Annotated in this window: 75 protein-coding genes and 1 tRNA gene (2 of these 76 running past the window's edge); 46 read left to right on the top strand and 30 right to left on the bottom strand. The window is 47.5% G+C overall.

Annotation, left to right across the window (positions count from 1 at the left end; translation table 11 throughout):
• From B5Z18_RS01515 to B5Z18_RS01475, 9 genes are all read left to right on the top strand, one after another.
• A protein-coding gene (locus B5Z18_RS01515; RefSeq protein WP_079467649.1) for a right-handed parallel beta-helix repeat-containing protein crosses the window boundary here: on the top strand, nucleotides 1–1,517 show its 3' end. It extends 7,405 nt beyond the left edge of the window; 1,517 of the gene's 8,922 nt are visible here — the last part of the coding sequence; its start codon lies off the left edge, out of view; its stop codon occupies nucleotides 1,515–1,517.
• 10 nt (nucleotides 1,518–1,527) lie between these two features.
• Nucleotides 1,528–1,884, top strand: a complete 357-nt coding sequence (locus B5Z18_RS01510) for a T9SS type A sorting domain-containing protein (protein WP_079467648.1) — start codon at nucleotides 1,528–1,530, stop codon at nucleotides 1,882–1,884.
• Nucleotides 1,885–1,911: 27 nt separating this feature from the next.
• Complete coding sequence (locus B5Z18_RS01505) at nucleotides 1,912–6,021, top strand: PKD domain-containing protein (RefSeq protein WP_079467647.1); 4,110 nt, start codon at nucleotides 1,912–1,914, stop codon at nucleotides 6,019–6,021.
• A 31-nt stretch (nucleotides 6,022–6,052) separates the two neighbouring features.
• Nucleotides 6,053–7,057: a PorP/SprF family type IX secretion system membrane protein gene (locus tag B5Z18_RS01500; protein WP_079467646.1), complete on the top strand. Its 1,005-nt coding sequence runs from the start codon at nucleotides 6,053–6,055 to the stop codon at nucleotides 7,055–7,057.
• A gap of 26 nt (nucleotides 7,058–7,083) precedes the next feature.
• A complete protein-coding gene (locus tag B5Z18_RS01495; protein WP_079467645.1) occupies nucleotides 7,084–9,081 on the top strand; it encodes an OmpA family protein in 1,998 nt (665 codons plus the stop codon).
• Nucleotides 9,082–9,114: 33 nt separating this feature from the next.
• Nucleotides 9,115–10,146, top strand: coding sequence for a PorP/SprF family type IX secretion system membrane protein (locus tag B5Z18_RS01490; protein ID WP_079467644.1), 1,032 nt, complete (start codon nucleotides 9,115–9,117; stop codon nucleotides 10,144–10,146).
• Between the two features lie 60 nt (nucleotides 10,147–10,206).
• Nucleotides 10,207–10,797 carry a collagen-like triple helix repeat-containing protein gene (locus B5Z18_RS01485; RefSeq protein WP_079467643.1) on the top strand — a complete coding sequence of 197 codons (591 nt, stop codon included), beginning with the start codon at nucleotides 10,207–10,209 and terminating at the stop codon, nucleotides 10,795–10,797.
• Nucleotides 10,798–10,893: 96 nt separating this feature from the next.
• On the top strand, nucleotides 10,894–11,478 hold the full coding sequence (locus tag B5Z18_RS01480) for an RNA polymerase sigma factor (RefSeq protein ID WP_079467642.1): 585 nt from the start codon (nucleotides 10,894–10,896) through the stop codon (nucleotides 11,476–11,478).
• Between the two features lie 90 nt (nucleotides 11,479–11,568).
• Nucleotides 11,569–12,750 carry a glycosyltransferase gene (locus tag B5Z18_RS01475; protein WP_079467641.1) on the top strand — a complete coding sequence of 394 codons (1,182 nt, stop codon included), beginning with the start codon at nucleotides 11,569–11,571 and terminating at the stop codon, nucleotides 12,748–12,750.
• A gap of 9 nt (nucleotides 12,751–12,759) precedes the next feature.
• Here B5Z18_RS01475 and B5Z18_RS01470 read toward each other — a convergent pair whose 3' ends face one another.
• The 16 genes from B5Z18_RS01470 to B5Z18_RS32910 all read right to left on the bottom strand — a co-directional run bounded on the left by B5Z18_RS01470 (nucleotide 12,760) and on the right by B5Z18_RS32910 (nucleotide 33,105).
• Nucleotides 12,760–14,097 carry an ATP-binding protein gene (locus B5Z18_RS01470; RefSeq protein ID WP_079467640.1) on the bottom strand — a complete coding sequence of 446 codons (1,338 nt, stop codon included), beginning with the start codon at nucleotides 14,095–14,097 and terminating at the stop codon, nucleotides 12,760–12,762.
• Nucleotides 14,082–17,807, bottom strand: coding sequence for a contractile injection system tape measure protein (locus B5Z18_RS01465; RefSeq protein WP_079467639.1), 3,726 nt, complete (start codon nucleotides 17,805–17,807; stop codon nucleotides 14,082–14,084). Before B5Z18_RS01465 ends, B5Z18_RS01470 begins: the two co-directional genes overlap by 16 nt.
• Nucleotides 17,807–20,662 (bottom strand): hypothetical protein, encoded by a 2,856-nt coding sequence (locus B5Z18_RS01460; protein ID WP_079467638.1) that lies wholly within the window; start codon nucleotides 20,660–20,662, stop codon nucleotides 17,807–17,809. The genes B5Z18_RS01465 and B5Z18_RS01460 overlap by 1 nt, the downstream gene beginning before the upstream one ends.
• A 9-nt stretch (nucleotides 20,663–20,671) precedes the next feature.
• On the bottom strand, nucleotides 20,672–21,451 hold the full coding sequence (locus B5Z18_RS01455; protein WP_079467637.1) for a hypothetical protein: 780 nt from the start codon (nucleotides 21,449–21,451) through the stop codon (nucleotides 20,672–20,674).
• A 45-nt stretch (nucleotides 21,452–21,496) separates the two neighbouring features.
• Complete coding sequence (locus tag B5Z18_RS01450) at nucleotides 21,497–25,294, bottom strand: hypothetical protein (protein ID WP_079467636.1); 3,798 nt, start codon at nucleotides 25,292–25,294, stop codon at nucleotides 21,497–21,499.
• Nucleotides 25,291–25,713, bottom strand: a complete 423-nt coding sequence (locus B5Z18_RS01445; protein WP_079467635.1) for a GPW/gp25 family protein — start codon at nucleotides 25,711–25,713, stop codon at nucleotides 25,291–25,293. The genes B5Z18_RS01450 and B5Z18_RS01445 overlap by 4 nt, the downstream gene beginning before the upstream one ends.
• 2 nt (nucleotides 25,714–25,715) lie before the next feature.
• Nucleotides 25,716–26,018 (bottom strand): PAAR domain-containing protein, encoded by a 303-nt coding sequence (locus B5Z18_RS01440; RefSeq protein ID WP_079467634.1) that lies wholly within the window; start codon nucleotides 26,016–26,018, stop codon nucleotides 25,716–25,718.
• 16 nt (nucleotides 26,019–26,034) lie between these two features.
• Entirely contained in the window at nucleotides 26,035–27,843 is a 1,809-nt protein-coding gene (gene vgrG, locus B5Z18_RS01435; RefSeq protein ID WP_079467633.1) for a type VI secretion system tip protein VgrG, read from the bottom strand.
• Between the two features lie 6 nt (nucleotides 27,844–27,849).
• Complete coding sequence (locus B5Z18_RS01430) at nucleotides 27,850–28,521, bottom strand: CIS tube protein (RefSeq protein ID WP_079467632.1); 672 nt, start codon at nucleotides 28,519–28,521, stop codon at nucleotides 27,850–27,852.
• A complete protein-coding gene (locus tag B5Z18_RS32420; RefSeq protein WP_159454144.1) occupies nucleotides 28,518–28,685 on the bottom strand; it encodes a DUF5908 family protein in 168 nt (55 codons plus the stop codon). Before B5Z18_RS32420 ends, B5Z18_RS01430 begins: the two co-directional genes overlap by 4 nt.
• Before the next feature lie 2 nt (nucleotides 28,686–28,687).
• Complete coding sequence (locus B5Z18_RS01425; RefSeq protein ID WP_079467631.1) at nucleotides 28,688–29,161, bottom strand: phage tail protein; 474 nt, start codon at nucleotides 29,159–29,161, stop codon at nucleotides 28,688–28,690.
• Between the two features lie 84 nt (nucleotides 29,162–29,245).
• Nucleotides 29,246–29,701, bottom strand: a complete 456-nt coding sequence (locus B5Z18_RS01420; RefSeq protein ID WP_079467630.1) for a phage tail protein — start codon at nucleotides 29,699–29,701, stop codon at nucleotides 29,246–29,248.
• Nucleotides 29,702–29,744: 43 nt separating this feature from the next.
• Complete coding sequence (locus tag B5Z18_RS01415; protein ID WP_079467629.1) at nucleotides 29,745–31,247, bottom strand: phage tail sheath family protein; 1,503 nt, start codon at nucleotides 31,245–31,247, stop codon at nucleotides 29,745–29,747.
• 17 nt (nucleotides 31,248–31,264) lie between these two features.
• A complete protein-coding gene (locus B5Z18_RS01410) occupies nucleotides 31,265–32,092 on the bottom strand; it encodes a hypothetical protein (RefSeq protein WP_079467628.1) in 828 nt (275 codons plus the stop codon).
• Between the two features lie 31 nt (nucleotides 32,093–32,123).
• The gene (locus B5Z18_RS01405) at nucleotides 32,124–32,696 is read right to left on the bottom strand and encodes a Pvc16 family protein (protein ID WP_079467627.1); all 573 of its coding nucleotides are present in this window, start codon (nucleotides 32,694–32,696) and stop codon (nucleotides 32,124–32,126) included.
• A 286-nt stretch (nucleotides 32,697–32,982) separates the two neighbouring features.
• Nucleotides 32,983–33,105 (bottom strand): hypothetical protein, encoded by a 123-nt coding sequence (locus B5Z18_RS32910; RefSeq protein ID WP_262488086.1) that lies wholly within the window; start codon nucleotides 33,103–33,105, stop codon nucleotides 32,983–32,985.
• 166 nt (nucleotides 33,106–33,271) lie between these two features.
• On the opposite strand from B5Z18_RS32910, the gene B5Z18_RS01400 reads away from it, so the two are divergent.
• A complete protein-coding gene (locus B5Z18_RS01400; RefSeq protein ID WP_235015923.1) occupies nucleotides 33,272–35,020 on the top strand; it encodes a glycosyl hydrolase family 18 protein in 1,749 nt (582 codons plus the stop codon).
• A gap of 230 nt (nucleotides 35,021–35,250) precedes the next feature.
• Here B5Z18_RS01400 and B5Z18_RS01395 read toward each other — a convergent pair whose 3' ends face one another.
• The 3 genes from B5Z18_RS01395 to B5Z18_RS01385 all read right to left on the bottom strand — a co-directional run bounded on the left by B5Z18_RS01395 (nucleotide 35,251) and on the right by B5Z18_RS01385 (nucleotide 40,928).
• Nucleotides 35,251–36,891, bottom strand: a complete 1,641-nt coding sequence (locus tag B5Z18_RS01395; RefSeq protein ID WP_079467625.1) for a SusD/RagB family nutrient-binding outer membrane lipoprotein — start codon at nucleotides 36,889–36,891, stop codon at nucleotides 35,251–35,253.
• A gap of 11 nt (nucleotides 36,892–36,902) precedes the next feature.
• Entirely contained in the window at nucleotides 36,903–39,998 is a 3,096-nt protein-coding gene (locus B5Z18_RS01390; RefSeq protein ID WP_079467624.1) for a SusC/RagA family TonB-linked outer membrane protein, read from the bottom strand.
• A gap of 522 nt (nucleotides 39,999–40,520) precedes the next feature.
• On the bottom strand, nucleotides 40,521–40,928 hold the full coding sequence (locus B5Z18_RS01385) for a winged helix-turn-helix transcriptional regulator (RefSeq protein WP_079467623.1): 408 nt from the start codon (nucleotides 40,926–40,928) through the stop codon (nucleotides 40,521–40,523).
• Nucleotides 40,929–41,033: 105 nt separating this feature from the next.
• Here B5Z18_RS01385 and B5Z18_RS01380 point away from each other — a divergent pair, with 105 nt between their 5' ends.
• The 8 genes from B5Z18_RS01380 (at nucleotide 41,034) to B5Z18_RS01345 (ending at nucleotide 52,914) form a co-directional block, all read left to right on the top strand.
• On the top strand, nucleotides 41,034–41,414 hold the full coding sequence (locus B5Z18_RS01380; RefSeq protein ID WP_079467622.1) for a nuclear transport factor 2 family protein: 381 nt from the start codon (nucleotides 41,034–41,036) through the stop codon (nucleotides 41,412–41,414).
• Nucleotides 41,415–41,419: 5 nt separating this feature from the next.
• Nucleotides 41,420–41,749 carry a TfoX/Sxy family protein gene (locus B5Z18_RS01375; RefSeq protein ID WP_079467621.1) on the top strand — a complete coding sequence of 110 codons (330 nt, stop codon included), beginning with the start codon at nucleotides 41,420–41,422 and terminating at the stop codon, nucleotides 41,747–41,749.
• Between the two features lie 138 nt (nucleotides 41,750–41,887).
• The gene (locus tag B5Z18_RS01370; protein WP_079467620.1) at nucleotides 41,888–42,490 is read left to right on the top strand and encodes an RNA polymerase sigma factor; all 603 of its coding nucleotides are present in this window, start codon (nucleotides 41,888–41,890) and stop codon (nucleotides 42,488–42,490) included.
• An 88-nt stretch (nucleotides 42,491–42,578) separates the two neighbouring features.
• A complete protein-coding gene (locus B5Z18_RS01365; RefSeq protein ID WP_079467619.1) occupies nucleotides 42,579–43,769 on the top strand; it encodes a FecR family protein in 1,191 nt (396 codons plus the stop codon).
• A gap of 297 nt (nucleotides 43,770–44,066) precedes the next feature.
• Nucleotides 44,067–47,450, top strand: coding sequence for a TonB-dependent receptor (locus tag B5Z18_RS01360; RefSeq protein ID WP_159454142.1), 3,384 nt, complete (start codon nucleotides 44,067–44,069; stop codon nucleotides 47,448–47,450).
• Nucleotides 47,451–47,479: 29 nt separating this feature from the next.
• Nucleotides 47,480–48,973: a RagB/SusD family nutrient uptake outer membrane protein gene (locus B5Z18_RS01355; RefSeq protein WP_143313462.1), complete on the top strand. Its 1,494-nt coding sequence runs from the start codon at nucleotides 47,480–47,482 to the stop codon at nucleotides 48,971–48,973.
• A complete protein-coding gene (locus B5Z18_RS01350; protein WP_079467617.1) occupies nucleotides 48,963–50,450 on the top strand; it encodes an FG-GAP repeat domain-containing protein in 1,488 nt (495 codons plus the stop codon). The genes B5Z18_RS01355 and B5Z18_RS01350 overlap by 11 nt, the downstream gene beginning before the upstream one ends.
• A 31-nt stretch (nucleotides 50,451–50,481) precedes the next feature.
• A complete protein-coding gene (locus B5Z18_RS01345) occupies nucleotides 50,482–52,914 on the top strand; it encodes a GEVED domain-containing protein (protein WP_079467616.1) in 2,433 nt (810 codons plus the stop codon).
• A 53-nt stretch (nucleotides 52,915–52,967) separates the two neighbouring features.
• Here the strand turns inward: B5Z18_RS01345 and B5Z18_RS01340 are convergent, their stop codons facing one another.
• The 3 genes from B5Z18_RS01340 to B5Z18_RS01330 all read right to left on the bottom strand — a co-directional run bounded on the left by B5Z18_RS01340 (nucleotide 52,968) and on the right by B5Z18_RS01330 (nucleotide 58,331).
• Entirely contained in the window at nucleotides 52,968–53,342 is a 375-nt protein-coding gene (locus tag B5Z18_RS01340; protein WP_159454141.1) for a VanZ family protein, read from the bottom strand.
• A 43-nt stretch (nucleotides 53,343–53,385) separates the two neighbouring features.
• Nucleotides 53,386–55,716, bottom strand: coding sequence for a mechanosensitive ion channel family protein (locus tag B5Z18_RS01335; RefSeq protein ID WP_159454140.1), 2,331 nt, complete (start codon nucleotides 55,714–55,716; stop codon nucleotides 53,386–53,388).
• 191 nt (nucleotides 55,717–55,907) lie between these two features.
• Entirely contained in the window at nucleotides 55,908–58,331 is a 2,424-nt protein-coding gene (locus B5Z18_RS01330) for an alpha/beta fold hydrolase (protein ID WP_079467613.1), read from the bottom strand.
• Nucleotides 58,332–58,455: 124 nt separating this feature from the next.
• On the opposite strand from B5Z18_RS01330, the gene B5Z18_RS01325 reads away from it, so the two are divergent.
• From B5Z18_RS01325 to B5Z18_RS01310, 4 genes are all read left to right on the top strand, one after another.
• On the top strand, nucleotides 58,456–60,987 hold the full coding sequence (locus tag B5Z18_RS01325) for a tRNA wybutosine-synthesizing protein 4 beta-propeller domain-containing protein (RefSeq protein ID WP_079467612.1): 2,532 nt from the start codon (nucleotides 58,456–58,458) through the stop codon (nucleotides 60,985–60,987).
• Nucleotides 60,988–61,248: 261 nt separating this feature from the next.
• Complete coding sequence (locus B5Z18_RS01320; protein ID WP_079467611.1) at nucleotides 61,249–64,497, top strand: SusC/RagA family TonB-linked outer membrane protein; 3,249 nt, start codon at nucleotides 61,249–61,251, stop codon at nucleotides 64,495–64,497.
• A gap of 9 nt (nucleotides 64,498–64,506) precedes the next feature.
• Nucleotides 64,507–66,288 (top strand): SusD/RagB family nutrient-binding outer membrane lipoprotein, encoded by a 1,782-nt coding sequence (locus tag B5Z18_RS01315; RefSeq protein WP_159454139.1) that lies wholly within the window; start codon nucleotides 64,507–64,509, stop codon nucleotides 66,286–66,288.
• Nucleotides 66,289–66,300: 12 nt separating this feature from the next.
• A complete protein-coding gene (locus B5Z18_RS01310; RefSeq protein ID WP_079467609.1) occupies nucleotides 66,301–67,407 on the top strand; it encodes a glycoside hydrolase family 99-like domain-containing protein in 1,107 nt (368 codons plus the stop codon).
• 59 nt (nucleotides 67,408–67,466) lie between these two features.
• On the opposite strand, the gene B5Z18_RS01305 is transcribed toward B5Z18_RS01310, so the two are convergent.
• Nucleotides 67,467–69,284 (bottom strand): WG repeat-containing protein, encoded by a 1,818-nt coding sequence (locus B5Z18_RS01305; RefSeq protein ID WP_079467608.1) that lies wholly within the window; start codon nucleotides 69,282–69,284, stop codon nucleotides 67,467–67,469.
• 106 nt (nucleotides 69,285–69,390) lie between these two features.
• Complete coding sequence (locus B5Z18_RS01300; protein WP_079467607.1) at nucleotides 69,391–72,075, bottom strand: PQQ-dependent sugar dehydrogenase; 2,685 nt, start codon at nucleotides 72,073–72,075, stop codon at nucleotides 69,391–69,393.
• Nucleotides 72,076–72,297: 222 nt separating this feature from the next.
• Between B5Z18_RS01300 and B5Z18_RS01295 the strand changes: the two genes are divergently transcribed.
• The 10 genes from B5Z18_RS01295 to B5Z18_RS01255 all read left to right on the top strand — a co-directional run bounded on the left by B5Z18_RS01295 (nucleotide 72,298) and on the right by B5Z18_RS01255 (nucleotide 87,514).
• Nucleotides 72,298–72,585 carry a hypothetical protein gene (locus B5Z18_RS01295; RefSeq protein WP_079467606.1) on the top strand — a complete coding sequence of 96 codons (288 nt, stop codon included), beginning with the start codon at nucleotides 72,298–72,300 and terminating at the stop codon, nucleotides 72,583–72,585.
• Between the two features lie 165 nt (nucleotides 72,586–72,750).
• Nucleotides 72,751–75,285 (top strand): hypothetical protein, encoded by a 2,535-nt coding sequence (locus B5Z18_RS01290; protein ID WP_079467605.1) that lies wholly within the window; start codon nucleotides 72,751–72,753, stop codon nucleotides 75,283–75,285.
• Nucleotides 75,286–75,363: 78 nt separating this feature from the next.
• Complete coding sequence (locus B5Z18_RS01285) at nucleotides 75,364–77,418, top strand: SGNH/GDSL hydrolase family protein (protein WP_143313461.1); 2,055 nt, start codon at nucleotides 75,364–75,366, stop codon at nucleotides 77,416–77,418.
• A gap of 2 nt (nucleotides 77,419–77,420) precedes the next feature.
• Entirely contained in the window at nucleotides 77,421–77,810 is a 390-nt protein-coding gene (locus B5Z18_RS01280) for an SxtJ family membrane protein (RefSeq protein WP_079467603.1), read from the top strand.
• A gap of 20 nt (nucleotides 77,811–77,830) precedes the next feature.
• Nucleotides 77,831–77,980 carry a DUF5989 family protein gene (locus B5Z18_RS32665; RefSeq protein ID WP_168771530.1) on the top strand — a complete coding sequence of 50 codons (150 nt, stop codon included), beginning with the start codon at nucleotides 77,831–77,833 and terminating at the stop codon, nucleotides 77,978–77,980.
• A gap of 5 nt (nucleotides 77,981–77,985) precedes the next feature.
• On the top strand, nucleotides 77,986–79,839 hold the full coding sequence (locus B5Z18_RS01275; protein WP_079467602.1) for a carbamoyltransferase family protein: 1,854 nt from the start codon (nucleotides 77,986–77,988) through the stop codon (nucleotides 79,837–79,839).
• 136 nt (nucleotides 79,840–79,975) lie between these two features.
• A complete protein-coding gene (locus B5Z18_RS01270) occupies nucleotides 79,976–82,966 on the top strand; it encodes a SusC/RagA family TonB-linked outer membrane protein (RefSeq protein ID WP_159454138.1) in 2,991 nt (996 codons plus the stop codon).
• A gap of 29 nt (nucleotides 82,967–82,995) precedes the next feature.
• Nucleotides 82,996–84,522: a RagB/SusD family nutrient uptake outer membrane protein gene (locus B5Z18_RS01265; RefSeq protein WP_079467600.1), complete on the top strand. Its 1,527-nt coding sequence runs from the start codon at nucleotides 82,996–82,998 to the stop codon at nucleotides 84,520–84,522.
• 115 nt (nucleotides 84,523–84,637) lie between these two features.
• Nucleotides 84,638–86,893 carry a GH92 family glycosyl hydrolase gene (locus B5Z18_RS01260; protein ID WP_079467599.1) on the top strand — a complete coding sequence of 752 codons (2,256 nt, stop codon included), beginning with the start codon at nucleotides 84,638–84,640 and terminating at the stop codon, nucleotides 86,891–86,893.
• Between the two features lie 123 nt (nucleotides 86,894–87,016).
• On the top strand, nucleotides 87,017–87,514 hold the full coding sequence (locus tag B5Z18_RS01255) for a 2'-5' RNA ligase family protein (protein ID WP_235015858.1): 498 nt from the start codon (nucleotides 87,017–87,019) through the stop codon (nucleotides 87,512–87,514).
• A 58-nt stretch (nucleotides 87,515–87,572) separates the two neighbouring features.
• Here B5Z18_RS01255 and B5Z18_RS01250 read toward each other — a convergent pair whose 3' ends face one another.
• The 4 genes from B5Z18_RS01250 to B5Z18_RS01235 are packed head-to-tail and all read right to left on the bottom strand — an operon-like array spanning nucleotide 87,573 to nucleotide 94,014.
• Nucleotides 87,573–88,544 carry a DUF5007 domain-containing protein gene (locus B5Z18_RS01250; RefSeq protein WP_079469936.1) on the bottom strand — a complete coding sequence of 324 codons (972 nt, stop codon included), beginning with the start codon at nucleotides 88,542–88,544 and terminating at the stop codon, nucleotides 87,573–87,575.
• 23 nt (nucleotides 88,545–88,567) lie between these two features.
• Complete coding sequence (locus B5Z18_RS01245; protein ID WP_079467597.1) at nucleotides 88,568–89,257, bottom strand: hypothetical protein; 690 nt, start codon at nucleotides 89,255–89,257, stop codon at nucleotides 88,568–88,570.
• A gap of 18 nt (nucleotides 89,258–89,275) precedes the next feature.
• Entirely contained in the window at nucleotides 89,276–90,736 is a 1,461-nt protein-coding gene (locus B5Z18_RS01240) for a RagB/SusD family nutrient uptake outer membrane protein (RefSeq protein WP_079467596.1), read from the bottom strand.
• A gap of 17 nt (nucleotides 90,737–90,753) precedes the next feature.
• Nucleotides 90,754–94,014 (bottom strand): SusC/RagA family TonB-linked outer membrane protein, encoded by a 3,261-nt coding sequence (locus B5Z18_RS01235; RefSeq protein ID WP_079467595.1) that lies wholly within the window; start codon nucleotides 94,012–94,014, stop codon nucleotides 90,754–90,756.
• 487 nt (nucleotides 94,015–94,501) lie between these two features.
• On the opposite strand from B5Z18_RS01235, the gene B5Z18_RS01230 reads away from it, so the two are divergent.
• Nucleotides 94,502–95,005: a hypothetical protein gene (locus B5Z18_RS01230; protein ID WP_079467594.1), complete on the top strand. Its 504-nt coding sequence runs from the start codon at nucleotides 94,502–94,504 to the stop codon at nucleotides 95,003–95,005.
• A gap of 134 nt (nucleotides 95,006–95,139) precedes the next feature.
• Here B5Z18_RS01230 and B5Z18_RS01225 read toward each other — a convergent pair whose 3' ends face one another.
• Nucleotides 95,140–95,886, bottom strand: coding sequence for an XRE family transcriptional regulator (locus tag B5Z18_RS01225; protein ID WP_079467593.1), 747 nt, complete (start codon nucleotides 95,884–95,886; stop codon nucleotides 95,140–95,142).
• 58 nt (nucleotides 95,887–95,944) lie between these two features.
• On the bottom strand, nucleotides 95,945–97,090 hold the full coding sequence (locus tag B5Z18_RS01220; RefSeq protein WP_079467592.1) for a TlpA disulfide reductase family protein: 1,146 nt from the start codon (nucleotides 97,088–97,090) through the stop codon (nucleotides 95,945–95,947).
• Between the two features lie 95 nt (nucleotides 97,091–97,185).
• Here B5Z18_RS01220 and B5Z18_RS01215 point away from each other — a divergent pair, with 95 nt between their 5' ends.
• The 13 genes from B5Z18_RS01215 to B5Z18_RS01150 all read left to right on the top strand — a co-directional run.
• Nucleotides 97,186–97,488, top strand: coding sequence for a hypothetical protein (locus B5Z18_RS01215; RefSeq protein ID WP_079467591.1), 303 nt, complete (start codon nucleotides 97,186–97,188; stop codon nucleotides 97,486–97,488).
• Nucleotides 97,489–97,568: 80 nt separating this feature from the next.
• A complete protein-coding gene (locus B5Z18_RS01210) occupies nucleotides 97,569–98,333 on the top strand; it encodes a LuxR C-terminal-related transcriptional regulator (protein WP_200817184.1) in 765 nt (254 codons plus the stop codon).
• A 211-nt stretch (nucleotides 98,334–98,544) separates the two neighbouring features.
• Nucleotides 98,545–99,159, top strand: coding sequence for an RNA polymerase sigma-70 factor (locus B5Z18_RS01205; protein ID WP_079467590.1), 615 nt, complete (start codon nucleotides 98,545–98,547; stop codon nucleotides 99,157–99,159).
• 87 nt (nucleotides 99,160–99,246) lie between these two features.
• The gene (locus B5Z18_RS01200) at nucleotides 99,247–100,260 is read left to right on the top strand and encodes a FecR family protein (protein ID WP_079467589.1); all 1,014 of its coding nucleotides are present in this window, start codon (nucleotides 99,247–99,249) and stop codon (nucleotides 100,258–100,260) included.
• A 51-nt stretch (nucleotides 100,261–100,311) separates the two neighbouring features.
• Entirely contained in the window at nucleotides 100,312–103,794 is a 3,483-nt protein-coding gene (locus tag B5Z18_RS01195) for a TonB-dependent receptor (RefSeq protein ID WP_079467588.1), read from the top strand.
• A gap of 19 nt (nucleotides 103,795–103,813) precedes the next feature.
• Nucleotides 103,814–105,421, top strand: a complete 1,608-nt coding sequence (locus B5Z18_RS01190) for a RagB/SusD family nutrient uptake outer membrane protein (RefSeq protein WP_079467587.1) — start codon at nucleotides 103,814–103,816, stop codon at nucleotides 105,419–105,421.
• 27 nt (nucleotides 105,422–105,448) lie between these two features.
• Nucleotides 105,449–106,573, top strand: a complete 1,125-nt coding sequence (locus B5Z18_RS01185; protein ID WP_079467586.1) for a SusE domain-containing protein — start codon at nucleotides 105,449–105,451, stop codon at nucleotides 106,571–106,573.
• A gap of 8 nt (nucleotides 106,574–106,581) precedes the next feature.
• Nucleotides 106,582–107,727, top strand: a complete 1,146-nt coding sequence (locus B5Z18_RS01180) for a glycoside hydrolase family 76 protein (RefSeq protein WP_159454137.1) — start codon at nucleotides 106,582–106,584, stop codon at nucleotides 107,725–107,727.
• A gap of 14 nt (nucleotides 107,728–107,741) precedes the next feature.
• On the top strand, nucleotides 107,742–108,809 hold the full coding sequence (locus B5Z18_RS01175) for a glycoside hydrolase family 76 protein (RefSeq protein WP_200817183.1): 1,068 nt from the start codon (nucleotides 107,742–107,744) through the stop codon (nucleotides 108,807–108,809).
• Nucleotides 108,810–109,009: 200 nt separating this feature from the next.
• Nucleotides 109,010–109,414, top strand: a complete 405-nt coding sequence (locus B5Z18_RS01170) for a carbohydrate-binding protein (RefSeq protein ID WP_079467584.1) — start codon at nucleotides 109,010–109,012, stop codon at nucleotides 109,412–109,414.
• Between the two features lie 75 nt (nucleotides 109,415–109,489).
• Nucleotides 109,490–109,573 (top strand) — tRNA-Leu (locus B5Z18_RS01165).
• A gap of 1,052 nt (nucleotides 109,574–110,625) precedes the next feature.
• On the top strand, nucleotides 110,626–114,183 hold the full coding sequence (locus B5Z18_RS01155) for a PKD domain-containing protein (protein ID WP_143313460.1): 3,558 nt from the start codon (nucleotides 110,626–110,628) through the stop codon (nucleotides 114,181–114,183).
• Between the two features lie 245 nt (nucleotides 114,184–114,428).
• A protein-coding gene (locus B5Z18_RS01150; protein ID WP_079467581.1) for a hypothetical protein crosses the window boundary here: on the top strand, nucleotides 114,429–115,343 show its start. It continues 1,623 nt past the right edge of the window; only the first 915 of its 2,538 coding nucleotides appear in the window; its start codon is at nucleotides 114,429–114,431; the stop codon falls past the right edge of the window.

Here is a 115,343-nt window from a genome sequence, read left to right as displayed (position 1 = left end):
TGAAACGCTGGCCGGCCGCTCCGGCACAGTGTACCGTAACCAGCGACTCTGCCTTTACGGCCGTAACCTACGGCCTCGGTAGTGTAGAAAGCTATGGTTACAACGCCGGTACCCTGGTAAAAAATCTGAACATCCTGCCTTCATTCAACAACGTAATGAATAACAGTGGTCAGAACAACACCTACACCTGCGCCAAAACACCATTCCGTTTCTCCATGCTCATACCGGTGAAACCAACAGCGATCACCTGGAAATTCAGCCAGGTATCCAGCCTTGCGCCTAAAACCGATATCGTGCAAAACAACCCGGTACCAGTGGATTCTTTGATCAGCAACGACCGGAAATACTATCGCTTTACCGTACCGGCTGATTACATCTTCAGCAAACCAGGTTTGTATGAAGTGCCTATCCTGATTTCACATCCGGATATAGAAAGCTGCAGCAACAGTTTTGAAAGCATCCTGCAGATAAAGGTAATTCCTGCGCCGGTGGTTGATTTCAGTGTTGACTATACCGGATGCCTGAACGACGGCGCCCTGTTCAAAGGCACTGCCACTACCAGCAACGGTGTGGGTATCAGCACCTGGAAATGGAGTTTTGCCGATTCTACCGTGTCGTCTGCAAAAGATACCCTGAAGTACTTCAGATACCCGGGTGTGAAAGAAGTGAAACTGAGCATTGTGGCAGCAGAAGGTTGCGTAGGCGATACTACCAAAGAAGTAGAAGTGTATGCGCCGGCGGTGGCTCAACTCGTGAAAGACTCTATGACCGTATGTAACGGCACGGATGTTACCTTGTCTGCAAAGAATCCTGAACCCGGCGTATTGTACAACTGGTACGATGCCCCAACAGGCGGTAACCTGCTGCATACCGGCAACGACTACACGATTAATAATATTGCAGCCGACGGTAACTATTACCTGGAAACACTCACACACGGATGTCCCGGACTGGCACGCGCCAAAGCCATTATACATGTATTGCCGGTTCTGGAAACACCGGTGGTAACGGTCGACAGCGTAGGCGTAAACATGATCCGCTTTAAATGGAAGGCAGTTGCCAATGCCACCGGCTACGAAGTATCCCTGGATGGCGGTACCAGCTGGACATTGCCAACATCCGGCAGGGAAGGACTGGTGCATATCGTCAACGGATTACAACCGGTACAGACCGTGAAACTGATTGTGCGTGCGAAAGGTTGCGAAGACAAAGCATCGCTGCCGGCAGAAGGTAAAACCTTACCTGATGGCATCTATATCCCGAATACGTTCACACCTAACAACGATGGCAGAAACGACGTACTGCTGGTGTATGGTTACATCATCAAACAGCTGCACATCACCATTTTTGACCAGTGGGGTGAAAAAGTATTCGAATCCAATAACCAGTCTGTAGGCTGGGATGGCAACTACAAAGGAAAGGCACTGCCTTCCGGCGTATACATCTATGTATGTCATCTTACCCTTACAGATGGAAGTAAAACAGAGAAGAAAGGAGTTATTAACCTGATCCGCTAAAAACAGTTATATGAAAAAAGTAAGCATAGAGAAGTTGTTACTGTTAGTCATTGGGTGTTGGATGTTGCATTGGCCTTGTGCCAATGCAACTATCCGGCCCATGCGCCAGGATATCGACAGCCTTTTAATGTTGCAGCGATCTGTGAAGGTGTATCCGAACCCGGTTATTTCTTCCCTCACTATACAATCGCATAAATCCATTCAACAGCTGGTACTCTACGCGATGGATGGCAAAACCATCAAGCGTGTAGCCGTTACCGGTAAAAACAACCAGCTGGATGTACAGGATATCCAGAGAGGAGCTTATATGCTGAATACCATTTTTGCAGATGGTACAACGACGTCGAAGATGATCATCAAACAATAATCATTTCAATATGAAAAATTGAAGAAGATGTCAACCAAACTAATATATATAAAGCGACTTTGCCTTGCCGTATCCCTGACCCTGTTTCAGTTCGTAGCCAATGTTGCATACGCCCAGAATCTTTCCAATAAAGGGAAAGATTTCTGGGTGGGCTACGGACACCACCAGTTCATGGAAATGGGGCAAAGCAATAGCCAGGAAATGATCCTGTACCTGAGTGCAGAGCAACCTGCCACAGTTACAGTGAGCATTACCGGCACCACCTGGACGCGCACGTATAGCATCCCGGCTAATACCGTTATTGCTTCTGACCTGATCCCCAAATCGGGCGCTATAGATGCACGACTGTATTCCCTGCCGCCATCTTTTGGCGGTACCGGCGGTGAAGGTGTTTTTACGGGCAAGTCTATTCACATACAAAGTAACGTGCCCATTGTTGCCTATGCGCATATTTATGGTAGCGCTTCTTCGGGTGCTACGATGCTGATGCCGGAAGAAACGTGGGGCTATTCCTACATCTCTGTAAACAGTATGCAGAACTACGCAGATGACTGTTTCTCCTGGATGTTCGTAATAGCAAATCAGAATAATACCGTAGTGGAAATCACGCCTTCAGTATTAACCCGCAACGGCCGGCCTGCCGGCGTACCGTTTACGGTTACACTAAACCGGGGGGATATTTACCAGCTGGTAGGCGCCTCGCTTGGTGGTGGTGCAGGCCGGCAGCTGACCGGTACTACCATTAAATCGATCGGTAACCCAATGGGACAGTGTTATCCCGTGGCTGTATATTCCGGCAGCAGCCGTACGGCCATTACCTGCAATAACACCGGCAGCAGCGGCGATAATAATATCCAGCAGATTTTCCCGTTCCAGGCATGGGGTAAACGTTATCTCACCGCGCCCACGTCTGAAGATGATATGCCGTCTACTCTCCAGTATAATATCTATAAAGTAGTGGTGAAAGATCCTGCTACCATTGTAAAAAGAAATGGTGTTATCCTCACCGGTCTGATCGCCAATTCCTACTACGAGTTTGTTAGCAATACCGCCGATTATATAGAATCCGATAAACCGGTACTGGTGGCGCAGTTTATGTCATCGTCCGGTGCCTGTGGCAACAATGGCGGATTAGGTGATCCGGAAATGGTGTACCTGAGTCCTATTGAACAGGCCATCAAACGGATTGGTTTTTACCGGAACGACCGTGAGTTTATAGAAACCAACTATCTCACCATGATCATTCCCACAGCCGGCGTTACCTCGCTCAGGATTGACGGCAGCCCGTTGTTCGACTTCTCGTACCCGCACCCTAACCTCAACGGTTATACGGTGGTGATCAAAAGATGGCCGGCTGCACCTGCACAATGTATTGTGAGCAGCGACTCGGCTTTCACCGCGGTTACCTATGGCCTGGGCAGCGTGGAAAGTTATGGTTATAACGCAGGCACACTGATCAATAACCTCAATGCCGTAGGCTCTATTCACAACAGTTATGATACCTCTAAAACGTCGAATGATTTCACCTGTACCAATACGCCCGTGCAATTATCCATTTTAATGGCGTATAAGCCTACAAAAATGGTATGGCGGCTCAGCACACTTGGCACCGCCATTACACCAAATGCAGATGTAACAGTCAACGCGCCGGTAAGCACCGGTACGGTACTGATCAACGGGATCACTTATTATAAATACTCTTTACCCGGTACTTACCAGTTCAGCGCCATAGGAGAGTACGATGTGCCGGTGATGTCCACACATCCGAGCATTGAAAACTGTAACAACACAGAGAAGGTGGGATTCACGGTACCCGTGAAAGGAAAGCCGCGTGCGGTAATGACCTACACCTATACCGGGTGCACACTGGATACTGTTTATTTTAAGGGAGATACAAGCCTGAAGAATCCGCTGATCGATCGCTGGCAGTGGGAGTTCCCGGGAGCGGTAAAAGACAGTGGCATACAGGTAGGAAAAGTATTTCCTGTAGGTAATGCTGCCGTAAAGCTAACGGTAATTTCAAGAGATGGTTGTGTGGGAGATACTTCCTTCCAGGTGGCTGCAGTGGCTAAGCCGGTAGCGTCATTTACTACAGACGCCGCGGCATTGTGCGAAGGAGGGGTATTGAAGATTACTGATAACGCTACCTATGGAGGTACAGCGCCTTTAAAGTCGTGGTACTGGAACTTTGGTAATGATTCTGTACTGAATGCCACTACCGGCGCCGTACAAACGATTACTTACAAAGACCATAACACCTACACCATAAAACACGTGGTGAAAGTAAGCAACCTCTGTGTGAGCGACACCGTTTCAAAAACGGTTACGGTATATGCCAAACCCAATCCGCTCTTCGCTTATCCCGGCGATTGCCTCCCGGTAGGCGGCCTGGTACAGTTTACCAGCGGCGCAGTAGTGCCTGATGCGCAAACCATCAGTACACATGCCTGGAACTTCGGGGATGCCTACGCAACAACTGCGAATCCGAATACCTCCGTGGCGAAAGATCCCACGCACGCCTATACGAAGTTTGGCACTTACTCCATTAAGTATAGTGTAACTACCGATAAAGGCTGTACGAAAGATACTACGGTAACGGCTACTTTTAAACTGAAACCACAACTGGCCTATGCTGCCCTGACCGGCGTTTGCGTAAACACGCCCGGTACCATAGCAGTAGGCAAAGCCACTATACAAAATGGCGTGGCCGGTAAAGGCTACTATCGTGGCCCGGCTACGGACTCCACGGGTAACTTCACACCTGCCACCGCAGGCGCCGGTACGCATACCATCTGGTATGTGTTTACCACCGACAGTGGCTGTACCGATTCTATTTCCACTACGCTGGTAGTATATCCTAAACCTGCAGCTGCATTCACTGCTACGGCAGGTTTGTGCCTGGGGCAGAGTGCCGTTTTCACGGACCAGTCTACCATCTCCGCCGGAAACATTACCAACTGGAAATGGGACCTGGCCAATGGTACATTGAGAAACAACACCAATAACAATCCGTTTACCATCACTTACCTGAAAGACAGCGTTTACCTCGTGAAGCTGGTGGCAGTGAGTGATCATAATTGCATCAGCGATACCGCCAAAGCCATAGTGGCCGTGCATGAGCTGCCTAAAGCAGATTTCACATTACCTGCCAAAGTATGTATGCCGGATGGAACCGCTGCGTTTACCAATCTCACTACAGCAAAAGATAAGTCGGGCCTTTCATATCAGTGGAGTTTCGGCGATGGTGGTACAGGCTCCGCAGCAAAAGATCCTGTCTGGCAGTACAAAGCCTTTGGACCGTTTAATGTGAAACTGGTGGCTACTACTGCTTATGGTTGTAAAGATTCGTCGGCTAAAACATTAAGTGCCTTCTTTGGTCAGCCGGTGGCGTCCTTTAAAGTAACGCCGGATACCCTTTGCCAGGGCGCCGATAATGTATTTACCGATCAGAGTACAGATCCTACCGGAACCATTAATAAATGGGAGTGGAGCTTTGGTGATGGCACCACTTCTACTGAACAGCACCCGGTAAAAAAATATACCGCACCTGGTGAATACAGTGTGCAGTTGCAGGTAGCAAATCAGTCGGGTTGCGGATCTTCTGCCTATAGCAGTAAGGTGATCGTATACCTCCAGCCGGTGATAGATGCCGGACCATCCTTTGTTGTGCCACAGGGTACTGTTGTGAGCTTCAGGCCTGTGGCCAACGATTCGGTGAACCTCACTTTTGCCTGGGACCCTGCAGCCGACTTCCCCGATCCTACGGTGTTGTCGCCGGTAATTCCCGCTATGCATGATGCCACTTACACACTTACTGCCATCGGCAAGTACGGTTGTATGGCACGTGACGCCATGACGGTGAAAGTGCTGAAGCCCGTTGCGCCACCAAATGCTTTCTCTCCAAACGGAGATGGTGTGAATGATACCTGGATCATCAGCAACCTGTCTGATTATGCAGAAAGCACCGTGGAAGTATTTAACCGCTATGGACAAAGGATATACCGCTCCACCGGTTATAGTGTACCGTGGGACGGACGGTTTAAAGGCAACCAGCTGCCACTGGCCACTTACTATTATGTAATTAAGCTCAGGGCAGGTATGGCGCCTATCACGGGCTATGTAACTATTATCAGGTAAAGTAAATCATTCACATAAAATTGTATTGTAAATGAGAACGATCATTGCAACCTTATTCATCTTTGCAGCCACTGTATGCTCCGGTACCCGGTTAATGGCGCAAACCGATCCCCATTTTTCCCAGTACTACGTATATCCGTCGTGGTTAAACCCTGCGCTTACCGGCGTATTTGACGGCGACTACCGCGTGGCGGCAATTTACCGTACCCAGTGGGGAAATATCAGCCCGTTTAAAACATATGGCGTAAGCGGGGAAATACCCACTGCAAAGAATATTAATATAGGCGCCAGCGTATTAAACCAAACTGCCGGCGATGGCGGTTACAATTATACCACCGCCTACGTAAGCGCGGCCTACACCGGTGTGAAACTGGATGCTTCCCATTATCACCAGTTAAACTTTGGCTTACAGCTCGGCTTTATCCAGCGGAGGTTTGACCCATCCAAACTCACCTATGGTGAGCAGTGGAATCCTGTTACGGGATACAACCCCGGCAACCCGGTATCGGATGTACTTACCCGCAACTCGGCAGCCTCCTTTGATGCCGGTGCAGGCGCTTTGTATTATGACGCTACCCCCGGGAAGAACTTTAACATCTATGGCGGCGTATCCGTTATGCATCTCACAAAACCACAGGACCAGTTCAGCGCCAAAGGAGATGCCCGTTTCCCGATGCGCTTTAATGTACATGGTGGCGTGAAGTTAACACTGTCTGAAATACTCAGCATTACGCCCAACTTCCTGTTCATGCAGCAGGGACCTGCACAGGAAAAAATGATTGGCGCCTATGGCCAGTTGAATGCCGCCGCGGGAACGGATTTCCTGCTGGGCGTGAACTACCGGTATAAAGATGCCGTGACTACACACGCGGGATTCATCTATAAAAACATGATGCTTGGCGCCAGCTATGATATCAATACCTCCGATCTCAGCAAAATGGCGCATGGCTCCAACAGCTTTGAAATATCCCTTACGTTCATTGGTCGCAGATCGGTAAGAACACCGGATGTAGAATTTGTTTGTCCACGATTGTAATCAACTTTTAAAAGCAACAGGATCTCATGAAAAAAATATTATTTACTTCCGCATTGCTGTTATCCGGTATGATGTCGTTCGCACAGTTTACCTATAACTACCTCAAGGCGGCAGATCAGTACTACAGTAAAGAAGACTACAATTCAGCGGCTACCTATTATGAAAAGTACCTGGGCTCCCGCACCAAAACGGTGAAGCCGGATACTTACAAACCGTATGCCGCCGTGTCTGTGGTAAAAAATAAAACAGTAAAGGTGAGCAGTGAGCAACAGGCGGTGTATAAGCTGGCTGAGAGTTACCGCAATCTTCATAACTACGGTAAGGCGGCGCCATATTATGAATCCGTGATGGAACTGGATAAAACCAGTTTCCCGCTGGCGTCTTATTACTATGCGGTATCCCTGCGCGCACTGGCTAAATATGAAGAAGCCACGCAGGCATTTAAAAATTTTCTCGACGGCTATACCGCTAATGACAAATTCACGGAAGCGGCTAAACGCGAATTGCAGAACCTGGAATTTATTATGGCGCAGCTGAATAAAAAAGATCTGTCGGAGTACAGCGTAAAGAAGGCGCCTCCTGCGTTAAATACCACCGGCGCCAGTTATGCGCCTTTGTGGAGCAATGGTAGTACCCTCATCTTTACCTCTACTAGGCCGGATAGTTCTTTTCAAAAAAATCATACCTATATCAACCGCTTATATACCGCCAGCTATGAAGCCGGGGAGGTATCCGGTATCCGTCTGTTAAAGCTGGATCAACCGGAAGGACTACACCAGGGCGCTGCGTGTTTGTCGCCCAACGGGGAGTTGTTATTCCTTACCCGCTGGCATATTGATCATGGTAAGAAAGTGTCGGCCATATATGTGTCGCGTAAAAACGGCGATAACTGGAGCGACCCGGTAGTGATGGATGCACTGGTGAATTCGGCAGGTAATAATACCCAGCAACCGTATTTACTGGAAGATGGCAAAACATTGTTGTACGCCAGCGACAGGGCCGATGGCTACGGTGGTTTCGACTTATGGTATGCCACCATTGATGAATCGGGTAAACCCTTGCAAACAGCTAACCTGGGAGAAGTAATCAACACCGCCGGCAATGAACAGGCGCCATTTTATCATGCCGCTACCAAAACGCTGATCTTCTCTGCGGACAACCGCGTGGGCATGGGCGGGTACGACTTCTTCTCCAGCAAAGGAAATATAGGTACGTGGAAAGCGCCGGTGAACATGGGTTACCCGGTGAACTCTGTGAAAGATGATATTTATTTTACCAGCAGAAGCAATAATAAAAACCTGCTGGATGAAGTACTGCTGGGTACCGACCGCGCCGCAGAATGCTGCCTGGAGCTGTTCTTTGTACATAAAAACCGTCCGCCGAAGCAATTAAGCGGTATCGTGGTATCCTGCGATAATAATACGCCGCTGGCAGGTGCAGCCATTAACGTAATAGATACCATCAGCAATAAAGTGGTATACACGCACACTACTGCCGCCGATGGTAGCTATGCTTTTACCGTGGAAGATTTTTTACCGTTAAAAGCCGTAGCTAACGCAGATGGATATACGACAAATACGCAGCAGATAACCGTTCCGTTGAACGAAGACACCGCCGGTGTGACGGTGCCGGTATTATGCCTGGCGAAACTCGTTACGCCGGAAGCCCCGGTAGTGCTGGAAAACGTGTATTACGATTTCAACAAGGCAACGTTACAGGAAGGTTCATTCCCTTCATTGGATAAACTCGCGGAACTGCTCACCGCCAATCCGGATATGCATATAGAGCTGAGTGCGCACACGGATAGCAAAGGTAAGCCCGCCTTTAACCAGCGCTTGTCGGAAGCCCGTGCAAAAACCTGCGTGGAATATCTCGTAAGCAAAGGTATTGACCGCTCCAGGCTTACTTATATAGGCTATGGCGATACGCAGCCGGTAGCGCCCAATACCCTGGAAGATGGTAGTGATAATCCGGAAGGAAGGCAGAAGAACAGGAGAACGGCATTTACCATCATTAAAAAGTAACAGCCCGGCTGTTTAACCCAAAATCACTGATCCATGAAAAACATTGTGCTCACAGGTTTGCTTGTTTTGCTCGTGCATGTTACCCATGCACAGCAACAGCCACATTACACGCAGTATATCATGAATCCTTTCATCATCAACCCGGCATTGGCGGGTATTGAAAACTACTGGGACCTGCGCTTCAGTCACCGGCATCAGTGGGTAGGTATGAAAGGTGCACCGGTAACCACGTATATGACCCTGCAGGGGCCTTTGCGTAAATCGGATTACAGTACCGCGTCGCCCACGGGCTTTGATCCGGAAGGGAGTAATCCCCGCGGAAAAGCCTACTGGCAGGACTATACCACGCCGCCTCCGCATCCGGGTGTGGGACTCACTGTGCTGAACGACAAAACCGGTCCGCTCAACCGCTTTTCCATTAGCGGCGCCTATGCGCATCACATCAATCTTTCTCCCAGAACCAGCGTCAGCGCAGGTATTGGTATCGGTATGCAACAGGTGAGTCTGGATGCAAGCAGGGTAGAATTCTTTGATCCTTCCGATCCTGTACTGGGTACCAGCACAGGTATACTGAACAAATGGAAGCCGGAAGTAAACGCAGGACTGTGGCTGTATTCGGCAGATTATTTTGCCGGCTTATCCGTCCAGAATATTATCCCGCAGCAAATCGGGTTTGATAATGGCAAAGTAGTAGGCGACTCTGTTTACAGCGGCAAACTGGTACCACATTTATTCTTTACTACCGGCTACCGGTTATGGATAAACGACGATCTGAATGTGATGCCGTCGGTGATGCTGAAAATGATTACCGCCATGCCGTTCAGTGTAGATGTCAACGCCAGGTTCATGTATCGCGACCGCCTCTGGCTGGGCGCTTCCTACCGTATAAACGATGGGGTGGCGGCTATGTTTGGGGTAAACATCAGCTCACAGTTTAACATTGGCTACTCTTACGACTATACGTCGTCTTCCCTGAATACAGTGAGCAGGGGCACTCATGAAATCATGATCGGTTTCCTGCTGGGTAACAAGTATGGAGATACCTGTCCCCGTAACGTATGGTAGCGGCTATCAATTTTTTCATCTTTTCATTTAATCAATAAAAACAAACAAACAATTGTCATTATGAAACAGGTTACACGCTTTATGCCCTATGCATTGATCACTGCGGTTGTATTATTTTTTGCTGCCTGCTCCAAAGATGGAGATCCGGGTCCTGCTGGTCCTGCGGGCCCTGTTGGTCCAAGCGGTATCCCCGGACCTACCGGTCCTAAAGGCGATTCAGGTCTGCCCGGTACTGCGAATGTTATTTATTCCACCTGGAAGGATGTGGCGTTTGCGCCTGCAGATACCATCTTTAATCAGAATGGTACTATTAACACCATCATATATGGCGCCAGCCTGGATGCTCCGAAGTTAACAGCTCCTTTACTGGCCAATGCGTCTATCAACGTATATATCAATCTCGGTACTGCTGCCAATTCTTTCGTACAAGCGTTGCCGTATGTAGATGAATATGGTTACCTGGTAAGGTTTGTAGCCTCTGTCGGCGCCATCGACCTGCTTGCGAATGCACCTATCAGTACCACTACTACGGATAAACGTTATCAATACAGGTATGTAATTATTCCCGGTGGCGTGTCTGCAAGATCTGCGGCAGGTATCGACTGGAACGACTACAGCCAGGTAAAAAAATATTTAAATCTCAAGGACTAGGTTGGCTAATACAACCACCAGTATATAAAAGGGCTGCCCTGTTCAGGGTGGCCCCCATCTGAAAACATTCATTGACCAAAATTTATGAAACCGTGTATGAACCCATATAGTGACCTTACGGATCAGGAGTTGATCCGCCTGTATATTGCAGGAAACAACCCAGCCTTTACCGCATTGGTATACCGCCATAAGAACAGGATCTTTACTACTATTGTTTTACTTGTGAGAGACAGAAGCCTGGCAGAAGATATTTTCCAGGAAGTATTTATAAAGATAGTGAACGCATTGCAATCGGGACACTATGTTGATAACAGCCGGTTCCTGGCGTGGGCGGTAAGGATTGCCCATAACGCCTGTATCAGTCATTTCAGGAAAGCTAATCAACGGCAAAGCACTATAGTCACCTACAACGATGACCTGGGCGATTATATGGAGGTTACGGAACACAGCCAGGAGTACCGCATGATCCGGGCGGAGGTGACTGAAGAAATAAACAGGATGCTCGACCGTTTGCCCGGACTGCAGCGTGAAGCCCTCATCCTGCGGTATTACGCCGATCTGAGTTATAAGGAAATGGCGCAAACCATTGGCATCAGCATTAATACAGCACTGGGAAGGGTACGGTACGCATTGATGAATTTAAGAAAACAGGCCGGTGTTGAAAACCTTGTATCTGTATAATCCTGCGGGTTAAACTAATTCTTTTAACATGTTGAAAGCCGGCGCTTTTTCGTTAATTTCATTATACGGATTAACGAAAACAGTATCCCCATGTATACCCGAAATAGCCCCCAGGAACGTACCTTTCGCAGCAATGCGGATCACATAGCAGGCAGGAATGGTATCTCTCAACATGCGCCGGTCCAGCGAAAGTTTATCTATCAAGGTACAGAAGAGGAACCTACCATCAGTGATATCATTGCATTGAATCCTGCACTGTTTGAACCAAACTATGGTTTAATACAGATATTAATGCGGGAGCCCAAAATATATCCGCTGGAGAAAGGTAAAGAGGCGCAAGCTATTGAACACTACATCAGTGAATTTAAGGGTAAGGAAGATGGGGGCCTGCCAAAGATCATTCATTTCATCTGGATAGGAGGCTCCATGCCCGGAAGCGGGAAAACGAATGTACTTGCGTGGAAGGAAAGAAATCCTGCCGCGCAGATCTGGTTGTGGTCTGATAGCCGCTGGCGCGACCGGACTAATCATATACAAAATGGTTTTGGAGATATGTCTGTCTGGGCTGGCGAGCATGGAATCATTATTAAAGATATTTCTGCCGACAACAGCATCTTTACAGAACATTATCAGAAGGAGGCCGGCTATATTAAAAGAGCACCTGGTGATCCAAATGATACATGGACCAATTTTGGCACTGCATCCGACCTGGCGCGTTACAGTATTCTCAGTAAGTATGGCGGCATTTATTCAGACAGCGATCTTGGTTTCCGAAAGAATACGGAGGAAGGTGGTGCATCCGGCGGTTCGGCTGAAGTGGAACATCCTGATTTGTTTGAAGAAGTAAAAAAGAAGATCTATAAAACCGGCATGCTCACTCATAACAGGTCGGAAGCTAAAAAAGCCACCAACGACCTGATCGCTTCATTACCAGGTGCGGAGAATATAAGTCTTATCAGCGCCAATGCAGAGAAGAAATTGAACGAGTTATATGCAGATGGCGAAAGGATTAAAGAGTATCCTGACGCTTCAGGTGATAACCCTTTGTATAGCCCCCGGGGATTAGAAACAATGGGTTCTACAGGTCCGGAGGGAATGCGGGAAACATTAAGAACCAACAGCAGGATAAGAGGAATCCCCCGCAATATTGGAAATAAAAAGTACTTCAGTGAAGCAATGGAAAATAAAATATCGGCAGACGATCTGTCTATTAAAGTCCCTTCACTGGCGGTCAGTGATTTTGAAGGAAGCGATATGTCCTGGCTGAAGTAGCAGTAAGGCTTACACAATCTTTCCATCTTTCCCAAACTCCTTGCGGATGCCCGCCAGCACATCCTTTTGCCGGATGGTTTTATCTCCCCGTTTCAGTGCCATCAGACAACTGTAACGCACTACGTTGATAATGGTGCCACCGGTCATTTCATATTTACGCGCAGTGTCTTCCAGGTTCACCTTATCTTCCAGCGCTATATGTGCGGGAAACGATTGTTCCCATATGCGTAACCGTTGCTCCGGGCCAGGCATAGAGAAATAGATCATCGATTGAAAACGGCGGGCGAAAGCTTCATCAATATTGGCTTTCAGGTTAGTAGCTAATATCACCACGCCGGGAAAATCTTCTACGCGCTGTAGCAGGTATGCCACTTCCTGGTTAGCATACCGGTCGTTGGAAGAAGAGGTTTGCGTGCGTTTTCCAAACAACGCATCTGCTTCATCAAAAAACAAAATCCACTGCTGGTTGATAGCCCTGTCAAATACCTGCGCAAGGTTCTTTTCTGTTTCACCAATAAATTTTGATACCACCATTGATAAGTCGATCCGGTACACATCCATGTTGAACGTTTTGCCCAGCAGGCAGGCGGTGAGCGACTTTCCCGTTCCCGGCGGACCATAAAAAAGACTGCGGAAGCCAGGTTTTATTTTGTTGTGCATGCCCCAGTCATGCAACAGGGTAGTACCATGCTCTATCCAGGTACGGATATCTTCCACTTCTTCCATCGCATGCGGCTCCAGCACCAGGTCGCGCCACTCCATACCCGTTTCAATACGTTTGGCAGGAAACTGTGTATTGTAATCGGGGCGATGCGAAAGCCCTTGTGTAAACAGGCTGAGATATTCGGCCGAGAGGCTCAGGGTGCCGCTTAGCAGCGGCTCTTCGCCGGCTGGAGTAAGTCTGAGGATCTGGTGTTTGGCAAAGAAATGATCAGGACTGAAATAGCGGATCAGGTTAAACCGTTGTTGCAGGTCGCCGGTAGCCAGCAGAAAAGCGGCTGTTTCCCCGGTTGGCAAAAAGCCGCCATGCATCAGTCCTTTAATACCGCCAAATTCTGTAAAGCCCCTGTCGTATGTAGCGTTCTTTACAAAGAAAATGTCCAGCAGCTGTGGTTGTATATGCGGGATGAGTGCGAGCAGCAATATGGTCCGTTCGGCATGCGACATGCCGTAGTGTTTTATGATCTGTGCGTACACAGATGGATCGTCTGAGAGGTCCGGCATGGGTGGGTATTCCACCACTGATTGCTGGAAGTATTGCTGCATCCGTGCTTCGGCCAGTAACCGGAACCACTCCAGTTCTTTTTCCAATGCAGCCGCATTGGCTGCTATTAACTGTATGCCCATTCTGTATATATAGTTTTTTCCATCCACGGGGTTTTGATCATGCCAATGCCCCAGGGTAAGGTTTGAAGTATCATGTCGTAGCCTCGTTCTTCCACGCGTAGCCACCAGTCATCATCTTTTTCCCAGAGCGCGCCGTCGCGCTGCAGGAAGGCCGCCTGGAAGCCTTCCACAGAAGAGTTGTTCATTTTCTCCCAGCGCTGGATCACTACTTTCAGCAGTTCTTCGCAGAGCTGTTTTTCTTCGTTTGTCAGTAACATCTCTGCCGGTACCGGTTCTTCCAGTGGGAGGGCGCACATTATTTTATTGAGTGCCAACTCATGCTCTGCATGTATTTCCTTTCCGTTTACCATATACTGAAGCAGGTGTACTGCACGATGCTGCGCATCCCTGTTTACAAACCCTTCGTCGTTTACAAGGCCAATCCGTTTAAAGCCATAAGGAATAAACGGATGGAGTATAATCAGACCGGCGTTGCCGGTGTAAATGGTATCCAGTGGTGGCTTCTTTACTTTAGCCCAGCTCTCCGGTTCCCGTGGCGGTATTTCCGGTATTTCCGGCGGCCCGGCGGCTGCGGAGGTAACGGCCCTCATGGTTTGTAGCTGGTCTTTTTCGTAGAGGCTTTCCCGTAGCAAGGCCCGGTGGCGGTTGGCAGTAATATTTAGCTGTGCTTCCTGCTGCAATACCGGTACCACATGCCGTATATGCGTATACGATAGTGCTGCCGGCTGTTGTGCTGTTTTTACCAGCTGGCTGATTAATGCCTCCGCTATGCCGGGCGCCGCCACGTTCACAAAATCGAGGAAACGGGTAGCATAGCTGCGCGCATCGTATACATGTATATGCGCACCCAGCAATAGCAGGTGAAACCGCCGGAATACCTGTTGCAGCTGCATTTTTTCCTGGCTGCCGGGAAGCAGTGTTTCCAGCAGCCGTTGCAATTCATGCAGCGCATCGGTGGCGTTAGCGCTCCAGCCAAGCGGCACATCCTGCATGATATCGAGAAAAGCTTCTTCGTCGAGATGCTGCGCCATTTGTTCTATCAGCGCGGTATGCTGTAGTATTTTACTATAGAATAATTTCCGTTCCTGCCGGCTGCGCTGTTTATAAAAACGGACGGCTTTCCGCAGGTCGGTGATGCTGCCCTGGTGACTATTACCGGCTGTTTCCTGCAACAGGAGCAAACTATCCTGTACGGCGAATACATCCAGGCTTTGCCGGATATGACTGTCAGGTACCCCGGCATAGAAGGAGAATAACCCATATATCTGCAGCCTGGCCGCCAGCTGCTGCCGGTAGCTGGTAAAGAGCTGTTGAAGGATGGCCGGGGCGGCGTTAAACAACAGGATCACGGTTGCTTTGATGATTTCATTAGTCGCCGATACTGACAGGGAGCCCAGTTTGTCGGGCAACCGGTGGCGTGTAAGGTACACCGTTAGTAACTGCCTAGCTTCGTCCAGCACTGTTTGTTGCTGATGCTCCGTGGTAATAGCGGTGTAGCGCTGCATACGTTGCAGCAACGACCGGAACGCTACTGCGGGCTGGTAGATCCTGCTATTGCTGCCTGCGGTAAACGGGGCGCTACCTGCCGCAATGGTTTTCTCCAGCCAGGGTTGCAGCAATGCCTGTACCGGCTCGATATGTGGTTCCAGTTGCAGGAAGAGTTCCTCCAGCTGCCGGAACAAGGAAGGCGATAAGGTAATGTTGTTCTGCAATACTTTCATGTGTTCCTCATGATATTCGTATAGCCATTGCAGTAATCTTGCTGCATAAGCCACTGAGGAGTTACCTGCTGCCGGAGGCAATTGTCCCGTGGTCAGGAATTGTTGCAGCCAGCTGGTTACCAAGTCGGGGGAGGCTGTTATCTGCGGCGGTAAGCGTTCTGTTTCCTGCGTGGAAACGGAATGCGCGGGTATGGTCCATGCCTGCAGATCATTGGCCAGCACGGTATTGCCGGAAAGATGATTAATAACAGGTAGCAGCTGTTGCAATAGGAAACGGATCATATGCGGCGCAGCCACAGGAGTCTCCGACCAGGTAGGAAGGAGCAGATGTTGCAGCAATATTTCCTTATTGATCCGCCGGTAGCGCGTGACTGCAAGCGATTGCCAGATAGCTTGCAGGATAAACTGCTCCGGCGGCAGGGTACTCACCGTAACGAATTGTTGCACGGCCATTAACAGCGTATATACGTTGTCGTATATTTCTTCTGCGGCGCTGCTCATCCCACTGCTCTTCAGCAGCCGGAAAAATACCGCGGGCTTTACGCCGGTAACCAGCCGGTACATCGCTCCTGGTAAGGTGCCGGCGTATTCGAGGATGGTCAGCGTTTGGTCCGGATGCTGATCGGCCAGCTGCTCCAGTAAGCTGTTAAGAGAGTAGTGCGCATACGTTTTTCCCCACCAGGAAATGCTGCCATAGGTAAGCAGGTGCAGGATCACGTCGCGGAGTAGTAACCGTTTTATACCTGTGTCTCCGGCAAAGGGCGCCGTGGCAATGGCGTCGTTTGCCCAGTTTTTTATCTCCCTTAAATACCCTGTTTGCTCAACTGCTACTGCATTGGTTTGCATCAGCTCATTCCACCGGTGGGCCGCCGTTTGGTGTTGCAATACCAGCTGCAACATCTGTTTCAGGGAGGTGGCTGCACGGTAACCGGTATTGTTAAACATCAGCTGGAGAGATGCCGGGGTAACACCCGGCGCCCACCACGGAATAGCGCCATACAACAGGTAGTAGCGGAGTACATTGATTTGTTCCCCGGTATCTGCCATTAATTTTTTGTAAGAAGGATCGCTGCCGGAAACCAGTTTTCGTTGAGGGGTAACTGTTAGTTCGTTATAAAGATCCCTGATATAGCTGCCCAGTCCCGTTTCCGGGATGGAAGATTTGTATCGCCATAACGCCTCGTAAAACAGCTCCAGGATGGTTTCATAAGAAAGATTGAAATGCCCGGCCAGCTTCAGCAGGTTGCTGCGTACAAACTCTTTGCGGTTAAAATTGCTGCCCCGCTCCATAATGAGATAGGTGAGCATAAACAACCACACGGCTTTTTCCAGTTCGCTGGCTTCCGTATGCAGTAGTTGCTGCTGTTGTTGCAGCAACACTATTTCCCGGCTTCCGGCAATAATAAACAATGCTTCCGCCGGCTCCAGTACTTCCACGATAGCCTGTAATACGGCAACGGGAAATTGCCACACGATCCGCTCCCGTACACTTTGACTCCGGCCAATGCTGCGGATAAAATCAGCCAGTTTACCGGGAGATGTTTTTGATAACTGCAAAACGATCTCTCCCGGTTGTGCGCGTTCAGCAGCAGTAGCCCACCAGGGCATTACACCCTGCAACAGGAAAAAGGTCATCAGCTCCAGCTGCCGGTCTTCGCCTTTCCGGATGGTAATGTCCCCGCTAACGCTATGCTGTGTGCCTGCCTGCTGATGATACAGCAGGTCGGTCAGCGCCTGTTGCAAAGCCGCCAGTATCTTCGCCGGCAGCTCAGTTTCCAGGTCTTTGAAAGGAATGGCGCCAATGTCCAGCACCAGGCCATCGATAGAGGCCATCATATCAGCGGGGATCAGTTGTTGCAGCAGTTCATCCGTACGGTTGCTGATGCTTTGTCGGAAAAGCATACTTACTTTGTCCTGCAAGGCAAAAGCCCTGGGCCTCGAATCGTAGGTGATGTCAAAGCTGTATCGCCGGATGATGTGTGCTTCCATTATACGGTAACTACATGTTGAGAAAATGCCGGATCCTTTATCATAAGCTCCAGTAATGCAGTAGCGGCGGAGGGCCGGTCGCCCTCTCCACGCATTGCTTTGAGCCAGCCGAAATAACGTGATTCAAAATCCTGCATGGCGGTGATCCCCAGCCAGCTAAAGTTCATGCGGAACTGTACAGGAGTATGTTCCCGGAAAAGTCCTTCGGTAAAATTCCTGAACTCTTTATACTGGAAGCGTGCCGGCCATGAAGGAAAAATAATGCTCATGCCGAATTTGAAAAAGTCTTCCTGCAACATTTGCGATGCACCCTGTTTTACATAGAGCGCCACACGCACCTGCCGGTGCTGCCCGGTTTTCATCTGCCTGATCAGCAACAGCAGATCCAGCATTGTTTTCTCAGCGGCTGCTTTATAATCAGGCGACGTGAAATGCGATGCTGTTAACAGTTCCGGCGTATCCGCCGGATAGAAGTAGATCTTGTAATACTGCTGTAGCTGTTGCCAGCTGCCATAGGCATCCTTTTCATTAAGGGCCGCTGCCAGCGGCGCCATGTTTTCCAGCTGTGCTTCCCGTTCATCGAGGGTGAGCCATTGTGCATGTTGCAGCAACAGTTTATTGGCCCTGCTGTAAATGCGGAATCCAAAACTGCGGTCTGCGTACGCAGGCTTCAGCAGCAGGTGTTCCAGCAGGTAGCATCCTTCGGATGCTATACTGATCTGCTTCAGGTGCCGGATCATTTCTTTTTGCGCCTGTGCAGCTTCTTCATGGGTCTGTTCCCGGCTTACTACCTGCCATAATGCGTGTGCAGCATGACGGTATACCACCAGGTAAACATCTTCTTCCTCATCATATACAATGCGGTAATTGCCGGGGTCCAGTCCGTAGCGCAGCAGGGACACGGATTGCCGGCCGTAGTCGTATTTCTTGTCGGTAATGATTTCACCGGAGGTACTCTCAGCAATATTCACTTTCAGCAGTTCATCTTTTACTTTATATTCCTTTACCAGGTGAACATGGAGGTGTGGTTCGGAAGGGTGGTTCACCGCTACTTTCCAGCTGCCGGTGTCAAATACGGCGGTAAGCCGTTTTCTTTTTTCCACGCGCACATGCAGCAGTTTATGCAAGATGTTTTCATAACCGGATAAGGTGCCTTCATTAAAAATATCTTCCCGGTAGTTAAACGACCGGTTGCGGTTAGCGCTAAGTGCCGGCAGGTCGCGCAGGATCTCCGCTTTCCATTCCAGCTCCGCGCTGATCCGGGTAGGAGGAGCGTCGCGGGAATACGTTTGTTCATAGAAAGAAACCGGGTATTTCAGTAACACTAGGTTGAAACGGGCCAGCAAATGATCCAGGATTGTGTTCTTTCGCTGCTGGTACACTTTGTCTGGCTCTGCGGCTTCCTGCATGTTTTTAATATAGGGGTTCCCGTTATCCTTCCTGAAATCATCCCAGGAGCCTGGTATAGCCTGATCGGTAAACGCTTTCAATAAGGTGGCGGCGTGTGGTACGTTGTACAATGGTTGTGTGGCATACGTAGTTGCGGGTACCTGTTGCAGGAAAGGTGAAAACAAATTGCCCATGTTACTCAGCTGCGCGAGATAGTTGGCCAGCAGTTGTTCAAAGAAAAGCAGGTACGCTTTCAGCTGTTTTGCCTGTGCCTGGCGGAGGGCAGGCGAATCTTTTTCCAGCCCTTCATGCCCGATGCCATAAATAGCCGGGAAGTAGTGTTGCAGCGAATAGTACTGGCCTAAGTTACGGTAGGTGCCTTTCAGCGGTTTGGAAGCCTCGGAGTTTTGATGGCCTGCAAACTTCCTGCGGGTCACCGTTTTCACCTGTTCGTACATATTGAGAAAGCCGGCATCACGCAGACTGTATTCAAATTTATCGCTCGATATTTTTATCTCGTGTTTTTCACTCACCATCTCCAGGTAAGGGTAGTGGCCTTCTTTGATCTGTACAGGTTTCGCCTGGAAGTTACCATTTTCATCTGCGAGGTAAATGGCTTTTACTTTCATTACGCCGGGTACTTCTGATACGCTTTTCATCAGGTCGGCGGGATCGGCAGTTTGTTTGCGGGGATGCAGATCGCTGTTTGCCACGAAGCCTTTTTTCAGTAGCGGACCTGCATACATTTCTTCTGCAGTATGGCCATTGATATACATTTCCGCGGCCGATACAAATCTTACCGGCGGATGGATAGTCATTTCAAAAGCATTGCACATGAGGGCGAGGATCTGCTGGGGTTCATGTCTGCTGTCTACAAAAATTTCCGCCTTGATAAAAATTTCCTGTGGTTGCAGTACTATTGCGGGTTCAAAGTCTTCCCCGATATTCCGGTACGATTGCAGGAGATGATCGGTTTGCGCTGCGAGCTGTTGTACCTGGTCTGCATTGGCTTTCATGTTCCTCGCAATCGCATCTTCCACCTGTATAAATACCCGGTATACGCCTTTTGTACAACCGGATGGGTGGGCGGTTTGCACGGGTTCAATCCATACATTCTCTATATCGTCTATTTCATCCAGCACCACTTTACGATAATCGTTTGCCGTTACGGGTGCAGAGGTAAGCATTTCTGCACGCCGGAAAAAAGAGTGCGGCAAAGGATCAATGTCGCCCTTTTTATCTGCCAGTATTTCTTCTATCGGGAAAGCGGTACGGTAGGCGGGATCCGTGATCGCATAGCACAGCTGTTGCAGGATGGTTACACCGGGATCATGCAGGTTGTAATCGGTCCATTCGGTACCGGATAGCTCCTGCACGCGGGCAATCGCTTCCTTCATTAATAGATCATAATCCATTGCGGGCGCAATGGCTTTATCTCTGTTGATCAGAACGGGACTATCGGGCATATGACAACATTAATAGTAATACTCATCCGGCATAAACAGCTCATCGCTCCATAACCGGGTGATGTTATAAAATATTTCCACGCCATCTCCATAGTTGCTGTTGGAGCGTAATTGCAGCGCATAGTTGTGCGTGGTGCCTTTCCAGCGCAGCCTGATCTTATTCCAGAAGAAGCCGTAGTGGGCGCAACGCTGGCTGATCCGGTTATGTGATCCGCCATAGGCGGCCAGTGCGGTGGCATGAAGCAATGCTACCCTGCCAGCGCCTTTCCTGCCGGTTCGGGCCATCACTTCAAATGCCTGGCAGTTATCCAGTGATTCCAGGATGGGATGCCATTTGCCATTGGCCGGAACGGCGCCAGTTTTGAAGGTACCCATGCGTCCCTGCATACCGGCAAAACCGTTGACATCTATTTTAAAACGGGGGTCGCTTTTTTTTCCGATGCCCAGGTTACCGTTCATATGAAAAAAGAAACTCTTTCCGGGGCCGGTCTGATCGTCTTCACCGGTACCGGGTTTCAGGCGCAGGGCCGGGTAGTCCTGTTCATCTTTTTCCATACAGAAGAAAGGCTCGAGGTCGTCGGTGGCGCGGTAAAAGGATACCAGCCGCTTGGAGTCACCGAGCGTAGATACCAGCAAGCCATTGTCTTCATCTTTTGAAAAACCATCTTCCTGTTTGTTGATGGTAGAATCTATCAGGTAGCCGAAATGATTTTCTGTTGGCATCACACCATTTCTGAAATACTGTTTCAGCTCATCCCGCCCGTATACTTTTTTATTTTGCATGTCCATATGTCAGGAGTTTATATTAAGAGATGAATAGTTGCCAGATATTGATCAGGGCGGCATTATAGAGATCGTGAGCATTTCTTCATCGGTAGCATGATCCGGTCGTTGGTCCGTTGGCGTTATAACGGGATGGTCGTTACCGATGATGAGTTCGCTGCTGATCTTCAGCGCATCAATGCCCAATGGTTCCGGCTCTTTGTATTCCGGCGACCGCAATACTGTAATGAGGTGTTCCTTCGACGGGATCAGCACGGCCTGCGGCAAAGAAGGCGTAACCTGCTGAAGATCGCCTATGGCGGTATCTGTGCTGTAGGCAGTCACCATACCGGTATCTTCATCTTTTGTATAATAAAAATGCACCAGTGAAAAACCGGTGATATATTCTACATAAGGCTGCCGGTTGATATAATTCAATAGTTCAGATTTATACAGGGTGCTGCCTATCTTCAAATGCGAGGAAGGATCAAACAACCACGGGCAAAGATATTTCTGGATATCAAGGTGTAACTGTTGCAGGTGGCTGTTCTGGTTGTTTTCAGAAGGATCCCTGAACATAATACTGCACACAACTTTCACGCTTTCATACACCGGGTTGCGGATCGATAACGCAACAAAAGGAGAGATATGCTGCTGCATAAAATTCTGGATGCGGCACAGCGTATCCAGGTCTACTTTTGGTTCTGCACTGATAAACAGGCCACTGTCCGATTGCCGCGGAACCACCACAATGCTTACATCTTCATCCCTGGCGCCGGGCGGCGCAGTGATACATTTTACAATCAGTATCTCCGGAAAAGCTTCCAGTAATACCTGTGCAATATCCAGTGCTGCAACAGGCCGTTGCTTGTGCCGCAGCCTTTCGCTGACACGCGTATAGAACTTACTTTCCGGCTCTGTTTTCCGGCCTCCGAAAGAAGGAAACAATTGCCAGATGGCCTGGATTGTGCGGATATCCCGCTTTGTATTTTTTATGGTCAGTGGTGGGAGCGACAATACCTTTTCCAGCGAACCGCCCACGCCTTCAAACACGCGCTCTACAGTTACTGCATTGGGGAAAATACCAATGACCCGTGGTGTGATACATTCATGGGAAGGCGTTGAAATCCTGATCCACCAGGCGTCTGGCGACATGATGCTGTTATTGGTATTGATGCCCCAGGGCACCCTGATCTTTACAATGCCACTCCGCGAAAGATTATTGGTATTGTCTGATAAAAGACACATGCCTTCAAAAGGATGCCATTTGTTATCCGCCAGGTAACTCCAGTTCAACGGGGTAAGGCGGGTAGTGGTGTCGGTGAAATATTTATCTTCCAGCTGGAATAACAGCGACAACTCTTCTCCCGGTTTCAGCTGGTTAAAACCAATATACAAATGACCGGCTTCATTGAACACAGGAAGCAGCGAGAAATCATTGGCGCCATTGCCGGGATAAATTTCTTCATTCCCGAATACACCCACATGATGTACTTCCATGGTTTCGCCGGGTATAGATATTTTTCCTGGCTTCAATGATTCGGAATGTTCCAGCGTATAGTTGATGGAAATGGACTTTACCACCGGCACATAAGGCAGGCCCGGCATTGGCTTTTTCCGCGAGGGGTGTTTGGCGTTGTATAAAATTATTTCAGGAAAGATGAGTGTATACAACTGGTATCCGAATGCTTCGGAAGGAGCCGACAGTTCGAGCCTGACGGCGCCCTGCCTGTAAGCTGTGCCGCTGCGCTTTGCTTCTTTATCCAGTTTCATTCCGTTGGAGAAACTGATCTTATTAAAGTCGGGCTCTTTGATCAGTGTGGTATCTGCCAGATACACATCACCTTCTTTGTCACGATAGGTATCAAAAAGCCGGAACTGTTCCTGGTTGCCGCGTTCGGGCAAAAATACGCCGTTGTTAATGCTGCTGAGTCCTACCTTGTAAGCGTTGTTGGTCATATTGCCCGGGTAGGCGGCAAAGTAGGTATCGAACCCATTTATATTTTTGGGCAGCTCCAGCCATTCCAGTTTTATGCTGAAGTCTTTTGTATACTTATTAAAAACATTGGTGTTACAGATATCAAGAAATGAACCGACTGCCGGCATGGGACCGAAGATCCTGAAAGAACTATAAGCATTCAGTTCCCCGATATTGTTATCCAGTTTTACCGCCCTGAAGCCGGTTACCTTAGCCGTTACCGTTACCCGCTCCAGTACGAGGTGACGGAGAAAAGAGTAGGAGTGATGAAAGCTGTTATTGTTCAGCAATATTTTCACCAGTGGCAACGCTGAAGAAATATTGGCGCCATGCACTTCCGGGTTATATACACCGGAAGGAGCTTCGCTGCCGCGCAACAGGAAGTTGATCAGTATGGCGTTGTCTGCCTGCTCCGCGGCGCTGCAACGCACGTTGTAATGTTTAATGGGCGCCCATCCGGTGGGAGTGGTGTAGTATAAAAGAAATGCGCCGGACATCAGTTCACTGGTGATAACAGCGGGGTTTCTGCCGGTAACGGCAGAGAAATTCTGCAGGTATGCTATCAGCCCCGCATAACTGGCGGCGTTGAAATGCACCCGCACCTGCACGGAGCGGCTTCCTTCTGTAAGGTATAAAGCGGGTGACCCGATCATAAAACCAACCGACGTATTTTCCATTGTGCGTACGGATTGCGAAAGGTCGTGCTGATCTTCCCCCAGCAAAGGCCAGGTAACAGGCGGGATAGTGAGCTTCGCAAATGCCGGTGCCGGTATTACCGGGTGAATAGCATGATAGATAGCTGCTTCGCAGATGTTATTGGTTTGCAGCGACCGCGCCGCGATCTGCAGATAGTTACTTACATACAGGGTATGTACAGCGGTGATAGTGGTAGCATGTACTTTGAGTGTATCGCGCAGCTGGTATTTCAGCGGTTCCTTCCTGGCGATAGTGGGAGCAAGCACTATTTCCCCCTTATCGATGGTAAGATTATCTACCTGCGGCGCCGGCATGATCAGGATATGTACTTTATCCGGCACGGCATGCAGCGGCTCCATACCCAGAATGGTGCGGTAGTAATAATCGAGATGCCTTTTGGGCATTTCGTTGATCTGGTCCTGCAGGTGTTTGTAAAGCTCCGTAAAGGTCATTAACAGCCCCATATGCGGCGTATGTTTCCGTTCGTGGAGCTGATTCTTCAGATAGTAAGATGAAGAGCTGGAAGTCTGGTAAAATTTAGTACGCAGGGTATCATAAATTTCATTCAGCGAAAAAAATCCGCTGAAGGTATCTTCCCCTTCGGCGGTATTATTTGAAATACCCGGGAACAGCGCCTGCAACCTGGCTGTGGTAGCGGCGCTGCGGAGCGTATGATGCCTGGCCGTTTCATAGGGGAACAATTGTTTTACCTGTAGTTCATACCGGTATAATTTCGTGGTTTCTTCTTCCACAGACTGGATTACCTGGTCTGCATAATGCCGGATCACCTGCTGTTTATCTGACAGGGATAACTTCTGCAATACATCCATCAGCTCAATGGCAATGTCATAGAGCAGGGAGAAGAAGCCGGCGGTGTGTTTAAAAAGACTGGCTTCATTTCCAGCTTTGCCCATTGCTTCCCGCAGGAAGAGATATTTTTCTTCATAGGCCGTGAACTGGAGATTGGAGCAAATGATGAGCATGATCACGAGATCCGCATGAAAGAACTCCTGCCAGTCGCCATCCGGCTGATGATTAAAATTATAATAGTTAAACTGGCTGGAGAGCGCCGTCAGCTGCGCCAGCAGGTCAAAGGTACTTCTGTCGTCTACTTTTACATAGGCAGGTTGCAATGCATCCAGTTGCCGTTCCAACTGGCTGACGCCATCCTGTATATTTTCAAAGTAGTTACTCATCGCGTACTGATGTTGGTACCTTCGAGGAAGTAGAACGGATACACGAGGTTGTGCCGTGTATTGGTAGAGATCACGGTATAGTTGATCTGTACATATACGGTGCCGCTTTCCATTGTCTGGTCAACGATCTGCGTGTCCACCAGTTTGATCCGTGGTTCGTATTCCAGCAAGGCGTGATAGATGAGATGATTCAGTTCTCCTGAAAAACGCGAGTCTGCCACTTCAAACACCAGCTTGCGGATGTTGCAGCCGAAATCCGGCAGCATTGTGCGTTCGCCGGGAATGGTGCTGAGAATGATGCGGATACTTTCTTCAATATCTGCCACATCAGATACCATCAGTACGGATGCATTGGGTTTGTCGAAGGAAGGAGGGAAGCTCCAGCCTGTCCCTAAAAATGATTTGATATCTTTTGCCATTGTTAACCTCCTATTAATACCGTTGGACATCCTAATACTATTACGCCGCCGTGGGCAGTGCTGTCGCCCATACGTACCGCGGGCCGACCACCTATCAACACTGTGAACGATCCCATGATAGCCGAATCCGGTGGCCCTACGCAGGTACACAGATCACCTGCTACAGAAGCGGGCAGTCCGCCGATTAATACGGTGGGCATACCGGGTCCTACTATCGGGCCGCCTACATGCGGAATCGGTGGCAGCGCCGGTGTGATGAGCGGGCATACATGCATATCTGTGATCCTTGCGGCTGGTTGTCCCATGAGTTGTTTTTAAGTTTTAATTAATCATTACCACGCCTCCCTGTATGATAGTGGAGGCAGAAGAAGAGAGGGTGGCAGATGCGTTCCCCGTGGCGCTGAGTGTAGTATCCGCCGACATGGAAAGGGTGGCGCCACTCATTTCCAGTGCTGTGGTGGCGGCAACGTTCACGGCCATTCCATTCAGTTTGAGCTGCCCCGTGGCTTGCAGCGTAAGATCGCTGGCGCTGTTAATGGTAACGCCTGCCGGCGCCATCGTGATGCTGTTGCTGCTCTGATCCTGGATCACTATTTCCTGCGCCATGTCGTTCAGTGCAATGCTGTTGCCTCCCGGCGTAGTCACGGTGATGATCTTGTTCTCATCATCAAACGTAATTTTCAGCTGGCTCTTGGTATACAGCGCCTTGATGTAATTGTTATTATCTGCGGGTATCACCGGCGGCGTTTTCATCTTACCGTACAGGGAACCGATGATCACCGGGTACCGCGGATCATTCTCTATAAAAGCCACTACTACTTCGTCGCCTACTTCCGGGAAAAAGATAGCGCCTGCGCTTTCTGTGGCGTAGAAAGTAGACAGCCGGGCCCAGGTGCCTTGCTGACCGGTAGCCGTGGTGGCCAGCATCACCTGCACGCGGTACTCTGCGCCAGGGTCCTGTGAAATGGCTACTACGGTGCCCAGCTGAAGTCCTTGTATAGCCGGCAACTGCCCGTTTGCAGGCGAGTAGGAAAAGTTTTCCCTTTCATAAATAGGTTTGCTGTTCAACCCGAATTTTGCGTTGGTATTCCACACGCCTTCTTTGAGTGTATGCGTTACGGCCCACACATAGGCGTTACCGTTAAAGCGTGAACCTACGCCGGCTAAGGTGATCAATGTATTGGGCCATACGGTGGCATTGCCCATGAAGGACACCTGTCCGCTGATAGATTCCAGGCGCATACGCAACAAGGTGCTGTTGGCCCACGACTGTAAGCTCTCCTGCGCCAGCGGTGAGTTGGATACCAGTTGCAGCGGTGTTTGATGCAGTGCGGAAGCGAGTGTGGTAGCTTCCAGGTTGCCTTGCGCATTCAGCCCCGGCTCCGCGGCAGTAGCAGTGATCATGGCCAATGTTTGCGGATCCCATGCAGCAGCGGTGAGGGAAGGCACCTGTTTTTCTGCGCTCACAGAGGCGTTGAAGTTGATCAGTGATTCGCCGAAAGCCACTGATACTACCGGCTCTCCGCTTACCACCGGCGGGGCCGCCACTATTTGTGCGCCTACCAGTGATACCACGAAGCCGTTAAACTCCGCGCGTGATAGCAGGAAATCCCAGTCGGTGCAAAACTTCTGAAATACCAGTTCATTGATAGCACTGGTGCTTTGTATATCTCCACTCAATCCATTATTACTAATGGTGGTAGACATGATGGCGCTGTCTGTCTGGTTTATAAAGACTGCATCTTTTTTTGTGATAGTCATTTGTACGGCGCTGTGCTTGCAGGTGACGATCAGGTGGAAACCCTGGTCGGTGGCCTGTATCGACTGCTTTACCACTACGCCGGTGAAAATAAGTTCTTCACCGGTATTGCCATAACCGGCAGTAATGGTAACCGTGTTGCCGGGTAAAAAGCTGTCGCTGTCGCTGGCAGGAAAATCGCCGATCACACCGGTGGATGCTTTCGCCGTGGTACCATCCGATAACATGATTTCTGCCCAGGAAATCCGGTTCAGTTCATGATGTATCGTTACAGATATAACAGGGTACGTGTATTGCACGGCGGTGCCGTTTGCCGTGATGGTATACTGCAGGGTAGGATCTGCTATATTGATAGGTACAACTGCTGCCATAAGTATTTATTTCTTTAGCGGGGGAAAATAGAGTCCGTCGCCGGGTTTAATATCATGGATGCTGTTCAAACCATTTACCCTGGCTACTTCCATGTAATACCCCGGTTCACCGTAAATACGATAGGTCATTAAGGGAAGGGTATCGCCGGCCAGTACGGTCCGCATATGTGTAAGGTCCGGTGATGATACGCCGGATTCTTTTATTTTCGTTGCAAAGGCTACCGACTCAATCACGGTAAGTTTGATCACGGCACGCAATGCCACGCCGGTAGTACTGAACAGGCTATACTTGATATTGATATTTTTACATACGCCTGTAAAGCTGGTGTTTCCCCAGCTGATGCGCAGGTAGTTGGGGCGGTGATCTGTTCCCTGGTAGTTATACGCGATGTTCATCACTTTTTCGATATAGGCATCTACTGTTAATCCGCCGGGAATAGGGATTACGCCGGTTCCATCTACCAGCAGTTCCAGGTCGAAGTTGCCCGACTCCATGCTGCTGAAGATCTGTGTGGGCGCTACTGCGCCCTGCTCATCCGTGTTTTTATAATTGATCGTATAGTTGAGCGTATAGTTATCCGGGTTGATCACGGCAGATACACTATCGATCAGCTCTGTGGCTTCCGCATCTGCGTAGCCGGCCAGTAATAATTTGGTGGGTCCTCCTGTAGGGTTCATCTTGCGGGTAAGTTCTCTATACTGGTAATTAATTTATCCATACATTCCCTCACTATCTTATCTTTCAGGGCTTGCAGGTCTTTCACGCCGGTGTGGTGGGTTGCCTGCGGGGGATGTTCTTCTATGGTGACTTTTATCACCAGTTCTCTTATTTCCAAAGGCATAACTAACTGATTTGTTGAAAATAATCATAGCATAGTTCCAGTGTTTCGAGGGCAATAACGTTTTCCTGCGCTTTGAATTCTGATACTTTCAATGCTACGGGATATGCATTTACAAATTGCCACGAGGCCACCAGTCCGCGGTTGGCATTCATCAAACTAACAACCACTGCTACCGGCGAAAACGTAAAAAGATTAATACTGTTCTGCGCCCAGCGTATCAGTGGTGAGCCGGTGAGCATGCCTCTTTTCAGCACCAGGTTACCATATTTGGGCGCCTGCGGAAGACGGTGGGTAAACCTGTTTTCACCTCCTTCCTTTACTTCCAGCGGTGTAATGGTAGCGGTTAGCCCGCTTACTTCCTGGAAGTTGCCCTCATTGCCGCCGGTAATACCCGGCACCATTACCCGGAAGTAAAATCCTACGGGCGGGTAAAACGGCGTTTGTGCGGAGGAGGGTGGTGGTGGTGGAATAGGCATGACAATTTATTTGAATCCATGAATAAACGGAGTAACGGATAACGAAGTCATTCCTGCGGCTTCGCTACCCGTTGTCCGTTTTTTTTATTTGGTTAAATGCAGTCCTTCATGCGCTACTTCCATTGTTTCCACCGCCACTTCATTGGCGTCGGATTTCATATCGGTAACGGTCATTTTACAGGGAAACGCATTGGTCAGTGTCCAGTTCATAGCCGTTTGCCCGGTTTCGTCCAGCAAACTGATTACAATGGTGGAACGCTTGATGGTATTCATTTTGATGAGATCATAATTATCCCACAGGGTAGTATCTCCTTTGAAGATGCCTTTCTTCAGGGTGATATTATTGAACTTGGCGATCCCCGGCATTTTTACTACCGAGTATACAGGATTGCTGCCGCCACGGTATTCTATTACCTGTGTTTCGGAAGTAAGCCCGGTTACTTCCTGGAATATGATCTCTTTGCCATCCCACATGACTTTGAAAGAAAACTTTACCATAGGCCAGGTGGCCTGTGATTGGGTGGAGCCGTCATCTGCCATAATTGCAAGTTTTAAAAGTTATTGAATAAATTTTAGTTGCTGGTTAAGATTCCTGCATTTGCTGCTGGAAAGTGATGATGATAAATTCAGCAGGACGTGTAAGCGCTACCTTCACGGTGATCAGCATTCTGCCCTCCAGGATATCCTGCGGTGTCATAGTGGTGCCAAGCCCCACCTGTACATCGAAAGCCTGTTCCGGTGCTGCGCCTGCGAGCGCGCCCTGTTTCCAGAGGTTTTGCAGGAAGTTGTTGATCATGCTTTTTACAGTGATCCACGTAGTGGCATCATTGGCCTCAAATACATAAGCGCGCGTAGCCAGTTTTACAGATTGCTCAATCATGATGAGCGTGCGTCTTACGTTGATATAACGCCAGTCGAGACTATTACCATCCAGTGTTCTCGCACCCCATACCAGTGTGCCTACGCCTGTAAAGGGCCTGATCACGTTGATGGATTTTCCCGCCATGATATCTACGTTGAGGTTTTTTTGTTCTTCTCCGGAGATGTTAACCGTAGGAGCTGTTACCATGTTCACCGATACATTGGCAGGAGCTTTCCATACGCCGCGTGAATTGTCAATCAGCGTGTAGATGCCTGCCAGGGCGCCGCTTGGCGGCAGTTCATTCATCTGTGAACGCACTTCCTCCAGGATATGCACGTACGTGGGACTGGCAGCCTTCAGCGACTGATGGAAATTCTTTTTCGTATTCTTATCAGGTGTGGCGTTGGTTTTGTATTTGGTGATGATTTGTGCAGCAGCAGGTTCAGGTAATAATTTCTCCAGGTCAACGGTAGCATCCAGGTTTTCAAAATCCACTTCATCCGGTTGTACAATAGTGGTTTTCAGCCAGGGGTGATAGGCCGCGCCGTAGTTGAGCGAGTTCACGCCAATCTGGTCACGGAAAGCGCCTATTACCTCTTCCAGTACATCCGACGGTTTTTGTTTTACCAGGTCGAAGATGCCGAAGCGGCTTTGCATGTCTGCACAATGCTGTAACACCTGCGAGTACACCGTGGTATAGGCATCTGCTCCCAGTGCAATGATGTCGGGCATTACAATCAGCGTAGGTTCTGCTTCTTTTTCCAGCAGGGTGAATACATTGGGCTTGGTGTCTGAGCCAATGAAATCATCTGCCGCAATGGTAAGGCCATCCGCTGAATGGCCGTAAGTGCCTACCGACAGGATGTAGCAGAGGCTCCCGCTGTTGCCGAAAAACAAACGGATACTGTTGTAGAAGTACGCCGTGTTGTTGTCTTTAATCTGCACCACGGTGGGTTTCCCGTTGATGTTGAAGGTTTCCTGCTTCACTTTGGGGTCTGCATCCGCCAGGGTGAATTTAGGTTTGAACTCGCTGCCAAAGTATTCCAGGTACTCCGCAAAGGACGTGATCCTGGTAGGCTTGTGGATAAGGGATTTACCATTCCTTTCTGCTTTCTGCGTATAGCCTATGAACACAGGCACTGCAGTTTCCACAGCGGTAATGGAACTGGGGAACGCATTTTTCTCCTCAATATAAACCCCGGGGGTCATGAAGGTTGATGCCATATTAGGTGTTTTTTTGTTTAGTATAAAAATATTTCCGAGTACGTTTTTCCATTGGTATGCCATGATCTTCCTGCAGCAGAGATCCTGTTGATTTCCGGTGACGGGAGCTGGGAGATGATGATCTTGTGTTTGTTACTTTCGTCCGGCAGCCTGTCCGCCAGTTTTAATACGTCAGGAGTCCTATCTGAAAGTGTAATAGGCTCATTGGATACCAGTACGGGTACTTTGTTTCTCTCCGGAAGCGATGCCAGCAGTGGTTCGCTGAAACAGGAGACGCCATTGTTGTTCAGGATCACCGGGTGTGGGAGCGCTGCCAGCTGTTCACTCATCAGGTAATAGCACCAGTAGGAGCTTCTGGCCTGAAACCGGATGTCGTAGTTATCCTGTAGAGATTCATTCAGCACCAGCGTCAGTAATCCGAACGGTTTGGTGAAAAATGTTTCCTGCAAAGTAGCTGTTCCGCGCAGGTCTGCTGCATCAGCATAAGGATACCGGTGTAAAACGCCCGGCGCATTGGCGGCATCATTACCAAACACAAAACACTGTGTGGAAATATCGGCGGCATCAATGGCGGTATAGTTATAAAACAAGGGATCTTTCAGTATTACCTCAAAGGTAAGTGTGGTGTTATCCCGCAGTAAGTCGCTCCTGGTGCGCTTTCCAGCGCCCAGGGTATTGTATAGTAACAAGAACCCGGATGCCTGTTGTTTAAGCATCAGATCTGCATTCAGTAACTGTTTTCCGGTAGCGGCAGACATGCGGATGCCAATGCCTTCGTAGGATAGCGCCTGGAAAAAATCATGACGATAGCGGATAGTAGTCAGTATTTCATATTGCTGTTTCATTCATATTTTTCAACTAGCTAAGGATAACAATTTATCTCGCCGGTAACATTTCTCCGGCAGTGCCCGCAACAGCTGGCCTGTACTCTTTGATGATTGAATCGTCGAACGTAAGCATGCGCACCTTATACAATACGGATGGCATGTACTTGGCGCCCAGCGTGGCCCACATGTTGTTTAGCCTGTCGGCTCCGGGGCTTTCCAGTTCAAAGGCAAGCTTGCTGATGCCAGCATCTAACGCAGGTGTATTCTGTGCGGTAAAGGTATTTTTCGATTGAAAGAACGCAACGGTGTAGGAAAGAAATCTTAAAGCCTGCGCGTAGTTATTGCTGCTGAAGTAGGCAGAAAATAGTACATAGAGGTTCACGGATACCGCCGCTGCTGAAGTGTTATACATACCAGCGCCGGTATTTGAAACGGATGTTCTTGCTGTCTCTTTTTCAACATTGACAAGCGTTACAAGCATTTTGTTTTCGCCTTGTATCGCTACGGATCCATCCTGGTTTACAATACCGGAAAGTATCACCTTATCTTCGTTAATCTGTAATTTTCGCTTCAGGTTATTGTTGATGTCTTCTGTAACACAGCTAAGGGCCTCATAGATCATTGGATTAGTATTTAATGCTTACCGTGTGATGTATACTGTCCTGTAAATTTCCGGGCTGAAAGATGTTCGTTATTTTGAGAAATGGAATTGAGTTTTCAAGTTGATGTCACAATATAAATTCAAAAAAGCGATTTAAATATTTTTATTTGAAAAAATATTTTTCTATCTTTTATTATCTAAATATCCTGATGACTCCCGCTCAAAAAATAACCGCCCTAATAATTGCATTCCTCGTTTTTTTTCATTGCAACAGTACCGTATACGGCAACAATAGTAGTGTGCGCCATTATTTCCAGGAATCTCCAGTTAAATTGCCGAAGCCGCCAAAGCCGCCACCAGTACCGAAATTGCCGAAGCCTCCGAAGGTGCCATCGGATACTGCGGTGAATGCTAAACTTATACAACGCATTTTAAAAGTATTTCGCTTCCGACATAATGCTCACGCGCGCGAGCGCGCCCGCGTTTTATATATCATCAACCAAACGTTAACGGATTCACTGGTAGTTAGTAAGGATGACATACGAAAATTAAACGAAGCATTAACCAAAAGAGAAAACCAACAGTTCGATTCATTGATGGCATTGCTTAATACCATCGCATCAAGTCATGCTTCACAACCTGCAAGTCCGGACACAGATACCAGCAGTAAAAAACCGGTGCAGGAACCGGATAGTCCTGTACCCGGAACCGACCTTGATGCGTTGGTGGATAAAATGATGCCCATTCTGCAGAAGAAGAGTGAGGAACAGGAAGCGGAGAATACCAAAGCCGCACATCTCACCGCTATCCGGTCTTTGTACGGACGGCCCCCCGATCAGGTAGATACCTTACGATTGAGCGACAGCCTCGGTGCGCGTTACCTGGTCCGCCTCTCGCAAAAAATAAATGTAATGGGTATCCAGCCCTACTGGATGGAGCAGGCATATACCACGTATAATTTTAACGCGCTGAGTACTTACAGTTTCCTGGGATACCTGGTAGATGGCCAGACCGGCCGTATCCAGCCTGCGTTCCAGCAGGATGAAGTGAGGTCTGTTCCCGATGCCCTGTCAGCAGGATGCAATCTGCAGTTTCTTTTTCTTGATAAAAAAAGCAGCAACATACTTGCCCTCCTGAAAAGTAAAAATGCACAAACCTTATTTTCGGATAGCCTTGCCCGTTTGTTAGTACAACGAAAAGCAGATGGCGTTACTATTTATTTTCAGGCGTTGCCGGATCATCAGCGCGATGCTTTCAGCAGCTTCATCGCTACGCTTTCAGGTACACTAAAAAATACAAATAAGAATTTTAAAATTAACGTAGTTATACCACCGTACGATCCTTCTTACAACTATGATCTGCGCGCCCTGCGCAGCTACGTCGATTACTTTATCATTGATTTCACGCAAGCCGGCGGAGAAACAGCCGGGCCACTTGCACCGATGGACGGCAATGCTTCAAAGTCTTTGACAGGAGCAGTATCCCGTTACCTGCAGGGAGATATTCCACCTGCGCAGCTTTCCCTGTTATTGCCCTACTACGGTGCAGTGTGGAAGAAAGGCAGAGATGGCAACCCGGATGTATTCAGTCGTTATGTAAGCTACAGTGATATCCGTAAACAATACCCTTCTGATACCGTTGCTATCTTCGATGAAACAACCAGTACTTTTTTTATAGAAGTAAGAGATCAGTATGGCGTGGTAAAAGAAGAGATCTGGTTTGATGATGGCATCAGTATGTCGATGAAGTATGATTTTGCGATGAAGAATGAACTGGGTGGTATTGCCATCTGGACATTGGGAGCGGATAACGGCACTACGGATCTCTGGGATGCATTAGTGGATAAATTTGTTGTTACAGATACACTAGTTCTTGATACCGTTTCCCTGTATCCCCCGGTCCCACAACACCTCACGTTCTGGCAGCGTGTAAAAAGAGAACTGCGTATCTATGCTATTTTATTCAAAGATCCCTGCAGCGTTGATGCATCACAGTATGAAGGGGATGTTTACTTTGTTTATTTCACTATCAGCTTTTTTATTTTAGTGTTAATAGCGGGTGCGGTTTATTTTTACTTTGTAAAAACACAGGGTGACGATTGGAAGTGGCGGAAGAAATTATTGATCCTGTTGATTGTACTAATCTTACTTACGGTGGTCAGTGGTTTTATGGCGCTTTTCCTGAATAAGGAAATGTCGTTTGTGGGGATCAGCAGCATACCGAGTCAGTGTCACAGCGTGCCGTTAACGAGTGTGCTGGCTATACTGGGTATTGGTTTTGTACTGGGATTATTGATCATGCACTTTTTCCTGCAACCGTTTTTTAAAGATGATGATGTACCTTAACAGGATAACGAAACCAGGTAGATGTTTAAGCGGATGTTGTCTTACTCAGGATTAGATTGATTATACTGATTTTGCTGATTTTATTTTTTTGGATTTTATAAAGGATGTAAATGACTTTGGGAGATATAAACGGATATTCGCTTATATCTCCCAAAATCTTTTAAAATCAAAAGTGATCAAATCATTAAATCAGTATAATCAATCTAATCCTGAGTAAGACAACCTTCGCCCTATTTTTTATTCCACCACACCGGCTGACTGATATACGTCGGGCTACTCGCTGTAGGATCCGCATTCAGTACCTGTGTACTGTTGTAATTGATTTCATAACTGGGTACGGCAAAGCGGCGTGGCCAGTCGGTTTGAGCTGGATAATACAGCGTGTTTACATGTGCCGGACGTTTAAATCCTTTATAAACACCAGTGGCCTCACTATAATTACCGGCGGCATCGGCACAGTAATTTAACCGGCGCAGGTCTGCCCAGTTCTCCGGGGAATAGGACAGTGCAATGTATTTCTGGATCATGATATTGCTAAGCGTAAGCAACGCCGGCAACTGTACAACAGAGCTGCTGTTCAGGAAGGCGTCGATGGTGCCTGCGGGAATATCCAGTAACTCCATGTGCGCGCGGATACCCGCTTTATAGGCCGTTAACGCCTCTGTGTTTTTGGCTTGCTTAATCAGGATTTCTGCTTCAATAAAACGCAGTTCTGCATTGGTAAACAATAAACCTTTTCCGCCCCTGCGGGTGTACCAGGTACCGGTGGATTGTATCCGGTCGGTAGCTGTTGGCGCATACGGTGTTTTGCGCATGATTACATAAATAGAATCTTTGTTCGAAAAAGTATTGTTACTGATGTTGTAGGTATATGACAACGGGCCTGTATTGGTAATACCGGAGGTCATATCCACGCCCTGTGTACGATGCAGTACGCCGTTCCGGTCGGCGGTGCTGGGAACGAGCAGGTCTACTCTCGGATCTTCCATATCATTGATGCCTTTGGGGGCGCCTGTATAGTTATTGGTAAGGTAATCCATGTACAGCTTGGTGATCCTGGCGGTAGTAGCCGTGTTGGTGTATTGCAACGCTTCTTTGGCAGAAGAGGTTACCGTTGGACCTTCATCCACATATTGCATCACAGCGCTTTGGTCTTTCGATTGGGCACCTTTTGATGCGGCATCCAGTACAGCCTGTGCGTTGAAGCCCGGCAATGCAGAAGTGTGGTTTAACCAGCGGGCTTTCAGGCCATAGGCCAGGCGGATCCATTTGTCGGTGCTGCCGTTGTTGAGGATATCTCCTTTGGCCAGTGCCGGTGCAGTGGGGCCCTGGGTTTTCTGCAAGTCTGCAATGGCTTCATCCAGCAGCGCCAGCACTTTTTCCTGGATGTAGGATGCCTGGTCAAATTTAGGCGTGATGGTAGTGGGATCATCAAACTGATCATAGGGCATCATGCCGTATACATCTGCGAGGGTGCCAAAGCCCCATGCCTTAATGATTTTGGCGGCGCCGATATAATGATAGGCCTGCACTTTTTCTGCTGCGGTGATCAGCGGCGTCACATTCACGGCGGTATTTACATACCAGCACTGCCACGGCCACTGTATGTTGGTACTGTTGGATACCCAGGCAGTAAGATTGTAGTTGCTGCCGCCGCTGACATATACAGAAGCCAGTTGTTGTGAAAGATAGGCTGCGCGGGTGCCGGTGCTTTCATACGCATCGCAGAACTGCGCGATGAGTGGTGGCAGCCGTTGTTCAGCGGTTGGTACAGATGAATTGGCGCTATTGGGATTGTCGTTGATGTCCACCCATTTCTTACAGGAGGTAAATGCAAACGACAGGCTGATGATAAAGATTATTTTTTTCATGTTCCGCACGTTTAGAATTTAAGATTTAAACCAATGGCAAATCCTGCTGTGGCAGGCACGCCGCAATAGTCGATGCCGGAAGAGCCGGAACCTATTACGCCGGCGCCGGCAGTACTGGTTTCAGGGTCCATGCCGGAGTAGTTGGTCAGCAGCAGCAGGTTGGTGCCGGTAGCCGTTACCGTGGCGTCTCTCAGCCAGCGTGCGCCGGTGAGCCATGTTCTGGGAAGCGAGTAGGAGAGGGACACAGAACGGAGCCTCATCCAGTTTACTTTTTCCAGGAAAAACGGGGCGTTCTTTACATATACATCGCGGTAGTATTTTTCTGAAGCCGCCACTGTTTTAGTTACCGGCTCAAACTTTCCGCTGGTTGGATTTTTTGCTACACCAGTGAAGGTGATTTCGCTGTTCCTGTTTTCGGTGCGTTCACTCAGGCCATAAGACGTAAGGAGGTAGTCGGTGCCATTAAACACATCTCCGCCAACCCGGAAATCCCAGAGGAAGGAAAAGTTAAATTGCTTATAGGTAAAACTGTTATTCAAGCCGCCGAGAAAGTCGGGCTCACGGTTACCTATATACGTAGTAAGGGAAGTAGTGGGAATGGGGTAGCCGGTATTCCAGTCGAGCAGCAGGTTGCCATTTTCATCTTTCTGCCATACGGAACCGCTTACGCCCATAAACACGCCACCATCAAAGGAAGCAGCCTGGCCAACTGCGAGATGTACATCTGTTACATATAAAATAGGCAGGGAGCCCGGCAGGGATTTTACCACACCGTTGTTATGCGAAGCATTGAGCATTACGTCCCAGCTGAAATCTTTCTTTTTAACCGGAGTAGCATTAATAGATATTTCAATACCCTTGTTTTCAATGGTACCGGTGTTCACGGAACTGAGGATATAACCGGTGGCATTGCTCACACGGGGCGTCAGGATCTGGTCGCGGCTGGTGGTAACATACCAGGTGAAATCAAATCCCAGGCGGCCGTTGAGAAAACGCATTTCGGTGCCAAATTCTGTGGAGGTAGTAGTTTCCGGTTTCAGGTTATCGTTTCCTCTCGACCAGTAGTTGCGGAAGCCACCGCCAATAGTGAGTTCAGGCCCAAACAGGTAAGTGTTGGTCTGGTAGGTGGGAGCATCTTTACCCACCTGTGCCCAGGAAGCGCGCAGCTTACCAAAGCTCAGGATATTGTTTTTAGGAATCAGCTCTGTAAATACGAGGCTTCCACTTAATGAAGGGTAGAAGAACGATTGGTTCTGAGGCGGCAGGGTAGAGGCAATGTCGTTACGCCCGGTAGCGCTCACAAATACAATGTTCTTATACGATAGCCGTAAGTCGCCATAGAAGCCGGCCAGCCGTCTGCGGCTGATTCCCTGGCTGATGTACTGGTTTTCTTTGGCAGCATTGTTAATACTGATAAACGAGGGTATCTGGAAACTTTCTGCACGGGCAGAATTGGATTTTGTGTAGCTGTCTTCTGTAGTAGTACCCAACAGCAGGCTGGCATCCCAGTCTTTATGAAAGGTTTTATGGAAGTTCAGCATCAGGTTGGAGTTGATGTAATTGTAGTTCCGGTCTGTTTCAGACAGCATCCCTTTTTGCCAGCCCTCTTTAACACTGGAGCCGGGAGAAATTAAATTCCGCAGCTGCGTATAGTAGTTGTCTATGCCCAGGCGATAGGTAGCGTCGAACCAGCTGGTTACTTTTACATTTACATACGCCGAACCAATAAAGCGGTTGGTTTTATCCGACTGCGGATTGCGGTTAATGATCCAGTAGGGGTTGTCGATGTCTGTATCCAGCGGGATGTCGGGCAGCAGCCTGTGTTTGGAGCCGTCTGCATTCAGCCATACTTTCATGTCATCGTTCCGTGGCCAGGCAACAATGCTTTCCATATAGCCGGAACCGCCGGAGGCCCATAACCCGCTTCCGGTAAGTGTTTTCTGCGTTTCACTCCGGGCATAGGTAGCGTTCACTCCGAAAGTAAAAATGCCTATTTTCTGTTCACCGTTAAACCGCACCGTGGAGCGGTTGAAGTCTGTGGAAGGCACCACACCCGACTGGTTCAGGTTAGAACCGGAAAGATAGAAATTGCCGGTGGGAGTACCTCCTGAAATGGTGAAGCTGTTATCAAACGCATTGGCTGTCTGGAAGAAATCTTTCATATTATCATAGATCTTCTCTCCCGGTTCAAATTTATTTCCCCACGACATTGCTGTTTGATCGGTAAAGGTGCCGCTGTAGTTGGATCCTTGTTTATAGATGCTTTGCTGTTTAGGCAGCCGGTTTACCCAGTTGGTAATATAGCGGCTGGTAACGGAGCCGGCTACATTACCGGTAGTACCCTTTTTGGTAGTGATCACAATAGCGCCGGCAGCAGCACGGAGTCCGTAAAGCGCGGCAGCGGCGGGGCCTTTCAATACAGAAATAGACTCAATATCTTCCGGGTTGATGTCCATCGCACGGTTGCTATAGGTAGTACTTTGGTTAATAGAACCATCGAAGGCGCTGTTATCGCCCTGTCCTGTGGAGTTATCCATGGGCATACCATCGATGATAAACAACGGCTGGTTGTTTCCTTCCAGTGAGGTACCACCACGGATGATAATGGATGCAGAAGCGCCGGGCGCGCCACCGGAATTAGTAATGTTGAGGCCGGCAATTTTACCGTTGAGGGAATTCACCAGGTTAGGATCTTTGTTTTTCAGCAGTTCGGCGGATTTGATGTCCTGTACGGAATAGCCCAATGCTTTTTTCTCCTTTTTAATACCCATACCCGTTACAATCACCTGTTCAAGGGAGCTGGAACTCGTCAGCATTTTAACGTCGATCGTCTGGTTTTTCCCTGTAGGGATACTCTGGGTTTCATAGCCGATAAAAGAAAATTCCAGGACTTCTCCCGGAGTTACCGCGATGCGGTATTGGCCGGTAGCATTTGTTTGTGTGTTACGGTTGCTGCCTTTTATTCTGACGGTAACGCCGGGCAGGGGATTACCGTCATCGGCTAACACAATGCCGGTAATAAGTTTTTGTTCCTGTGCATAAGCAGTGTTGGGCAACATCAGGAGTATCAGCGATAGTATCGCCAATAGCCGGAGAGGATTTCTCATGTTCTGTTGTTTTAAATGAAACTTGATATTTGGTTGAAATAATACGCGTGTTTAGATTTACAGGATGTTACAGGATCTTGTTTGCAAATAGGTACGAACTATGATTTTGGTTGCACTACATAATACGGGTTACTAAAAGTGACGATTCTCAATAAGCATAAACTTTTACTAAGGTAAGGGCAAAAAGTATTTGGTGTTAATAGTAAATTCTCCTTTTTTTAGTTTGCTTTTTAAGATGAGGGTTAAAATAAAAATCCCCGTAAGGGAGGATTAATCAAGGAGCTGGCAATGTATTGCCGGCTCCTTTTGTTTACGGTAGCCATCCTTGCTACAGATAAGGGTGTTTCAGGAGATAGACCTACCATATCCATAGCAAAAACAATGATAAGGCATAGGTAAGTCGTATCTCTACAGGTACGGGTTATCTACGGCTCATATACGGCTTATATACGGCTTATCTACGGGTTATCCCGAAATGGCATATGCCTGGGCCTGGTATATGCAACTATTCAAAATAGCATATCAGGAAAACTGCTTCTTCAGCTTTGCAAAATACTCTTTGATAGCCCCGGCTTTATCTTTTTTAATCTTCTTTCCAAGTTCCTTCCGCGGGCAGTTTATATGGTACTTTGCCCCCCAATCCATTATTTCAATGATGATGGGCAACAGGTCTATTCCTTTTGGGGTAAGACTGTAAATGAACTTCGACTTATTCGCCGGCGATACCCGTTTTGAAAGGATATTTTCCGCTTCCAGTACGCTCAGCCTGTTAGCAAGGATGTTGGTGGCAATCTTTTCCTCCGACTCCAGGAACTCGCTGTAAGACAATTTCCCCCTGAGCATAATATCCCTGATGATAAGGAGGGACCACCTGTCTCCAAAAACATCCAGGGAACAACTAATGGGACAATCTGATCTGACTTTTTCCATACCGCCTGATTTTAAAAGTACTTGCAAATTACAATAACTTTATTATTTTTACTTGCAAAATGCAATAACTAAAATTGCGATTCCTGATTCTTAAAAATAGAAAAAATGGAAAACTCCACGTCAACCCAACAACTACTCGAAATTTATTACAATGGTTTTGCTAAGAAAGAAGGCTGGGAGCAGGTTATCTCTGACGACTTCAGATTTATTGGCGGCGACATGACAAAATCGGCGCCGGCCGTAGGAAAAGCGGCCTACATAGAAGTTATTAAAAGGTTTTCACGGGCGTTTAAAACGATGCGCGTAAAAGAAATGATTGTAGATGGTGAAAATGCCTGCGTGATCGGAAACTACGACTTTATATTTCCCAACGGCGCAAGCATTAATGGCGATGTAGCGGAGATCTGGAAAGCAAAGAACGGGAAGCTCGACTCACTGACTATCTTCTTTGATACGCTTACTTTTGACAGGAACATTCCAAAATAATTTTCATGGCTTACAGTGAAAAGCTGGCAGACAAAATCCGGCAGGCACTCGCAGCGGTACCGCATGTTGAAGAGAAGAAGATGTTTGGCCGGATTGCGTTTATGGTGAATGGTAAAATGTGCCTGACAGCAGGCCCCGGCCAGATGATGTGCCGCATTGATCCCGCTATTCATGCGGAAGCCGTTAAAAAAGATGGCTGCCGTACCGTGATCATGAAAGGACGGGAATACAAGGGATTTGTATATGTAAATGAGGATCATCTCAGCACAAAAAAGGATTTTAATTACTGGGTAGCGCTTGCGCTGGAATTTAATAAGAACGGGAAGCCGGCGTGAAAATATTTCCCATTATTGTAATGTGAATCAGGATGGCCTCAAATTTAGTCACCGGCGAATTATGCATATTATCTGTTCTGCAAGGCAAATTTTGTGATAAGAAAAAAAGGACTAAATTTACCTTGTACAGTGAACTTAATGAAAAAAGAAAATGAGCTAAACAGTGAACTAGCGCTCTTCCGGCATATTGCTGAAGGAGATGAATTGGCCTTTAAAGAGCTTTTTGAATGCTACCGTTTGCGCCTGTTCGCGTTCTCTCTCCAGTTCACCCATTCCAGAACTGATGCAGAGGAAGTAGTCCAGGATGTATTCCTGAAAATCTGGAAAAACAGGTTAAACCTTACCAATATCCAGCTCCCGCAAAAGTATATTTATACCATGACACGCAACCAGGTGTTTGATCACCTCTCACGGGTGGCGAGGAACAAGCGTTTGCATGAACAGGTATGGGCAAATATTCATGAAAGCGGCGATTATACCGAACAGGCAGTACTGGTAGCTGAAACCGCCAATATCATCCAAAAGGCGGTTAACGGCCTCTCCAGCCGGAAGCAATCCATCTACTACCTAAGCCGGCGGGAGGGACTAAGTAACCAGGAAATAGCTGTGAAACTGGGCATTTCCGTGCCTACCGTTAAGAATTCCCTCGTGGAAATCCTCCGTTATATCAGGACTTATATGAGTAGCCAGTACGAATCTTCTGTGCTGATCATGGGTATCCTGCTTTCTCTCTTTTTATAAAAAAGCATTTTTTTTTGAATTCAACCGGTACGGTTGCTTTTATCAACAGTCTATATAGTGGAGGAAGTAATTTCCACCCGCACGTTTTATGACAGAAAAGGTAATTCCCACTTATGACAGGCTGCAGTACCTGTTACAGCAATATACGCGGAAACGCTGTACTCCTGAAGAAATGCAGGAGCTGTTCCGCTACCTGGAAAACCCCGCTGTCAGGGAGTTGTTCAACAATATACTGGACAAGGATTTCGAAGGTCCCGGGGCCGTTGAGGATGGCGCCGAAATTGACTGGGAGTTCATGTATAATAAGATTATCCAGGGGGAGGCTCCTGGCAAAAGAACTAAGATCTTCAATTTTGTAAAGATTGCCGCTGCCGTATTAATATTGGTTTCAGCAGGATGGGCATGGTCGCATTTCTCTGCCCGCCGTACTGCGCCCGTTTCAGCGCATGTACCACCCCAGGGTGATGCATTGCCTGCCGCCAACAAGGCGGTGCTGATACTTGCAGATGGTAACACCGTGAATCTCGACAGCGCCGGCAGCGGGGCTATCACGCGGCAGGGAACTGTTAATCTCAGCAAGGCGCCCGGACATCTTTCCTATGCTGCCGGAACAAACGGCTCCGGTGATCCCATCTACAATAAGGTGGCAACGCCCCGTGGCAGCATCTTTAAACTTACATTATCTGATGGCACCAATGTATGGCTGAACAGCGCTTCTTCTATCCGCTTCCCTGTTGCTTTTTCAGACAACGAACGCCGGGTTGAGATCACGGGGGAAGTATATTTTGAAGTGGCAAAGCAGGTAGTAAAAGGCGCTCCGGTTCCTTTTTTCTGTAAAGCCGGAAGTATGGAAGTAGCCGTGCTGGGTACGCATTTTAATATCAACGCATATAATAACGAAACAGATATAAAAACCACCTTGCTGGAAGGCGCCGTAAAAGTGAAACAGGGCGCTAATACAAAACTGCTGTTACCCGGGCAGCAATCACTTGTTGGGAAAGATGGACAGATTACGCTTTCGGATCACGTAAATCTTGATGAAGTAATGGGATGGAAGAACGGATTTTTTGTTTTTGAAGAAGCAAATATCAGCCAGATCATGCGGGAAGTAGAAAGATGGTATAACCTCGATGTGGAGTATGATGGCCCGTTACCGGATGGCCGTTATAACGGACGCATTTCCCGTAATACCAAAGTATCACAGATGATGAAGGTGTTAGAGTTGAGTGGCATCAATTTCAGAATTACAGGTAATAAGATCATCATTAAATCCCGATAGCACAAATTAATATCAACCAAAAGCTATGTCAGCCAGAATTTTCATAATGTACTCAGGATAGTCATGGTCCTGTTCCACCTACTTATTGTAATAGTTCAAAAAAATGCCGCTTCATGTGCGAGATGAAGCGGCGGCGCCTGAACTAAACGGGATTCCCTTGTCAGAAATCTTTCATTTAATATCCAAACAACCAAAAGTATGAAATTGCAGGCTTTTCGGAAAGAAAAATTCCCCCGCTCAGAGGGGAACAGCTTAAGTATCCCTTTTAATTGGAAAAAAATAAAAAAACTGCTAATTATGAAGCTAGCGGTCCTGTTAATTGTTATCAGCACGGGAATATCGGCCAGCGCCCGTTCCCAGTCAGTGACGCTGAATGAGCGCAACCTGTCGCTTAAACGGATCTTTTCATTAATTGAAAAACAAACCGGGTACTCTTTCTGGTATGATGTTAACCTGCTGAAAGAAGCCAGGAAAGTGGATATCCATGTAGATAACGCCTCGTTGCCGGAAGTGATGGAGCTGAGTTTAAAAGGGCAGCCATTTCATTATAGTATTGTAGACAACGTGATTGTTGTTAGCCGGAATGTTGCCGGTTCAACCGGCACGGCGCCGCTGCGTGTGGAAGTTTCCGGCAAAGTAACAGATGAAAACGGAGCGCCGTTACCGGGCGTGTCTATCCAGGTGAAAGGAACGAAGCTGGGCGTGAGCACCGACGCAGGAGGTAACTTCTCCCTCAGCGTGCCTGATAATTCTTCCCGTACACTTATTTTCTCCTTTATCGGGATGGTAACACAGGAAGTTCCGCTGAATGGTAATACAAAACTTAAGATTGTACTTAAAGCCGCTATCGAGCAAAAACAGGAGGTAGTAGTAATTGGCTACGGATCGGTTAAGAAAAAGAATGTAACCGGTGCGGTTTCTTCTGTAAAAACTGCCGAACTGAATACGGCCGCTTCTACCAATGTGGTACAGGCATTGGCAGGTCGCGCTGCGGGTGTTTCCGCCATCCAGAGCAGCGGACAGCCAGGCGCCGGCGTCAATCTCCAGATAAGAAGCAACCCATCGTTTGCTTCTCCGGGGGCGTTGTACGTGGTAGATGGGGTGATCATTAACGATAATGCCGCCGAACCTTCTTCAGACACGCGGTATGGCAGCTCCGGCGTTGACCGGTCGCCGCTCAATTTTATTAACCCCAACGATATTGAATCGATCGATTTTCTGAAAGATGCTTCGGCTACTTCGATCTATGGCGCCAGGGCCGGCGCCGGTGTTGTGCTCATTACTACCAAACAGGGTAAAGGAGACAAACCTCATATCGAATACAGCGGAAGCTACGCTTTCCAGGACATCATCAGGTTTTATGATATCCTGAATACGAAAGAATACATGGAGCAACGTAACAAAATAGGACTGGAACAATGGATGCTGAGTAATAAGATTGCTCCTTATGGCAGCACTGATCCGGCAACTGTAACGCCCTATATTCCAAAGTATACACAAACACAGATCGATACCACCGCTTTATTACCCAGCGCAATAGATGCGATCACCAGGAAAGGCTATACAAAGCAGCATAATATTTCCCTTTCCGGCGCCAGTAATAAAACACGTTACTATGTATCCGGCAACTACCTGGATCAGCAGGGCGTGCTGGAACACTCAGCGTTTACACGGTACAATGGAAGGATCAGTCTTGACCAGGGAGTAGGCGAAAATATAAAAGTGGGCGTAAATGTGATCGCTTCCGGATCCAATGCCATTAATGCCAACGTAGGCACGCAGGCAAATGAATATTCCGGAATGGTATTATCCGCATTTTATTACCCGGCAAATATGCCGCTCAAAGATGCTGCCGGTAACTATCTCATCAACCCGGATTACCAGAACTCACCTAACCCGCTGTCTTTCCTGGATATCACCGACTATACCAAAAGCAGCCGCCTCCTTACTTCCGGTTATGCGGAGTGGACGGTGATCCCCGGCCTGAAAGCCAAAATGAATTACAGCTATGATCAGTCGTCCGGGAAACGGTATGCCTATCTGCCTAAAACCTTCCTCTATGGCGCACGCGCAGGAGGACAGGCATCTATCAACGAAAATAATTCTGTCTCCAAAATTTCAGAATTCACCATCAACTATAATAAAAGCTTCGGGGAAAAACACAATATCCAGGCATTGGCCGGGCATTCTTACCAGGTAAGCGATTGGGATGGTTTAGGACTTTATAACGACCGGTTCCCGACGGATAATTTTCTGTTTAATAACATCGGCTATGGTACCGCACCACGACCCGGCGTAAGCTCTTACAGGAATCCTACACGTATCTGGAAATCATATTTTGGCAGGGTAATTTATGATTTTGCAGATAAATATATTCTGACTGCCAGCATCAGAAGGGACGGCGCTTCCAACTTTGCACCCAACAAAAAATGGGGCACATTCCCCGGCGTTTCAGCAGCCTGGATCATCTCTGAAGAAAACTTTCTGAAAAATAACCTCCCGGTAATCAGCTTTCTGAAGTTAAGGGCAGGTTATGGTACCACCGGTAACAGTAACATCGGCGGAAGCGCATTCTCCTACTATACAGCCAATACCTCTTACGTGTTTGGAGGTACCAGTTTACCCGGCGTTTCCCTCAGCCAGCTGAGTAATGATAATTTAAGCTGGGAAACACAACGGGATGTGAACGTTGGATTGGACTTCCAGTTGTTTAACAACAGGGTAGGAGGTTCATTCGACTATTTCAACAGAACAATTGTGAACCTGTTGCAGAGCGTGCCGCTGGCTTCCGATTTCCCGGTGTCAAGCGTGGCGGGTAACGCAGGTGAAACCCGCAGCCGCGGCTGGGATGCGAGTCTGAATACCAAAAATATTGTGAGCGTAACACCCGGAGGCTTTAACTGGTCTACCACTATTAATTTGTCGCATTACTATAACTCCTGGGTCAGGAGATCCCCGGATGCTTTACGATCACTGGCAAAATATATTGCCCCCGATGGTCCGTTCAACGGTATCTATGGCTATATCAGTGATGGAATCTATAAGGGCGATAAAGCTGCTCCTGCCAGTATGCCGGGCATCCTGCCGGGCGGCATTGTGGTAAAAGACTTAAATGGCTACGACGATGCCGGTAATCTTACCGGGAAACCTGATGGTAAAATTTCTTCTGCCGACCAGGTACTGCTTGGTATCGACGGCCCCCGCTACAGCTTTGGATTCAACAATAGTTTCAGCTATAAGAATTTTGACCTGAGCATTTTTATGTATGGCTTTATTCAGAAGAAATATAATTCGGATTATGCATCCGCATTCAGCACATATGCCCAGCTCGGACAATTTGGCTGGAACGTATTGAGCATTGCAAAAGACAGATGGTCGTACGATAATGTGAATGCGAAGTACCCGACCGGGCTCAATGATCCTTACGCCAGCTATGCTTCCAACTCCGACTATTGGCTGGAAAATGCCAGCTTCCTCCGGTGCAGGGATATCACCCTGGGCTACACTTTCGGCGGAAAAATGATTGCAAAACAAAATGTATTGAGCGGCTTACGGATCTATGCCAATGTGCAGAATCCTTTCATTATTACTTCTTACAGGGGAATTGATCCTGAATTGCAGAACTACCTGGCATATCCCATGTCCCGTTCTTATACTATTGGTTTGAATGCCAGATTCTAGCCACTTTATTCATTTTAAAAGGAATAGAAATGAAATATCCAAATAACTACAGATACGCTTTACTGATAATTTTCCTTTTCTCCTTAGCCGGCTTTTCCTGCGAAAAGGCGCTGGAAGAAAAAACATACGACCGCTATTCGTCTTCCACCTTCTTTCTTAACGCAGAAGATGTAAAAGCAGCAGTTACCGGTATGTATGCCGGTATGCTCAATGCCGGTTTTTACGGAGGCGGCTGGGGCGCCGCCAATGAAGGTTGGAATGCCCAGAGCAGTTTCACCACAGATGAACTGGTGTGTTCCTGGGGTTGGGATGGCTGGCGTAAATTTAACCAGCTGAATTTTTCGGAAGATTTTTCGCAGCTGTTGAATCATTACAACGGTCTGATGCCCGTGATCTCTGAAATTGCTATTGACATCGATAAAATACAAAGCGTGCAGATGGATGAAACCCTGAAAAACAGGTATATCGCAGAACTCAAAGCATTGCGCGCTCATTACTCCTGGATTCTTTATAATTACTACGGCCCGGTGCCAATCCGGCTGGATGCCAAAGAAGCAGCCAATCCTACTGCACCGTCTATTCCCCGGCCCGACGCCGCATGGATGGTAACCCAGATAGAAAAAGACTATAAGGAAGGATTGGAGGGATTACCAAAAGCCAGCGAACAGGCCGCATCCGATTATGGCAGGTTTACAAAAGACATCTGTCTCATGGGCCTGATGAAATTATACCTGCATGAAAAAAACTGGACAGCTGTCATCAGTACCGGCAGACAATTACAAACCTATGGCCACAATCTGCAAAAGAATTACAAGGATATTTTCACTTTCGCCAACAAAGGCAACAACCAGGAAATAATACTGGCTATCCCGTGCAGGTTTGATGCGTCGGTGAATAATAACCTATGGCTGGCCATGTGTATGCCCGGTAACTATGTAGATCCCGAAGGGCTTACCATTACACAATGGGGTGGATATAAAATGCCCTGGAAAGCATACGACAAATTTGATCAGAACGATAAACGCCTGAGCGTTTTACTGGCTAAATGGCCCACTTCCGGTGGCGCCACATTCGACGCCCGTGCAAATAATTATATTGGCGCCATTCCCATGAAATATGGTCCCGATCCCGGCGCTATCAGCGAAGCACAGGGAACTGATATTGTAGTGTGGAGATATGCAGATGTGTTGCTGATGATGGCGGAAGCCATCAACGAAACCCAGGGCCCCGTACAGGAAGCCTACGATTTGGTGAATGCAGTGAGAACCCGCGCGGGTGTAGTCACTTATTTACCCGGTCAGTTTACTAAGGATGCGTTCAGGAAAAAACTCATGGATGAAAGGTTCTTTGAACTGTGGTGTGAAGGAAGCCGCCGGGAAGATATGATCCGGTGGGGTACCTTTATACAACACGCAAAAGATGAAGGCTCTATATTCGCCAAACCGGAATTTGTATTGTATCCGCTGCCCCGGAAAGTAATCGACGAGTCCAAGGGTGTTATCAAACAAAATAATGGGTACTAAAACTAAAGCAACGGACCTGCCACTGGTCTGGTCCGTTGCTTTAATTTTACTTTACGGATGCGCAGGGAATAAGGCAGATCACCGGCGGGCCATCGCGGAAAAGTATTGTTCCTCCTGTCATCAGTTCCCTGAACCGGATCTGTTGCCCGTGCATATCTGGGCGAATGGCGTACTGCCAACTATGGGCGCCTTTGCGGATATTTATAAAGACCGCAGCGGGGAGTACAAGCTGCTGCCGCCCGCACTGCAGCAGCTGCGTGACCCGGCCATTGCTTCCATGAGAACGGCTATTCCACTGGACGACTGGAACGAAATTGTGGCCTGGTACACCACATTGGCGCCGGAAGAAATTGCCCAGCCGGAATTCCCTGTTCGGCTGCCCGGCAATAACTTCTCCCTGAAATTACCTCCGAAAAAATCAGCGTCTTTTACATCATGTATTTACTATGATGAAAAAGCAAAGTTGCTGTTTCAATCCGATATTAATAAACATATCCTCCGTGTTTCAGATCCGGCGTTACGCCAGTTGGATAGCCTTGATAACAGCACCGTAGTAGATATGGCACCGGCAGGTGCAGGGCGTTACCTGCTCACACATATAGGAAGTCTTAATCCGGGCGGCGTAACACGGAATGGCGCCGTGGAAGAAATTACCATCGCTGCCAATAAAATTGTAAAGAGGAAAATTTTATATGACGGGCTTTACCGGCCGGTACAATCGCTGATGCTGGATGATGAATTAGTAGTGTGCGAGTTTGGTTTTATGGAAGGCGGATTGTCCATATTTACCAAAGCCGGTAAGAAGGTGATCGTTAACCTCCCCGGCGCCGAAAGAATGTATGTAGAAGATATTGATGGCGATGGCAAAAAAGATATCTGGGTACTGTTTGCACAAGGGAAAGAAGGCATCTTCCAATTACTCAACAAAGGAAATGGAAACTTTGAATTAAAAGAGGTACTTACATTCCCGCCTTCATACGGCGCCACTTACTTCCAGCTGGCCGATATGGATGGTGATGGCCGCCGGGATATCATTTTTACGTGTGGCGATAATGCGGATCAGTCGCCGGTACTGAAGCCTTATCATGGCATCTATATTTTCAGGAACATGGGTAATACCTACCGCCAGGTTTTCTTCCAGCCGCTTTATGGCTGTTACAAAGCGGTGCCGGTGGATCTTGATAAAGACGGTCGCCTGGATCTCGCTGCCATCAGCTTCTTCGCCGATTTTGCGCAACACCCCGACCTGGCGCTTACTTACCTGCTGCAAAAGAAAGAAGGGAAGTTTGAATTACATACTGATAAACAAGTGGCTGGCCTGGGCCGGTGGGTATGTATGGATGTAAAAGATTTTAACGGAGATGGTAAGCCGGATATCATAGCTGGCAATATGGCCGCAAAGCCCGGGAATAATCAGTATTTGATGAAGTACTGGATGAATGGTCCCGAATTTATTATTTGGGAGAACCGATATTAAGTCGATTTCACTTTAACCTAACAATCCCATTATGAAAAAAAACTTACTGGTAACGCTATCGCTGTTTTTATATCTTATTACAAATGCACAGGTGCCTGCTTCACCATCCAACCTCCGGTTGTTGGGAACCAGGAGCTGGATAAGGCTCGAATGGACCGATAACGCTGCTACTGAACTGGGCTATAAGATTTACTGGAATACCACCAATTCCAAACCTGCCGTACCCAATGCCACCGTTGCCGTTAATACAACGCGGTACTATGTTTCATCTGTTGTTCCGGCCACCGCTTACTATACCTGGGTAGAAGCATATAATGCCGCCGGCAGCAGTACGGCACTTTCCGGAACAGCTACCACTATCAAAAACTGGGTACTCGATGCTGTAGAAGCATCCAATCTTTCTATACCCAGTTCCGCCGGTGTTCCGGCGGGCATGCAGATTTTCTGGCAGGATGAATTTAATGACGGGCTATTGAACAGAAATAAATGGAGTACCAACTATTATTCAACGATCGACTACAGGGATACTTCCAGCTATTCAAAAATGCGCAATAATACATTGCCGCAACCTTCCTACAGAATGACGGGCAACAGCATCCTGCTGCTGATATCCAATAATGCGCCCGATCCGTTCTGGACCAGCGGAAGAAAAGTTTCTTCGATACAAACCTACGACTGGAATTCAAACGAAAATTACCTCGATAACAAACGGGGAGGCTACTTCGAAATCAGGGCAAGACGGAATAACACCAGCCAGGCTGCAAACCTCAATGCCGCCTACTGGTTTGATTCTCCCGGTCCTGATCTTAAATATTATGAAGAGGCGGGTAATACGTTTACCTCAAAAACCGGCCCTGTTACCGGTGTACGGCCACGCGGGCAGGTTTTTGAAATAGACGTTTTTGAACAAAGCGGGAATGCATCCACCGCCACGTACACGCCTTTTACCATACATGGAAATGTGGCTGCCGATGGAACGTTTCAGGGAAACCTGGGAACGTATAATGCCAGTTTAACCAACCACACCAACTGGGCAACACATGGCCTGCTCTGGACTCCCACCAGTATTAAATACTATCTCAACGGAACCCTGGTGAAGGAGTGGTCAGATAAAAGCAATATCAAATCGCCAAATCATTTTATGAATGTTTTCCTGGGGATGTATGGTACCGGAGACAGCTCCAATATGGAAGTGGATTATATCCGCGGCTATCAGTGGCCGGTTGTAAACGGCAATGAACTGCCCAACGGGGGCGCTGAATACAGCAGCCAGCTGTTTCCCTGGGAAGGAACTGCCACCGTTTCCACTGTGGGAAAAAGATCAGGGAATAATTGCTTTGTACTGGCCGCGGGTCAAACGTTATCACAATATGTATATCTTGATAACAGTACCAGCTATCAGCTGAAGTACTGGATGAGCGGAAGCGGATCGTTAAAAGCAACGGTTGAAAATATTACGCCTGTAACCGGTGCTTCACAGAATTTATATTCACTCACCACGGCTGTATCGTCAACATTTACGCAACAAACCCTTGATTTCAGCACCGGCGCTGAGTATAGCGCCAATATGAAAACGGTGAAAGTAACCTTTTCAAATACCGGCGGCAGTGCCGTAACACTCGACGACCTTGAATTTCAGAAGGGCGGTGGCGGCGGTTCCCCCGTGATTTGTGTGCCTGCCGGAGGAAGCCACGCGCAGGACCGGTATATCACCTCCTTCACTACCACCGGCGCTGCACACAACATCAGCTACACCAACAGTGCCTACCCGCCCAATGGCTATGGTATTTATACGGCAGACTCCATAACCATGGCACAGGGAAGCTCCTGCAATATGAACATTGTTAATACCCCCAACACAAAATGGGCAAGGGCAAAAATATATGTGGATTGGAATAACAACGGCAACTTTGGGGACGCAGGCGAAACAGTATTGTCTGTAGGCAACGCCAGCCAGGACAACAGCGCTACCATGTTAAATATTGCAGCTTCCTTAGCCGTTCCGGCTACTGCGGCTACGGGCAAAATACCTATGCGTATACGCTATTATGATGCATGGAATACAGATCCGGGGCCGTGCGGCCAGGCCGACTATACAACCACGCACGATTTTATACTGAATATTACCGCATCATCCATCATGATGTTGGGCACGGGGGAAGCGGATAACAGGTTGATGGCGCTGAGCCAAAAAAGTACGAAAGATCTGGCAGGTAACACCATGATCGTATATGCTAATCCGGCTGTTGACCGGTTTGTGGTTCAGTATAACAGCACTGCGTTCCGCGCCGCAAAACTAAGTCTCACCCGTGTGAATGGAAGCATTGTTTTAACCCGGAGCATCCGGGTGGAGAAAGGAGTGAACAAATTTGTGATTGAAACCGGTAATATTCAGCCTGGTTTATACCTCGTGGCGTTTGATAGTCCTGGCTTCCGGCAGGCGCAAAAGATTGTTATAAAATAGATGGGGATTAGATGAAAAAGTGGGATACTTTTTTGTTTATTTCTTTCTTTACCTTACGCCTTTGCCCCGCTCATTTTATTAACGATCAGGGATACCAGGTAGCAGAACACGCCTCCAAGTACAGAAGCAATTACATCTTTTACATCAAAGGTCCGGCCGGGCATCCACAACTGGAAAACTTCATACAGCGTGAGCCCGGCCACAAATGCAAAAATCAGGCTAGCCACTTTTTGTTCGGCGACAGGGAATCTTATCACCATATATCCCAGGAAAAAGACTACTACCGCAAGGAAATTGGGCAGGGAATCCGCTATGTAAAAGGTGGTAATATGATGCTTTAATAAGTAAGGTCTTAGTTTCAACTCTTCATAGAGCGTGAACAGCAGTATGATGGCAAGAAGGATAATGTAGATGGAGCGTTTGTTCATCGGATGAAATTGGGTGTAAATAAATGTATATCCTTTCCTGCAATCAGGAGATATCATTTTTTGGTGCTCCATTCCTGATATGTATGTCTTGCTGCGGGAATGGGATGGTGATATGCTCTTTTTTGAAGGCATCAAATATCTTTGCGATAAGATCGCTTCTTACCAGCATATATTCTTTAATATCCCTGATCCAGTAGACCAGTTCAATTTCTATAGCGCTGTCGCCAAAATCTTTAAAAAATACGCCGGGTGAAGGGTAGGAGAGGATTCTCTCATCTCCCTTCAGGAGATCGGTTAGTAATGTTTGGGTTACGTTAATATCCGTGGCATAGGCAACACCCACCACTAAGTGGCATCGTCTGAAATTGTTGCCCATTGTCCAGTTGGTGAGATGCTGACTTAGCAGGTCGCCGTTGGGTATAATTAAATTAGCGCCATCTATACTTTTAGCAACGCTGCTTCTGAATCCGATGGATTTTATGGTGGCAATTTTTCCATCGAACTCAATGATATCGCCTACCGTTACCGGTTTTTCAAAAGAGATGATCAAACCGCTTACCAGGTTATTTACCAATCCCTGTAGTCCGAGTCCCACACCCACGCCAAGCGCGCCCAGAACAATCACGAATTTATCGATCGGAATACCCGCTGCTGCAAATGCCAGTACCAGTCCTGCTGTAATGATAAAGATCCGGATAACCAGCAGCCAGCTTCCGGGCGAGAATTTTTTCCGGGTACCGTTTGTATCATTAGGTACGTCGTGTTCAGCGGCAAAGTAAGAAACGAGTCTTGACAGGAAAAAAGAACACAGCAGCACAAGAATGAAAATGGAAATACCGGTAATGGAATAATTGTAATCACCTATGGTTCGCTCCATGGTCACGAAATTATTAACTGAAGCGGCATATCCCCTGAGATGATAAAAGTGCCTGGCAACTATTACAATCCATCCCAGGGCGAGTATTATATAGAAAATGGCCGGCGCCTGTTTTCCTACCCTGTTAAAATTCAGGTAGAATAATTGCCGGCTGGGCTGTTTATATACACTGGAGGCCAGTACCAGGCCTTCGTTGATAAGCCGGATCACCCACAGAAAAATAATCCCCATGATCAAACTCACATACCCGCTGATCATGAGTGCTTTTGCTACATTGAACCGGCCCAGCAGGTTCAGTAAGGAAGAACTGATTTCAAATAACAGGAATATAGCAATGAAGTATAAAATCTTTCGCTCTTTCAGTTCACTTTTCTTTTTATTCGCTAATAAGGAAGCCATGAAAATGCTTCCTCCTATTGATACCACCAGCATAAAATACCGCTCCGGCCTCGAAGCCTGTAAAATCATATTATCTATGCACGCCAATACAAAAAGAAGGGTGGTGATTGCCCAGAACCGCTGCCAGTAAACACTGATGTAGCTCCTGAAAACGATCCCCAGGCAAATCGCTGCAGGCAGCCAGAGCGCAAAGTTGAAAATAAAGGGCGGTGATGCAAACAGGAATTGAAAAAGGGAGAAGGTAATAAGGATCGCCGCTGGCAGGGGATGGGCAACAACGAGGTTGTCGGCATTGGAATGTGGCGACTCCAGTAATTGTTTTTTTAAAGCGCGGAGAAAGTACCACGAGCCAAGCAGCATTATAAACATAAAGCATATCCTGATAAAATGATCTTCCACATAAAAGAGGAGGGTAATAGTCTCCTTGGCAATGGAGAACTTAATGATATCTTTTAGAGGTCTGGAATAGATCGGGTCCTGCCATATAAAAGGGAATTCTTTCTGAAAGGACTGGGAGGAGAGATGGCCGCTATAGATCTCGATATCCTCTTTTGTGGAATTGATATCAAACAAAAGGAGATCTGTTTTCAGCTGCTGTTCTTCGATGATAGTGGCAATTTTGTCCAGGGCGCTGTCGACAGGAACGATCCCCTTGGCGGTAACATACATGCGTCTGATATGCTTGATGATGTCGGCGGAGTCTTCCGGAAGCGCATAGAGTGATGGGTCGGTGGAAAGCGAATCAATCTGGACGTTCAGGGTGGTTACTCTTCGGGAATAAGTTTGCAGTAACCGTTTTTTATCCGTAACCCGGGCGTTTAATTCATCCAGTATGGAAGCAGATACATCGAGGTTGCGTTGTGTTTGATTGGTACCCTTATTAACGAGGATACCATCTTTCACAATTTCCAGCGACTGTTTTACATCTGTAATGAATTTATTAAAGGCAGTGGTGTCGATGCCTCTTTTCAGGAATATTTTTGCCTGCCGGTCAATGCCCTGTAAGTATTCCAGGGTAGCCCGCTGCCGGTTGATCACCTTCTCCTGCTCATATTTTTTAATGCTTTTTTCAGATTCTGTTACGCTCAGTTTTTTCAAAGTCTGAATCAGATTCTGTTTGTTGAAGCTGATTGTATCGGCTTGTGCAGCCAATAGAAAGGGGCATAATACAAGTAATGAAAACAGCAGATATCTCATTAGCTATTAAAATTAATACGACGACGATATTAGTATTAATATAAGATTAATTTCCGGAATCTGTTTTCATAAACAGCAAAATGTAAAGCGGGTTACCGGGCGGCGCCTGCTTTCTTTCTGATGATCTTCCACAACACAATGCCATGTGAAGGAATGGTAATGCTTATTTCTTTCGAAAATAAACCCAGATCTTTTTTCTCCCACAGATCCCTTACAGCATACGTTCCTTCCAAACCCACGGCGCTAAATGGAAAAGTAGTAGTTACTGCTTTGTCGCCTGCATTCAACAGGCCAACGGCTGTACCGCCATCTTCCAGTGGCTTACTCCATACTTCCACGGTATCCGGCAGCACCGTTTTTAAACCTGCCGCCATACCTAAGGCATCCTGGTTTACCGCAATCACTTCTTCGTTAGTGATCAGCCCCAGCGTAAAGTCATCCAGCAATTCAATGTTGGCGCCAATCAGCAACGGGGCATCCAGCATACACCACATACTGAAATGCGTTTTTTGTTCGTCGGGTGTGAGGTGATTACGTTTTGCTTCTCCTTCGCTTTGCGCGCCCACCACGCCGATCTGGAGAATGTCCGGATCGTTCCAGTTTCCGGGCTTTACATATTGAGCTTTGTCTGCCAGTTTCCGGATGGCGCCATACACGGAGTGCCAGTTATCTGTAATATCGCCTTCGGTACGCCATAGCTGCCCGCCGGATTCATTACCCCATTCCCATACATTGCCCATTCCATATTGACACAGCGCATGAATGATATCCCTCTTCTGCGCCTGCAGTGCATCGGACATCAACCGGTAGGGTTTGATCAACTCCGCTTTGGATTCGTTTTTAGCCAATGAGCCGTAACTGCACCAATCGTATTTCAGGTAGTCGAAGCCGTTGTCTGCAAAGAATTTTGCATCTGTTTGTTCATAGCCATAGCTGCCGGCTACACCGCCACAGGTAAGCGGGCCGGGAGAACTGTATATCCCTGCCTTAAAACCCATTTTATGCATCAGCGCGGGAAACGCTTTTATATCGGTGAAATACTGATTGGGAATCAACTCGCCGTTTTCATTGCGCACCTGTCCAACACGACCGGGCAAATTGTCCGGACCTTCGTAGTAAGAGTAGGCTGTTCCTGTTTTTTGTTTCAGCTTTGTCCAGATGGAATCTTCTTTTCCCGGTTGTTTTGTCCATGGATCGTCGATTTCTATCACGCTCCAGCCATATTGCTGCAATCCTTTGTCGCGGATCATTTCAGCGGTACGGATTACTTTATCCAGCGTTACGTTGCGGCCAAAGCTATACCAGCTGCTCCATCCCATTGGCGGCGTTAATGCGAGCTTGTCGCCAATCACCAGTGTGAATGTTTTGGCGGACCGGCCATATTTATTAACGGCGATCAGTTCAATTGTATAGTCTCCTTTTTCTTTAACGCTGCCGGAAATCACCCCGCTGTTTTTATCGAGCGTTGCGCCTTCAGGTAAATGCTTTACCTGGAAAGTCATGGGGCGCTTGCCGGTGGCAGGAATGGTGTACATAAACGCTTTGCCGGGTCTTGCGCCATATACGCGCGGGCCGTTAATATGCGGCTCCGTTTCCTGTAGCCATGCCGCTATACTGTTCAGAAATGCGTCTTGTCTATCGGCAAAAAGATAATGCGAGGCATGATCAAGGTATTTAAAATGCCCCGCACCAATGATCGCCTGGATACTATTAATCATCTCACTGGAAAAAATACCATCATCTTTACCGTACAAGCCAAAAATAGCGATGCCTTTGCTTTTCAGCTTTGCCAGAATGGGCCTTACATCAATGTTCACCAGCTTTTCGTTCTTATAAAAAAGTCCGGGTGCCTGGTCGTTCCTGATATCTTTTTTAGAAAGATCGCTGGCTTCATAGGCTGCATAGATCTTTGTTGCTTCATCACTAAGTTGCCCCGCTTTAAAGAATCCGTTTTCAGCTGCCAGTGCGAAACATTCCTTACGGTAGGCTGCGGAATTTTTATCAAGCAGTGCAACGTCCGTTATTTTTTTCAACTGTATAGCGTCCTGCTTCCGGGTATAAATTCTTTTTACAGAATCCAGGATATGATTGTATGTAGCCTGCTGCGCAAACAATGCGCTGGTGAGCACAACTGCATTTATTTTTTCAGGATACTTTTCCGCAAACAGGGTTGTAACCAAACCGCCGAAGCTAAAACCTATTAAGCTGGCTTTTGTAAGATGGAATTTTTTATAGATGCCATTCAGATCCTCAAACGCTTCCCCGTAGGTTACTTTAGCGTTGTCATAGGACGACCGGCCTTCGCCTCTCCGGTCGTAAACAATCACATAAAAGCCCCTGCCGGCCAGTTTTTGGGCGGTGGTACCTTCAAAAAGCACCGAATTTCCACGGGGACCTCCGTGAATAAACACGATTGCAGGGTGGTGGGGATCGCCAAATGTTTTAACGTAAAGTTGCTGGCTGTAGGAGATCAAAAATGTAAAAATCATTACCGCCAGTAAAGAGATGCGCTTCATATACTTCCTTTAAATCATCGTTCGGCAGCCATATTACTCAAATTATTTCAACAAAACAACCTATCTTCCCGCTTAATAAACAACCAGAATACGCATACATCGATGTGCCCTTTAGTGTTCCACCATGAAGATGTGCTCCTTTAAAGCCCTGCTGTTTGTTGGGGTATTGATATTTTTTTGTTTACCTGCACAATCGCAGGGGTTGGTCTTCTCTTCCTTCGAGCAGGTACAGGAGAAAAGAACCTCGCTGGAATTAAACGGAAAAGAACCGCTTTGCCTGGATGGCAGTTTTGGCCTGTCGTTCGACTTTAACTTCTTCCCCGACAGGAACGTGTACTACGGCTACCTGGTGCGCATGATCAATAATCATCATCAGAACATCGATCTTATTTATAATCACTTTGATCAGAAATTCAGTATCGTTTTTGGGGATGTGTATACGCATCTCGACTTCCAGCTGGATAGCACCCTGCTTTTCCATCGCTGGAATTCCTGCAGCCTGCAATACGACGGGCAGATGCTGTCGCTTACGGTTAACGGGAAAAATTTCGGCAGCAGAAAAATAGCGCTGAAAGATCAATGCTTCCGGATATTTTTTGGCGCCTGCCAGCTGCACAGCTTTAAAACCAGCGATGTACCGCCCATGCAGGTGAAGGGCATTGCGCTGTACCACGATAAAGAGATGGATGGGTTCTGGCCGTTGAATGAACTGGCCGGTGTGCATGCGGTGGACAGTATCCACCGCCGCGTGGCCAATGTGATCAACCCGGTATGGGGAACGCCGCTGCACCAACGGTGGCAGCTGCTGAAGGTACTAACGGTGAAGGGTAATGGCAGTTATACCTTTGATCCTTTGGAAGAAGAAATTTATATCGTGGGCGCCGACAGTATCCATCATTTCCTCCTGCGCGACCGGTCCGTGAAGGCGGAGCCACTCAGCAGACGGGAGTACCTGGCCGCCGGTTACCAGTCGGTGTATAATCCCGCCAGCCGCACTTTATACAGCGTCCATATCGATCAGCAACAGCTGGCAGCGTGGCAACCAGCCACCCGCAGCTGGGATATTCCTTTCGATTCTACCGATATTACCCAGTATTGGCAAACAAATAAATTTATCCGCAAAAGCGATAACGCATTATATATCCTCGGTGGCTATGGCCAGCTGAAGTATAAAAACCTCGTACAACGATTCTCTTTCTCCACCCGCAAATGGGAGAAAGTAGCAGTACAGCAAACGGATTATAAACCAAGATATCTTGCTGCGCTGGGCGCTACTGCAGGCGGCGACACCGCCTACCTGCTGGGAGGCTATGGCAGCGATAACGGGGAACAGATGCTGAACCCACGGTATTATTACGACATGCTCCGGTATGATGTGGCCAACAACCGCATACAAAAACTATTCACCCTGCCCGAACCCGCAGAGCCTTTTGTATTCGCGTCGTCGATGGTGATTGATACAACGGACAACAGCTACTATGCATTGATGTTTCCGAACGACCGCTTTATGTCGCGGCTGCAACTGATCAAAGGGTCGTTGGCACGCCCGGAATTCCAGCTGGCAGGAGATACCATTCCTTACGCATTTCTCGATAACCGCTCTGCCGCCGATTTGTATTACTGTGCCCGCAGCCACCAGTTGCTGGCCGTTACACAAATTGTAGATAGGGATAAATCTACCGAAGTACGCATCTACTCGCTGGCATTTCCCCCCGCGCAGCTATCATTATCCGCTGCTTCAGGCATAGCTGGTACCGGTATAAAATGGTGGTGGTTCGGGCTGGCAGGGGTAGTAGTTATAGCAGGCGTAGTATATTATTATTTATATAGACGCCGGAATAATAAGCCGGTAGTAACTGCAGTTCCCGCCAGGCCGGTGCTGCCGGAAGAAGCGCCTGCATCACCCGGCGCAGCAGCGCCGGAAGAAGTGATGCCCGACAGGGCAGCCCTGCTGCTGTTTGGTGAGTTCCAGGTACTGGACAAAGATAAGAATGCGTTAACGCACCTGTTGTCGCCACTGCTGAAAGAGATGCTCCTGCTGATCGTGATTCACACTGCCTGGTCAGGCAAAGGTATTTCTTCAGAAAAATTATATGAAATCCTCTGGCATGATAAGCCGGAGAGAGACGCGCGGAACAACCGCTCCGTGAACATGGTAAAGCTGAAAGCCATCCTGGAAAAACTGGGCAGCGGCGTTATCCTCCGTGAAGAAGGGCGCTGGAAAATTACCTACGACCCGGACCTGCTCTGGGTTGACCTGGCCGAGTTCAGCCGGCTGGTGAAAACCGCTGCGCCGGGTATGGAAAGAATTCAATCGCTGTTAAAAATAGTGAAAGAAGGCACCTTTCTTTTCCGCACGGATTATTCCTGGCTCGAAGATATCAAATCCGACATCTCCTCCAAAGCGCTCGATATCCTGCTCCTGGAAATGAACGGACTACCTGCTAACGCCTCTCCCGAAATATTTATCGATATCGCTAACGCCATCTTTATTTTTGACCCTATCCATGAAGAAGCGCTGCGCGCAAAATGTAAAAGCCTGATCCGGCAGGGAAGACCCTCCATCGCCAAATCAGTTTATGAGAAATTTTATAAAGATTACCGGCACATGTACGGCGAAAACTTCCACCTGAACTTCCAGGATATTATCTCCTGATAACCACTTTCTGTCTTTTTCAAAAAAAATATCACGATTAACGGCGCATTAATACGTTCGTTAATGGATTTATTAGCGTGTAGATCATTGATTTGCAATATAATTTTTGAAGAAGCATTTTTTCAGCAAAGCGTTATGTTACTGGATTCCACGAAACTGAAAGTCTCCCTGTCCTAAACATGTACTATCAGCGTAGCTCCCGCTTTACTGGAAATCAATTCCACGGTCTGTTTATTTTAAACCATTAATTATCAATCAATTATGAGATTCTGCTTGCCAGTCCTGCTCCTGCTCTGTTTTACACAGGCAACGGCCCAGCGAACCCTTATCAGGGGGAAAGCCACGGATGACAAAAACAATCCTTTACCCGGAGTCAGCATCATGGTGAAAGATACCCGCAACGGGGTAGCCACCAACGAAGATGGCGTATTCTCTATTTATGTGGCCGACCCGAAAGCAACGGTACTACGGGCTACCATGACAGGTTATGAAACAAAAGAAATGGCGCTGAACGGACAAACAACGGTTCAGTTTTTATTAACGCCTTCACCTATCAATTTAAAAAATGTGGTCATTGCGGGTGCAATGGGACTTAACAGGCAAGCCAAGTCAATAGGCTACGCCACGCAGGCGGTGAATCCCAACAACCTCACCGAAGCGCGCGACCTGAACATCGTGAATGGCCTCGCCGGTAAAGTGGCCGGCCTCCAGGTAACTACTACCGGTCAGCCCGGATCTTCCAGCCGCCTTATCCTGAGAGGGGAAAACTCCATGACGCAAAATAATCAGCCACTATGGGTGGTGGATGGCGTGCCTATCAACAACGACATGGGCGATGGCAGGGATAACCTCGACTTTGGCAACGGCGCCGCCGATATCAACCCCGACGATGTAGAGTCCATCCAGATCCTGCAGGGACCCAACGCTGCAGCACTTTATGGTTCCCGCGCCGCCAACGGAGCGGTACTCATCGTTACCAAAAAAGGAAAGATCGGCGACGGTAACCTCGGTATCGCCATCAATCAGAATACGCTCGTGAACTCCATCGCTGAATTCCCCGCTTACCAGAACGTATACGGCGAAGGCGCTAATGGTTACCTGGTGGGCAATGGTAACAACATTGTTACCGGTACCGATGCGGTACGTATGGGCCTCAACGGATCTACCTGGGGAATGCCTATGCTGGGCCAGCCCTACAACGACTTTAGCGGCAAAAGGGTGGAAGGAGGTTATTCGCCACAACCCAATAATATCACTTCCCTCTATCAGCCAAGCATCACCAACAGCTCCGGCATCTCTATCAACAAAGCAGATGAGTTGTCGTCGTTCCGGCTGTCGTATATGTTTACCAACAGCAATGATGTACTGAAAAACCAGAACATCATCAAGAAGCATAACGTTACGCTCAACGCCGGCCGTAAACTCGGTAAGTTCCTGAATGTGGAAGCCAGGGTGATGTATACCAACCAGGACACCCGGAACCGTACCTACCGTAACCTGGACCCGTCCAGCCCGATGGCAGCATACGTGTACATGCCCCGCAGCGTAAACATCAACTCGCTGTCGCCATGGACGGATGCCTTTGGCAACTCCGTTACCTTCGGCGCAGTAGGCAGCGTGGAAAATCCTTTGTGGATGATCAACGAAAATGAAAACGAAGACAGGTCCCACCGCTTGCTGGCAGGTATAACGGCTACGGCTAAACTGACTAACCACCTCAGCTTCCGCTTAATGGGTTCGTCAGATATAAAAATGGCGAGCTACTATCAATACAGGGAACTGGGTGGGCTCCGGACACCCAACGGATTTTATTCCAACTCCTCCCAAAATAACCAGATGTGGGATTACCAGGGTATGTTCATGTATAATAATAAACTGAGTAAATCCATCACCCTCACTGCCAACCTGGGAGCGGAATACGTAAATAACTACAACCAGTTCAGGGGCACCAGCATTGCTTCGCTGCTGGTACACGATATGCCCAGCATCCAGAACAGTACGGCGTTTCCGGCTGCAACGGAGTCATTGGTGCGTTCTAATGTGCAATCGGTTTATGGTAATGCTACTATTGCTTACCGCGACTTCCTGTTTATTGATATCACGGGTCGTAACGACTGGTCGTCCACGCTGCCCGTTAACAACAGCTCGTTCTTTTATCCGTCTGTCAGCGGCAGCTTCGTGTTCTCTAACTTCCTGCCGAAAAACAGTTTCCTCAACTATGGTAAGCTGAGAGCATCCGTAGCGCAGGTAGGTAACGCCGCGCCGCCACAATCGCTGATCACCACGTATCCTTACGGCGGATTATTTCTCGGTAATCCCTATCTCAACTATGGTAATAATAACCAGTTGAACAATGGAGAACTAAAGCCCGAAAAGACATTATCGAGAGAAGCCGGCGTGGAACTGGCTTTGTTTAAAAGCCGTATCCAGTTTACCGCTAACGTATACCAGTCTAACACCACTAACCAGATTATCCGTCCGCAGATACCAACTGAAACCGGCTTCTCCACCCGTATCCTCAATGCAGGCGAAATGCAGAACAGGGGAGTGGAGCTATCGTTGAACGCAGTAGCCCTGCAAACAAAAAAACTGAGATGGAATGTGATGGCCAACTGGTCGATGAACAGGAATAAGGTACTGTCGCTGGTTCCTAACATCGACCGTCTCAGTTTGGGTACCAACCTCGGCGCCACCGTGAATGCTATTGTAGGCCAGCAGTACGGCGTACTTACGGGCAATGCGCCGTATAAAGTGCGCGATACGCTCATCGTGAATCCTTCCAATGGCAGAACGATCCCGGATCCCAATGTAGTGCTGGGCAACTTCCATCCCGATTGGATCGGATCATTCGGATCTGCTTTTAAATATGGCGCCTTCGATCTTTCTGTACTGTTCACCGTAAAATGGGGCGGCGTTATTTACTCCGCTTCGTATGGCCGCGCCAACTTCGCGGGTAACACCATTGCCAGCTTATACGGCCGTGATGAATTCCTCATGAGCAACGTGATCCTCGGTGAAAACGACCAGGAAAGGATGGGCGTAGGACAAGCCACCAGCAAGGGTAACACGGCCTACAGCGATGCAGACAGGGCCAAAGGCGCCCGTTATGAGGAAGCCTACTTCCCGCTCACAGATGCCTCCGGTAAAACTATTCTTGATAAAGACGGCAGGATGATTCCCGGTAAAAAAAGCGGTATCTGGATGAACCCAACTACCTACAATTCAGATATGGTGCTGAACAACACGCCTGCCATCACTTTCAACGCGTCTAATATCCGCCTGAGTGAATTGATTTTTGGATACGCTGTTCCGGTAAGGATCTTAAAAACAACACCAGTGAAATCTGCAAGGCTTGCATTTGTGGGCCGCAACCTGTGGACAATCTTCAAACATACGCCGCAGGGTATTGATCCGGAAGCAGCCAACACCACCGGAAATGCCCAGGGTATTGAGTCCGGCGGATCTTTCCCTTTCTCTATTTATGGATTTGACCTGAAAGTAACTTTTTAAATGTGTATCATGAAAGCAGTATATATCCTTTCTTTAATAACGATCATGTGCTGGGGCTGTACCCGGGATTTTGAGAGCCTGAATGCCGATCCCACACAGTTCACAGAAGCCGCGCCGGAAGCCAGTATCCTGGCGGCAGTAAAAAATATGAATGCCCGCATGGCCGATTATAACACCACCAAATACTGGGATCTTGGTCACCTGCTTTGTCAGCAGGCAAACAGATATGACGTAACTGATGCCGGGATGTGGCAAACATTTTACCAGGGCGTACTGGGCAACCTGAACCAGGTATTGGTAAACTATAGCAGCGATACGCTTTATAACAACCGGGTACAGGTGGCGCGGATTCTCCAGGCATACGCTTATTCCATCCTGGCGGGCAACTACGGAGCAGTGCCGCTGTACCAGGCCAACAACCCGGAATATCTGTCTACCATTATGTTTGAGAATGAAGATACCGTTTACAGCTATGTACTCACCACGCTGAAAGATGCGGCGGCTAAAATTAAACTGAACGGCGACAAACTCAAATACGACGCCGTGTACAACGGCAGCCTGCAAAACTGGATTAAGTTTGCCAATACCATGCGTCTGAAAATTGCGATCCGTACACAAAAAAATATGGGCGCTGCCGCAAGGCAACACATCGCTGATGTAATGGCCAACGAAGCCAACACTATTAACTCGGAAGCAGAAACGGCGAAAATGAGTTTTGAAAATGTGAACGGCAACGAAAATCCTTACTTCATCAAGTATATCAAATCCAATCAGTACTTTCCATACGCACCTGGCGCTACCGGCCAGGCGCCTAAGCTGAGCGAGTTCCTGTTCACCGTGTTCCGATCCTATAAAGATCCGCGGCTGAGCGTTTACTACGACACGGTGCCCACGGCCAACCGTTTTATCTTAACAGATACGCTCACCAGCATGGCAGACGATTCCCTGAGAGTAGTTACTTACCCGATTCCTTATCTTGGTCAGCCGAAAGCAGGGACCAAGCTCGCAGGCTGGACAGCCCTCGCCGGATTGCCCGATATGGTGGGTACCTCCAATATCAACAGCTACTCCAATGCCAATCCTATCATCTACCAGGTGGGCCGCCCCCTGATCATGCTCTCTTATGCAGAAACATTGTTTCTGAAAGCAGAGGCTGCTCAAATGGGACTGGGAGGAAGCCAGAGTGCGGAACAATATTACTACGCCGGTATTGATGCCAACTTCGCCTCCTGGAATATCAGCACTACCCTCCGCGATGAATACAAAGCACGCGATGGTATTAAATGGAACACCACCGGGATAGGGTTTAATAATTATCTCAGTCTCACCAACGCCAATATCTCCGCCGATCCTTATGTGAAAATATGGGTGCAGCGCTGGCTGAACTATTTCCCCGACGGCGGCTTCGACTGCTGGTGCCTGGAACGCAGAACACGCGTGTTCCGCCTGCCGCCGCATACTAACCCCGGAGGCAACTCTTCTTACTCCGCCAACCCAACGTATTCGGATGTGCCGGGAAGAATGTCTTATCCCATTTCCGTAGTAAACTTAAACCCCGTGGGCTACCAGAGCGCATTGAAAGAACTGGGAGTGAGCCGTACCGACGACTATGATATTTACCAGGAACTGCATTTTGCAAAACCTTACACCGTGCCCGACTGGAATAATGAGCCGGCCAGCTACGACTACCGCTTCATCCAGAAATGGTATGGCAACAACATACAGGATCTGGCTGTCGCCGCACAAAGGGATGGATTCAGATACGTGATCACCCAGACTTATCATCCTTAAAAAATCAATATCATGAAACGTGTTTATATATTGGCAGCAGCCGCTTTCCTGTTGCTCAACGCCTGTAAAAAAGATCTTACCGGTCCTTCTGTGGATGATAATATCCTGAACTACGATATTGAAGAAATACCGGTAACGGAGAATTATGTGGTAGGCGCTTTTTATACATCTTTTGGCGGATGGAACGCCAACATTAAAGAAGTGCCGGTAGTAGGAAAATACGGCATGCCCAACGGTGTGCTCACCCCGGGTATCATGCCCAAACATATTGCCTATGGCGTAAAAGCGGGCCTCGATTATTTCGTGTTCTCTTTCCGTTCTCCCAACAGGGACGCCAATAATTTCAGGTCGGATTCCACTTTGATCCGTGGCTTCATCGACAGCGACGGGGAAGGACAAATGAAATTTGCGATGTCGTACAATTTCAGCACCGGCACCTACGGCGGCATCAGCGCCAGTAATCCCATCGAGAAGGATAAGCTCAAACTGGCGCAGTTCTTTGATGATTTCCGCAGAATTGTTCCTTACCTGAAAGATGCGCATTACCAGAAAGTGGGCGACAAACCATTGCTGTATATCCAGAACGCACAAACGCTGTTTTCCGATAGCAATAAAGCTATTTATGATACGCTGAGAAGCCAGCTGAAAGCGCTGGGCGTGGAGCCTTACATTGTAGGGATGCAGGACCGCTGGACACCGCCTGCCCGCTATGAAATCCGCTTCAAAGGCTGTGTGGATGCTATTTATCACCAGTCGTTCAGCTCACAGATCAATAACTGGGACCGGTGGTACCTGCTGCCGCAGATGATGGACCAGAACTGGAAATATTCAAAGGATTATTTTGATAAAAACTTCGGGGTGGATTATGTGCCTAACATCACGCCGGCCTATAGCTGGAAGATCAACACGCCCACCAGTACCAACCCGGAATACCCTCGTACGGACAGCGGCGCCATGTTTATAAAATTGTGCAACGTTGCCAAAATGAATGCCAGCAGCAAAACACGGCTGATCATGATAGACGGATGGAACAACTGGACAGAAGACTCACAGCTTGAACCGGCGGAAAGTTATGGAGAGCGCTATCTTAATATCGTAAAAAAACAATTCAAGAAATAAGAATCGTGGAAGATTCACTTTTGATCCTGTAATAACAGAAGGGGCTGCGTCACAGCCCCTTATTCCTTATCTATATAGGCTTGTAATTTTTTCTGAACTTCTTTGCTGAAGTAATAATAGCCGTATTCACCATTTGCTTCTACATAATCGAGCAAATGCATTTTGTCAGCAGGCAATATTTCTTCCTCCATGATGGCAAAAACATCGTCTCCTTTTATGCCATAGGCGATTCCGGTATATGAAATCAGGTTGATCAGTTCTTCAAATTCAAAATCTGTATGCTGATTGCCATCGATACAAAAAACAGCCCAGCCGGAATCCTTACGCAAGGCTATGTATTGCGATTTGAGGTATTTCATTTCGGAGTACTCAGGTAGCAGTATCCATTTGCTGAAATCACCGGTGGTAAAGAACAAGCCGGTTTGTTTATTGGCGGTAACTTTACAAAAGTTGAAAGACACATGCTCCAGGCGTTTGGGAAGCTCTTTAATGATGGAGGTGATTGGCTCATCGGTAATGGGCCGGAGATCTTCTATTAAGTCAAAGTTGAAATCCAGCACTAATCCCTGTGGGTACTTAAACAATCCCTGTTTATCATTTTTACTCACCAGGAATGCGTATCCCCAGGACTCTATGATGGCGGTATAACCGGCTAGTAATACTTCTCCGGTGGAGGATAATAAAATATTATGTGATTGATGTTGATGTTTTAAAATTTCGAAGATAAAAACCTCCTCACTAAAATTTCCACAATGATATATAGATCTCCTTTTAACAAAGGCAGGATCGAATCTGCCTAATAAAACAAACTGATCAGAGAATATTAAATGACTATCTTCTCCTTCTTCTGCAATAACATAAAATGTTTCATCTTCCGAATCTTTAATTTCATGCTCATAATCAAAAGGTAAAACTACCTCGCCGCTGGCATTTATTACACCATATTTCCCGTTCAATTTGGCTGTCCAGTAGCTTCCCAGGGGCATTAGAGATGACAGGTCATCGTAATGCGGCGGCAGTTTAACGTTTCCGTTTGGCTGTATCAGGCCATATTTACCGTCCACGTTTACTACCGCATATCCGCCGGTAAAGTCATAGGCGTCGGTATAAACCGGGTGGACAATAATTTTCCCGGACTTATGTATATAGCCATACCTGCCGTCTTTTAACACAACGGCGATGTCTTCGTCCTCATTGAAACCGTAAAACTCATCGTAAAAAGGCTCCACTAATATTGCTCCTTTCTTATCTTTCAGACCCCAAAGTCCATTCTCTTCAAAAATATCTGCCTCCTCTGTGATCTCCTGGTCATAAATATGTTCAAGGCCGTAGTCAAAGCCGGGGTAATTCAGCAGCGTTCTGAAATCAGGGAGTCCGGACAGTACCTCGCCCGCAAATGCAGACGTTGCCAACAGCGAAATATCATCTGCGTCTATTGCACGGTTTATTACGGTGTTATTATGGGCGATAACCGCTAACAGTTCGCTGGCTTGATTTTGATGACTTTCATCGCTCATATTAAAAACATCCCAGGCATCCACATGAAAGTAAGGCTGGCTTAACTTATCCAGGTATTGGAATAATTTTTCTTTGGCGATACTGAATTGTGCTGCATCATCTATCAGTTCCGACTGATGGCTTTCGATGAAATTATAAAACCGTTTAATGTTTTTGATACCATTTTCCGCATTATAATAAAGACCAAAATTTTCCGGGTCGGTATGTGTATTGTAAATGTTGCCTGCTACAAAGCCGCTGTCTATCAGCAGGGGCTGCAGCAGCAGCGGAACTTCGTAGCCCCACTCCATTACCATTACATCGGTATGCTGCATTGCTGATGGGGTGGATATATTATAGATGTAAGCTCTGTGAGACATAATAAATTATTTCAACAATAAAAAAGGACCTTGTAAAAACTCCAGAGCGTTTAGCTGCTCCGAAAAAGTTAGTACAAAGTCCTTATAAATAAAAAAATAAAATCAGTTACGGCTTAAACTCAAGCCAGTCCAGCGTAAACAAATGCTGGTCTGGTTGCTGATCTTTGCTGAACACAAAGTAAAGATCGCTATTACCGGCTGGCGCCTGTACCGGTGCAGTTACTTCTATAAATTTATCCCAGCTGCCGGTGGCTTTGTAGGCCAGTTTGCTGATCACCGGACCGTTCACGCTGCCGGTATGAATTTCCAGCACGGCGTCTTTGTCGAGCGATGAATAACGGTAAGTTACTTTATGGATGCCTTTCAGATCAATGTTCCTGAATACAAAGAACGATTTATTATGAATGGCTCCCAGGAAGTCAGCTGAACGGTTGATGTTGTTAACGGAGTCCGCATCTTCTGCCTGTACGCGGAGGGAGCGAAGCAGTAAGAGGGCGCTGCCACTGAGCGGGGAGGCGTTGCCGCCGCCATCAGTGTATGTGGCGGCCAGTACATAGGCGCCATATTTTTCTTTGCCCAGGTGATCTTTCAATGCTACGCTGCCGGAAGCGGGCAGGCTGCCTGCCGCCTGTGGTGTGCCCAGCGTGAGAATGTATTTCACAATTTGCCCGGCTTCATCCACAGAGAGTTGCGGGTGTGCCGCCATAGAGTGTTCTCCCCAAACGCCACCACCGCCTTTAATGATTTTGGCAGCAAGATAGGCCGGCGCCTTTGGATCTTTCTCATAGCGTTTCGCCACCTGTGTAAAGGCGGGGCCTACGGATGCTTTATCTACCTGGTGACAAGCCTTGCAATCGCTGCCTTCCATCAGCAACTTACCCGGATGCGCCGGTACAGTGGTGATGAGCTGGTGTCCTTTCTCTGCTTTCGCTTTGCTGCGCGGAATGTAATGCAGGCCGATCATCAGCTGTTCGTTGTTGATAGCCGGATCTTCCTTGTCAGTAACGGTAACGGTATAATGCAGCGGGCTGTTGTCAAAATAGAAAGTAGTGTTATCCGTGGTGCTGATCTTTACTTCCGGTATGGTGTTACCCACGCGGATAGTAATGGTATCGGTGCTGCTGGCGCCTTCCGGATCGGTTATTTTCAGGATGGCATGATACACACCGTTCTTCTGGTAAGTATGTACCGGCGCGGAATCTGTTACCGCAGCGGTTTCATCGCCAAAGTGCCATTCGTATTTCATCGCCTGTCCTTCGTCAAAATCGTAGCTCTTGTTGCTGCTGAAGTTTACTTTCATGGGTGCGGTACCTGCGGTATCCACCGTGGTGATAGCTGCTACCGGTGCGCGGTTGCCGCCGTTGTACGAAATGCGTACCAGTCGCGCGTCGTCATTGTCGATACCATATACAGAGCCATACTCCAGTATGTACAGGTCGCCCCCTTTACCGATGGCCATGTCTACCGGGCGTCTGAAGTCGCCGTTGGTTTTCATGAAGGGTTCCATTGATTTAAAGTTCTGCTGACTGTCCAGTCGCACGGCATACACCCAGTTACGCATCCAGTCGTAAATAAATAATGCGTTATCATACCATACGGGTAAACCGGTGGGAGAGGCGGTGGCTTCATTATAATGGAATACCGGTCCGGCCATTGCACAGCGGCCGCCGTTGCCCAGTTGCGGGAATACGGCAGACGAGTCGTATGGATACCAGATCATGGCCTTTTGCGCTGGTGGCAATACTTTCAGCCCGGTGTTGTTTGGTGAATTATTTACCGGGGCTTCTGCTTTGAAAGGTGCGCCGATGGTTTTGGTGGCAAAATCATATTGCGGGTATACTTTATTATCGCCTACTACAAATGGCCATCCGAAGTTGCCTGGCTTTTTTGCCTGGTTAATTTCATCATATCCGCGTGGTCCCTGGTCGCTGTCTTCGCCTGCATCCGGGCCTACTTCACCCCAGTAAACAATACCGGTGGCAGTGTCTACCGACATGCGGTAGGGGTTACGGCAGCCCATTGCGTATATTTCGGGGCGGGTGCCGGCTGTGCCTTTGGGAAAGAGGTTGCCTGAAGGAATGGTGTAGCTGCCATCCGGTTCAGGATGGATACGCAGTACTTTTCCGCGGAGGTCGTTGGTGTTGCCGGCAGAGCGTTCTGCGTCAAAGGTGATGCGGCCGGGAATTGTATCTATCGGCGCATATCCGTTGGAGGCAAAAGGCACGGTGTTGTCGCCGGTTGAAATAAAGAGGTTGCCGTTGCGGTCCCAGTCGAGCGAGCCGCCGGTATGCGCGCTCACTTCCAGTTCCAGCGGGATGGTCAGTAATACTTTCTCGGAAGCTACAACCAGGGAGTCTTTCCCTTCCAGCGTAAAGCGGGATACCTGTTGTGCTGCCGGGAGCTTATTGGGTGTATAGTAAAAGTAGATATAATGATTTTTGTCGAAGCCCGGATCGAGGGTAACACCCAGTAACCCGTTACCAAATCCTTCCTTTGTATCGGGAAGTACCGGGAACGTATATACGACTTTGGTGGCCTGGGTGGCGGGGTCATAGTGATACAATTTACCGCTGCGTTCAATAAAATATACGCTGCCATTACCGGCTACGGCCAGTTCCATCGGCTCATTGAGGTCGTTGGAAAGAATGGTTTTGGTAAAACGGTTGTCTTCCGGCGCTTTGGTAGCTTTGCTTTTGGTAGGATGGTCGCCGCATCCCTGCATAATTAATGTCAATCCGACAATAAACATGGCCGGGAGTTTCCGCGTGCATAACTTGAACTGTTCACTCATGTAAGGTGATTATGGATTTGATTAGCGGGGCACAAAATAATAGAATATTGTATTTTTTTTTCTTAAAGATGGATGAAAGGAAATAATATAGGATAGCCATATCGTTTTAAAGATCAGGGAATGTTGGCTAATTTAATATCAGAAGAGAAAGGGAAGTTGTCATTTTGTGTGCTGCTTCCGTATATTTGAGGCCCACATTATTCAGGCTGGTAAATTGAAAAGATGGATCTGAACGAATTTAAGCAATCCTTACAGGATGTGCATCCACCCAAAAACATATCGGTATACCTTGAATCCCTCTGGTACGAAGGAAAAGGTAACTGGAAGAAGGCGCACGACCTGGTAGACGATCTGCCGGGAACCGATGCTGCGAGGGTACATGCTTACCTGCACCGGGTAGAGGGAGATCAGGGAAATGCTGATTACTGGTATCGCCGGGCAGGAGCAACCAGGCCCTCCGGTACCCAGGAACAAGAATGGGAATTACTAGTGATCCAACATTTAAAATGACCGGCAACTAACAGTTACCGGTTGCCAACTTAGCGTGTACATTTTACATTTGTCATTGATTATTAGGCTATAAAAAAGCACTAATTTGTTTATTATTTGTATATTCCACGTGGCTTTAGATCAACAAATATTAGACAATCAGTTATTTTAGTTTTTTAGCGGAGTATGTGGAAATTTATCCTTTTACTGTTTTTATCTGTTCATCTGATTACAAATGCTGGTTATGCTCAATCCTATGGATTACGCTTTTCTAGTCATGAAGTGGTGCAGGAAAGAAGAACAACGCTGAACTTAACTTCATCTGGTCCGCTGTGTTTCAAAAAAAACGGAGAAATATCATTCGATCTGAACTTCCTTCCCTATAAAGAAACCTATTTCGGATATGTATTAAGGATCATCGCCGCCAATAACCAGAATATAGACCTGGTATATAACCAGAAAGAAAGAACCTTTAACTTCCTCATCGGGGAAAGCTTTTCCCGTGCATTTGCGATCGACTCAATCGCCCTCTTCGGCGGGTGGACGCATATTACCATTCATTTCGACCTGGAGCACAATGAAGCCGCTATCTCGGTGAATAATAAATTTATTGCCAAAGGCCCCGCAAAACTGGGCAACCCGGCATGTACCCGCGTGTTCTTTGGTACCAATACCTACGAAGGTTTTCAAACAGTGGACATCCCGCCCATGAACCTCCGTAACATTGTGGTGAAAGAAGGTGGGCATACCATGTACAACTGGCCGCTCTCTGAAAACGACGGCAGCAAAGCCACTGATCAGCAGGAAGGTAAAACTGCCGTGATCCGCAATGCCAACTGGATAGGACCGAAGCACCGCAACTGGAGCCTGCTCCGGAGCTGGGAAATAAACGGCACTCCCAGCGTAGCTTTCGACCGGGAGAAAGAAGTCCTCTATATTGTATCTTCCGATTCTCTCTATAATATCTCGTTTAAAAATGAACAGCAACAGGGCATCCGCCTGGCGCAGCGCCTCGATAGCCTAATGCCGGGAAACCAGTCGGTGTACAACCCGTTTCTCCATAAACTCTTTAACTTTTATATAGATCAGCAAAAAGCAGGCGCCTACGATTCCGCTACCCGGAAATGGGAGATCAACTACACGCCAGATTTGCTCACCGTTTACTGGCAGGCCAATAAATTTATCTCCCACCCGGATTCTTCTCTCTATATCCTCTGCGGATACGGACAAATGCAATATAAGAATACCGTACAGCGCTATCATTTTGCTGATAAAAGATGGGACTCTGTACCCACCACCGGCGAAAGGCTCACACCCCGGTACCTTGCTGCGGTTGGTGCTACCAGCAGTGGCGACACGGCCTATATTCTCGGTGGCTATGGCAGCAACAGCGGCAACCAGGTAGTAAATCCCCGTCATTATTACGACCTCATGGCCTTTTACGTGAAAGACCATTCCTTTCACAAAGTGTTCCAGCTGGAAGAACCACCCGTGCAGTTCTGTTTTGCCAACAGCCTGGTGATAGATCCCGACACGCAAAATTATTATGCACTCATCTTCCCTGACGATAAATTTAATACCACTCTCCAGTTGGTGGAAGGCTCTCTGAAGGCGCCACGGTTAAAGCCACTGGCCAATACCATCCCATATTTCTTTCATGATATCAAGTCGTTCGCGGACCTCTACTATTGCCGCGACAGCAAAAAACTGGTGGCCGTCACCTTGTATACTTCAAAAGACAATATCACGGAAGTAAAGGTATACACCCTTGAGTTTCCGCCGGATGCAATAGTGGCGGATAATGCCAGTCTTACGAAATTCTCCGCCTGGTACCTGCTGCTGCTTATCCCGGTAGCCGGCATCGGCATTTTCCTGTTCCTGCAACGCCGCAAAAAAGTAACGCCGGCACGGACAGCAGCAACGCCGCTTCCTCCGCTGCCCGTAGTGATACCTGAAACCACTACCGACGAAACCGCACCGGAAGAGATCATTGCAGAGAAAAAAGGAAACATCTATTTCTTTGGTCCGTTTGAAGTACTGGACAAAGAAGGACAGGATATCACCAAATTCTTTACGCCGCTGCTTAAAGAATTATTCCTGCTGATAGCCATTAACACCATCCGTTCAGGAAAAGGTATTTCATCCGACCGGCTCTATGCTACCTTGTGGCGCGATAAGTCCAGTAAGGAAGCGCAGAACAACCGCTCCGTAAATATGGTGAAGCTGAAAGCCATACTGGATAAGCTGGGCGCCTGTGCTTTTGTAAAAGAAGCCGACCGCTGGAGCCTCCAATACTCCGTTGCCGATATCGACATGGACCTGGCCGGGTTCCAGCAGCTGCTGCATTCGCCGCGCCCCCTGCAAAAGCAACCTGTGCGCGATCTGCTGAAGATCCTCCATCGTGGTTCCTTCCTGCCCGATACCAATTACACCTGGCTGGACGATATCCAGTCCGAAATTTCCGGTGCAGCCCTCGATATCCTTACCGAGGCCGCCAACCAGTTCAAATCAGATCCGGAACTCCTCATTGAAATCGCCGACAGCATCTTCCTTTTTGATCCCATCAATGAAGAAGCGCTCCGCATGAAATGTAGCAGTCTTGTATCACTGGGTCGTCATTCACTGGCCAAAACCGCCTTCAATAAATTTGCAAAGGAATACCTCCACATGTATGGGGAAGAGTTTCCGCAGTCCTTCACGGCTTACTCCGGCGATAAGTAGGCGATTTTTTACTTAATTTTTTTCAGTTAGTGCATTATTAGTGCTGCCATTAAGGCGCGCCGTATAAATTGCATTGAAATGAATAAGACAAGATTCCACGACTATGGCACTCAGGCCGCTTTATTACAAAAAAAAAGAATGCTGGTGATTAAAATCATCAGCATTCTTTTTCCCTTTTTAATTATCGGTGGAGTGGAAGCAGGACTGCGGTTATTTAATTATGGCCACAACCTGGAGCTCTTTATTACATCTCCCCAAAACAGGAATTATTACCAGCTCAACCCCGCCGCCTCACTGAAATATTTTTCCAATGCGGAAATCGCCACCAAAGGCAATAGTGAATTATTTAAGAAAGTAAAAGACTCAGGTACCCTTCGCATCTTCGTATTGGGCGAATCCACCACTATCGGGTATCCTTATTTTCATAACGGCTCCTTTCACCGCTGGCTGCAATACCGCCTCATGCATTCCTGCCCGGAGAAACACCTGGAGATCATTAATCTTTCACTAACAGGCGTTAATTCCTATACAGTAGCCGGTTTTACAAAAGAATTATTGCCGTATCAGCCGGATGCCGTACTTATTTATACCGGTCATAATGAGTATTATGGTTGCCTGGGCACGGGCAGCACCGACAAAGTAGCCGGCAGCCCTTTCCTCATCCACCTGGTGCTGAAGCTCCGGGAATTCCGGATCACCCAGCTCATGGCCAGTGCGCTCCACAAAATTTCCACGCTGAAACCCGCCAGTACGGAAGGCGCCGGCAAAACCCGCATGGAAATGATGGTGGCAGCGCAACAGATTACTTTCGGATCGGATATGTACGAAAGAGGCATCACCCAGTTTACCACCAACATGGATAACACGCTGCGCATACTGGATCAGGCCAACGTGCCGGTATTCATCAGCAACCTGGTATCCACCGAAAAAGACCTGTTCCCTTTTATCAGCGTAGCGCCCGACTCCACAAAATACCCCGGATTCAATACCGCATACCAGCAGGGCGAACAGGCCATTGCCAACGGAGATTCGGCCACGGCATTGCAGCATTTCATGGCCGCGGAAAACAGTTATAACGCGCATGCCGGCTGCAACTACTACCTGGGATTATTAACCCTGCATAACGGCGACAGCACTGCTGCAAAAACATATTTCGATAAAGCAAGGGACCTCGATGCGCTTCGTTTCCGTGCGCCCTCCAAACTCAATAAGGTGATGCTGGAACTGTGCAGCAAATATAAAAACGCCCACCTGGTAGATGCCAATGCCGTTTTTGAAGCCGCCAGCGCCGGCCACATTATAGGCAATGACCTGATCCTGGAACATGTGCATCCTAACCTGAAAGGCTATGCGCTGTTGTCGGATGTGTTTTATAATACCATGAAAGCACAGGGACTTTTCAAAGCGCCGCCCGAAACAGAAATGAGTTTTGCACAGCTGCAGCAAACGATGCCTGTTACCGTGATCGATAGCTTGTCCGGCGCCTACAAGATTGCCAACCTGAAAAGAAGCTGGCCGTTTAATAAAACGCACGTTTCCGATACCATGCTGATTTCCAGTGCAGAAGAGCAGCTTGCTTATGAAGTAGCTTTCAGGAAAACATCCTGGGCAGCGGCATTGCAACAGCTCTATAATGCCTATAATCAAAACGGCGATTTTGCCAGGGCCGCTACCATCGTGGCCGCATGGGTACAGGAACATCCTACAGAAACAGGCTACTATGAAGAAGCCGGTAACTACTATGGCAAGCTGGATAATACGGCGGAAGCCATTTTCTACTTTAAAAAAGTATTTGGTATGTCGCCCTCATTTGACGTGGCCAGAACGCTTTTTGTGCTTTACCTGAAACAGGACAACGCCAGCGAAGCGTTGCCTTACCTGGATTATGCCATCGATCATAACGAACGGCGGTTAAACCTGCTGCCCGTAAAAGATTGCCTGTTGCAGATCCTGGAGCTGCAAACAAAGGCGGCAAGGGAGCCGGCAAATATAGACGTGCTTAACCAGATCGCCGGACTGTACTACCGGATGGGAAATAAAGATGGCGCCGTACTATACGTAGAAAAAGTATTGGATGCTTCGCCGGGCAACCGGGATGCACTTACGATGCAAAGTCAACTGAAAAAAGTATAGCCATGTGGAAAGGCTTCACCAACATTACCCGGCAGCAATGCATTGAATTTGGACAGGTAGCTGCTACGGCGCTACTGGCGGCAGCGTTGTATTTCCGTGATTTCCGGCTGGCAACCGTTGCGCTGCCGGTGCTGGTTATCACCATGCTGACGCCCCGGCTTTTTTATCCGCTGGCCGTAACCTGGTTTGGGTTAGCAAAAGTTTTGGGAGAAATAAACATACGCATACTCCTTACCCTTGTTTTTGTGCTGGTGGTAGTGCCCGTGGGCATATGGCGGAAGTGGCGGGGCAAAGATGCTTTGCAGCTGCGCAGGTTCAAAAAAGAAAAGACATCGGTAATGGATATACGTAATCATGTATATACGAAAGAGGATTTGCAGCACACATTTTAAAACGATCATAATTATACGTCATGGAATTTTTGCATGAACTGCTTTACTTTTTAAGAACACGTAAGAAGTTCTGGTTGCTTCCGCTGATCATCGTGCTGCTGTTGCTGGCATCGCTGGTAGCATTAACCAGTGCTTCGGCGCTGGCGCCTTTTATTTATGCCATATTTTAACTGCGTTGAGGAAAATTATCCTGGGCATATCCGCATTTTATCACGACAGCGCCGCCACGCTGATCATCGACGGGCGCATTGTTGCGGCCGCACAGGAAGAACGTTTTACGCGCATAAAGCAGGATGCGTCTTTCCCGGCGCAGGCCATTAAATATGTATTGTCGGAAGCGGGCATCTCTTTTGATGAGCTGACTGCCGTGGCGTTTTATGATAAACCGCTGCTGAAATTTGAACGGCTGCTGGAAACCTACCACGCCTTTGTACCACGCGGCTGGCGCAGCTTTATTACGGCTATGCCGGTGTGGATGAAGGAGAAAGTGTTTATGAAGAAAATGCTCCGGCGCCAGTTCCGCACATTGGGAGCCACCGTGAAAGTGCCGCTGTATTTTCCTGAACACCATTTATCCCATGCTGCCAGCGCTTTTTATCCGTCGCCTTTTGAATCGGCGGCCATACTTACGGTTGATGGTGTAGGAGAGTGGGCTACCACTACCATTTGTTATGGCGCCAATAATGATATCAAAATTTTAAGGGAGCTGCGCTTTCCGCATTCTCCCGGCTTATTATATGCCGCCTTTACTTATTTCCTGGGATTTAAAGTAAACAGCGGCGAGTATAAATTAATGGGACTGTCGCCTTACGGCCTGCCGGATGCCCCGCAAACCGTTGCGTTCCGGGAAAAGATCCTGGCAACGTTGGTGGATATACGAAACGATGGTTCCATCCTGCTGAACATGGATTATTTTGAATTCGCCACCGGGTTAAAAATGACGGCCACCCCATTGTGGGAAGCGCTGTTTGGTTTTCCCCGCCGCGAGCCGGAATCCGCCATCACGCAGGAACACATGAACCTGGCGCTGGCCATTCAACAGGTTACAGAAGAAATTGTAGTAGCGCTGGCACGCACGGCAAAAGAAATTACGGGGAGTCATCACCTGGTGATGGCGGGCGGTGTAGCGCTCAACTGTGTGGCGAATCATAAAATAAAAGCCGCGGGTATTTTTAAGGATATCTGGATACAACCTGCTGCCGGTGATGCGGGCGGCGCACTAGGCGCTGCATACGCCGCTTATCATATAGGGATGGAGCAGGCGCGTATTTTTTTTCCGGGAGAAGATGGGATGCAGGGCGCATTTCTCGGCCCCGCTTATGGCGACGCTGATATCCGGAAGCTGCAGGCCCGCTATGGAGCGGTGGCGGTTCATCAGCCGGACTTTGATGTACTCACGCAGGAAGTGAGTGAGCACCTGGCCAACGGAAAAGTAGTGGGCTGGTACCACGGCCGGATGGAGTTTGGTCCGCGTGCCCTCGGCAACCGGAGCATCCTTGCGGACCCGCGGCAGGCCGCCATGCAACAGCAACTCAACGCGAAAATAAAATTCCGCGAAAGCTTCCGTCCCTTTGCACCCGTGGTACTGGCAGAAGATGCGCACCATTATTTTAACGATGCCACTGCTTCTCCATATATGTTATTTACCACCACCCTAAAAGAAGCGCTGCGCACCAACACCGCTGCGGATACTACTGCCTCCATATATGAACGGTTGCATCAGCAACGCGCTGCTATCCCCGCGGTTATACACCTCGATTATTCTGCGAGGGTACAAACCGTACACCATACGCTTCATCCAAAGCTCTGGCAACTTATTAATTGTTTTAAAAAACTAACGGGCTGCAGTGTGTTGATCAATACCTCTTTTAATGTAAGGGGAGAGCCGGTAGTGAATACGCCGGAAGATGCATGGCTTGCTTTTATGCGAACGGAAATGGATTACCTCGTGATGAGTAATTATATTTTTGATCGCCGGCGCCAGCCTGTGTTGCCGCCGGAGTTGTTTAAATCCTTTGAAAGGGATTAATATCTTCTTCTCTCAAAAAAAAATTAAAAAAATAGCACATTAATACGGCTGTTAGTTCATTATTAGCGCTGCTGTTAGGCCGGTGATGCTTACTTGCATTCATTATTTTCTTATCAATCGAAATATCGTTCGCGTTATGAAAAGATTACTATTGCTGATGCTCCTCGCATCGGGCCTGCTGCAGGCCTATGCACAAAAGCAGTTGACAAAGGGTAAAGTGCTGGATGAAACCGGTCAACCACTACCCGGAGCAACCGTTAGAGTAAAAGGTACCAACATTTCAAGTCCTACCAATGCACAGGGCGAATTCCAGATTGCCACCGGCGAAACAGCGTCCCCGGTGCTGGTGATTTCCTATATCGGCTATCTCACACAGGAGGTAGCGGTAACCGGCAGCGACTTATCCATCACATTAAAAACGGATGCCAGATCCCTGAATGATATCGTAGTAGTGGGATATGGCACACAGAAAAAGAGCGACGTAACCGGCGCTACCAGCTCCGTGAAAGCCGTGGAAATTGCCAAACGTCCTTTGGTAAGAGTAGAACAGGCTTTGCAGGGTACTACTTCCGGCGTAACGGTGCAAAGTAACAGTGGTCAGCCTGGCAGGGGGATCAGTGTAAGGATCCGTGGCGCCAGCTCCATCACTGGTGGCAATGATCCGTTGTACGTAATCGATGGTTACATCGGCGGCAACCTGGAATCAATTGCACCCAGCGACATTGAAAGCATGGAAATTCTGAAAGATGCTTCTGCCACCGCCATCTACGGTTCCCGCGGATCTAACGGCGTAGTAATGGTAACAACCAAAACCGGTAAATCAGGGAAGCCCCGCGTAGATGCAAGCGCCTGGATAAGCAAAGCGTCTTTGCCAAAAAAATTAAACCTGATGAACGCCTACGAGTTTGCGCAGCAGGTAAATAAAAAAGGAGATGTTGCCGGAACAGGCCATCCGTTTACCGATGCACAACTCGCGGAGCTTCAGAAAAACCCAGGCGGCACCGACTGGCAGGATGAACTGACCCGCAAGCCATTAACACAAAACTACCAGATTGGCGTATCCGGCGGTTCTGAAAATGTAAAGTACTATTTCTCCTATAATCATCTTGATCAGCCTGGACTGCTGATTAACTCCGGCTATAAAAGAAATACGCTGCGCGCCAACGTGGATATTAAGCTGAACAGGAAAATGGATCTGAAAGTAAATATCACTGGTCTGTTGCCGGAATCGCACAACACAGATTTCTCCGGCGATATCGTTGATCCGTTCTCCCAATCCAGTATGTGGGATCCTACCAGCCCCGTGAGAAATGCGGCAGGTGATTATATCAGTCAGTCGAATTTCGCCTCCCTGGCTAAAAACCCGGTACAAAATATCATGAGCCGTTCGGTAGATGGAAAAACTTCCAACTTAACCGCCACCGGTGTTTTTACCTACCGGATCATCGACCACCTCACCTTTACTTCCAATAACAGTTATGAGTTGCAGCACCAGCAAACGCAATCCGTTTTCCCTCCGGGAACCAACGAAGCGTTTAACGGTAACGACTATGCGAAAATGGAAAACAACCGGTACAGAAGCTGGCAGAACTCAAACTTCCTGACTTATAACAACCGTTTCGGTGATCATTCACTCACCGTTACCGCGCTGGTGGAACAGGCTTCCAAAACCAATACCAGCACCATTGCACAGGCCAACCAGTTATCTACCTACAGCCTCGGCTACTGGAACCTGGGATTAGGTAAAACCCAGTCCACCAGCAGCGGCTACTGGGCAGATGCGCTTATTTCCTATATGGGAAGGGTGAACTACGCCTTTAAAGATAAGTACCTGTTAACTGTTTCTGTCCGTACAGACGGATCTTCCCACCTGGTAGAGAAGTACTCCACTTTCCCGGCAGTTGCATTGGGATGGGCGGTAGACAAAGAAGGATTTATGGCCGGCTCCAAAGTAGTAACCGGCCTGAAGATCCGCGCCAGCTATGGTCAAACAGGTAACCAGGCGGTTCCTGCCTATTCTACCATTGCCCAGATCGGTACAGCGCTGCCATACTACTTCGACGGTAGTACATCGAGTGTAAATACGCCACTGGGAACACCGGTATCCACCATGCTGCAATGGGAAAAGAACACTACCTATGATGTGGGACTGGATATGGAATTCTGGCGTGGCCGCTTAACCTTCACCGCGGATGCCTATAATAAAAAAGTATCCGACCTGCTGTACGCCACCGATAACCCTTTCTATTATGGCGGCGGAAGTTTCCAGCGTAATATCGGCAGCGTAAGAAATACAGGTCTGGAGTTCAGCGTAGGCGGTATGCCTGTTGTTGGAAAAGATTTCAAATGGACCAGTAACTTCAATATCTCTTTCAACAGGAACGAAGTATTGGATCTGGGTGGTCAGGACAATATCATCGTAAATGGTATCGGTTCTGCACAGCAGGGTGTGTCTATCATTAAAGTAGGCGAACCGCTGGGTACCTTCTATGGTTACAAATACCTGGGCACCTGGAAAAGTGAAGAGAAAACGGAAGCCGCTTTATATGGCAAGAAACCGGGAGATACAAAGTATGCTGATCTCGATGGCGATCATAAACTCTCCGGCGGCGATCTCACCACTATTGGTAATGGTATGCCTAAATACTATTTCGGCTTCATCAACGATTTCTCTTATAAAAACTGGAGCCTGAACGTAATGTTCCAGGGCACGCATGGCAACCAGATGTATTCCTTCACACAGGCGTATACAATGGGCGGACTGGGAGATGCACGCGATGCCACCAATGCGCAGCTCCTCGATATGTGGACGCCTGAAAAACAGACAGACGTTCCTACCTATGGCAACCAGAACGAAATTAAAAGCAGTCGTTATGTGTATGACGCCAGCTATATCAAACTGAAAAATATCTCCCTCACTTATACCATTCCGGAATCACTGCTGGGCAGGATCCATGCACGCAGCCTGGATGTTTATATCAGCGCCCAGAATATCTGGACCATCACCAATTACCCTGGCTACGATCCGGAAGTAACCAATGCTACCAATGCCATCACACAAGGTTTGGAAACAGGTACAATACCTAACCCCAAAACCTATACGATTGGTTTAAGACTTGGTTTATAATTGATTCTGTTTTCTAAAAAATTACTATTATGAACAAAAAATATTTCCTCCCTTTAGCTATTGCAGCCATGATCGGCGTATCATCCTGCGTGAAGCTGACGGAAGATCCAAGAGCAACACTCACACCGGGCAATTATTTTAATACACAAAGTGAACTGGACGGCGCCGTAACCTCCGCTTTCAGGGCGCTCGCTGTAGATGGCGCATGGGGGTTTACAAGTAAAATGACCAGCTACTTTGGCTCTGACGACTTAACCACACACCCTGCATCCAACAAAGCAGATTCGCGGGAATTTGACCGGCTCCAGGGTACCACCACCAACGCCAGTATGAGAAGCGAATGGGAAGGGCCATGGAATACCATTTACCAGGCCAACAACGTGATCACCAATTTTGAGAAAGTAGCGGCTACTACCAACGAAGCCATTCAGCAACGTACCTATTCCGGCGGGCAGGCATACTTTCTTCGTGGACTGTGTTATTTCTATCTCGTAAGAACATTTGGCGCATTGCCTATTGTTACCGGTCCGGCAGATATCACCGTAACACCGGCAAGAGAAGAACCCGCCAAAGTATACGAACTGATCATCGCCGATCTGAAAAAGGCTGCTGAAATGCTGCCTGACAAATGGACCGGCGTAAATGTAGGCAGACCCGGCGCATTGGCTGCAAGAGCCGTGCTGGCAAACGTATACCTCACCATGGCAGGCTGGCCTCTTAACCAGAACTCCAACTATGCGCTGGCTGCTACAGAAGCAAAGGCCGTAATGGATGCAGGAAAATACGACCTGATGGCCGACTACCTCGATGTATTCAAAACCAACAATAATATTGAATCTGTATTCGGACTGCAATACAATGTAGGCGGCCAGTTGCCAAACCGCTCCTTTGGCGCCACCTGTATTCCTGATGATGAAGGCGGATGGGATGACTTCTTCCCTGAAATCAACTACTTCAAGGATGCACCGGTTTGTAAACGTACCGATCAAACATTCCATACACAAATTAAGAGCAATAAGATCGGCGTGGTAAGATGGGATGATCCGAGAACAGCCACGCACCATCCTTACTATAACAAATTCCGTTATGGCGCCGGAGATGGTATCGTTGAAACGCCTACCCAGGTAGTAAGCTTTAACGCCAGCACCAACAAAACCACCGATATTGTTCGCTTTGCAGAAACATTGCTCACCTACGCAGAAGCTTCTGCAATGGCGGCCAACACCGTTTCTGATGATGCGTACGAAGCGCTGAACAGGGTAAGACGCCGCGCCGGTTTACCCAATATCGTAAAGGGTTTAACGGCAGTGGCTTTCCGCGACTCCGTAGTGAATGAACGCAAATATGAGTTTGCCGGTGAATTCGGTCAACGCTGGTTCGATATCGTTCGTTTGCAGTTGCTGCCAAAAGTAATTGCCCGCCGCGATCCGAATGAGTTCAAGGATCTTCCGTTGAATCCCGCTGCTGTTGCTAACCCGGGTCCTAAATATATTGCTCCGATTCCTTTCCGGGATCTGAACCTGAGCCCTGGATGGACACAAAACCCAACATACTAAGTACTTTTTGATTTGGCCTGTAAATAGTTTAATCATGCCTTGTGCATGATTAAACTATTTTGTTAATTCGCTCTCTGACCAATGAGGAATTCTCCCTGCGTATAAATTTTAGTGAATGAAAAAAACAAACTGGAAGTTGTACAGCCTTCTGTTGCTGACACCTTTTGTATGCTTATCCGGCCGTGCACATGCTGCGGTGTATGATACGATCCCCGGAACAAAGCAACCCATCGACCTGATTGACCCTACCATAGGAAACGTGGGGCAGCTGCTGGAACCTACCCGGCCCACTGTGCAGTTGCCGAATCAGCTGATCCGGTTTACGCCGCAACGGAAAGATTTTATGGACGACCAGATCTCCGACTTTCCCTTGAACGTGGTATCACACCGACTTGGCCAGGTATTCTCTGTAAAGCCTGCCACCGGCGCGTTGTCGGAAAAAGACTGGCAAACCCGCATGGCATACGACCATAACCTGGAAACCAACCGTCCCTGGTATTACTCTACGTGGCTGCTGGAGGAAGAAGTAAACGTGGAATTTACCGCCGGTAAAAAAACAGGTTACTACCGTTTCCGTTTTCCCAACGGTAAAGAAAAATCCCTGCTGTTTGGTACCTACAATGATGGCGAAGCGGCTTACAGCTTCCTGCCCAACAACGTAATAACCGGTATGGAAACCTATAACGATTATGTAAAGGTATACCTGTACGGCGTTTTCAGCGAAGCAGGTACGCCCGGTGTGGTGGAACAGGGACAGTTGAGCAATCATAAAAATATTGCTGGTAAAGGAATCAAAGCGTTTATCAGTTTCCCTGCCACCACAAAGGAAGTTACTTTTAAATATGCGATCAGCTACATCAGCCCGGAACAGGCAAAGAAAAGTTATGAAGAAGAAATCAGTAAGAAAGATTTTGATGCCGTAGCCGCCAATGGAAAAAAAGCCTGGGCAGATGTAATGAACCAGGTTAAAGTAAAAGGTGGTACAACGGCGCAACAACGTTCTTTCTATACCGCTTTATACCGTTGCTATGAAAGAGCTGTTGATATTACGGAAGACGGGCAATATTACAGCGGTTATGATAAACAGATCCACAAAGATAACCGCCCTTTTTACGTGGATGACTGGACCTGGGATACCTACCTGGCGCTGCATCCGCTGAGAATGATCCTCAACCCTGCAAGGGAAGAAGATATGCTGCAATCATTTGTACATATGTACGAGCAAAGCGGCTGGTTGCCTACCTTCCCCGTGCTGTTTGGCGATCATGCCTGTATGAACGGGTTCCATTCTTCTGTAGTAATGCTGGACGCACACCGGAAGGGATTGAAAAATTTCGATATAGAAAAAGCCTACGAGGGCATGCGGAAAAACGCCACAGAAGCTACCATGCTTCCATGGCGCAACGGTCCTAAAACAGCGCTTGATGATGTGTATCACAACAAAGGCTATTTCCCTGCACTGCGCATCGGCGAAAAAGAAACCGAACCCGTGGTGCATCCTTTTGAAAAAAGACAGGCAGTAGCTGTTACCTTAGGCGGCAGCTACGACGACTGGGCATTGTCTGAACTGGCGGGTGATCTGAATAAGAAAGATGACCAGCGGTTGTTTGCACCAAGAGCGAAGAATTATAAAAATCTCTGGAACGCCGATAAACAGTTTTTTCTGCCCAAAGATGGGAACGGAGAATGGATCGACATCAACGTAAAATATGACGGTGGTATCGGTGGGCGTGATTTCTATGATGAAAACAACGGCTGGACTTACCTCTGGCAGGTGCAGCAGGACATCCCCGGCCTCATCAGCCTGATGGGTGGTAAAGATGCTTTTGAAAAAAGACTGGATCAGCTGTTCCGCGAACCACTGGATATGTCGCGCTACGCTTTCTGGAGCAAATTCCCGGATGCCACCGGCCTCGTAGGACAATACTCTATGGGGAATGAACCCAGCTTCCATATTCCTTACCTATACAACTACACCGGCGCTCCGTGGAAAACGCAGCAACGTATCCGCTTCCTGCTGGATACCTGGTTTAAGGATAACATCTTTGGTATTCCCGGCGATGAAGACGGTGGTGGTATGTCGGCCTTCGTGGTATTTTCTTCTATGGGCTTTTACCCGGTAACGCCCGGTATCCCGGAGTATACTATTGGCAGCCCGGTGTTTGAAAATGTAAGCATCGCATTGCCTGACAAAAAACAGTTTACCGTGATTGCGCACAACAGCTCCGTGGTAAATAAATATATTCAACAGGCAAAGTTCAATGGCAAACCTTTGAACAAACCCACGTTTACGCATCAGCAATTAACCGATGGCGGAACGCTGGAACTGTTCATGGGCCCCAAACCTAACAAAAGCTGGGGTGTACAGTAAGAAGTTTACTGGTCTCGTGAACCGGTAACAATGATGAAGACAAAAGAAAGACCGTCTCTTTATGGGGCGGTCTTTCTTTTAGTGGCTGTAAACCGGCGCTTCATTATTATCTTCGCATCTGATATGGCATCTTTCATCGTTACCTTGCAGCTTCAGCCCGATGACGCCGCATTCTTTAACCGGATGCGCCGGCAGTATTATCCTGCTCATGCCAACGAGGTACACGCACATCTTACTTTATTTTACCGCCTGCCGGCGGATGAACCACAGATCATTACTTCCCTGGCTACGATGGTTGCGCGGCCTTCCTTTGTGTTACAGGTCAATGAAGTGCAGCGATATACCAACGGTATTGCCTATACGCTGATATCTGGGGAATTGCAGGCGTTACATGAAGCGTTGCAAACCCAATGGGCGCCCTGGCTCATTCCCCGCGACCGGCAGGCTTTACGGCCGCATATCACCATCATGAACCAGGTAACGGCTTTTAAAGCGCAACAGGCGCATGAACAACTAATGGCCAACTTCCGTCCTTTTGAGGTAACTGCCACCGGGGTAGAGGTGTGGCGGTATTTAAAAGGCCCGTGGAAACTGGTGGGGGAGTATTCCTTTCTTACATAAAAAAGCCTTCCCGCGTTACCGGAAAGGCTTTCTTACTTCATTCATCTTTCTATCGTTGCTAAATAATTCTGTTCACGTGTTTTATTTTAACAACTACCTCATAGGTACCCTCCTGGAAAATCTGGAACTGGAACCGTGGGTTTACGTTATAGATCTTTTCGTTGGTGGGTGCGTAACCCGGATCTACTGTTACAAACTGGCTGGGAATACGATAGTAGATCAGGTATCCGTAAGCACTTTGTAATAAAGGGAATGGCGTGGTTTCAAAGTTGCAGACCATGCTGGTATCTGTTCTCTCCAGTGGATGAAACTGTGCATAGGTCTGGAAGTCGCTACGGTCGCCTCTCCGGATGATCTCTCCTTTGGCCGGGTTAAAATAGCGGCCGTTCTGATCCGCGATCTTCAGGATGATATTGGTGCCTTCATCGGAGATCTTCCTGATGGTAACGGTAGGCACGCCCAAATCGCCGCTGGTAGTGGTGCCGTCTTTGAACCAGGCAGCACCGCCGTCACCCACGTGATAGGGTGGTTCATCTATCAGGGTAAAGGTGGCAATGTTTTTATACTCTTTGCTGCCGTTCTGATTGGAAGCCTGGATATCAAATTCGTAGGTACCCAGCGGCACTTTGATGGAAGTACCGTAAAAAGTAAAGGCGCCGGTATGCTCGTTGAATTCAAAGCAGGGGGTGTTTACTTTTTGTCTCTTTGTATTCAGCAACGCTACTGTGGTATCTTTTTCCGGATCAAATTTCCCGATCCACTCATAGCGCTCATAATTCTTAAATACCGAGTCGGCATGCGTGTGTTTTTCTGCATCGCGGATATCCAGGAGCTTGTATACTACAGGCGCGCTGGAACCATCGTTACTAACAGGGTTGGTGGATTGTATCTGTCCCCGTTTTATTTTAATCGGGTTATCCACGTAACGAATCTGGTTGCTGAGAAAACCGTTTTCCACTTTGGAGCAACCGTACATAGCTGCCGAAACAGCCATCACCACGGCGCCGAATATTTTTATATTTCTTTTCATGATCATTGCGTAAAGGTGAAAACTCAGTTAAACGTATCCGCGAAATAGGTGAAGGTGTGATTGTTATTCAGCACATGCAGTATTCCGTTGGTGGTAAGTATACCGGTCGTCTGACAGCGGGTTTGCAGGTATTGTTCCGGTATGGTGTTGGCCAGGTCGGCATCCGTTACGGGAACAGGATAGCCGGGTTTTGCAATCAGCTTGGTCAGGTACAGGTATACCGGGTATTGCGTGAAAACACTTCCGTCGGTATAATCCCTGCTGGGAATGCCTTGTACCAGGCGGAGTTCCCCATCATTTGCTTTGTACAGTTTACCGGTTTTGGTAGCCTTGTCTAAAGGTATCAGGTCTTTGAAGAGATAAGCCCGCAGGGAATCTCTCATGACGCCAAAATCCAGTGAATCGAAAGTAAAGATATAGTTAGGATCCACTCTCCGTGTGCGTTCCAGCTCCTGCCGTAAATTAATGTAGTTGGAGAGATCATAATCCGTGATGGCAAAAAAGGTGCCGGTGGCATTTACTTCTTCCTTCAAACCTGTTTTATCGATCATCAGCACTACGGTATCAAAAAGCGGGTTTGTTTTCAGGTAATCGTATGTGGTCATGTTTACATGTGGATCATGCAAACTGCCGCCGATGGTATATTCCTTCTTACAGGAAAATAAAACCACGGCCACCAGAGCGATGAAAGAGAGATATATTTTGTGTTTCATACTGCTGATTTTAATGGGTTAGAGTTTACCTCTCCAGTAAGGAGTTTGTGTAAGGGTGAAATCATCTTTGAACATGGTGGGATCAATGGGCCATAACCAGCCGCCGTTCTCAAACTGATCGCCGGGGAAATGTTCGTTGTATGAAGTCAGTTTTTTATTACGCACCAGGTCGTAATAAGCATGGCCTTCGTAGAACAGCTCCCGCAGGCGTTCTTCGAGGATGGTAGCGGCAAGGCCGTCGCCGGTGCCCACATAATCATCCAGTCCTGCGCGTTTGCGTACCCTGTTAAGCAGGGGCAATGCATCGCCATCCTTACCCAGTTTACTCAGCGCCTCTGCCCTGAGCAGCAGCATGTCTGCCAGCCTGAAGATGGTGAGGTTATTGGTCATACGGGGATCTTTTTTGGCAGATCCGTCGGCATAGGCAATGTTGGCAAACTTGATGATCTGTCCCTGGTTACCGCCAAGACCGTAGAAGAAGTCTTTGAAGCGGATATCTTTATCCTTGTCTTGATAAATGGACAGGTAGTTTTCATTAACCGGCCATTCTATATATCCTTTTCCGTCAATAAACGGCATCATCAGGGTAACGCCTGCACCGCCATTGGTGGCGAGGGAAATTCCTTCTGATTGTCCGTCGTTGATATTGATTTCAAAAATGCCCTCCTGTGTTTTGCCGATAAATACTTTCATGTAATTGGCAGAGTCGATCAGGGTGTAACCACCGTTGGTGATCACTTCATTCGCGGCTACTTCGCAGCCGGCGTAGTCGCCTTTCCATGCCAGGATGTGTGCCTGCAGGGCAAATGCAGCGCCTTTATTGGCTCTTACCGCACGCTCAGATTCATCTTCATAACCAAAATCCAGGTTTTGTTTAGCTACTTCAAGATCGGCCAGGCATTGCTTCCATACGCTGTCGGCCGGGCTTCTCGGGATGTTCTTCGCAGTAGATACATCCAGGTCCGGTTGCAGTTTCAAAGGCACATCTCCCCAGATCCGGCTCATATAGAAGTAGGTAAAGGCGCGGAGGAAATAGGCTTCCCCGATCACATGCCGCTTGTTATTGATATCTGTGAATTTGCTGTCGTCGATACCCGGTACTTTATTGATGATCAGGTTTAACTGTTGCAGCAGCTGGTAGTACTGTTGCCAGTTCCAGTTGCCACTGCCTACGTTGAGGCCAACAAATTCGCCGTTGGAAATATTGTAGTTGCCATTATCCCGGCCACCGTCGATACTCAGTTCTCCGGATACAATGTCTCCGTATTTATGCCAGGAGTTATCGCGGATCATGATATTACGCAGGATGGCGTAAGCGCCGGCAAGCGATGTTTTGGCATCCGTTTCCGTAGAAAAATAAGCACTGGTAAAAGTAGAGTTATGCGGTTCCAGGTCCAGTATTTTGGAGCAGGACGACACCAGGGTAGCTGCAGAAATAACAGCAGCTGCATAAGCGATATATAAGCGTTGTTTTCTCATGATTTTCTTTTTTATGGTTAAAGGCTAAGATCCAGTCCCAGGGTGAATTTTCTGGGAATGGGATAACCACTGCCGCTATATACTCCAAAGGCATCCACCTGCTCAGGATCAGGTATGTTTTTAGATTGTTTGAAGATATACAGGTTGTCGGCCAGCGCATAGATCCTTAAACGTCTGAAGTGAATTTTATCCAGCACTTCCTGTTTGAAAGAATAGGAGAGGGATACGTTTTTCACACGGAAGTAGGCGCCGCTTTCAATCCAGGCAGAACTCACCATGGCATATTTGTAACGGGTACCGTTTACGGAACTTAGACTCGGATAGGCTGCATTATCACCCGGATTTCTCCAGTAGTTAATGCCGCTCAGGTCGGGCATGGAATGGGTGGAAAGGGAATGATAAGGATCTGGATCGCCATCATCCGTAGGTACCAGCTGGGAAAGCTTTCCGGCGAGGTAGTCGTTGAACACTTTACGGCCTGCCGTGAAAGTACAGAACACATACAGCGTGAAATTTTTATAGCTGAAGGTATTACCAAAACCGCCGGTTACTTTCGGGTTGGGGTTACCAGCCGGTATGTAATCGGTGTTGTCGAGAACGCCGTCGCCGTTGGAATCCTGCCAGATCGGGTCGCCACCTTTAAATGGATAACCATAGAAACTGAGCGGTAATCCGGTTGCTTTATTTACGGGTACATCTGCATCTGTGAAGTAGACGCCTGTTTTGTTGAATACGTTATAAGAGTTCAGCGGTTGTCCCTGGCGGAGCAGGTATTTATCGAGATAAATATCACGGCCACCGTTTGGCAGGGAAGTGATCAGGTTATCGTTATGTGCAAGGTTTAATAATGCCTGCCACTGGAATTTTGAAGATGGTTTCAGGACGTTGGCAATGAACTGCACTTCCACACCGGTGTTGCGTATGCCGATGGCATTGGCGGTGAGGATAGAGTAGCCTGTGGTTACGGGTACGTTCAGGTTAAAGATACCGCCGTTGGTATTCTTGATATAAGCATCGGCCACTACATTAAACCTGCCGTTATATAAGGTTACATCCAAACCAAGATTGCTTTGTGTACTCTTTTCCCAGCTCAGGCTATTGTTGGTAAGTCCTTTGTCGAAGTCGAGAGACACGGCCGGAATACCATTATATGCAAAGGCGTAGTTGCTGCCTGTAGCAGGATTGGTGCTACCAGGGAAATCACCTGCACCGATGCGGTAAGTATTATAAGAAAGGTAGTTATCGCCACCATCCGGTTGCCGGCCGGCTACGCCGTAGCTGGCGCGCAATTTCAACAGGCTGAGCCAGCTGCTGGCAGATTTGAGGGCGGGTTCGTCGCTGATCACCCAGCCACCGGATACGGAAGGGAAATAACCCCAGCGGTTATTTTTACCAAAACGGGAAGAGGCATCTGCAGTGATTACGGCCGATAACAGGTAACGTTCTTTATAGCCGTAGTTGGCTCTGAAGAAAAGTGATTGGATACCGCTCTGCAGCAGGTCGGAGCGGGTATCAGCCAGGTTTTTATTGAGCACGGTAACGGTGCGGATCTGGTCATTCGGAATGCCGATAGCGCTGGATTGTGTAGCCCGGTATTCCCAGTACTCTGTATTCTGACCGGCCAGTAAGTTGAACGAGTGATTGGTATTCAGCGTGGTGGTATACTGGAGGGTATTGCTCATTAAGTAGTTGTTGGATTTATCAACAAAACTGGTGGCTTTACCGGTTCCGTCTCTCCTTACAGCGCCGGGGGTGTAGGAGTCCATCCGGCTGTTGGTTTGTGTAAAGGAGATCACCGTGGTGAAGTTAAATTTGCTGGAGATCTTCCATTCAATGATCGGGCTGATAGACAGGTTATCATTGCTGTTCTGATCTGTGCTGCTGGTGGTGTTGCCAAAGATGAAGTCTTTGTTGGCATTGGTCATATACAGCAGGGAAGTAGGCAATGCGTTGGAGGCATAGTACCCGCCGTTGAAGGGACCGTAGCCGCCGGAGAGATCGTTAATAGATCTTGGGCGGTCTATTTTTGAATAACGGATCTGTGTATTGATCTGTACATTGGGAGAGAGGTTCAGGCCGGTGCTGCTGCTAAAGCTATAACGCTTTAAGCCGGATTTCCGGATGATACCATCTTCACTGTAATAGTTAAGACCATAGCGGTAGTTGATCAGGTTATTACCACCGGAAATGGAGAGGTCGTAGTTGTCTACCCGGCCGGTTTGATACATACCGCCCTGGTAATCGTTGGCATTATTGAAAGCGGGATTGAGACTGTCGGTCAGCACCTGCGGAATATTTTTCAGGGTACCCCAGTTGCCGTAGTGGTTGATCAGCTCCATTTTTGCGCGGCGTTCTTCTGCGCCGATCAGCACTTTGTCCAGCTGCGGCATTTCGGTGAAGCCATGATAGGTAGCGAAATCAATTTTTGGTTTACCGGAGATACCTCTTTTTGTTTTGATGATGATTACCCCGCCAGCGCCTCTTGATCCGTAGATCGCAGCTGCAGAGGCATCTTTGAGGATATCGATGCTTTGAATATCGTTGATGGAGATGCCGGCCATTACGTCGGTGTTGGTACCGGAGCCGTAATTGATGGCGGCAATGTCTTCCGTGGTTTGCGGTACGCCGTCTATTACGTAGAGAGGGCCGCTCAATGCGCGGGCGAGACTGGCCTTTCCGGAGTTGCTGGTAAAGTCGCTGTTGATGTTACGGCTTACGGCGGTGTTACCACGCATTACCACGTTGCTTCTTACGCCGGGTTCACCGGAGTAGTTCTGTACATCCAGGCCGGGTGCGCGTCCCTGCAGCAATGCGTCGAAGGTGGGCGTGGGCACATCCAGTAATGTTTTCGGATTAATGGAAGTAACGGCCGCGGTAACTGTTTTGCGGGATGTTTCCTGGTAACCGATAACTACCACATCTTTCAACACTTTTTTGTCTACCGGCAATACTACGTTCAGGTGTGCGTTGGCTTCCTTTACTGTTACCGAGTAGGGGAGGTAGCCCATCATGCTGAAGGTAAGTGTGCTGCCCGGATTCATTTTGAGCGTGTAGCCGCCATCTGTGTTGGTGATGGCTCCTGATTTGGTATCTGAAATGCTTACAGATACGCCCGGCAATGGGTTGCCGTCTGAACCATCCTTTACTGTGCCTGATACGGTGATCTGTGTGGAGACAGATTTTACCTGTGCGGTACCTCTCAGGCATAGGAAGGTGAGGCAGAACGTTAATAACATAACAGCGCCGTTACGGCTGTTTTGTGTAAAATTAACAGTCATGTAAATTGATTTGAAACTGATGAATGATACTGGAATGCTGATTACCCAGTTGTTATTATGATATTGGTTGACGTATTATGCCCGGAATAAATATTGCTAAACGTATGCGTTGTTGTTGACTGATTTTGATTTGATAAATACCATCGTTATTTCCGATAGCTGAATGCTGGCCTGATAAACTCCTTTTTCTGTTATTAATTTACTTTTGGTCTGATAAAATTCTTATTTTGCTAAATCGATTTTCTGAACAAATCACAGGTCTCTTAATGTGAGGATGAAATTAGTATGAAAGAGAAAAATAACTTGTTAATGAAATTTAAAAGATTGTAAACAATCTTAAAAAGAAGCGGGTCTGACAGAGGGCTGTATCTCCCTGCAGGTATACAAAGACGGCAATTTTATCATTCAATTTCCGGGGGATAGATATATGGTTTAAAAATATTATATTTACAGGCGTAAACAAATCACCTATCCGGAAATTATACCTATGAAACAACGCTACTTATTTGTCGGCATCCTGCTGACCATTTTCAGCATTCACAGCTTCGCGCAACAGGCAGCCAACCCGGGAAGCAGGGCCAAAGCCGCCGCCGTATTTACCAAAATACTCAACGATGCCGCCGTCGTATATCCGCCGGAGTTATCCTATCTCACAGAGGCGGGCGCTAAAATTGAATCGTCTTTCCGCGTGAGCGAAGACGGTATCCTGTCGGTGACCTTCCGCTACCCGGTAGAAAACAGTTATAGTCTTTACCGCCTGAGCGCACCGGTAAGCTCTATCAAAGGCGTGTTCTATGACTATTACATCGGGCTGGAATTTGATGGCCCGGTAGTACACATAGCGGAGAGCGACAAAGGCAGCCGGGAGCTGAAAGAAAATAATGCACTGGCGCTTTTTCATATTGCCAAGCCCGGCGACGGGCCGCAGGGAGAGAAGCTGAAGGTCCGGATGGAACAGGCATTGCAGGCGTTCCGGGAGAATTATAAGTAAACGGATCTTCTACGCGCCACCAGCGACCGGATTATCCTGGTCGCTGGTGGCGTGTTCAAAAATATTAAGGCGCTGGAAGAGCTGGAAATGCTTCATTATCTTCCGCCGGGGAGTCTTGCACTGGCAGGGTTGATTTAGTTCAGTTCCGGGAACTGTTTGCTCATATAACCGATGAAAGTCCATATCTCCAATACCTCTTCAATCGCTACGGTTACTGTTTCATATTGAGGGTTCAGTGAATGCAGCGATAAGGTACCGTTTTGTTTAATGTGGTTGCCTACCACTTTAAATACAATTTCTTCTTCTCCGCCTTTCAGCACGAGGATGCAGGCGGTGTTATCTTTTAAATGGGACCAGTCCTGCAGGTACTGCGCAATAACGTGACTCCCATCCGGAATAGGCTCCATTGAGTCGCCGCTGATGGGGAACATGCGGATGGTTTTGCCTCTTGGTAAACCGGGCAGGGTAAATTTTGGCAATGCCGAAATAAACGCCGGGTCGCTGAAACCGCTACGGTAGCCTGCCCTGGCGCGTGCCGGTACAAACTCCATGTTTTCTTCGTTGCTGTTGTCTACCGTAATGGGGAGAATACGTATATGCCTGCCTGTTAGATCCACTTTCTTCCCGGCTTCCAGCTCCAGCAGCTGTTCTTCCGGAAGCTGCGACAGGTCTGTTTTTACCATAAGGTCCAGGTCTATTTTGAAATAGCCGGAAATCAGCGCCAGGTCGTCCATCCGGGGATTGCGCGTTTTGCCGCTTTCCTGTGCGGTGATCTTGTTCCGGTTCAGTCCAAGTAAGTCAGATAAATGTTGTTGGGAAATCTTCTTTCGTGTCCGTAATAATTTGAGATTAGCGGCCCAGAACAGGGGCTGTTTGTCCATGTATTATATATTTATAATAAATTATATTTATAACTAATAAGGGCAAATGTATGGCTTTTTACTCATTCTGTTTGTTCAGTAAACTGTTTAATTGCTGGTAGAGTGATTCCCCGGAGAGGTCTTTATTAAAGATCATGCCGGTAGAATCTATCAGGAAGTTCTGTGGGATAGCCTTCACGCCATACACCCTGGCAGCCTGGTTTTTATCTATTTTAGGATCAGCGAGGTTGGTCCATACCATGCTGTCTTCTTTAATGGCTTCGAGCAAATATTTCCGGTCGGCCGGCGGGTCGAGTGCCACGCTGATAATGGTAAAGTTTTTATCCTTGAACTGTTTGTAGGCTTCCAGGATTTTGCGGTGTTCGCGTCTGCAGGGCTCGCACCAGGAGGCCCAGAAATCCAGGAATACGGTTTTGCCTTTGAAGTCGGACAGCCTCACCATTTTCCCGTTTATGTCGGGCACTTCAAAGTCGGGGGCGTCTGATCCAACCGTGAGGCTCCGGGCGCGGGCAATTTCTGCTGCAAAGGCTTTTCCTTCGGTGGTATTGCGTATTTCTTCGGAGAGTTTAAGGAAGATAGGTTCTATCATGTCGGGGTTTACATCCAGACCGGCCAGTTCTTCCAGTGCCATAAGGCTGAAAAAGGAGTTGGGATTTTCGGCGATGTATTTATGTTGAAGGAGCTTTTGTGCTTCATAGGATACCTGGTAGCGCAGGGCCATTTGCTGCTGGAATCCTTTGTCGTCTTTTTTGCTGGCCGGCGCCCTGTTGTATTCCTTTGAAAGCTGGCGGATAGATTTCAGGACAGATTTCATGGACTTATTAAAATTAATTTCTTCCTCATTGAGCGGGGAAGAGATACGGGCTTTGCTCACGCGTTCGTTGATCACTACTTTGGTGGTTCCTTCTTCCAGGAAGAAGATCCGGGTATCCGCATCCGGGGGGAGCTGCATAAAATCGATGCCGCCTCCTTTGGTATCGAGGATGAGCATGGCACGGATGGGACCTTCTACGGTGCCTTCAAAGCGGAATTCACCATTTTGTACCACTGCGGAATCTACTACCAGGGCTTCGTTCACTACTTTGTTCAGGTATACTTTGGCGGGTCCGCTCTGTTTGGTCAGCTTGCCGTTCAATATATATTTCGCGGGTTGGGCGTTCATGAATGCGGGCAAACACAGGGCTATAAGTGTTATTTTTTTCATAAGATCTGGTATCAGGACCCTAAACTATCAACAAAATTTATTCATTTGCAATACAAGACTTTTGTTAATCATGATTAACATTTAATATAGGGGCTATGGCAAATCAAAGTAAGTCGCCGCACATACTGAACACTTCTACCAATCTGCTGGGCTTTTGCCTGATCGTACTCACTTCCATTAAAGTGGCGCACTTTAATCATGCTACCATTATAGATGATTGTACCGGGATAGCCGCCATCCTGTTGATGGCGAGTTGCCTGTTGTCTTTTTTATCGTTGAAAAGCAGGGATGGAAGAAACAGTGAGCGGTTGGAGCAGGTGGCAGATTATACTTTCCTGGTTGCATTGATATGCATAAGTATCACAATTGTTTTTGTATCTTTTAATCTGCTGAGCTAGTTGGCGTTGCGGGAATGCCCGTCAACGGCTCTTTTTAGCAGGTTTGTTTACGGTTTACATTGTAATATCTCCCTCGTACCATGAAGATTCGCATTTATGAAGAAACCAGGAAGGTCTGGAATATACTGGCTGAGCGTAACGATCCGCCGGATCTGGCGCTGGAGATGGAACTACACAAGAAGGTGCTTAGTTTTTTCCAGGTGGGAGCGTGCTACTATTTTATATTCAATGCGGTAAGGGGAGAACTCGACTACATGCATCCGGGCGTATCCGAAGTACTCGGTTATAACGCGGATGAATGTACAATTACCGAGATGATGTCGCGTATTCACCCGGAAGATGTACCGGGCTTCCTCGAATTTGAGCAGGCGACAGTGGATTTCTTTTCCCGGCTGCCGCCGGAAAAAGTACTGAAGTATAAAGCGCGCTACGATCTGCGGCTGAGGAAAGCCAATGGCGAATATGTGCGGATACTGCAGCAGGCCACCTGCATACAGCACGATGAAACCGGCGCTGTATTGCGCACCTTATGTGTGCATACGGATATTACCCATCTGAAACCCACCGGCCGCCCGGTACTGTCTTTTATAGGGCTGGATGGAGAGCCTTCCTTTACCAATGTGGAAATCAGGAAAACGCTCACGCCCAGCAGGGAAGTCCTGACCAAAAGAGAAAAAGAGATCCTCCGTTTGGTGCTGGCCAGTATGCCCAGCCGGGAGATCGCCACGCATTTAAATATCAGTAAGCTTACGGTGGACAAGCACCGTAAAAACATGCTGAAAAAAACAGGGATCAAATCGGCAGCCGAGCTGGTGGTGAAGGCGGTAAAGGAAGGGTGGGTGTAAGCGGAATCCCCGCTGGTATTGAATAAATGCGCTATTGAATATCGATTTATTTATATATCAGCAGGGATAATTGTTTATATTGATCTTTTTTTATAACATTGTCATTGTAATGATGTCAACCAAAGTTTCACGATAAACAACCAGAACAATAAAAGAGAACCGCTGATTCTCGTTTTTTTTGTCCACTAAGCAAAAACGTTTTAGCATACACATGAAGATGGATGAGATTAGTGAATGGCAGATGCAGATTGCGCGTTATGATGATGAACAGGCATTTGCCCGTTTGTTCCGTCATCTGTACGACCGTTTGTTGCATTTCTGTATCCGGTATGTACATGTAAGAGAAGCGGCAGAAGAAATAGTGTCCGACGTTTTTGTGAAGCTCTGGAACCGCCGCAAGGAAATAGAGGAGGTATCCAACCTGGAGGTATATCTTTTTGTAGCTGTAAAAAATCACTCACTCAATTACCTAGAGCAATATTCCCATCTGCGCATTGTACCGCTGTCCGGTTCGGATACAGCCGACCTGCGTAACAGCATCGACCTGGAGCGCGACCTGGAATGGAAGGAGATGCGTTTTAAAATGGACCAGATCGTGTCTGCGCTGCCGGCCCAATGCCGCCGCATTTTTCAGCTGATCAAGGAAGACGGCTTCAAATACAAGGAAGTCGCGGAAATCCTCAATATCTCTCCCAGAACCGTGGAAACGCAGCTTTTCCGCGCCATGCGCCGGCTGAATGAAGGGTTGGGTTCCATCGGCAAAACCAAAGGTGTATTGCCCCCGCTGATCATTTTACTGGCCATCTCCTGCCGGATGTTGTATTAAGCACGACCCCCTCAAAATTTTTTTTCTCCGCTTGTAAGTAGTTTTCCTTCCGCTACCTGTCCTTATACCTGAACACGATTCCATTTTATGATAAACGAAGAACATTTCGTCTTACTGGTTACCCGTAAACTGGCGGGAGCTGCAACCCCCGCAGAACTGGCGGAGCTGGATGCCCTGCTGGAACAGTACCCGGTACTGAAAGAAAAATATCATCACCTCCATCACTATTTTAAAGATCCGCTGCACCTGTCGGCCGGAAACACGGAACAGGCCCTGCAACGGACGCTGTCTAAGATAAAACAACAAACGACTAACATCCATCCGATGGAGCCTAAAAGATCCGGGAGATGGAAATGGGTAGCCGCTGTTGCTGCTGCCATATTGTTACCGGTTGGCGCCCTCTGGTTTTTTAACGCTACACGTCAAACACCGGATGCCGGACGGGAACAATGGGTGAAACGCAGTAACGGCAAGGCTACCCGGTCGTTTATTGAACTGGCCGATGGCAGTAAGATCTGGCTCAATGCGGAGAGTGTGATCACTTACCCCGAAAAGTTCCGGGGCGACAGCCGCGAGATCTTCCTCGAAGGGGAGGCCTTTTTTGATGTAGCCACCAACGCCAAACGTCCATTTATTGTACACCTGAAAAAGGGTACCATCAAAGTACTGGGTACTTCTTTCAATATCCGGGCCTATGAAAATGAACCTGTGCAAACCGCCGTGGTAACAGGCAAGGTGGCCTTCATTCCCCGTTATGAAGGCACTAAAAAAATCAGTGATACCATCCTGGTAACGCCGGATGTAAAAGTAACCTATACCGCCAGCAGCGGTACGCTTATCAAAGGCAATACCATCGGGTCGGAAGATAAAGCCTGGACAGAAGGACGGCTTATTTTCAGAAACGCCACACTGGAGGAAATCGGCGCCAGCCTGCAACGCAACTTCAACAAGCGGGTAGAGTTTGAAGCCAATGCCCCCAAACAGTACCGGTTAACCGGGGCTTTCCATAATAATTCCCTGGAAGATATTATGTACTACCTCAGTAAATCAAAAGCATTCCACTACCGCATCACCGATTCAACATTAGTTATAGGAGAATAATAAACATCAAGCCCACACCAATATTTATTCATTTTTAATCACCACTACGTTATGAGAAAGGTATTATACAAGCCTTCTTTTCGTCCGCCTTTCCTGTCGCTGATAATCTGCTTATCGCTGCTGAGCGTGCTGGATCTGCACGCGCAGGTAGCCTATGCGGCAGGGTTACGCCGGCAGGTGCAACATCAGCCGGTAAAGGAACGGGAAAGACCTCCGGCAATGAACCAACTGATCAGCCTGCAGGTTGATAATGCCAGCCTTGCACTGGTACTGGAAAAGATTGAAGCACAAACCTCCCTGGTTTTTGTGTATTCCAACGATGATATTAAAGCCGCACAAAAAATATCCCTGAATGTAAAGGATAACAAACTGGATGATGTACTGCAGATGATCCTGCTGCCGCTGGAAATCAACTATGAATTCATCGCCAATAAAATTATCCTGAAGCGTAGTAATCTTACTGCCAACGGTGATCAGCAGCAGGATATTACCATTACCGGCCGCGTAGTGGATAACAAAGGCCAAACTATTCCCGGCGCCAACGTGCGTGTAAAAGGAATGAGCGTTGGTACCGTTACCAATGCAGAAGGTAATTATACCCTGAAGATCCCTGCCAGCGCCGCTAACGGTACCCTGGTGTTTTCTTCTGTAGGGTATGTATCTTCTGAAATATCCATCAGTGGAAGAACCAGCATCATTGCCATGCTGAATGTAGATTCCAAAGACCTGGGAGAGATCGTGGTAACAGCTTATGGCCAGCAAAAGAAAACACAGGTAACTGCTTCCATCAGCACCATTAATTCAAAAGATATTACCAGCAGGCCGGCAGTAAACATGTTCCAGGCATTGCAGGGACAGGCGCCTAACCTCATCATGCAGCAAAACACCGCCGAACCCGGTGCTCCGATGACGATGAACATCCGTGGAGTAGGTAGCTTAACCGGCAACGCTCCACTCGTGATCATTGATGGCGTGCAGGCCGGAGGTAATGGTTTGCAGAACCTGAACCCCTACGATGTGGAAACCATTTCTGTACTGAAAGATGCCGCATCCGCCGCTATCTATGGTTCACAGGCCGCCAATGGTGTAATCTATATTACTACGAAGAAAGGTAAAAAAGATGATCACCCCTCTGTTACCTACAATGGTATGTACGGCTGGCAGATGCCTACCACACTGCCCCGGCAGATGGAAGCATGGCAGTACATGACCCTGAAAAACGAAGCCCTTGTAAACTCCGGTAAAACGCCGCAGTATACGCCGGGTGATATAAAGTCGTGGCACGACCGTGGTTCCGAACCCGCCATGCTCACCGAAATGATCCGTAAATATACCCCGCAGCAGAATCATAATTTAAGCTTAAGCGGTGGCGGCAAAACCAGCAGCTACCTGTTGTCGCTGGGTTACCTCGATCAGGGCAATATGCTTCAGAATAAATATGTGCCGCAGGACTTCTACTACAAACGCTACAATGCCCGCCTAAACGTATCGGTAGATGTAAGCAAGTATGTGAAAGTAAGCGGTAACGCAGCTTACACCCGCTCCAATTACCGCACACAGGTATCCGATATCGGCTTCCTGATGCGTGATGCCATGCGCGTACCACGTACCACTGCCGTGAAAGATACGCTGGGTAACTGGGTAGTACCACCGCTGACGAGTAACAGCGTAATGGCTTTACTGGCGCAGGGGGGATACAAACTGAGAACAGTGGATAACCTGATGGGTGGAATCGACGTAGTAATCACACCGGCAGATCATTTTAAGATCAACCTGAATGCTTCCGGTAATTATAATATTGATAACACGGCTACCCGTATTAATAAATTCACGTATGCACCTTATTATACTACTGCTACACCGCCGTTGTACAATGAGATGCACAACTCCGAATATAAAGACCTTACAACAAACGTATACGGTACTGTGGAGTATGAAAACACCTTTGCCAAACATTACGTAAAAGGACAGGTGGGTGTGCGCAGTGATGCCGTGAACGAAGGCTATGGTTTCCGTGCCGACCGTTTTGGTACCACCAACCTGGACAACGACTGGGCGATCGGTGGCGGTTATATTCCCAAACCTGATGGCACCTATGATTACAGGGATATCGGTACGTATAACGATATGAGCAATCCTAATTTGTATGCGCTGAATTCTCTTTTCGGAAGATTTAACTACGCTTACAATGATAAATACCTGGCAGAAGTAACCTGGCGTTATGATGGTTCTTCCAAGCTGGCTCCCGGCCACCGCTGGCAGTTCTTCCCGGCGTTTTCACTGGGATGGCGGGTAACAGATGAAGCCTTCATGGAAGAAGTAAAGGATAAGATCGGCAACTTTAAACTGCGCTACTCCTGGGGACAGGTGGGTAACTCCAACATCGGAGGATTCAACTATCTCTCAAGGGTGAGCATCAACAACGCCAACTATGCCTTTAATAATTCCATTGCTCCCGGTAATACTTTCTCTACTTACAACGACCTGTTGCAATGGGAAATTTCTACCATGAGCAACTATGGTATCGATGCAGATTTCCTTAAAGGAGCCTTAACAGCGTCTTTCGATTATTTTAATAAGACAACAGACGGGATCTATCTTTTCCAGACGGTACCGGGAACCGCAGGTACAGCCGCTCCGCTGGAAAACGTAGGTAAGGTAAATAATAAAGGCTGGGAGCTGGCAGTGAACTACCGGCTGACTACCGGTAAATTCCATCACAACTTTGGCTTCAACCTCGCCGATAACCTGAATAAGGTGATTAAATTCGGCCAGGAATCTGTTCGTGGTTCTGATGTTACCTTTATTATTAAAGAAGGATTTCCCATCGCTTCTTACTACGGTTATAAATCCGAGGGACTATACCAGAACCTGGATGATATAAAGAACGCGCCTAAAGTGCCGTTTGCCTACAACCAGCAGGTAATGCCGGGAGATGTGAGATATATAGACCGTAACAAAGATGGCGTGATCGATGAAAACGACCGCTACATCTTTGGTAATCCTTTTCCCCGTTACACTTTTGGCTTTAACTACAGCGTGAGCTGGAAAAACTTCGACCTTACCATGTTCTGGCAGGGGGTGGGCAAGCGTTCCCAGTTCCTGAGAGGCGATATCGTGGAAGCATTCCATAACAACGAAGACCACGCCATGGTGCAGCACCTGGATCGCTGGACACCCACCAACCCGGGCGCTTCCTACCCACGGTTAACCATCGGTTCTGCAGATGCCAACAACTTCGCTTATTCCGACTACTGGCTGTTTGACACCAAATACCTGCGTCTGAAAAACTTCCAGCTGGGATATAACCTGCCTGCATCTTTAGTAAGCAGGGCGCGTATTCAGGGTGTGCGGGTATATTTTACCAGTCAGAACCTGATAACGATTATGCCTAAACGCTTCCGTGAAATAGGTGTGGACCCTGAGTTTACACAGTTTGATGATAAGTTGTCCATGTCTAATTACAATCCTATTGCAGGACGTAATTATCCGAATGCGGCCACTTTTGCTTTTGGTCTGGATGTTAAGTTTTGATGCCTAAACAATCAATTGTATGAAGAAATTAGTTTTATCAATATTAGTGGCCGGCACCTTATTCAGTTGCCGTAAACTGGATCAGCCGATCACGCGGGAGTTTACTGAAACTGCCTACTGGCGTGATTCACAGGATGCTCTCGACGCATTGACTGCCTGTTATGAACATCTTTCAAAAGATGATTATTATTTTGGAGATGAAGCGCTGAGTGATAATGCGTATAACAGCGGCGGCGGGCTGATCAACGTAAACGCTATTGCCAACGGCGGTTATGATGGCGCCAATGGCCGTGTATCGGATACATGGTCTTATTATTACACTACTATTCGTAGGTGCAATACCGTTACCACCAACATCGACCGGGTGCCGAATATGGATGCTACGCTGAAAGCCCGCATCCTGGCAGAAACCCGCTTTATCCGTGCATACGCTTACTTCCAGCTCACTGCCTGGTATGGGGATGTACCTTTTTATACAGACCTTATCACCATTGATGCTTCCCGCACCATTGCACGTACCGATAAGAACACCATCCAGGAGTTTATATTAACGGAGCTGGCGGATATCCAGAAAGACCTGCCCACTAATGCGCAGCAGTCGCAGAACGACCGTGGCCGTATTACCCGTGGCGCAGCAATAGCCATGAGCGCCCGTGTACACCTGTTCCGCAGCGAATGGGCAGCCGTGGTGGCAGATTGCGAAAAGCTGATCGGTAAAACCGAGAATGGCACCTATGCTTTATTTGGTAACTACAGCAACCTGTTTACCGTAGCCAATGAATACAACAGTGAAGTGATCCTGGACCTGCAATATGGCGGTGGCAGAACATACGACAAGCAACGTTCCTTTATGCCGCAAACCATTGCTGCGTTGAGAAGTGTGCTGGTGCCTACGCAGGACCTGGTGAATGATTACATCATGACCAACGGTAAAGCTATTGGTGAAGCCGGTTCCGGTTATAATGAGAACACGCCGTATGTCAACAGGGACCCACGTTTTGAGGCGACCATCCTGCATCATGGATCTAAAGTAATAGATTTCGCGGGAGCAGAACAAACCATTCTTACACAACCTGGTTCTGTGCCTGCTACCAATACGGTAGACGATCAGGGTGCTTCTCCCACCGGTTATTACTTCTATAAATACTACGACCGCGCAGCTACCAACTACGCTTCGGGATTAAACCTGATCATGATCCGTTATGCCGATGTACTGCTGATGTATGCAGAAGCGAAAAATGAACTGGGGCAGATGAATGCGGCCGTATGGAATCAAACCATTCAGCCTATCCGTGTGCGTGCCGGCTTTAACGATGCAGGCGCCACCCAGTTTAATGCAGCGCTTAACCAGGATCAGCAACGTGTGGTGATCCGCCGGGAAAGAAGGTCTGAGCTGGCGTTTGAAGGACTGCGGGTTTATGATATACGCCGCTGGAAAACCGCCGATGTAGTGATGAACAGACCGGTAAGAGGCATCAAAGTAACTTCCGGCGCTTTCAATAAAGATCCGAACGGTTACATCATCGTGGAAAACAGGTTGTTTACAAATCCAAAGCATTACCTGTGGCCGGTGCCAACCGTAGAACGCGATCAGAATAAAAATCTTTCACAAAATCAAGACTGGTAATATCCTTCCACCTAAAACTGTAATAACATGCAAAAATATCTGATCATCATACTGAGTGTTTTATTCTTTAGTTGTAAGAAAGACGATTATTCACTCAACACCAATATGCAGCCGGTGCCGAAACTCACTGCCCCGCTGGACAATAAGTATATCAAGCTGCAGCCTACTACCAGCGCCACCGTGAGCTTTGAATGGGATCAGGCGCGTGCGGAAGATGGTTCCCTCGTGCAGTATGAAGTAGCGTTTGATAAAGCAGGCGGCGATTTCTCTTCACCTGTAGCAAAATTTTCCTCTGATGGCGGTGGCGTACAGAACAAGCTGACCTTGTCGCATAAAGACCTGAACAGCGTAGCGGGTAAAGCGGGCATCGCTTCCCTGGCCACCGGCAAACTGATATGGACGGTGCTGGCATCCAAAGGATATAATATCCAGAAGGCCGCCGAAACAAAAACCATTGAAGTAGAAAGGCCCAACGGTTTTGCGGAGATCCCTACAGATGTGTACCTCACCGGTGAAGCCACCGAAGCGGGCGCTGACCTGTCGAAAGCCCTGAAGCTGAAATCCACTGCTCCGGGGGTATACGAAATTTATACATCTCTCAAAAACGGTAAATATCATTTCACCAGCAGGAACACCGGTACGCCGGATGTTTATTCCATTGCCGGTACAGCTGTAAAAGAAGGTGGTGAAAGTGAACAGACCGCAGGTACCAAAGTGTATCGTGTGCGCCTGGATTTCAATAACGCGGCCGCAACTGTAACGGAAATAGGTACTATTGGTCTTTGGTTTGCGCCATTGAATAAATTTTTATTCGAGATCAATTACGCCGGTGGCGGCACCTGGAAAATCCAGAGCCAGCTGATCACGTTTAAACAGGAGTCATGGGGCCGTGATGAGCGTTACAAATTCCGTATCAACGTGAAAGACAGCGATGGCAATGCCGGTGAAGAGTGGATAGGAAGTTCCAATGCAGATAACAACCGTCCGACTTCCGCTACGCCACTGAGTTTCTGGGAACTGCGTCCTATCACCAACAATGACCAGTGGAACTACTGTTACAAGTTTGCAACAGAAGCGGACACCAAGAATTGTGATGTGAACCTGTATTTCACCACAGATAAAAATTACACCCACGAAATCATCGTAAAATAATGACTGCTATGAAGCTGATACGATATTCCCTTTTGATGCTCTCCCTGGCCTTCACTGCATGTTTGAAAGAACCCGTGGATGATGGCCCGGGTCCGGGAGCCAACAAGGCGCGTTATGTTTTCGATTGGGCGCAGATAGGGGATTCCTCTTTGCAGGGGCTCACCAGCAATTTCTGGAACCAGGAAAAATACTTTAACGCCAATAGTGCAGGCGGTACCACCTTCAACTACTGGCCCAATGCACATGCACTGGACGTACTAACGGACGCCTATATACGTAAAAATGACCCGGCCATCAAAGCCCGTATGGATGATTTGCTGGCGGGCATGAAAACAAAGAACGGCGGCACTTATATCAACCATTTCTATGATGATATGGAGTGGATGAACCTTGCCTGTTTACGCGCCTTTGAAGCTACCGGTGATACTAAATATAAAGATGTGGCCGTGTTGCTGTGGAACGATATTAAAGGTGGCTGGGACGATGTGTGGGGTGGTGGTATCCACTGGAATAAGGATAAATCAAAGAATTATAAGAACACGCCCGCCAATGCGCCCGCGTGTATTATTGCCTGCCGGATGTACGGTCTTACGCAAAACCCGGATGATATTGCCTGGGCCAAAAAGATCTACGACTGGCAGAAAGCCACACTGGTAGACCCGGTGACCGGTCTTGTATGGGACGGTATCAACCAGGACGGCAGCGGACAGGTAACCAAAAACTGGAACTTCACCTATAACCAGGGGGTGTTTATTGGCGCAGGAGTGGAGCTGTATAAGCTCACCGGTCAGAACGTGTACATCAATGATGCGTTGAAAACCGCCAACAACACTTTAGCGGGCGGATTTACCAATGCCAATATCCTGAAAGATGAAGGCGGCGGAGATGGCGGCTTGTTCAAAGGGGTACTGGTGCGTTACCTGATGTTGCTCATCACAGATGGCAGCATCAGCAGCACAGATGTAGCAAAGTACGCTGCTTTCCTGCAGCTGAATGCAGAAACGTTGTGGCTGAAAGGCACTACGCGTCCGCAGGTATTATTTAACAAGAACTGGACTACCACAGCCACCAGCAGCGATCTGACCACCCAGCTGAGCGGCGCCATGCTTATAGAAGCGGCGGTGAAGCTGAAGAGCATGGGACTGATGAAGTAATGAAAATGATAGAGATGGGGAGAAGAATAGTGAGGATTACCTTTTGGTGTTTGCTGTCTGCCGGCAGCGTATTTGCCCAAAGCAATAAGCAGAAGGCAGAGATGCTGCAGCAGGCAGTGAACAAATATTTGTATGAGCGCAAAACCGGGTTGTACATTCAAACCAGCGACCGTACAAAGAATCATAATCCGCATGCCGACCTGTGGGGCCTTTGCGGGCTGATACAGGCCACCAATGAAATGGAACGGATCCATCCCGGCAAAACCTATATGGCGCCGGTGGTGGGGGCTATTAACCAGTATTATGATGCCATTCCGCCCGCGCCGGGATACGCCTCCTACGTAGTGAAGGAAAGGCGGGAAGACCGTTATTACGACGATAACCAGTGGATTGGTATTGCCTACCTCGACGCCTATGCGCGTACCAGGAAGAAATGGTACCTGGATAAAGGAGAGGAGATCTACCGTTTTATGATGACAGGTTATGATACCGTTAGCGGCGGCGGTTTATATTGGAAAGAAAGAGACATCACCACAAAGAATACCTGCTCCAACGGACCGGCTATTTTACTGGCGCTGCAATTGTACGATGCCGTTCATAAGCAAACCTACCTGGATACAGCCTTGCTGTTATACAATTGGGTAAACAGGTATCTGCGCGATGAAGATGGTGTATATTGGGATGCTATAAAACCGGCAGAAAATAACCGTATTGATTCGGCGGCGTATACTTACAATGCCGGCGTTATGCTGGAAGCCAACGTAAAGCTGTATCGTATTACAAAGCATACGCAGTATTTAAAAGAGGCCCGTCATATTGCGGAAGGCAGCTACCGGCGCTTTTTCAGGAACGGACGGTTTCCTTCATCGTACTGGTTTAATGCCGTGTTGCTGCGGGGATATGAGGCGTTGTACAAGACAGATAACAATCCGAAGTACATCCGTGCCATGCAGGAGTATGCCGATAAGGTATGGGAGCAGGACCGGAACAGCAGCAGCAACCTGCTTGGCAACCGTCCGGAAAAGGAGTTGCTGGGACAGGCGGGCATGATGGAAATTTACGCCCGGTTGGCGGGTATATAGCCCTGTACAATAAAGAATTTACGCCCGTAACAATCGTTGTTACGGGCTTTTTTGTGGGTATAGACTGACCAGCCCAGGTTATTATTTTGCTATAATATTACATAATTCCTTAATTTAGGATTTTTATTATTAATTTATCACTGGGAAAATTCATTCCTGGTCATCAAAAAAAAGAGAAGAAGACAACCTATCCTATCCTTATGAGGCTGATGTTATTGCTGCTTTTTGCTTTCGTGCCGGTATCTGTTATGGGACAGACGGTGGCGCCGGCGGCTAAAAAGGGGAATCGTGCAACGGAATTCCAGATGAAGGAGGGCAGTTATCTCAGCTTCGCCCAGGTAAATTTAAGTCTTGGTGAAATAGGCTTCCGCGTGGAAGTGGCATCGGAGCACAAAAAGAGCAATGCCCGGCTCGAGTTCCGGATAGACAAACCCAAAGGTAAAATTATTGGCACCCTTGATATTCCTTATACAGGAGACAGTACTTATGCGTTGAAGTTAACGGGTAACCTGCGTCATGCCGAGGGGGTGCATGATCTGTACCTGGTGGCGAAGGGAGGGATGCCTTTCAGCATTACGGCATTTGGCTTTATTTTTAACTATTAGTGTAGGCGTTGGCGTTATTTTTTTGGAAAATTAAAATAGCTGCTTATCTTTGCGCTCCCTGACACAATATCAGTTGCCCAGATGGCGAAATTGGTAGACGCACTGTGTTCAGGTCGCAGCGCCTGCAAGGGTGTGCTGGTTCGAATCCAGTTCTGGGCACGAGATGGACAAATCGAAAATTGCTTCGGTTTGTCCATTTTTATTTTTATCAAAATCCGCATTCAGACCGCATATTAGTTTGATGGCTTCATTGAGTCCGGCGGTTCGATAATGACTTCCGTCAAAAACGAGTTTTTCGTGGAAAATCGAACCAATAATTTGCCACGATAGCTTTGTAATCGGAAAAGGCACAGGGTACCATTGTGGTATTACAACAGGAACTAGTCCAGCTGAATAAACTCATCTTTGGCAGCCGTCCGGAGCGATTTATACCGGCTGCTGTTACAGGGCAGAAAGATTGAGCCCTATACCATCGTTTGTAAAATTGAACCCCGATTTAAATCTCGCCGTATCCTGACCGGTAATAGCAATAGCTGTATCACCGAGGTTTTCAAGCCAGAGCAGGCGAAATTTGGTAGGTTCCTCTCCTATATAATGCAGAATACCGGATATGGACTTTATAGTGTTCTCAATAATAAGTTCCGCGTAATGAACTTTAACGCTATCCCTTTTAATCTAAAAGCTGGGCTGGGGAAAGGCAGGCAACACAAAAAAAACACTTAACAAACATGTAGTTAAATACTTCATGGCAAAGGTAATTAGGGTTGATCTGAACTTCGAATATAATTAATTACATGAAAGTGTTATTGTTTTTTGTACCCCTAGCCTGTACCTTAGCTTTATCAAAACAGTCACCCAAATAAGTTAATCCAACAATGATTTTTTTTACGCAATGTCATGTACCTTACCTATATAAGATAGTGGACGTTCTACATATTCGTGATTTTTTTAGTGCCTATATCTCCTGTATCTTATCCCCGGATAAATCCCTTGATACTGTATGATATTATTAAGATATCTTGTTGAATAGCAATTGCAGTTTTGTACCCTTATTCCAGATCCTGGTATCTATGATTTATATGTTTAAGTTCTATGTTATTGGTATTTTTTGTTCGGTCAAGCTGCTGATCCAGAAATCCGACAGAGGATACAGCATGCTAAAAGAGGTACGAACGGCTACGTGATTCAAACATCCCTAAAAATACCTAATAATGAAAAAGCAATTTTTCAAGAAACTTCGAGTGTTACTAACACTCGCCTTGTTAACCATAACCCATCTGGCTCTTGGGCAATCAGCATTCAGAGTTAAGCAAGATACTGTCATGGTTGTTGGGGCTGAGCTCCAGGTAAAAAATGCCTCCAAAAATGTACAGGGCTTTCTGTATAACCAGGGCGATGGAAATACAGTATTCAAAAAACTTTCCCTGGAAAATATAGGAGACAGTGCTATCGCTATTGCCGGACAGGATACTATACCGGTAAGGTTCTCCGGCGGTGGAGGTGTTGGTGTGCCGCCTGTTTCGCTGGCTGCTATGTCTATTGATGCCAACAGTATGCAGCTGAAATGGTGGCAGTCAGACAGGGAGCTGTATCAGTCGCCGAAGATAGCCCTGATTGGAGACAGCCAGGGGGCGGGGAGTTATGCCAGTACACCGGCCAACTCCATTGCCGGAAAGCTGCAGGCTTATATTTATGCAGTATCTTCCAATGCACGGCTGACGAACTATTGTAAAGATGGATATAATTCCCGCAATCTGGCGCCTACAGGCAGCAATAGCTTTGTAGACTCGACGATGAACGTCACCAAGGCAATTGCTGATGGGAATAATATTATTATCCTCATTAATACCGGTAACGACTATGCATCCCAGGCCAGTGGCGGTGAGATGTCTACAGAAGAGGCGCTCTCTAATACCTTGCTGATAGACGAAGCCTGCAAAAAAGCTGGTGTACAGTTGTTGGTAATGAGCAGTATTCCCCGTACGGCTTTCGGTGCTCCACAGCGCCTTAAACTGAGGCAAACTGCAGATAACCTGCGTAAAACTTTCGGAGCCAGATGCATCTATGCGTATCACCTCCTGGAAGACCCTGCTAATCCCGATGTATTACAACCTTCATTGCAGTTCGGCGATAATATCCATTTGAATGACCAGGGGTACCTGGTAATGTTTAATGCAATGAGGAATGCACTCGCCAGCTATTTTACTTCCAATACCGATGTTGTTAAGTACATTGTACAACGGAGCGCTTATATAAACGGCCTCTATAATGATTTTAAAACTATTACATCACCTTCTGAAAACACACTTGCTATCAGCCCTGATAGCAGCTTTTACCGAATGCGGATCTATTTCCGGGACGGGTATTTTTCCAGTTGGAGTAATGTAGTCAAAGCTGTAGTTGATGGTAACATCCCAGGGGGGCCAGGAGGTAATGGAATAACTGTCAATGCAGGTTTAGATCAATATTTAAATGAAAATGAAAGTACTACCAACTTTTATGGAAACATAAAAATCAACAATCCTTCTCTTTCAGTTGCTTCCTATCAATGGTCAGTTATTTCTAATATAACAGGCGTTACATTTTCAAACGTAAACGGTATAAATACAGGAGTTACAGGAATTCCTGTTGCTGCCAGGTCTACATATCGTTTAACTGTCACTGATAATCATGGTTCAACTTACACTGATGATATTGATGTATCAGTTGCCAAACCATCGGAGATGTTTAGTTCAGGAGGTTATTTAGACAACAAATATGATTCTAATAACCCAAATTTGAAAACATGGGTTTACTTGCCACAAGGTTATGATTCATTAAAACCAGGAGGTTACCCTTTAATAATATTCTTGCATGGAGTTGGAGTTAATGGCGTTGAGAATAACGATGATATTAATCAATTATTACTGGAAGCTGAAGGATTACCATACTTTTTGCATGATAAGTTGTTTCCTATGCAGTGTGTTGTTGTTTGTCCTCAATTGCATGATGGACTTTGGACTTTAGCAACCGCACAAAAAGCACTTAATTATGCTGTTAATGGATATGCAATTGATTCAAATAGAGTATATGTAACTGGTTTGTCTTCTGGCGGTGCAGGAACAACTAACGTTGCTTTAGGTAATCCAAATCTGTTAGCTGGTGGTATCGCTTCCAATACAACTTTTAATGATGTAGCACTTACAGGGAATGGAGATATAGTAAAAGATATACCATTTTTGTTTGTCCATTCTTATAATGATACAAGAGTTCCGTTCACTTCCCAATATTCAACCTTAGATGATGTTAATAGCATCAATGCTGCCAATCCAAAAGGTATATACCCTCCATTAACGTTAATAGCCTGGAATAGTGAACATGATAAGGGTACATGGAATAATTATGTTTATGATAAAAGAATTGCCCCATTTGATTTTGAAACTGACTTTTTACTTTTTCACAGCAAAAACTTAACAACTACCTGCAATAATTATGTTACAAAAGCAGAAGAAAAATTGAAGTTTTATGATTGGTCCAGAGCAAAATTAATTGTAGATAAATTGAACAATGGAACTGATAAAATGAATTTTACAAACCGATTGAATACAGTTTTGGATAGTCTGACAACTGCTAAAGATCATAAGTATTATATGTTGAATCTTGGCAGTAATTCAACTTTTAACTTATATACTATCAACAACGTTACTTCAGCGGCTAACAATACAACTGTATCAAATTTGAAAGACATTAAAAATGGTACAAGTACAAAAGGTTTTACAGTAGTTAGCAACCCTGACGGAATTACAACTGATGGACTTAATCATAATTACATGGGTATGAGTGCCGATATGTTCAAAACAGCATTCAAATACTCAAATGTTAATCCAGCGCAATGGAAGTTAACCGGACTGGATGTAAATAAATATTATGATGTAATTATATACAACTCTAATACTTCAGGAGCTTTATTTAATTCAAATAATAAAACTGGTACCAGGTCTGAATTGAACGGCAGTATCGCTCAAAGTAGATTGGAGGGTTTTAACACAATGTTTACAACAGACCATTATAATGTTAAACCGAATGCATCTGGAGAGATAGTTATGAATATGTCCGCTTTAGCTAATTTTCAATTCAATCAGAACATATCCTATTATGGTCAAACCGTTGCAATATTATTGATTGAAAAAACAACAACGGCTAATCCAAGAACCAATTTTGGCAAATTTAATTTCGCCAGCACAACCGCTGCTTCTCATCCTGACTGGGCAACTTTAACAGGCGACCCAACAGCATCAATTCAAACAGCAACAGACCCTGTATCAGGTTGGTCAATCAATACTGTTAGTACTGATCCAACTCGTTGGGCAAAGTATGGTGGTAATTATGGGAATGACAACGAAGCTCCTGCTAACATTTATACCGATATTTTTCCAGCAGTTGTTTCTAAAAGTGCGAGGTTAAATTATGCTTTGAATTTTAATCCAGCTACACAAAACTATAACTATGAAGTAATTGGTGTACCTGGAATGGGCTTACCTGCAGGCACTTACAATGTGAAGATACTTTCAAGTACTACAGCTGATTTTGCACCATCAAAAATTTGGGTAAAAATGGGTAGCAGTAATGGAGTATGTGATAATACAATTGTAGGTAAGGATAATGTTAACAACTATCTTTCTTATACAGGTTATTTAAAAGATGGAGAAACCATAAAAATTGGTTGCTATATGCCGGATGTTTGGGGTTTGTGTTTTATAAATGCAGTGATCGTTGAGAAAGTAGATTAATGTGAGGAACTTTTCGTAAAGACGTTAGCTCATGAACTGTGTCCCTGGTAGAAAATGTAACACCAGATGCAAACGGGAATATCAACATTGCGGTGTATCAGTCAGCTAATTCTGCTATATACGGCTCTTTTTCATTCCTGAATGCATTGATATGCAAGAAAAATAACCCGCAGCAGGGTTGCTTCCCCGGATAGCGTTCCTGCTGCTTCCCAGATAAATAATCCCTATACCATGAAAATTTTTATATGGCAAAAGTTATAGCGGCGTGGTATACCTGTGTGCTACTTTCCGTCACCGTTCATGCTCAAACGGTAAAAGTAAATGCCCCCGTTAAGCAACTGGAGGAATATGCCAAAAAAGCTGGGCTGCCTATGGGTAACCCTATGTTGCAGATGATACTGGCAGACTCGCTGAACAAAAGGTCAGCCATGGCACAGGCTAAAGCATATCTCCGGCAAAATCTTCCGGCTGTTCCGGATGTAGGCGCCGGCAAATATCTGCAGGAATCCGCCCGGCAGGAATTCTTTCAGTTTATCGGTAATTCAGCCGGTAAACAGCAGCTCACGCAGTTGCAGCAAGGCATGAGTACCATCAAAGACACTGCCCGTATCCGTCAATACATCGCGGATAAACTGCGGGGCTTCTATGCCTTACGGGATGAAACGGGCGTGAATAAGCTGTTAAATGCCGGTGCGTATAGTAACAGTCTTAAAGAAGCCAGTGCCGGTGCTTTCGCAGAAAATACGCCGGGCATGCCTATGCTGGGTGCCAGCGTTACAATAGGGGATCAGCTGATGATAAAGAATATACCCGTTAACGTGAGGTATTCAAATATTTCAGGACAAAGTACCTGGAACAATCCCTTTGCGGATCAGTCGCTCGTGAAGTTTTCATTTGATAAAGACGCTTACGTAAAACGCCTCAATAGCATAGTCGAAAAGAAATATGATCTCAAAAAATACTTTCTGAAAGACATTGATATCAAAAGCGCGGTCAAATCCTTTACCAACAGCCGGTTGGAAGCGCTCCAGCAAAAACTCACGGAGCTGGGAGAAAAGCAGTCAGCCGCCTTCGGCCAATTGCTCAACAGCGATCATATCATCCAGCTGGATTCGTTGCAACTACGGAATGAGTTACTGAACAATAGAGCCCTCGGCATT

The organism is Chitinophaga ginsengisegetis (assembly GCF_900168065.1).
In the GTDB taxonomy this organism is placed as follows: Bacteria; Bacteroidota; Bacteroidia; order Chitinophagales; family Chitinophagaceae; genus Chitinophaga; species Chitinophaga ginsengisegetis.
The sequence above is the reverse complement of the archived record's forward strand: the minus strand, read 5'-3'. Positions and strand labels throughout refer to the sequence as shown.

Coding starts and splice junctions, on each gene's coding strand:
- B5Z18_RS01470 (WP_079467640.1), bottom strand. CDS start 14,097: ATGGGCATACAGTTAATAGCAGCCAATGCGGCTGCATTGGAAAAAGAA.
- B5Z18_RS01505 (WP_079467647.1), top strand. CDS start 1,912: ATGTCAACCAAACTAATATATATAAAGCGACTTTGCCTTGCCGTATCC.
- B5Z18_RS01175 (WP_200817183.1), top strand. CDS start 107,742: ATGGGGAGAAGAATAGTGAGGATTACCTTTTGGTGTTTGCTGTCTGCC.
- B5Z18_RS01430 (WP_079467632.1), bottom strand. CDS start 28,521: ATGAACCCTACAGGAGGACCCACCAAATTATTACTGGCCGGCTACGCA.
- B5Z18_RS01185 (WP_079467586.1), top strand. CDS start 105,449: ATGCAAAAATATCTGATCATCATACTGAGTGTTTTATTCTTTAGTTGT.
- B5Z18_RS01405 (WP_079467627.1), bottom strand. CDS start 32,696: ATGATCTATGAGGCCCTTAGCTGTGTTACAGAAGACATCAACAATAAC.
- B5Z18_RS01305 (WP_079467608.1), bottom strand. CDS start 69,284: ATGTCTCACAGAGCTTACATCTATAATATATCCACCCCATCAGCAATG.
- B5Z18_RS01190 (WP_079467587.1), top strand. CDS start 103,814: ATGAAGAAATTAGTTTTATCAATATTAGTGGCCGGCACCTTATTCAGT.
- B5Z18_RS01225 (WP_079467593.1), bottom strand. CDS start 95,886: ATGGACAAACAGCCCCTGTTCTGGGCCGCTAATCTCAAATTATTACGG.
- B5Z18_RS01450 (WP_079467636.1), bottom strand. CDS start 25,294: ATGAGTAACTACTTTGAAAATATACAGGATGGCGTCAGCCAGTTGGAA.
- B5Z18_RS01385 (WP_079467623.1), bottom strand. CDS start 40,928: ATGGAAAAAGTCAGATCAGATTGTCCCATTAGTTGTTCCCTGGATGTT.
- B5Z18_RS01480 (WP_079467642.1), top strand. CDS start 10,894: ATGAACCCATATAGTGACCTTACGGATCAGGAGTTGATCCGCCTGTAT.
- B5Z18_RS01290 (WP_079467605.1), top strand. CDS start 72,751: ATGTGGAAATTTATCCTTTTACTGTTTTTATCTGTTCATCTGATTACA.
- B5Z18_RS01270 (WP_159454138.1), top strand. CDS start 79,976: ATGAAAAGATTACTATTGCTGATGCTCCTCGCATCGGGCCTGCTGCAG.
- B5Z18_RS01180 (WP_159454137.1), top strand. CDS start 106,582: ATGAAGCTGATACGATATTCCCTTTTGATGCTCTCCCTGGCCTTCACT.
- B5Z18_RS01240 (WP_079467596.1), bottom strand. CDS start 90,736: ATGAGAAAACAACGCTTATATATCGCTTATGCAGCTGCTGTTATTTCT.
- B5Z18_RS01245 (WP_079467597.1), bottom strand. CDS start 89,257: ATGAAACACAAAATATATCTCTCTTTCATCGCTCTGGTGGCCGTGGTT.
- B5Z18_RS01440 (WP_079467634.1), bottom strand. CDS start 26,018: ATGGGACAACCAGCCGCAAGGATCACAGATATGCATGTATGCCCGCTC.
- B5Z18_RS01265 (WP_079467600.1), top strand. CDS start 82,996: ATGAACAAAAAATATTTCCTCCCTTTAGCTATTGCAGCCATGATCGGC.
- B5Z18_RS01250 (WP_079469936.1), bottom strand. CDS start 88,544: ATGAAAAGAAATATAAAAATATTCGGCGCCGTGGTGATGGCTGTTTCG.
- B5Z18_RS01155 (WP_143313460.1), top strand. CDS start 110,626: ATGAAAAAGCAATTTTTCAAGAAACTTCGAGTGTTACTAACACTCGCC.
- B5Z18_RS01390 (WP_079467624.1), bottom strand. CDS start 39,998: ATGAGAAATCCTCTCCGGCTATTGGCGATACTATCGCTGATACTCCTG.
- B5Z18_RS01300 (WP_079467607.1), bottom strand. CDS start 72,075: ATGAGTGAACAGTTCAAGTTATGCACGCGGAAACTCCCGGCCATGTTT.
- B5Z18_RS01215 (WP_079467591.1), top strand. CDS start 97,186: ATGGCAAATCAAAGTAAGTCGCCGCACATACTGAACACTTCTACCAAT.
- B5Z18_RS01375 (WP_079467621.1), top strand. CDS start 41,420: ATGGCTTACAGTGAAAAGCTGGCAGACAAAATCCGGCAGGCACTCGCA.
- B5Z18_RS01195 (WP_079467588.1), top strand. CDS start 100,312: ATGAGAAAGGTATTATACAAGCCTTCTTTTCGTCCGCCTTTCCTGTCG.
- B5Z18_RS01510 (WP_079467648.1), top strand. CDS start 1,528: ATGAAAAAAGTAAGCATAGAGAAGTTGTTACTGTTAGTCATTGGGTGT.
- B5Z18_RS01235 (WP_079467595.1), bottom strand. CDS start 94,014: ATGACTGTTAATTTTACACAAAACAGCCGTAACGGCGCTGTTATGTTA.
- B5Z18_RS01200 (WP_079467589.1), top strand. CDS start 99,247: ATGATAAACGAAGAACATTTCGTCTTACTGGTTACCCGTAAACTGGCG.
- B5Z18_RS01230 (WP_079467594.1), top strand. CDS start 94,502: ATGAAACAACGCTACTTATTTGTCGGCATCCTGCTGACCATTTTCAGC.
- B5Z18_RS01280 (WP_079467603.1), top strand. CDS start 77,421: ATGTGGAAAGGCTTCACCAACATTACCCGGCAGCAATGCATTGAATTT.
- B5Z18_RS01345 (WP_079467616.1), top strand. CDS start 50,482: ATGAAAAAAAACTTACTGGTAACGCTATCGCTGTTTTTATATCTTATT.
- B5Z18_RS01320 (WP_079467611.1), top strand. CDS start 61,249: ATGAGATTCTGCTTGCCAGTCCTGCTCCTGCTCTGTTTTACACAGGCA.
- B5Z18_RS01205 (WP_079467590.1), top strand. CDS start 98,545: ATGAAGATGGATGAGATTAGTGAATGGCAGATGCAGATTGCGCGTTAT.
- B5Z18_RS01220 (WP_079467592.1), bottom strand. CDS start 97,090: ATGAAAAAAATAACACTTATAGCCCTGTGTTTGCCCGCATTCATGAAC.
- B5Z18_RS01260 (WP_079467599.1), top strand. CDS start 84,638: ATGAAAAAAACAAACTGGAAGTTGTACAGCCTTCTGTTGCTGACACCT.
- B5Z18_RS01330 (WP_079467613.1), bottom strand. CDS start 58,331: ATGAAGCGCATCTCTTTACTGGCGGTAATGATTTTTACATTTTTGATC.
- B5Z18_RS01370 (WP_079467620.1), top strand. CDS start 41,888: ATGAAAAAAGAAAATGAGCTAAACAGTGAACTAGCGCTCTTCCGGCAT.
- B5Z18_RS01340 (WP_159454141.1), bottom strand. CDS start 53,342: ATGAACAAACGCTCCATCTACATTATCCTTCTTGCCATCATACTGCTG.
- B5Z18_RS01295 (WP_079467606.1), top strand. CDS start 72,298: ATGGATCTGAACGAATTTAAGCAATCCTTACAGGATGTGCATCCACCC.
- B5Z18_RS01420 (WP_079467630.1), bottom strand. CDS start 29,701: ATGGCAGATGACGGCTCCACCCAATCACAGGCCACCTGGCCTATGGTA.
- B5Z18_RS01415 (WP_079467629.1), bottom strand. CDS start 31,247: ATGGCATCAACCTTCATGACCCCCGGGGTTTATATTGAGGAGAAAAAT.
- B5Z18_RS01500 (WP_079467646.1), top strand. CDS start 6,053: ATGAGAACGATCATTGCAACCTTATTCATCTTTGCAGCCACTGTATGC.
- B5Z18_RS01255 (WP_235015858.1), top strand. CDS start 87,017: ATGGCATCTTTCATCGTTACCTTGCAGCTTCAGCCCGATGACGCCGCA.
- B5Z18_RS01285 (WP_143313461.1), top strand. CDS start 75,364: ATGAATAAGACAAGATTCCACGACTATGGCACTCAGGCCGCTTTATTA.
- B5Z18_RS01445 (WP_079467635.1), bottom strand. CDS start 25,713: ATGGCAAAAGATATCAAATCATTTTTAGGGACAGGCTGGAGCTTCCCT.
- B5Z18_RS01170 (WP_079467584.1), top strand. CDS start 109,010: ATGAGGCTGATGTTATTGCTGCTTTTTGCTTTCGTGCCGGTATCTGTT.
- B5Z18_RS32665 (WP_168771530.1), top strand. CDS start 77,831: ATGGAATTTTTGCATGAACTGCTTTACTTTTTAAGAACACGTAAGAAG.
- B5Z18_RS01395 (WP_079467625.1), bottom strand. CDS start 36,891: ATGAAAAAAATAATCTTTATCATCAGCCTGTCGTTTGCATTTACCTCC.
- B5Z18_RS01210 (WP_200817184.1), top strand. CDS start 97,569: ATGAAGATTCGCATTTATGAAGAAACCAGGAAGGTCTGGAATATACTG.
- B5Z18_RS01485 (WP_079467643.1), top strand. CDS start 10,207: ATGAAACAGGTTACACGCTTTATGCCCTATGCATTGATCACTGCGGTT.
- B5Z18_RS01465 (WP_079467639.1), bottom strand. CDS start 17,807: ATGGAAGCACACATCATCCGGCGATACAGCTTTGACATCACCTACGAT.
- B5Z18_RS01425 (WP_079467631.1), bottom strand. CDS start 29,161: ATGCCTATTCCACCACCACCACCCTCCTCCGCACAAACGCCGTTTTAC.
- B5Z18_RS01360 (WP_159454142.1), top strand. CDS start 44,067: ATGAAGCTAGCGGTCCTGTTAATTGTTATCAGCACGGGAATATCGGCC.
- B5Z18_RS01490 (WP_079467644.1), top strand. CDS start 9,115: ATGAAAAACATTGTGCTCACAGGTTTGCTTGTTTTGCTCGTGCATGTT.
- B5Z18_RS01365 (WP_079467619.1), top strand. CDS start 42,579: ATGACAGAAAAGGTAATTCCCACTTATGACAGGCTGCAGTACCTGTTA.
- B5Z18_RS01310 (WP_079467609.1), top strand. CDS start 66,301: ATGAAACGTGTTTATATATTGGCAGCAGCCGCTTTCCTGTTGCTCAAC.
- B5Z18_RS01400 (WP_235015923.1), top strand. CDS start 33,272: ATGGCATTGCTTAATACCATCGCATCAAGTCATGCTTCACAACCTGCA.
- B5Z18_RS01380 (WP_079467622.1), top strand. CDS start 41,034: ATGGAAAACTCCACGTCAACCCAACAACTACTCGAAATTTATTACAAT.
- B5Z18_RS01350 (WP_079467617.1), top strand. CDS start 48,963: ATGGGTACTAAAACTAAAGCAACGGACCTGCCACTGGTCTGGTCCGTT.
- B5Z18_RS32420 (WP_159454144.1), bottom strand. CDS start 28,685: ATGCCTTTGGAAATAAGAGAACTGGTGATAAAAGTCACCATAGAAGAA.
- B5Z18_RS01355 (WP_143313462.1), top strand. CDS start 47,480: ATGAAATATCCAAATAACTACAGATACGCTTTACTGATAATTTTCCTT.
- B5Z18_RS01475 (WP_079467641.1), top strand. CDS start 11,569: ATGTATACCCGAAATAGCCCCCAGGAACGTACCTTTCGCAGCAATGCG.
- B5Z18_RS32910 (WP_262488086.1), bottom strand. CDS start 33,105: ATGCGTTGTATAAGTTTAGCATTCACCGCAGTATCCGATGGCACCTTC.
- B5Z18_RS01410 (WP_079467628.1), bottom strand. CDS start 32,092: ATGAAACAGCAATATGAAATACTGACTACTATCCGCTATCGTCATGAT.
- vgrG (WP_079467633.1), bottom strand. CDS start 27,843: ATGGCAGCAGTTGTACCTATCAATATAGCAGATCCTACCCTGCAGTAT.
- B5Z18_RS01325 (WP_079467612.1), top strand. CDS start 58,456: ATGAAGATGTGCTCCTTTAAAGCCCTGCTGTTTGTTGGGGTATTGATA.
- B5Z18_RS01315 (WP_159454139.1), top strand. CDS start 64,507: ATGAAAGCAGTATATATCCTTTCTTTAATAACGATCATGTGCTGGGGC.
- B5Z18_RS01495 (WP_079467645.1), top strand. CDS start 7,084: ATGAAAAAAATATTATTTACTTCCGCATTGCTGTTATCCGGTATGATG.
- B5Z18_RS01455 (WP_079467637.1), bottom strand. CDS start 21,451: ATGGACATGCAAAATAAAAAAGTATACGGGCGGGATGAGCTGAAACAG.
- B5Z18_RS01460 (WP_079467638.1), bottom strand. CDS start 20,662: ATGCCCGATAGTCCCGTTCTGATCAACAGAGATAAAGCCATTGCGCCC.